This window comes from Enterococcus sp. C76 (genome assembly GCF_040886985.1).
In the GTDB taxonomy this organism is placed as follows: Bacteria; Bacillota; Bacilli; order Lactobacillales; family Enterococcaceae; genus Enterococcus_B; species Enterococcus_B lactis.
Genome location: NZ_JBFOEY010000003.1, coordinates 1 through 115,343, shown reverse-complemented (window position 1 = coordinate 115,343; position 115,343 = coordinate 1). Strand labels below are relative to the sequence as shown.

General features: G+C 39.4%; 105 protein-coding genes and 1 other annotated feature. Of the genes, 24 read left to right on the top strand and 81 right to left on the bottom strand.

Annotated features, from left to right (window positions below):
- The first annotated feature begins 270 nt into the window (after nt 1-270).
- Nucleotides 271-564: a hypothetical protein gene (locus AB3I00_RS05240; protein WP_104764364.1), complete on the top strand. Its 294-nt coding sequence runs from the start codon at nt 271-273 to the stop codon at nt 562-564.
- A 439-nt stretch (nt 565-1,003) separates the two neighbouring features.
- Here the strand turns inward: AB3I00_RS05240 and sufB are convergent, their stop codons facing one another.
- The 12 genes from sufB to AB3I00_RS05180 all read right to left on the bottom strand — a co-directional run bounded on the left by sufB (nt 1,004) and on the right by AB3I00_RS05180 (nt 12,263).
- Nucleotides 1,004-2,395, bottom strand: coding sequence for a Fe-S cluster assembly protein SufB (gene sufB, locus AB3I00_RS05235; protein WP_002287686.1), 1,392 nt, complete (start codon nt 2,393-2,395; stop codon nt 1,004-1,006).
- A gap of 4 nt (nt 2,396-2,399) precedes the next feature.
- Entirely contained in the window at nt 2,400-2,870 is a 471-nt protein-coding gene (gene sufU / locus AB3I00_RS05230; protein ID WP_002308248.1) for a Fe-S cluster assembly sulfur transfer protein SufU, read from the bottom strand.
- Nucleotides 2,857-4,092, bottom strand: a complete 1,236-nt coding sequence (locus tag AB3I00_RS05225; RefSeq protein WP_002314567.1) for a cysteine desulfurase — start codon at nt 4,090-4,092, stop codon at nt 2,857-2,859. Before AB3I00_RS05225 ends, sufU begins: the two co-directional genes overlap by 14 nt.
- Nucleotides 4,089-5,375 (bottom strand): Fe-S cluster assembly protein SufD, encoded by a 1,287-nt coding sequence (gene sufD / locus AB3I00_RS05220; RefSeq protein ID WP_086285778.1) that lies wholly within the window; start codon nt 5,373-5,375, stop codon nt 4,089-4,091. The genes AB3I00_RS05225 and sufD overlap by 4 nt, the downstream gene beginning before the upstream one ends.
- A gap of 12 nt (nt 5,376-5,387) precedes the next feature.
- Nucleotides 5,388-6,161 carry a Fe-S cluster assembly ATPase SufC gene (gene sufC, locus AB3I00_RS05215; RefSeq protein WP_002287679.1) on the bottom strand — a complete coding sequence of 258 codons (774 nt, stop codon included), beginning with the start codon at nt 6,159-6,161 and terminating at the stop codon, nt 5,388-5,390.
- Nucleotides 6,162-6,357: 196 nt separating this feature from the next.
- Nucleotides 6,358-7,206 carry a MetQ/NlpA family ABC transporter substrate-binding protein gene (locus tag AB3I00_RS05210; protein WP_002344546.1) on the bottom strand — a complete coding sequence of 283 codons (849 nt, stop codon included), beginning with the start codon at nt 7,204-7,206 and terminating at the stop codon, nt 6,358-6,360.
- 23 nt (nt 7,207-7,229) lie between these two features.
- Nucleotides 7,230-7,916, bottom strand: a complete 687-nt coding sequence (locus AB3I00_RS05205; protein ID WP_002287674.1) for a methionine ABC transporter permease — start codon at nt 7,914-7,916, stop codon at nt 7,230-7,232.
- The gene (locus AB3I00_RS05200; RefSeq protein WP_002304234.1) at nt 7,909-8,943 is read right to left on the bottom strand and encodes a methionine ABC transporter ATP-binding protein; all 1,035 of its coding nucleotides are present in this window, start codon (nt 8,941-8,943) and stop codon (nt 7,909-7,911) included. Before AB3I00_RS05200 ends, AB3I00_RS05205 begins: the two co-directional genes overlap by 8 nt.
- A gap of 62 nt (nt 8,944-9,005) precedes the next feature.
- Nucleotides 9,006-9,262 (bottom strand) — a binding site (T-box leader).
- Nucleotides 9,263-9,337: 75 nt separating this feature from the next.
- Nucleotides 9,338-9,676: a glycine cleavage system protein H gene (locus tag AB3I00_RS05195; protein ID WP_002291179.1), complete on the bottom strand. Its 339-nt coding sequence runs from the start codon at nt 9,674-9,676 to the stop codon at nt 9,338-9,340.
- Nucleotide 9,677: 1 nt separating this feature from the next.
- Nucleotides 9,678-10,034 (bottom strand): arsenate reductase family protein, encoded by a 357-nt coding sequence (locus tag AB3I00_RS05190; protein WP_002308244.1) that lies wholly within the window; start codon nt 10,032-10,034, stop codon nt 9,678-9,680.
- Between the two features lie 5 nt (nt 10,035-10,039).
- The gene (locus tag AB3I00_RS05185) at nt 10,040-11,227 is read right to left on the bottom strand and encodes an FtsW/RodA/SpoVE family cell cycle protein (protein WP_002312069.1); all 1,188 of its coding nucleotides are present in this window, start codon (nt 11,225-11,227) and stop codon (nt 10,040-10,042) included.
- Between the two features lie 193 nt (nt 11,228-11,420).
- Nucleotides 11,421-12,263 (bottom strand): LysR family transcriptional regulator, encoded by an 843-nt coding sequence (locus tag AB3I00_RS05180; protein WP_002375016.1) that lies wholly within the window; start codon nt 12,261-12,263, stop codon nt 11,421-11,423.
- 232 nt (nt 12,264-12,495) lie between these two features.
- Here AB3I00_RS05180 and AB3I00_RS05175 point away from each other — a divergent pair, with 232 nt between their 5' ends.
- Nucleotides 12,496-13,464: a TDT family transporter gene (locus AB3I00_RS05175; protein WP_002344550.1), complete on the top strand. Its 969-nt coding sequence runs from the start codon at nt 12,496-12,498 to the stop codon at nt 13,462-13,464.
- 373 nt (nt 13,465-13,837) lie between these two features.
- Nucleotides 13,838-14,881, top strand: coding sequence for a YeiH family protein (locus tag AB3I00_RS05170; protein ID WP_368024853.1), 1,044 nt, complete (start codon nt 13,838-13,840; stop codon nt 14,879-14,881).
- A gap of 61 nt (nt 14,882-14,942) precedes the next feature.
- Here AB3I00_RS05170 and AB3I00_RS05165 read toward each other — a convergent pair whose 3' ends face one another.
- Nucleotides 14,943-15,407 carry a methylated-DNA--[protein]-cysteine S-methyltransferase gene (locus tag AB3I00_RS05165; RefSeq protein WP_368024852.1) on the bottom strand — a complete coding sequence of 155 codons (465 nt, stop codon included), beginning with the start codon at nt 15,405-15,407 and terminating at the stop codon, nt 14,943-14,945.
- A gap of 245 nt (nt 15,408-15,652) precedes the next feature.
- On the opposite strand from AB3I00_RS05165, the gene AB3I00_RS05160 reads away from it, so the two are divergent.
- A complete protein-coding gene (locus AB3I00_RS05160; RefSeq protein WP_002340968.1) occupies nt 15,653-16,600 on the top strand; it encodes a glycosyltransferase family 2 protein in 948 nt (315 codons plus the stop codon).
- A gap of 205 nt (nt 16,601-16,805) precedes the next feature.
- Here the strand turns inward: AB3I00_RS05160 and AB3I00_RS05155 are convergent, their stop codons facing one another.
- The 3 genes from AB3I00_RS05155 to AB3I00_RS05145 all read right to left on the bottom strand — a co-directional run bounded on the left by AB3I00_RS05155 (nt 16,806) and on the right by AB3I00_RS05145 (nt 19,877).
- Complete coding sequence (locus AB3I00_RS05155; protein WP_368024851.1) at nt 16,806-18,878, bottom strand: DNA topoisomerase III; 2,073 nt, start codon at nt 18,876-18,878, stop codon at nt 16,806-16,808.
- On the bottom strand, nt 18,811-19,188 hold the full coding sequence (locus AB3I00_RS05150) for a DUF1033 family protein (RefSeq protein ID WP_002312065.1): 378 nt from the start codon (nt 19,186-19,188) through the stop codon (nt 18,811-18,813). The genes AB3I00_RS05155 and AB3I00_RS05150 overlap by 68 nt, the downstream gene beginning before the upstream one ends.
- 128 nt (nt 19,189-19,316) lie before the next feature.
- Nucleotides 19,317-19,877 (bottom strand): TetR/AcrR family transcriptional regulator, encoded by a 561-nt coding sequence (locus AB3I00_RS05145; protein ID WP_368024850.1) that lies wholly within the window; start codon nt 19,875-19,877, stop codon nt 19,317-19,319.
- A gap of 149 nt (nt 19,878-20,026) precedes the next feature.
- Here AB3I00_RS05145 and AB3I00_RS05140 point away from each other — a divergent pair, with 149 nt between their 5' ends.
- Complete coding sequence (locus tag AB3I00_RS05140; protein ID WP_368024848.1) at nt 20,027-21,319, top strand: multidrug efflux MFS transporter; 1,293 nt, start codon at nt 20,027-20,029, stop codon at nt 21,317-21,319.
- Between the two features lie 59 nt (nt 21,320-21,378).
- On the opposite strand, the gene AB3I00_RS05135 is transcribed toward AB3I00_RS05140, so the two are convergent.
- The 6 genes from AB3I00_RS05135 to AB3I00_RS05110 all read right to left on the bottom strand — a co-directional run bounded on the left by AB3I00_RS05135 (nt 21,379) and on the right by AB3I00_RS05110 (nt 27,123).
- The gene (locus tag AB3I00_RS05135; RefSeq protein ID WP_002329560.1) at nt 21,379-22,497 is read right to left on the bottom strand and encodes an aminotransferase; all 1,119 of its coding nucleotides are present in this window, start codon (nt 22,495-22,497) and stop codon (nt 21,379-21,381) included.
- Between the two features lie 13 nt (nt 22,498-22,510).
- Complete coding sequence (gene arcD / locus AB3I00_RS05130) at nt 22,511-23,932, bottom strand: arginine-ornithine antiporter (RefSeq protein WP_368024846.1); 1,422 nt, start codon at nt 23,930-23,932, stop codon at nt 22,511-22,513.
- A gap of 244 nt (nt 23,933-24,176) precedes the next feature.
- Nucleotides 24,177-25,298, bottom strand: coding sequence for a tRNA 2-thiouridine(34) synthase MnmA (gene mnmA / locus AB3I00_RS05125; RefSeq protein WP_002314554.1), 1,122 nt, complete (start codon nt 25,296-25,298; stop codon nt 24,177-24,179).
- Nucleotides 25,299-25,504: 206 nt separating this feature from the next.
- Entirely contained in the window at nt 25,505-26,110 is a 606-nt protein-coding gene (locus tag AB3I00_RS05120; protein ID WP_123838010.1) for a hypothetical protein, read from the bottom strand.
- An 88-nt stretch (nt 26,111-26,198) separates the two neighbouring features.
- A complete protein-coding gene (locus tag AB3I00_RS05115) occupies nt 26,199-26,816 on the bottom strand; it encodes a hypothetical protein (protein WP_368024845.1) in 618 nt (205 codons plus the stop codon).
- A gap of 40 nt (nt 26,817-26,856) precedes the next feature.
- A complete protein-coding gene (locus AB3I00_RS05110) occupies nt 26,857-27,123 on the bottom strand; it encodes a hypothetical protein (RefSeq protein WP_368024844.1) in 267 nt (88 codons plus the stop codon).
- 1,337 nt (nt 27,124-28,460) lie between these two features.
- On the opposite strand from AB3I00_RS05110, the gene AB3I00_RS05105 reads away from it, so the two are divergent.
- Nucleotides 28,461-30,392, top strand: a complete 1,932-nt coding sequence (locus AB3I00_RS05105; RefSeq protein ID WP_368024842.1) for a YiiX/YebB-like N1pC/P60 family cysteine hydrolase — start codon at nt 28,461-28,463, stop codon at nt 30,390-30,392.
- Nucleotides 30,393-30,661: 269 nt separating this feature from the next.
- Here the strand turns inward: AB3I00_RS05105 and AB3I00_RS05100 are convergent, their stop codons facing one another.
- Nucleotides 30,662-31,249, bottom strand: a complete 588-nt coding sequence (locus AB3I00_RS05100; protein WP_002312057.1) for a metallophosphoesterase family protein — start codon at nt 31,247-31,249, stop codon at nt 30,662-30,664.
- 129 nt (nt 31,250-31,378) lie between these two features.
- The gene (locus AB3I00_RS05095) at nt 31,379-32,656 is read right to left on the bottom strand and encodes an MFS transporter (RefSeq protein WP_123838013.1); all 1,278 of its coding nucleotides are present in this window, start codon (nt 32,654-32,656) and stop codon (nt 31,379-31,381) included.
- Nucleotides 32,657-32,846: 190 nt separating this feature from the next.
- On the opposite strand from AB3I00_RS05095, the gene AB3I00_RS05090 reads away from it, so the two are divergent.
- Nucleotides 32,847-33,629: a hypothetical protein gene (locus tag AB3I00_RS05090; protein WP_123838014.1), complete on the top strand. Its 783-nt coding sequence runs from the start codon at nt 32,847-32,849 to the stop codon at nt 33,627-33,629.
- 108 nt (nt 33,630-33,737) lie between these two features.
- On the opposite strand, the gene AB3I00_RS05085 is transcribed toward AB3I00_RS05090, so the two are convergent.
- The 4 genes from AB3I00_RS05085 to AB3I00_RS05070 all read right to left on the bottom strand — a co-directional run bounded on the left by AB3I00_RS05085 (nt 33,738) and on the right by AB3I00_RS05070 (nt 37,459).
- Nucleotides 33,738-34,082, bottom strand: coding sequence for a DUF1831 domain-containing protein (locus AB3I00_RS05085; protein ID WP_002286736.1), 345 nt, complete (start codon nt 34,080-34,082; stop codon nt 33,738-33,740).
- A 136-nt stretch (nt 34,083-34,218) separates the two neighbouring features.
- Entirely contained in the window at nt 34,219-35,364 is a 1,146-nt protein-coding gene (locus AB3I00_RS05080; RefSeq protein ID WP_002344559.1) for a cysteine desulfurase family protein, read from the bottom strand.
- Between the two features lie 165 nt (nt 35,365-35,529).
- Nucleotides 35,530-36,504: a ribose-phosphate diphosphokinase gene (locus AB3I00_RS05075; protein WP_002286741.1), complete on the bottom strand. Its 975-nt coding sequence runs from the start codon at nt 36,502-36,504 to the stop codon at nt 35,530-35,532.
- Nucleotides 36,505-36,583: 79 nt separating this feature from the next.
- Nucleotides 36,584-37,459: a dihydrolipoamide dehydrogenase gene (locus AB3I00_RS05070; protein ID WP_368024841.1), complete on the bottom strand. Its 876-nt coding sequence runs from the start codon at nt 37,457-37,459 to the stop codon at nt 36,584-36,586.
- A 131-nt stretch (nt 37,460-37,590) separates the two neighbouring features.
- Between AB3I00_RS05070 and AB3I00_RS05065 the strand changes: the two genes are divergently transcribed.
- Entirely contained in the window at nt 37,591-39,498 is a 1,908-nt protein-coding gene (locus AB3I00_RS05065) for a M13 family metallopeptidase (RefSeq protein ID WP_038398445.1), read from the top strand.
- Between the two features lie 297 nt (nt 39,499-39,795).
- Here the strand turns inward: AB3I00_RS05065 and AB3I00_RS05060 are convergent, their stop codons facing one another.
- The 5 genes from AB3I00_RS05060 to AB3I00_RS05040 form a co-directional block, all read right to left on the bottom strand.
- Nucleotides 39,796-43,065, bottom strand: a complete 3,270-nt coding sequence (locus AB3I00_RS05060) for an LPXTG cell wall anchor domain-containing protein (protein WP_368024840.1) — start codon at nt 43,063-43,065, stop codon at nt 39,796-39,798.
- Nucleotides 43,066-43,331: 266 nt separating this feature from the next.
- Nucleotides 43,332-43,877, bottom strand: a complete 546-nt coding sequence (locus AB3I00_RS05055; protein WP_167779124.1) for a cysteine hydrolase family protein — start codon at nt 43,875-43,877, stop codon at nt 43,332-43,334.
- An 11-nt stretch (nt 43,878-43,888) separates the two neighbouring features.
- Nucleotides 43,889-44,581: a 5'-methylthioadenosine/adenosylhomocysteine nucleosidase gene (locus AB3I00_RS05050; RefSeq protein ID WP_002308200.1), complete on the bottom strand. Its 693-nt coding sequence runs from the start codon at nt 44,579-44,581 to the stop codon at nt 43,889-43,891.
- A gap of 18 nt (nt 44,582-44,599) precedes the next feature.
- Nucleotides 44,600-44,884 carry a cell wall synthase accessory phosphoprotein MacP gene (gene macP / locus AB3I00_RS05045; protein ID WP_002286760.1) on the bottom strand — a complete coding sequence of 95 codons (285 nt, stop codon included), beginning with the start codon at nt 44,882-44,884 and terminating at the stop codon, nt 44,600-44,602.
- A 12-nt stretch (nt 44,885-44,896) separates the two neighbouring features.
- Complete coding sequence (locus tag AB3I00_RS05040) at nt 44,897-45,460, bottom strand: NUDIX hydrolase (RefSeq protein ID WP_086286181.1); 564 nt, start codon at nt 45,458-45,460, stop codon at nt 44,897-44,899.
- A 227-nt stretch (nt 45,461-45,687) separates the two neighbouring features.
- Between AB3I00_RS05040 and AB3I00_RS05035 the strand changes: the two genes are divergently transcribed.
- Both AB3I00_RS05035 and AB3I00_RS05030 read left to right on the top strand, forming a co-directional pair.
- On the top strand, nt 45,688-46,350 hold the full coding sequence (locus AB3I00_RS05035) for a 5-bromo-4-chloroindolyl phosphate hydrolysis family protein (protein WP_002374972.1): 663 nt from the start codon (nt 45,688-45,690) through the stop codon (nt 46,348-46,350).
- A gap of 122 nt (nt 46,351-46,472) precedes the next feature.
- Nucleotides 46,473-47,669: a toxic anion resistance protein gene (locus tag AB3I00_RS05030; protein ID WP_002291224.1), complete on the top strand. Its 1,197-nt coding sequence runs from the start codon at nt 46,473-46,475 to the stop codon at nt 47,667-47,669.
- Nucleotides 47,670-47,768: 99 nt separating this feature from the next.
- On the opposite strand, the gene AB3I00_RS05025 is transcribed toward AB3I00_RS05030, so the two are convergent.
- From AB3I00_RS05025 to AB3I00_RS04965, 13 genes are all read right to left on the bottom strand, one after another.
- A complete protein-coding gene (locus AB3I00_RS05025; protein ID WP_368024839.1) occupies nt 47,769-49,145 on the bottom strand; it encodes an amino acid permease in 1,377 nt (458 codons plus the stop codon).
- A 36-nt stretch (nt 49,146-49,181) separates the two neighbouring features.
- The gene (locus AB3I00_RS05020) at nt 49,182-50,048 is read right to left on the bottom strand and encodes a GRP family sugar transporter (protein WP_002291228.1); all 867 of its coding nucleotides are present in this window, start codon (nt 50,046-50,048) and stop codon (nt 49,182-49,184) included.
- 88 nt (nt 50,049-50,136) lie between these two features.
- A complete protein-coding gene (locus AB3I00_RS05015; RefSeq protein WP_002308195.1) occupies nt 50,137-51,162 on the bottom strand; it encodes a HAMP domain-containing sensor histidine kinase in 1,026 nt (341 codons plus the stop codon).
- 17 nt (nt 51,163-51,179) lie between these two features.
- The gene (locus tag AB3I00_RS05010) at nt 51,180-51,854 is read right to left on the bottom strand and encodes a response regulator transcription factor (RefSeq protein WP_002291233.1); all 675 of its coding nucleotides are present in this window, start codon (nt 51,852-51,854) and stop codon (nt 51,180-51,182) included.
- Nucleotides 51,855-52,037: 183 nt separating this feature from the next.
- Nucleotides 52,038-52,931, bottom strand: a complete 894-nt coding sequence (locus AB3I00_RS05005; RefSeq protein WP_368024838.1) for a class C sortase — start codon at nt 52,929-52,931, stop codon at nt 52,038-52,040.
- 74 nt (nt 52,932-53,005) lie between these two features.
- Entirely contained in the window at nt 53,006-54,724 is a 1,719-nt protein-coding gene (locus AB3I00_RS05000; RefSeq protein ID WP_368024837.1) for a SpaH/EbpB family LPXTG-anchored major pilin, read from the bottom strand.
- Nucleotides 54,717-56,030, bottom strand: coding sequence for a pilin N-terminal domain-containing protein (locus AB3I00_RS04995; RefSeq protein WP_002340984.1), 1,314 nt, complete (start codon nt 56,028-56,030; stop codon nt 54,717-54,719). Before AB3I00_RS04995 ends, AB3I00_RS05000 begins: the two co-directional genes overlap by 8 nt.
- The gene (locus AB3I00_RS04990) at nt 56,030-60,538 is read right to left on the bottom strand and encodes a SpaA isopeptide-forming pilin-related protein (RefSeq protein ID WP_368024836.1); all 4,509 of its coding nucleotides are present in this window, start codon (nt 60,536-60,538) and stop codon (nt 56,030-56,032) included. Before AB3I00_RS04990 ends, AB3I00_RS04995 begins: the two co-directional genes overlap by 1 nt.
- 300 nt (nt 60,539-60,838) lie before the next feature.
- A complete protein-coding gene (locus AB3I00_RS04985) occupies nt 60,839-61,357 on the bottom strand; it encodes a phosphatase PAP2 family protein (protein ID WP_002291243.1) in 519 nt (172 codons plus the stop codon).
- A 1-nt stretch (nt 61,358) separates the two neighbouring features.
- On the bottom strand, nt 61,359-61,979 hold the full coding sequence (locus tag AB3I00_RS04980; RefSeq protein ID WP_070770474.1) for a YesL family protein: 621 nt from the start codon (nt 61,977-61,979) through the stop codon (nt 61,359-61,361).
- Nucleotides 61,976-62,830: a carbohydrate ABC transporter permease gene (locus AB3I00_RS04975; RefSeq protein ID WP_002308183.1), complete on the bottom strand. Its 855-nt coding sequence runs from the start codon at nt 62,828-62,830 to the stop codon at nt 61,976-61,978. Before AB3I00_RS04975 ends, AB3I00_RS04980 begins: the two co-directional genes overlap by 4 nt.
- Nucleotides 62,827-63,738 (bottom strand): carbohydrate ABC transporter permease, encoded by a 912-nt coding sequence (locus AB3I00_RS04970; RefSeq protein ID WP_002291248.1) that lies wholly within the window; start codon nt 63,736-63,738, stop codon nt 62,827-62,829. Before AB3I00_RS04970 ends, AB3I00_RS04975 begins: the two co-directional genes overlap by 4 nt.
- Nucleotides 63,739-63,778: 40 nt before the next feature.
- Nucleotides 63,779-65,113, bottom strand: a complete 1,335-nt coding sequence (locus tag AB3I00_RS04965) for an ABC transporter substrate-binding protein (protein ID WP_002342901.1) — start codon at nt 65,111-65,113, stop codon at nt 63,779-63,781.
- Nucleotides 65,114-65,320: 207 nt separating this feature from the next.
- On the opposite strand from AB3I00_RS04965, the gene AB3I00_RS04960 reads away from it, so the two are divergent.
- The gene (locus AB3I00_RS04960; protein WP_002286789.1) at nt 65,321-66,151 is read left to right on the top strand and encodes a manganese catalase family protein; all 831 of its coding nucleotides are present in this window, start codon (nt 65,321-65,323) and stop codon (nt 66,149-66,151) included.
- 72 nt (nt 66,152-66,223) lie between these two features.
- Here the strand turns inward: AB3I00_RS04960 and AB3I00_RS04955 are convergent, their stop codons facing one another.
- Entirely contained in the window at nt 66,224-66,907 is a 684-nt protein-coding gene (locus tag AB3I00_RS04955; RefSeq protein ID WP_368024835.1) for an ArsR/SmtB family transcription factor, read from the bottom strand.
- A 73-nt stretch (nt 66,908-66,980) separates the two neighbouring features.
- Between AB3I00_RS04955 and AB3I00_RS04950 the strand changes: the two genes are divergently transcribed.
- The gene (locus AB3I00_RS04950) at nt 66,981-67,583 is read left to right on the top strand and encodes a flavin reductase family protein (RefSeq protein ID WP_070770477.1); all 603 of its coding nucleotides are present in this window, start codon (nt 66,981-66,983) and stop codon (nt 67,581-67,583) included.
- 205 nt (nt 67,584-67,788) lie between these two features.
- Here AB3I00_RS04950 and AB3I00_RS04945 read toward each other — a convergent pair whose 3' ends face one another.
- The 9 genes from AB3I00_RS04945 to AB3I00_RS04905 form a co-directional block, all read right to left on the bottom strand.
- Nucleotides 67,789-68,364 (bottom strand): SOS response-associated peptidase, encoded by a 576-nt coding sequence (locus tag AB3I00_RS04945; protein ID WP_368024834.1) that lies wholly within the window; start codon nt 68,362-68,364, stop codon nt 67,789-67,791.
- Nucleotides 68,365-68,965: 601 nt separating this feature from the next.
- A complete protein-coding gene (locus AB3I00_RS04940; RefSeq protein ID WP_002336038.1) occupies nt 68,966-69,547 on the bottom strand; it encodes a TetR/AcrR family transcriptional regulator in 582 nt (193 codons plus the stop codon).
- Nucleotides 69,548-69,730: 183 nt separating this feature from the next.
- Nucleotides 69,731-70,357, bottom strand: coding sequence for a cysteine hydrolase (locus AB3I00_RS04935; RefSeq protein WP_368024833.1), 627 nt, complete (start codon nt 70,355-70,357; stop codon nt 69,731-69,733).
- 21 nt (nt 70,358-70,378) lie between these two features.
- The gene (locus AB3I00_RS04930) at nt 70,379-71,707 is read right to left on the bottom strand and encodes an FAD-containing oxidoreductase (RefSeq protein ID WP_002308157.1); all 1,329 of its coding nucleotides are present in this window, start codon (nt 71,705-71,707) and stop codon (nt 70,379-70,381) included.
- A gap of 156 nt (nt 71,708-71,863) precedes the next feature.
- A complete protein-coding gene (locus AB3I00_RS04925) occupies nt 71,864-72,265 on the bottom strand; it encodes an organic hydroperoxide resistance protein (protein WP_002286825.1) in 402 nt (133 codons plus the stop codon).
- Between the two features lie 84 nt (nt 72,266-72,349).
- Nucleotides 72,350-72,556, bottom strand: coding sequence for a hypothetical protein (locus AB3I00_RS04920; protein ID WP_002308156.1), 207 nt, complete (start codon nt 72,554-72,556; stop codon nt 72,350-72,352).
- A gap of 94 nt (nt 72,557-72,650) precedes the next feature.
- Nucleotides 72,651-74,153, bottom strand: coding sequence for a phosphomannomutase/phosphoglucomutase (locus tag AB3I00_RS04915; protein ID WP_368024832.1), 1,503 nt, complete (start codon nt 74,151-74,153; stop codon nt 72,651-72,653).
- A 17-nt stretch (nt 74,154-74,170) separates the two neighbouring features.
- A complete protein-coding gene (locus AB3I00_RS04910; RefSeq protein ID WP_002314521.1) occupies nt 74,171-74,626 on the bottom strand; it encodes an arginine repressor in 456 nt (151 codons plus the stop codon).
- A 97-nt stretch (nt 74,627-74,723) separates the two neighbouring features.
- Nucleotides 74,724-75,344, bottom strand: coding sequence for a GyrI-like domain-containing protein (locus AB3I00_RS04905; RefSeq protein ID WP_368024831.1), 621 nt, complete (start codon nt 75,342-75,344; stop codon nt 74,724-74,726).
- Nucleotides 75,345-75,564: 220 nt separating this feature from the next.
- Here AB3I00_RS04905 and AB3I00_RS04900 point away from each other — a divergent pair, with 220 nt between their 5' ends.
- Both AB3I00_RS04900 and AB3I00_RS04895 read left to right on the top strand, forming a co-directional pair.
- Complete coding sequence (locus AB3I00_RS04900) at nt 75,565-76,938, top strand: MFS transporter (RefSeq protein WP_368024830.1); 1,374 nt, start codon at nt 75,565-75,567, stop codon at nt 76,936-76,938.
- 74 nt (nt 76,939-77,012) lie between these two features.
- Entirely contained in the window at nt 77,013-78,125 is a 1,113-nt protein-coding gene (locus AB3I00_RS04895) for an FAD-binding oxidoreductase (RefSeq protein WP_002314518.1), read from the top strand.
- 71 nt (nt 78,126-78,196) lie between these two features.
- Here AB3I00_RS04895 and AB3I00_RS04890 read toward each other — a convergent pair whose 3' ends face one another.
- The 7 genes from AB3I00_RS04890 to AB3I00_RS04860 form a co-directional block, all read right to left on the bottom strand.
- Nucleotides 78,197-79,834, bottom strand: coding sequence for a phosphoenolpyruvate carboxykinase (ATP) (locus AB3I00_RS04890; protein ID WP_368024828.1), 1,638 nt, complete (start codon nt 79,832-79,834; stop codon nt 78,197-78,199).
- Between the two features lie 164 nt (nt 79,835-79,998).
- On the bottom strand, nt 79,999-80,607 hold the full coding sequence (locus AB3I00_RS04885; protein WP_070769828.1) for a LysM peptidoglycan-binding domain-containing protein: 609 nt from the start codon (nt 80,605-80,607) through the stop codon (nt 79,999-80,001).
- Nucleotides 80,608-80,989: 382 nt separating this feature from the next.
- The gene (gene queG, locus AB3I00_RS04880; RefSeq protein WP_002329586.1) at nt 80,990-82,141 is read right to left on the bottom strand and encodes a tRNA epoxyqueuosine(34) reductase QueG; all 1,152 of its coding nucleotides are present in this window, start codon (nt 82,139-82,141) and stop codon (nt 80,990-80,992) included.
- Nucleotides 82,142-82,159: 18 nt separating this feature from the next.
- Nucleotides 82,160-82,912: a hypothetical protein gene (locus AB3I00_RS04875; protein WP_002286840.1), complete on the bottom strand. Its 753-nt coding sequence runs from the start codon at nt 82,910-82,912 to the stop codon at nt 82,160-82,162.
- Between the two features lie 140 nt (nt 82,913-83,052).
- Nucleotides 83,053-84,003, bottom strand: a complete 951-nt coding sequence (locus tag AB3I00_RS04870; RefSeq protein WP_368024826.1) for a metal ABC transporter substrate-binding protein — start codon at nt 84,001-84,003, stop codon at nt 83,053-83,055.
- The gene (locus AB3I00_RS04865) at nt 84,004-84,843 is read right to left on the bottom strand and encodes a metal ABC transporter permease (RefSeq protein ID WP_002308137.1); all 840 of its coding nucleotides are present in this window, start codon (nt 84,841-84,843) and stop codon (nt 84,004-84,006) included.
- Nucleotides 84,840-85,586: a metal ABC transporter ATP-binding protein gene (locus AB3I00_RS04860; RefSeq protein WP_002336048.1), complete on the bottom strand. Its 747-nt coding sequence runs from the start codon at nt 85,584-85,586 to the stop codon at nt 84,840-84,842. The genes AB3I00_RS04865 and AB3I00_RS04860 overlap by 4 nt, the downstream gene beginning before the upstream one ends.
- A 238-nt stretch (nt 85,587-85,824) precedes the next feature.
- On the opposite strand from AB3I00_RS04860, the gene AB3I00_RS04855 reads away from it, so the two are divergent.
- Complete coding sequence (locus tag AB3I00_RS04855; RefSeq protein ID WP_002314512.1) at nt 85,825-87,195, top strand: amino acid permease; 1,371 nt, start codon at nt 85,825-85,827, stop codon at nt 87,193-87,195.
- 50 nt (nt 87,196-87,245) lie between these two features.
- Here the strand turns inward: AB3I00_RS04855 and AB3I00_RS04850 are convergent, their stop codons facing one another.
- From AB3I00_RS04850 to AB3I00_RS04835, 4 genes are all read right to left on the bottom strand, one after another.
- On the bottom strand, nt 87,246-88,142 hold the full coding sequence (locus AB3I00_RS04850; protein ID WP_086285750.1) for a LysM domain-containing protein: 897 nt from the start codon (nt 88,140-88,142) through the stop codon (nt 87,246-87,248).
- A gap of 113 nt (nt 88,143-88,255) precedes the next feature.
- Nucleotides 88,256-88,426 (bottom strand): hypothetical protein, encoded by a 171-nt coding sequence (locus AB3I00_RS04845; protein ID WP_002291423.1) that lies wholly within the window; start codon nt 88,424-88,426, stop codon nt 88,256-88,258.
- Nucleotides 88,423-89,100 (bottom strand): NAD(P)H-dependent oxidoreductase, encoded by a 678-nt coding sequence (locus tag AB3I00_RS04840; RefSeq protein WP_104764656.1) that lies wholly within the window; start codon nt 89,098-89,100, stop codon nt 88,423-88,425. The genes AB3I00_RS04845 and AB3I00_RS04840 overlap by 4 nt, the downstream gene beginning before the upstream one ends.
- Nucleotides 89,101-89,191: 91 nt before the next feature.
- On the bottom strand, nt 89,192-90,097 hold the full coding sequence (locus AB3I00_RS04835; RefSeq protein WP_002312019.1) for an AraC family transcriptional regulator: 906 nt from the start codon (nt 90,095-90,097) through the stop codon (nt 89,192-89,194).
- A 174-nt stretch (nt 90,098-90,271) separates the two neighbouring features.
- Between AB3I00_RS04835 and AB3I00_RS04830 the strand changes: the two genes are divergently transcribed.
- From AB3I00_RS04830 to AB3I00_RS04810, 5 genes are all read left to right on the top strand, one after another.
- Nucleotides 90,272-91,726 carry a glycoside-pentoside-hexuronide (GPH):cation symporter gene (locus AB3I00_RS04830; protein ID WP_002336053.1) on the top strand — a complete coding sequence of 485 codons (1,455 nt, stop codon included), beginning with the start codon at nt 90,272-90,274 and terminating at the stop codon, nt 91,724-91,726.
- Nucleotides 91,727-91,741: 15 nt separating this feature from the next.
- A complete protein-coding gene (locus AB3I00_RS04825; RefSeq protein WP_368024825.1) occupies nt 91,742-92,773 on the top strand; it encodes an aldose epimerase family protein in 1,032 nt (343 codons plus the stop codon).
- Nucleotides 92,774-92,779: 6 nt separating this feature from the next.
- The gene (locus AB3I00_RS04820) at nt 92,780-93,967 is read left to right on the top strand and encodes a galactokinase (protein ID WP_368024823.1); all 1,188 of its coding nucleotides are present in this window, start codon (nt 92,780-92,782) and stop codon (nt 93,965-93,967) included.
- A gap of 153 nt (nt 93,968-94,120) precedes the next feature.
- A complete protein-coding gene (locus AB3I00_RS04815) occupies nt 94,121-95,503 on the top strand; it encodes a Y-family DNA polymerase (protein WP_002291409.1) in 1,383 nt (460 codons plus the stop codon).
- The gene (locus tag AB3I00_RS04810; protein ID WP_086285748.1) at nt 95,475-95,861 is read left to right on the top strand and encodes a hypothetical protein; all 387 of its coding nucleotides are present in this window, start codon (nt 95,475-95,477) and stop codon (nt 95,859-95,861) included. The genes AB3I00_RS04815 and AB3I00_RS04810 overlap by 29 nt, the downstream gene beginning before the upstream one ends.
- 121 nt (nt 95,862-95,982) lie before the next feature.
- Here AB3I00_RS04810 and AB3I00_RS04805 read toward each other — a convergent pair whose 3' ends face one another.
- From AB3I00_RS04805 to efp, 14 genes are all read right to left on the bottom strand, one after another.
- Complete coding sequence (locus AB3I00_RS04805) at nt 95,983-96,651, bottom strand: DUF421 domain-containing protein (RefSeq protein ID WP_002308119.1); 669 nt, start codon at nt 96,649-96,651, stop codon at nt 95,983-95,985.
- A gap of 519 nt (nt 96,652-97,170) precedes the next feature.
- Nucleotides 97,171-98,550: an FAD-dependent oxidoreductase gene (locus AB3I00_RS04800; protein ID WP_002291406.1), complete on the bottom strand. Its 1,380-nt coding sequence runs from the start codon at nt 98,548-98,550 to the stop codon at nt 97,171-97,173.
- Nucleotides 98,551-98,723: 173 nt separating this feature from the next.
- Complete coding sequence (locus tag AB3I00_RS04795) at nt 98,724-99,893, bottom strand: pyridoxal phosphate-dependent aminotransferase (protein WP_368024822.1); 1,170 nt, start codon at nt 99,891-99,893, stop codon at nt 98,724-98,726.
- Nucleotides 99,868-101,019 (bottom strand): M20 family metallopeptidase, encoded by a 1,152-nt coding sequence (locus AB3I00_RS04790; RefSeq protein WP_368024821.1) that lies wholly within the window; start codon nt 101,017-101,019, stop codon nt 99,868-99,870. The genes AB3I00_RS04795 and AB3I00_RS04790 overlap by 26 nt, the downstream gene beginning before the upstream one ends.
- On the bottom strand, nt 100,979-102,340 hold the full coding sequence (locus AB3I00_RS04785) for an aspartate kinase (protein WP_002291402.1): 1,362 nt from the start codon (nt 102,338-102,340) through the stop codon (nt 100,979-100,981). The genes AB3I00_RS04790 and AB3I00_RS04785 overlap by 41 nt, the downstream gene beginning before the upstream one ends.
- On the bottom strand, nt 102,337-103,338 hold the full coding sequence (locus AB3I00_RS04780; RefSeq protein ID WP_002314501.1) for an aspartate-semialdehyde dehydrogenase: 1,002 nt from the start codon (nt 103,336-103,338) through the stop codon (nt 102,337-102,339). The genes AB3I00_RS04785 and AB3I00_RS04780 overlap by 4 nt, the downstream gene beginning before the upstream one ends.
- A 15-nt stretch (nt 103,339-103,353) precedes the next feature.
- Nucleotides 103,354-104,049, bottom strand: coding sequence for a 2,3,4,5-tetrahydropyridine-2,6-dicarboxylate N-acetyltransferase (gene dapD, locus AB3I00_RS04775; protein ID WP_002314500.1), 696 nt, complete (start codon nt 104,047-104,049; stop codon nt 103,354-103,356).
- A 5-nt stretch (nt 104,050-104,054) separates the two neighbouring features.
- Nucleotides 104,055-104,771, bottom strand: a complete 717-nt coding sequence (dapB, locus tag AB3I00_RS04770) for a 4-hydroxy-tetrahydrodipicolinate reductase (protein ID WP_024635453.1) — start codon at nt 104,769-104,771, stop codon at nt 104,055-104,057.
- Entirely contained in the window at nt 104,768-105,649 is an 882-nt protein-coding gene (gene dapA / locus AB3I00_RS04765; protein WP_368024820.1) for a 4-hydroxy-tetrahydrodipicolinate synthase, read from the bottom strand. The genes dapB and dapA overlap by 4 nt, the downstream gene beginning before the upstream one ends.
- Nucleotides 105,650-105,651: 2 nt before the next feature.
- Nucleotides 105,652-106,452 (bottom strand): diaminopimelate epimerase, encoded by an 801-nt coding sequence (gene dapF / locus AB3I00_RS04760; protein WP_086285741.1) that lies wholly within the window; start codon nt 106,450-106,452, stop codon nt 105,652-105,654.
- Nucleotides 106,439-107,698: a diaminopimelate decarboxylase gene (lysA, locus tag AB3I00_RS04755; RefSeq protein WP_002291394.1), complete on the bottom strand. Its 1,260-nt coding sequence runs from the start codon at nt 107,696-107,698 to the stop codon at nt 106,439-106,441. The genes dapF and lysA overlap by 14 nt, the downstream gene beginning before the upstream one ends.
- A gap of 287 nt (nt 107,699-107,985) precedes the next feature.
- A complete protein-coding gene (locus AB3I00_RS04750; RefSeq protein ID WP_368024819.1) occupies nt 107,986-109,881 on the bottom strand; it encodes an alkyl/aryl-sulfatase in 1,896 nt (631 codons plus the stop codon).
- Between the two features lie 127 nt (nt 109,882-110,008).
- A complete protein-coding gene (locus AB3I00_RS04745) occupies nt 110,009-110,776 on the bottom strand; it encodes a J domain-containing protein (RefSeq protein WP_104764665.1) in 768 nt (255 codons plus the stop codon).
- Nucleotides 110,777-110,973: 197 nt separating this feature from the next.
- The gene (efp, locus tag AB3I00_RS04740; RefSeq protein WP_002289434.1) at nt 110,974-111,537 is read right to left on the bottom strand and encodes an elongation factor P; all 564 of its coding nucleotides are present in this window, start codon (nt 111,535-111,537) and stop codon (nt 110,974-110,976) included.
- A gap of 425 nt (nt 111,538-111,962) precedes the next feature.
- Between efp and AB3I00_RS04735 the strand changes: the two genes are divergently transcribed.
- The 4 genes from AB3I00_RS04735 to AB3I00_RS04720 all read left to right on the top strand — a co-directional run bounded on the left by AB3I00_RS04735 (nt 111,963) and on the right by AB3I00_RS04720 (nt 115,299).
- Nucleotides 111,963-112,880 carry a PLP-dependent cysteine synthase family protein gene (locus AB3I00_RS04735; RefSeq protein WP_024635448.1) on the top strand — a complete coding sequence of 306 codons (918 nt, stop codon included), beginning with the start codon at nt 111,963-111,965 and terminating at the stop codon, nt 112,878-112,880.
- A 12-nt stretch (nt 112,881-112,892) separates the two neighbouring features.
- On the top strand, nt 112,893-114,038 hold the full coding sequence (locus AB3I00_RS04730; protein WP_002292688.1) for a cystathionine gamma-synthase: 1,146 nt from the start codon (nt 112,893-112,895) through the stop codon (nt 114,036-114,038).
- Nucleotides 114,039-114,209: 171 nt separating this feature from the next.
- Nucleotides 114,210-114,668: an S-ribosylhomocysteine lyase gene (locus tag AB3I00_RS04725; RefSeq protein WP_002289439.1), complete on the top strand. Its 459-nt coding sequence runs from the start codon at nt 114,210-114,212 to the stop codon at nt 114,666-114,668.
- A gap of 160 nt (nt 114,669-114,828) precedes the next feature.
- Nucleotides 114,829-115,299 carry a glutathione peroxidase gene (locus AB3I00_RS04720; protein WP_024635446.1) on the top strand — a complete coding sequence of 157 codons (471 nt, stop codon included), beginning with the start codon at nt 114,829-114,831 and terminating at the stop codon, nt 115,297-115,299.
- The last annotated feature ends 44 nt before the right edge of the window (nt 115,300-115,343 follow it).

Here is a 115,343-nt window from a genome sequence, read left to right as displayed (position 1 = left end):
TATTTGTATTATTCTTCTGTCACTTTTCTATCAAAAAAGCCAGAAATAACTAGATATAGGTATTTCTGGCTTATAATATAATATTTACGCCACAGCCTCCCAATGATTCTTTTTGGAATCATAATCTATGATGATTTGCAGTAACATAAATAAATATGACAATCGCTGGTAGTTTATCCAAGAGTACTCAAGAAAATACAAAATGTATTGTTCAAGCACCTATCATAATGATAAAATGAAACAAATAAACGATACATGGAGGAAGAGACCTTGAGTAATGGCAAAAAAATTTTTTTCATTGTAAAAATCATTCAGTTGCTGATCTATGGGATTTCGGTAGCGTGGGCATTTTTTTATAGAGGAATCACACCAAACTGGCCACTTTATCTCTTGTTAGTGGGAATATTAGTAGGAAATTTTGTCCCACTTCACTATCGTACCAACTTTTTTTCAACTGATTCTGGCCTTTTTCTTAAAAAAAAGACGCGAAAATTAGAAAACATTATTGAAATGACAATTACCTGCATAGTCATTTTCTTAGTAATATTCCTAAACGTCTTCTAATAAGAATCTCTTAAAATTAGCTTGTTACAGTTAGTTACCTAGTTTGTATTTTTCCTAATTTAAATAACACAGTAATCTTATCTTCCTCATCAACATCTTTTGCCAACTCTTTGTCTTAAATTTGAAACAAAAAACAGAGCTACGAACACTAAGACTGTTTTGGCTCTGTTTTTTGCATCAAATTTACTCTCATATAGCTGATAATCTCTCTCGGCTCTTTAAAAGAAATTATTTTCGCTTCATTTTATTATGAAAAGAGCGTGGGACAAAAGTAAAGAACACTTTTGTCTCACGCTCTAAACACGTATAAACGGTGGAAGCAGAAGCAACTCCTTCGGAAATAAGCCGAATTTTCATAAAAATTTGAGAAGCAATTTTCGTAAATTCCTTCTTATTTCTTGAAGCTGCCCACTTCTGTCACAACCTCTATATTTAAGTATTACCCCACAGACCCTTCCATCTCATAACTGATCAATCGGTTGAGTTCGACTGCATATTCCATTGGGAGTTCTTTAGTGAATGGTTCAACAAAGCCCATGACGATCATTTCAGTGGCTTCAGATTCGGTCAGGCCTCGGCTCATCAGGTAGTAGAGTTGTTCTTCTGAGATTTTTGAGACTTTGGCTTCGTGCTCTAAAGAGACTTGGCTGTTGTGGATCTCATTGAATGGGATCGTATCGGATTTCGACCATTCGTCCATGATGATCGTGTCACATTCGATATGAGAGATCGAACCCGCACTGTTTTTGGCAAAGGTTACTTGTCCTCGATAGTTTACTTCGCCGCCGTCTTTTGAAATTGATTTAGAGACGATAGAACTAGAAGTGTTTGGTGCGTTGTGGATCATTTTTGCACCCGTATCTTGGATTTGGTTTGCTCCTGCAAAGGCGATGGAGAGCATGGTGCCTCGTGCACCTTTTCCATCTAAGTAAACACTTGGGTATTTCATCGTTGTTTTTGCACCTAGGTTTCCGTCAATCCATTCAACGGTTGCGCCTTCGTAAGCTTTTGCTCGTTTGGTTACTAAGTTGTACACATTGTCTGACCAGTTTTGGATCGTGGTGTAACGACAATACGCATCTTTTCTTGTAAAGATTTCTACGATGGCGGCATGCAAACTATTACTTGAATAAGTAGGTGCCGTACAGCCTTCGACATAGTGGATGCTTGCTCCTTCGTCAACGATGATCAGCGTACGTTCGAATTGTCCCGTGTTTTCCGCATTGATCCGGAAGTATGTTTGTAATGGAACATCGACTTTGACGCCTTTTGGCACGTAAATAAAGGTTCCGCCTGACCATACGGCTGAATTCAGCGCTGCTAATTTGTTGTCGGTTGGCGGTACAAGTTTTGAAAAGTACTCTTTGAATAATTCAGGGTATTCTTTCAAAGCAGAGTCAGTGTCAGTAAAGACGATCCCTAATTTTTCGAATTCATCTTTCATATTATGGTACACGACTTCTGATTCATATTGTGCGGAAGCACCGGCTAGATAAGCTCGTTCTGCTTCTGGGATACCGATCTTCTCAAATGTATCTTTGATTTTTTCTGGTACGTCTTCCCAGTCACGAGCGGGTTTGTCACTTGGTTTTTGGTAATATTTGATGGCATCGAAATCGATGTCTGAAAGGTCGGGTCCCCATGTTTGCATTGGCATTTTATTGAATGTTTCTAGAGATTTCAGACGGAATTCAAGCATCCATTCTGGTTCGCCTTTGATTCTTGACATCTCACGGATCACTTCTTCTGTCAAGCCTTCTCCTGTACTGAAAACCGGTTCGACATCATCGTGAAACCCGAATTTATATTCTTCTAATTCTGGTACGCCCATGTTCTCACTCCTCTTCCTTGTGGTAATGATGGAAAGCTGCGGTACCATCGTTTTCCATTGCTTTTCCTAGTGCTTTCCAAGCAAGTGTCGCACATTTGATCCGAGCGGGAAATTTAGCTACACCACCAAGCATAGCAGCATCGCCTAATTGGTCGGGATCTTGGACTTCTTTTCCTTGGACAAGCTGTAGAAAGTCTACAGTTAAATGTTCTGCTTCTTCTATTGATTTTCCAATGACGGCATCTGTCATCATCGAGGCACTTGCCGTACTGATGGAGCAGCCGCTGCCGTCAAAGGCGATATTTTTGATGATTCCGTCTTTTACATCGACTTGCAATTCGATCACATCTCCACATGTGGGGTTGTTCAATTCGATCTTGCTTGTCGAGTCGGTCAAGCTTCCACGATGATGCGGATGGGAAGAATGATCCAAGATCACTTGACGGTATAAATTATCTAATTTAGATAGTCCCATGTTGGAAAAACTCCTTTGTTGCCATGATTGCTTCAACTAAACGGTCGGCATCGTGCGTCGTGTTGTAGAAATAAAAGCTGGCGCGAGCAGTCGCTGATACTTCAAGGTACTTCAATAGCGGTTGCGCACAATGATGACCTGCTCTAACGGCTACCCCTTCCATGTCTAAAGCTGTCGCGACATCATGTGGATGTAACCCATCCAAATTGAACGCAACGACTCCTGTCCGAAAATTCGGGTCTTGCGGACCATAAACAGTCAATCCATCGATTGCTTGTAATTTTGGCAACACATAAGCGGCTAGTTCTTCTTCATATCGATGGATATTGTCCATGCCGAGTTCTTGCAAATAATCGATTGCATGGCCGAATGCGATAGCGCCAGCGATATTTGGTGTCCCTGCTTCGAATTTCCAAGGTAGTTCTTTCCATGTACTGTCGTATAATTCGACAAAATCGATCATTTCGCCACCAAATTCAACAGGTTCCATTTCTTCTAACCATTTTCGTTTACCATATAAAACACCGATACCTGTTGGTCCGCACATTTTGTGTCCGCTGAAAGCAAAGAAATCACAGTCTAGTGCTTGAACATCAATGGTCATGTGCGGGGCAGACTGTGCACCATCTACTACGATGACCCCGCCGTTTTCATGGACAAGTTCAGCTAATTCTTGAACAGGATTGATGACACCTAAGACATTGGATACATGAGCAATGGAGACGATTTTGGTTTTGTTCGTGATCTTTTTCGCTGCATCCTCCATATCCAGGAAGCCTTCTTCTGTTAGATCGATATATTTCAGGACGGCACCTGTTCGTTTTGCCAACTGCTGCCATGGGATAACATTAGAATGATGTTCCATGTAAGAGAGCACTATCTCGTCTCCTGCTTTGATATAGCGGTCGCCGAAGCTTCTGGCTACCCAATTCAAGCTTGTCGTCGTGCCACGAGTAAATAGAACTTCTGCTGTTTCTTCTGCATGGATGAACGCCCGTACTTTTTCTCTTGCTTGCTCATACTCATGGGTTGCGCGTTCTGCTAACGTATGGACACCGCGATGAACATTGGCGTTATCGTGTTCGTAATAGTGCGCTAATGACTGGAGCACTTGTTTTGGCTTTTGGGTCGTCGCTGCATTATCCAGATAAACGAAAGGTTCATCATTGACGTCTTGAAATAAAATAGGAAAATCATTGCGTAGCTTTTTAGCATCGATCATCCATTCAACTTCCCTTCGATTACTTCGACTAATTCTTTCCGAACTTGTTCTACAGGGATTGCTGTTAAGACAGAACCGAGGAATCCTCGAATCACTAAGCGCTCTGCTTCTTCTTTATGCAATCCTCGACTCATCAGATAGTACATTTCTTCTGGATCAACTCGTCCTACACTGGCAGCATGCCCAGCAGTTACTTCGTTTTCATCGATCAAAAGAATAGGATTCGCGTCACCGCGTGCTTTGTCAGAAAGCATCAAGACACGGCTTTCTTGTTGGGCATCTGCACCTTTTGCCCCTTTCAGGATGTGGCCGATACCGTTAAAGGTCAATGTTCCTTTTTCTCGGATCACTCCGTGTTGCAAAATATGCCCGATCGTATGAGGGGCTTTATTGGTTACTCGTGTATCGATTCCTTGGATTTGTCTGCCCGAGCTGATTGCCACGATTTTGACTTCTGCGTGTGCACCTTCTCCTGCTAAATCTGAATCAAAGTCAGCGATCACATGACCGTCATTCATGACACCAATTGCCCAGTCGACAGAAGCATCTCGTAAAATGTGCCCACGGCGATTCATATAAGAAGTAATATTCTCTCCTAATTGATCTACAGCTGAATATTTGATTTTTGAACCAGCTTTAGCGATGACTTCCACGATGATGTTACCTGATGATTTTGCTACTTGTTCTTTGGTTGTCTGGAAACGTTCCAGATAAGAAAATTCACTATGTTCATCTGCCACGATCAACACATGCTTGAAGAAGTGCTCATCAGATGCGCCATCTTGAATGAATAAGGACTCGAGTGGTTCATCGATCACGACATTTTTAGGCACATACAGGAAAATACCGCTGTTCATAAAAGCTACATGGAGTGCAGTCAATTGGTCTTCGTCCATGTTTACTGCTTTTTTCATATAATATTCTTGGACTAGTTCTGGGTATTCGATCATTGCAGTGAACAAGTCGGTAAAAATGACTCCCTTTTCTGCTAATTCCACAGGCAGTTGTTCAAAAATCGTCCATGAACCTTGTTGGACAAGTACAGGATTATCTTTCATTGCATCAAATGCCGGAATCGTGCCTGTTTCACTGATAGTTTGTGTTTCTTTCACATCGAATAACGACCAGCGATGGAATTTCACCCGATCGATATGCGGCAATGGCAGTTCATCTGCTTTCGCTAGTGCGTCTTGGCGGAAGGTTCTCATCCAATCAGGTTCGCCTTTACTTAAAGAAAAATCATTTACCGCGTTAAGATAATCGAGCCAGTTTTTTTCTTTCATTCTTGCTCCCCCTTACGCTTCTTCTTCTTTATAGTCGATTCCTAGTTCTTTACTGATTCCAGCGTAACCTTCTGCTTCCAGGCGTTTAGCTAAGTCAGCATTTCCTGTCATGACTACTCGACCTTCCATCATGATGTGAACGACATCAGGTGTGATATAGTTCAATAATCGTTGATAGTGGGTGATGATCAATGCACCGAAATTGTCTCCGCGCATTTCATTTACTCCTTTAGCAACGACTTTCAAAGCATCGATATCCAGACCCGAGTCGATTTCGTCTAAAATCGCAAATGTTGGTTCTAACATCAACAATTGTAGGATTTCATTCCGTTTCTTTTCCCCGCCAGAAAAACCTTCGTTCAGATAACGTTCAGCCATTTCTTCTGGCATATTCAATAAAGCCATTTTTTCATCTAACTTTTTCAAAAATGCCATAACAGAGATCTTGTCGTTTTCATCACGTTTCGCATTGATTGCTGCACGCATGAATTCCGCATTCGTGATACCTGGTATCTCACTTGGATATTGCATAGCTAAAAACAAGCCAAGTCGTGCACGTTCATCTACTTCCAAGTCTAAAACATTTTTTCCGTCAAACAAGATTTCGCCTTCTGTTACTTCATAGTTTGGATTGCCCATGATAGCGGCAGATAAGGTTGATTTTCCTGTGCCGTTAGGTCCCATGATGGCGTGAATTTCTCCGGTTTTCATTGTTAGGTTTACGCCTTTAAGGATTTCTTTTTCCTCGATCGACACATGTAGATTTTTTATTTCTAAGACAGACATGCATTATACCCCCAAATTCTCTTTCGTTCTCACTCATTTTAGACTAATTGAGAATGAAGCGCAATGATCTTCCTTACTAAAATCAAATATCTTTTATTGATTATTAAACAATTTTGATTTCTAAATTAGAATAGGTATAAAAAAGATGAGGAATAAGCCGTTACAGACTTATTTCTCATCTTTTTTGTTTCATTCCTTATTTTGCATCAGCCTTTACTGGTTTAACAGAGCCGCCCCATTTGTCTGTGATCCATTCTTGGACTTCTTTACGGTGAAGCACTTCAATCAGTTTTTTGATTTTATCACTGTCTTCATCCCCTTTGCGAGTCGCAATGATATTCACGTAAGGAGAGTTGTCTTTTTCAAGTAATACGGCATCTTCTAATGGATTCAATCCTGCGCCATAAGCGAAGTTTGCATTGATTGCGACTAGGTCACCTTCATCATTTTGGTACGTAGAAGCTAAAAGTGATGGGTCGATCGTATGGTTGAACTTCAAGTTCTTAGGGTTTTCTGCAATATCATCGAATGTTGCTGTTTCCAGATCTACTCCATCTTTGACTTTGACTAGCCCAGCATCTTGTAAAATCGTGATGATGCGTCCCCAGTCTGATTCAGAATTCGAAGTGATGATCGTTGCACCATCTTTTAGTTCAGAAACATCTTTGACTTTTTTAGAGTACAAGCCCATTGGTTCGATGTGGACAGCACCGGCATTGACAAAGTCATACCCTTTTTCTTTGATTTCTTTGTTCAAATAAGGAATATGCTGGAAGTAATTGGCATCGATGTCGCCTTCTTCCAAAGATTGGTTCGGTAAAACGTAGTCATCGAATTTGACGATTTCAAGATCGATTCCTTCATCTTTCAATAATGGTTTCACATGTTCCAAAATCTCTGCGTGCGGTGTCGGTGAAGCGCCGACTTTCAATGTCGTGTCGTCTGCTTTATTTGCTGAATCTTTGCTGTCGCTGTTGTTACCGCATGCTGCTAATCCTACAGTCAGCAAAAGCGCTGCTGCAAATCCCAAAATCTTCTTTTTCATATCCTATATCCCCCTATGTCCTATTATCTTTTGTCTGTTTTCTTAGTTAAGAAATCACCGATTCCTTGAACGATAAATACGATTAGTAAAATAATTAAAGTCGCAACAAATGTCACTGTCAGATTACCACGCTGGTAGCCTTCCTGCCAAGCAAGACCTCCAAGTCCACCTGCGCCGATCGCGCCGGCCATTGCAGTAAATCCGATCATCGAGATTGTTGTAACTGTTAATCCAGAAATCAACGCGGGAATACTTTCAGGTATCAAGACCTTCCAGATGATTTCCCAGTAACTTGCCCCCATTGCATCTGCTGCTTCCAGTACGCCAGGGCTGACTTCACGAAAAGCAATCTCTACTAGACGGGCATAAAATGGTGCCGCGGATAAAACAAGAGCTGGAATGGCTGCTTGCGCACCTAGCATAGTGCCTACGATTGCTTTAGTAAATGGAATGATCAAAACCATCAGGATCATAAATGGTGTTGACCGGAAAATATTACTGATGATCGATACGATCCCGTAAATGATTCGAGCATACGGTTTGTTTTTGCGTCCAATAGAGTAAAGAATCAATCCCAAAACTAATCCGATGATCGTCACTAAGACCATTGAGATCAATGTCATATATAGTGTATCAAGGATGGCCTGATTCATCGTTTCCGGATTGATTTGTTTAAAATCTAGATATGTTTCTGAAAAGCTTTTATCCACGATGGATCACCTCAATTCCTACTCCTTGTTCTTTGATGAATACTTCTGCTTGATCTAATTCTTTGGTTTCACCTGTCATCAAGACAGTCAATGAACCAAAGGAACCTTCTTTTACTTGTTTGATTTTCCCGTATACGACGTTGACATCAATGTTATAGCGTCGAATCGCTTGGGAAATAACTGGTTCGTTGGCATTTCTTTCGCTAAAGGTCAAAGTTGCCAAACGGCCGCTTGGATTTTCTTTGATGAGTTCAGCTAATAGTTCTGTCGAATCAGCTTCTGGTTCGATGTCTTGTTGTACAAAACGTTTGGTTACTTCTTTTTTCGGTTGTCTGAAGACAGTCAATACGTCTCCTTCTTCTACGACTTTCCCCAACTCCATCACAGCGACTTTGTTGCAGATTTTGCGGATCACATTCATTTCATGTGTGATCAAGACGATGGTCAAATTCAATTTCTTATTGATTGCTAACAATAAGTCTAATACTTCTTCTGTTGTTTGCGGGTCCAATGCACTCGTAGCCTCATCACAAAGCAAGATCTCAGGATCATTTGCCAATGCTCGTGCGATACCGACACGTTGTTTCTGTCCGCCGGAAAGTTGTGAAGGATACGCTTGTCCGCGTCCTTCTAACCCGACTAAACGCAACAATTCTTCTGCTCGTTCTTTGCGTTTGCTCTTTGGTACACCAGCTAATTCTAACGGCAACTGGATATTTTCAAGTACAGTTCTTGACCATAACAGGTTGAAATGCTGGAAGATCATACCGATTTTCTTTCGGAATGTACGTAATTCTTTGTTTTTTAATTTTGTGATATCTTGATCGTTTACGATCACTTCGCCGCTCGTGGGAAGCTCAAGTCCATTCAGGAGTCGAACTAATGTACTTTTTCCTGCGCCAGAATAACCGACGATTCCATAAATATCCCCTTTTTCAACGTTTAGTGAAACGTCATTGACGGCTTGGATGTTTCCGTTTTTCCCATTGAATGTCTTTTTGACATTCGTTAGTTGGATTAATGACATGCCATTCACATCTTTCTCTTATGATTTTTCAAACAAAAAAGCCTTCGCCCTCTTGCCTTAAGCAAAAGGACGAAAGCTTGAACTTCCGTGTTACCACCTTGATTTACTGTTACTTCGCAATAACAGCCTCTTCCAGTACTTGGACTTAGCTTCTTTCCGTATACTGTCGCGCTGTAACGGGCACTCCCGTAGTAAGTTTGCTTACGCTCGCTTACTCTGCTCTAAGACCATCTTCCATCTCATTTTCGTTACCCATTTTCAGCAAACAGGGCTCTCTTCAAACGTCCGTGACATGTACTCTTCTTTTCAAAGCTTTCTCGTTTCATATAGGATTGTTTATGATTATAGCAACTGGAAGAATCAGTGTCAACTTTTTTCAAGTGATTTTCTGATTTTATAATTCGTCAAATTCTTTTGGATCAACATCTTTGAAACTTAAGATCCACGCATTCATTTCATCTGAATCATTCAAGATATTGATATCTTCACCGATTTTATCATTCACAGAAGAAACTGTACCCGTTAGCGGGCTGGCAAATTCATTGACCGCTTTTTCCGCTTCGACTTCGATCAGAGGTTCATCTTTTTTTAGCGATTGTCCTGCTTTTGGCAGATTGGCAAACGTGATGTCTCCCAGTTCTTCTTGCGCTTCATTTGTCAAACCAACACAGTATTCTTTTCCATTAAATAAGATCCAAAGGTTGTCCTTTTTCTTCAAATGTTTGCCTGCCATTTTATATCAGTTCTCCTTCATAAATTTTTTCATTGAATCCAATTGCAACAAGCTGGTCCTCTTGCACGATCAGCGGACGCTTGATCAGCATGCCATCTGTCGATAAGACTTGGCTTGCTTTTGAAGCCGTAAACTCGCCTACTTGATCTTTCAGTCCAAGTTCCCGATATTTCATCCCGCTTGTGTTGAACAGGCGACGGATCGGTACTTGACTCGTTTCTAGCCAAGTCTCAATCGTTGAGGCCTTCGGCACTTCTTTGATCATATCAACAGTTTGATAACTAACGCCATGCTGGTCTAACCACGCTTTGGCTTTTTTGCATGTTGAACATTTCGGGTACCAGTAAAAGGTGTACAATTTTCTTACCTCCTTGAAGATCTTGCAGGTGCTTCATTTTGGTATCTCATCGATAATATCAACCCGATACCGATCATGTTCCCTAAAATCGAAGATCCTCCTTGGCTAATGAAAGGCAATGGGATCCCTGTTAAAGGAAGTAATCCGATGTTTGCTCCAATGTTCTCAAAGACATGGAACAGCAGCATCATGATCAAACCGCTTGCGATATAGGCGTAAAATTCATTATTCGTATCGAAACACACCCGAATCATACGATAAATCAAAATAAAATACAAGAAAATGACGAATGCACCACCGATAAAGCCGAAGTTTTCACCGATAACGGTAAAAATCATATCGGACTCACGAACAGGCACATAAATATTGCTTACATTGAATCCTTTACCAAACAAGCCGCCGGTGCCGATTGCCAAAAGTCCTTGTGCCGGCTGATAACTCATCCCAGACGTATCATGGAAAGGATCCAGCCATGAATCAATACGTGCAAATTGATAAGATTTGAAACCAACTTTGTAAAGCAAGTCTCTTCCGCCTTCAGTCGTCACTAAGAAAATCGTTCCTGCACCAACGACTACTGCCAAGATCACTACAGGGGCGATGATGCGCCAAGAGATCCCAGACATCAAGAATATCCCGCCGAAGATGGCAAGGAAGACGAGCATCGTTCCAAAGTCATCTTGAGCCATGATCAACGCTAAAACCGGTATCGTCACGATCAAGAGCTTCCCAATCAGCCAAAAGTCCGATTTCATCGTCCGCTCTTTTACTTGCGTATTATGTTTGGTCACGATCAGCGCCATCATCAAGATATACGCGATCTTCATTAGCTCTGCTGGCTGGAAAGTGAACGCACCGAATCGGAACCAGTTTTTAGAACCTGTAGAATCGGCTAAATTCTTGTCATAGAATTCAAGTAAGAGTCCCATTACTACTAACCCCAAGCCATAAAGGTAAGGAGTCAGTTTCCAAATCCATTTGGAATTCAAATGCATGATGACGACGATTGCTGCCGCCCCAACTAAATACCAGACAACTTGCATCCCTACGCCTTTCAAGACTGCTGGATTGTTCGGATCATGGCTAAGTGCTACATATAATGAGAGCAGACCAATCAAACATAACAGAAAGACTGGTAAAATCACGCCATAATCAATACGATTATCGTTCGAAGCTTTTAATTTTTTTTCCATGTTTCATCCCTTTTCTTAAAAACCATACTGCTGATTATTATAGCGGTCCAGTTAGATAATGGAAAGTCTTTCCACAGACATTTGGGAAAAATTAACTTTCCGTTTGTGCAGCTGCTTGAGCAAACGAAAGGCAAAAGCCTACTGCTTATCTTTAGTGTATCATAGAACTTTTTTTGATACATGCAATTATCTTTCAGCTGAGATTCTCCTCGCTGTGAGAAGTTTCTGTGCTTTCATTGTATCGAAGGATCTCTTCAGCAATCTCTAACAGCTGATCAGAAACTAGATTGGTTCGTTGGATGAAATAAAAATACCGATGGAAATTCAACGGAATCATTGGCACGTCTTCTGGCACAGAGCGCTTAGATAAAATCGAGCGTCCGATGCCTTCCTTCAGCAACGCAACGATCACATCATTGCTTTTCACGATCATTTTCTTATCTTGGATGTTCATTTCTTCAAAATAACGTTGTGTGTAATGAAAAACGCCAGAATTTGCTTCTCTTACAAGCCACAATTTACTTTTTGGGTCCCCAGCAATGACTAGCTGGTCTTCCATCAAAGAGTACCTTTGTACGCCGGAAGTCTCTAATGGCTTTTCGATAAAACCAAAATCGGATTCATGTTTCGCTACTTGTTCTAATGATTCATGTGAATTCGCGATCTCGATCTCAAAATGCACTTTAGGAAACCTTTTGATCAGATGTTTCATCAACTGAGGCAAAAGATAGACAGCAAATGTGTGGGAAGCAACGATCCGACATACTTCTTCTTCATTTTGTTCATTGAGCAATTTTTGCTGGGTCTCTTCCCATTCTTCTAATAAAACCAGCGTCCGCTCGTATAATAAATCGGCTTGCTTAGTTGGAAGCATCTCTTTTCTGCCATTACGCTGAAAAAGATCAATATTCAACTCCCGCTCTAATTGTTTGATTTGATTCGAGACGGCTGGCTGAGATAAAAACAGTACTTCTGCTGCTCTAGAAAAATTTCTTGTTTCATATACTGCTCGAAAAGTCGTTAATAACTTAAACATGGCACCACTTCCATAACTTTTTATGATAATTACTATAAAAACTATTTGATTTAAATATACAAAAAACCATCTATAATAGAAATGTACAACAAAACAGTTGCTGATCCAACTAGTAACTCAGACAAGACAATCAGCTGTCTGCTTTGCTCGTAATCATACAGACCTATTCATTTTACAATGTATTCGTTCATCTTGGTACTAAAATCTATTAAATAAAAAGGAGAATATATATATGAAGAACTTTTTGAAAATTATTCCGATCCCAATCTGCGGGTTGATCCTTGGGTTAGCTTCCCTTGGAAATCTGTTTAAAGACTATCACCATGTCGCTTTAGGCAATCTAACTGGCGGTATCTCAATGATTCTTATGATATTCATTTTTGTTAAATTGTTTATCTTATTTGAGCATACGAAACAAACGTTGCATGATCCGATCATCGCCTCCGTTTCACCAACTTTTACGATGTCACTCATGGTTATTTGTACTTATTTTGTTTCATATGAAAGTATTGCACCGATTGTCAAATTCATTTGGTTGTGCGCAGTTATTTTCCAAGTGATACTGGTCTTTTATTTCAATTATCACCATGTCATCAAAGCTGATCTTTCTATTGAAGCAATTTATCCAAGCTGGTTTATCATTTATGTTGGGTTTGGGGTCATCACTGTAACTGCTGGGAACTTCTTCCCACTTATTGGAAAAATCTTCTTTTGGATTTCATTGGTCTGCTATGCGTTCTTATTGCCAATCATCATCAAACGCGTCTTTTTCGTAAGAAATATGGCTCATCCGACACGTCCGCTGATTACGATCGTTGCAGCACCTGGTTCTCTTTGCCTGACAGGTTACCTGAAAAACTTTGCAGAACCTAACTTTTATCTTGTCGTAGCGTTGTTCGTTTTATCTCAAGTATTGTATTTCGTTGTGCTGTCTATGCTGCCACGCTTGTTCAAGCTTCGTTTTTATCCAAGCTACGCAGCCTTTACATTCCCACTTGTTATCTCTGCAACAGCTCTATTTACTACTGTTCATTACTTCAACAGTTTAGGTATTTATAGTAGCGTATTAGATTTCTTAAAAATTGCGGAATGTCTGTTTGCAAGTGTAGTTGTCTTCTACGTGCTTGCTCATTACGTACGTTTCTTAACTAAAGAACATAGCAAACATGGAAAATTTGTTTCTAAAAAAATCCCTTCATAATTGATTCGATTGGCTGTGACAGAAGTGTTCAGCTTCAAGAAATAAGAAGGAATTTACGAAAATTGCTTCTCAAATTTTTGTAACATTTCGGCTTATTTCCGAAGAAGCTACTTCTGGAACACCGTTTATCAAGAGGTCGTGAAAAAGCCGCTTAGTTTCGAGTAGTAAGAAAAATTTTGTGAAAATGGCTTTCCACATTTTTGCATAAATTTAGCTTAATACCGAGAAACTGGCTTTGGAACACCGTTTATTCGAAACAAGAGGTTGTGACAAGACTTTTGTCACGGCCTCTTATTCTTTTGTCAAAATACTGGTTTAGTGCTACTATGTTCGAGTATGCTTTTAGTATTTATTGACGAAAGGAACCAATCAAATGAAATCATTGTCACATCCAATAAAATCTGTAAAGGATTCAGCGGTCCGCGAGATTTTGCCCGGATTACTGCTTTCTTTTGCCATCGCTGCCGTCAGCCGGCTTCTTGCTATTTATCTGCCACAGTTAGGTGGAGCGACTATTGCTATTTTATTGGGTATTTTATTAGGAAATACTTTTTTTAAACAACCTGTTCTAGCAATCGGCACAAAATTCGCTGAAAGCAAACTATTGGAATTCTCTGTTTTTTTACTAGGTGCAACTGTCACCGCTCAAACGATTGCTCAAATTGGTGTAAAAGGAATTGTTTTTGTGTTACTACAGATGTCAATCACTATCATCGGTGCTTACTTGATTGGTAAGAAACTGCAATTCAGCGATACTTCTTCTTTGATGATGGCTGGAGGAAACGCTGTTTGTGGTTCTTCTGCTATTGCTTCGATCGCCCCTTCCATCCATGCAAAAGAGGAAGAAAAAGGACAGATCATCACACTGGTCAATCTACTAGGTACTGTGATGATGTTGACCCTCCCTTTTCTTGGATTACAGCTATTCGGCGGAAATCTCATTGAAAAAAGCGCACTTTTAGGTGGCACACTCCAATCTGTGGGTCAAGTAGTCGCTGGTGCAAGTTTGCTTGACAGTTCTGTTGTCGAATTTGCCATGTTGTTTAAGATTCTACGTATCATGATGCTTGTTGTTGTTGTCTATTTGTTTGAAAAATTCATGCGCAAGAAACAACCAGCTCTGTTTGAAACACCGACTGATACGCAGAAAAAACGAAAATTACCGCTTCCTTGGTATGTATTAGGGTTTGTGATCTTTTGTTTGGTCAACAGTTTGTTTTCTTTACCTGTAGTTATTGACCAATCGGCACATTTTATCAGTAGCTGGTTTGAGATCACTGCTTTAGCGGCAATTGGGCTGCGTTTAGACTTTGCAAAATTCATGAAAGAAGGTACACGTTTCTTATCTTACGGATTGGCTGTCGGGCTTCTCCAAACAGTGATGGCTTTACTATTTATTTGGCTGATCAAACTTTAGAATGAACACGAAAAACAGTTGTGATTCTCGCATGGAACGATGTCCGAATCACAACTGTTTTTTAATTTTGCAGATACCCTTCTAATAGCAGCAATTGGCGTTTGATTTCGACTCCATCTGTTGCGTTTCCCATATATCCTGTCAGTTTTCCATTTTGCCCGATCACTCGATGACAAGGAATAACGATTGGCAATGGATTGGTTCGATTTGCCTGTCCAATCGCTCGCACAGCTTTCGGACTAGCGACAGCAACGGCTACTTCTTTATACGTTCGGATTTCTCCATAAGGAATGGTCGACAAAGCTTTCCAGACATTTTGCTGAAAAGGCGTACCTCTCTTTATAGATAAAGGAACTTCAAATTCTTTTCTTTTTCCCGCAAAATATTCTTCAAACTGTTCCTGTGTGCGCGTTAAAATTTGCTGATTCGCTGATTCGCTTTCTGAAATTGGCTGAAAAGATACGGCAGTCAACCCAGATTCATCTGCATCTAACCATAAAAAGCCGATAGGTGTGTGTATTTTCATTTTGTTTGCTCCTGGTCAACAGACTGGAGCTTCCTCCTTTTTCTCTGTCCGAAACTACTTGCCAACTACTAAAAATTGTTCTTAAAAGTTTGATAAACCGAGGAAACATGGTAAACTAAATACGGTAGTTTACCAAAAGAATACCTGTTCTTTTACGTAAAATCAAATTTAAAAGGTGTTATTTAAGGTTTATTAAATTTTGAATGTAAACCATATATAAACATACGATTGAAAGGATAGAAACGATGAAAGTATCAATTGTTGTCCCATGTTTCAATGAAGAAAAAACGGTTCCTCTTTTTTTTGATGAGGTTGAAAAATTCAAAGGTGCCCATGAGTTCGAATATTTATTTATTGACGATGGATCAAAAGACGGTACGTTAGCAGCAATCAAGAAGCTAGCTGCAGCTTATCCTTATGTCCGCTTTGTCTCATTTTCCAGAAATTTCGGGAAAGAAGCGGCTCTATACGCAGGATTACAAGCTTCTACAGGAGATTTAGTGACTGTTATGGATGTTGATTTGCAAGATCCGCCTGAACTGCTTCCTGAGATGATTGAACGAATCACTACTTCTGATATCGATTGTGTCGGCACCCGGCGTTCGACTCGTGAAGGTGAGCCTGCAATCCGCAGTTTCTTTGCGAAAAAATTCTACCAGTTGATCAATAAAATCAGCGATACAGAAATGGTCGATGGCGCTCGTGATTTCCGTTTGATGACCCGACAAATGGTGGATGCTGTCCTAGAACTAACAGAATACAACCGATTTTCAAAAGGATTATTCAGTTGGGTCGGATTCAAAACAGAATATATTTCTTATGAAAACCGCGAACGTGTAGCTGGTGAAACATCTTGGTCCTTCTGGAAATTGTTCAACTACTCGATTGATGGTATCGTGAACTTCTCCGATGCGCCATTGACGATTGCTTCATTTATCGGCGCTTTGTCTTGTGTCGGTTCTGGTATTGCGATCTTGTTCATTATTTTGCGGGCATTGCTGTTTGGTGATCCTACATCAGGATGGCCTTCCATGGTCTCGATCTTCCTATTCATCGGAGGAATCCAACTGTTATGTCTTGGAATCATCGGGAAATATATCGGAAAAATCTTCTTAGAAACGAAACAACGTCCTGTTTATATTATTAGAGAAACAGAAAAAGTGAAGCCAAATGAATTGAAGCCTCACCAATAATATACGTCAAATGAAGTAAACATTTTTTTAATGAAGAGGGACTGTGACAAAAATCTTGTCACAGTCCCTCTTTCCGAACAAACGGTGTTCCAGAAGTAGCTTCTTCGAAAAATAAGCCGAAATGTTACAAAAATTTGAAAAGCAATTTTCGTAAATTCCTTCTTATTTCTTGAAGCTGACCACTTCTGTCACAACCTCCATCTTCTTACTTCTTCATTGCCGCTTTTAGTGCTGCTGCTAATGGGCTTTCTTCTGGTTCTTCTGCCTGTGCATATTTTTTCAGCAAGCGACGTTCTTCATGTTTGGTCATTTTCTTCTTCTGCTCTTTTTTATCAAGCATTTTTTCTGTCGTTCCGTCGTATTTACAACGGAAATAAGCACCATTTTTGCCTTCGATGATTTCCATTTTCCGGTGACATTGTGGGCAGCGATGGTTGGAGACTTTCGGATCTTTTCTTCTGCGGTAGCTACAATCTGAATTGGTGCAGACATAAATTTTGCCGTCTCGTGTGTTTTTCTCACGCAGATTGGCCCCACATTCTGGACATTTCTTTTGGGTGATCGAGAAATCTTGATATTCTTGTTTGCTTGATTTGATTTCATTCACCAAGCGTTTTGTTTCTTTTTCGATCCCATTCAAGAAGGTTCCTGCTTGTTTCTTTCCTGCAGCAATCGCTTCAAGGTCTTTTTCCCAGCTCTCTGTCAGATCCGGTGTCACTAAAGATGGGTTGACTAATACTAATAATTGTTTACCTTTAGGGGATACTTGCAGTCCTTGAGGGGTACGTTCCATCAGCTCTGATTTGATCAGTTTCTCAATGATCTCTGCACGAGTAGCCGGTGTTCCCAGACTGTATTTTTCCATTTGTCCAAGCAAGCTTGCTTCTGTCAATGGTTTAGGCGGTACAGATAATTCTTTTTTGATGGTGAAATCAGGATTGATCCGCATTCCTTTTTCCCATTTGACTGTTTCCGTTTCAGATTCCGTTTCGCCTTTCCACCCTGCTTGGACGACACGATTTTGTCGGAAAATGAATTGTTCTTTACCAAATTCAACCGTGACTTTTGTCTGACTGACTTTGTGTGGTTGAGCAAATAAGCCTAAGAAACGAGAGACGATCATCTGATAGATTTTTTGCTCTTCATTACTTAGTTTTTCATAACGTGCTCGGTTTTCAGTTGGCAAAAGCGCATGGTGATCGGTCACTTTATTGTCTTGGAATACTTTTGTCTGTTGGACGATGGCTCCGTTTTTCAAATACTGCTTGACCTCAGGAGCAAAGTCGCTGACTGCTTGCAGTCGTTCGTTCATCGTACTTTTCATGTCGTTTGTCAGATATTTGCTGTCTGTACGCGGATAAGTAACGATTTTATGGGTCTCATATAAACTTTGTACAAGACTTAATGTTTTCTTTGCAGAATAGCCATAGCGTTGATTGGCTTCTCTTTGGATCTCTGTTAAATCATAAGGCAGCGGCGCAGATTCCGTTTTTAATTTTTCTTGGACTTCTGTGACAGTTCCTTTGCTTGTACTGATCAATTGAACAAGTTTTTGTGCTTCTTCTTGTGTTTTTAAAGCAAATTGATTTTTTTGAACCATTTTGGCTTGTTCTTTTCCAGCGTGCAACGTGATCGTGAAATACGTTTGTGGACGGAACTGTTCGATTTTCTTTTCTTGATCTCTCACTAATGCTAGTGTCGGTGTCTGCACACGGCCTGCTGATAAATTGTCCGCATACTTCACAGTTAAGGCCCTGGTCACATTCAATCCTACCAGCCAGTCCGCTTTTGCCCGGGCAAGAGCAGATTCATACAATGCATCATATTCTTTTGCAGGTCTTAGTTGCTTGAATCCTGTTTTGATTGCTTTATCTGTTTGAGAAGAGATCCATAACCGCTTCACTGGTTTATTGAAATGCACATACTCTAAGATCCAGCGAGCAACAAGTTCTCCTTCCCTTCCGGCATCTGTCGCAATGACTGCTTCTGAGATATCTTTTCGTTGAGCCAGCTGCTTGATTGCTTTTAATTGATGTCCTGTTTTAGGAAGTGGTTTGATTCCTAGTTTTTTAGGGATCATCGGCAACGTGTCCATTTGCCAGCTCTGCCATTCCTTATTCAGATCTTCCGGCATTTTCAATCCTAATAAATGACCAAGGGCCCAAGTAACGATCACCTTGGGTCCTTCATAATAATTTTTGTGCTTTTGATTAGCACCAAGCACCTTGCTTAGGTCTTTCGCAACGCTTGGTTTTTCCGCTAGAATTAGTTGTTTCATAAAATTCCTTTCTGCTTTCTACTGTGATGGGCTGATGATTTTTCAACAACGCAAGTCCCTTGTATTGCTGTAAATCATCGTCACACTCTTCACACCAGCGCTCATCTCCGTCATTCCAAAAGGCGCTGAGAAAGTTGCTTTTTGCATTGATATATTCATAATTTTGATGGATCGCGATCCATTGTTTTTCGTACGCTTGTCGTGCTTCTTCAAAAGACTCGAATGTTTCTTCTGCTTCAATATCTTCTTCCCAGTCTTCAAAAAACCACCAAGGCTCATTGTCCCCGAACATGGTAATTACTTGATACATACTCGTGCTCCTTCTTTCAGCTTTTCTAGACTCATCTTAGTCACTTTTCAAGAAAGTTGCAAGAATTTTCTCTTATAAAAGGATCATTTAATGAACATCTTGAAAATGATACCAATGAATCTGATTGTTTAAGGCAAAGTAGCGATAAAGTCATTGATCATCCAAAAATAGCTGTCCTCTGGATCGATTGTCGGTTCTTTTGTAAAGTATCCTAAAAAACGCAAGGAAAGATAGCCGTGGATCATACTACGTAATTCTCTGCTTCGGTGGACTTTTTCTTCTTTCGTTAATTGAAAAGCCTCAAAGATCTGCAAAATGATCTGGTTCGTTCCATGGATTCCCTCTAATAAAACTGCTTCATTGGTGTGGGGCACACTGATCAGCAACTCATACACTGCTTGATTTGAAAAAGCAAAGGATCGATAAGTTTCTGCATAGATCTGCAGTGCTTCCTGACCACTTTTTCCCACAAGAGCCCGACGCAGCTGGTCATTAAGTTCCTGCAGAAGTTTTGCTGTTAGCGCTGTTTTGACATCACGAATATTTTTGAAATGGTTATACAGCGAGGGAGCCTTGATATCCAAGCGTTTTGCTAAATGCTGAAAGGTTATTTGCTGAACATCCATCTCTTCTGCTAGTTCTCGAAAGCAGTCGATGATTTTCTCTTGAGACAGATTTCTTTTTTTCATTTCCATGTTTCCTCTCATAAAATAAATCCTTCACTCTTTCAGTTTACCACGAAAAAGAACGAGAAAAAAGAGACTTTCATTGATAAACTACATATTGTAGTTTATAATAAAGAGTCGTAGATGAAAATTTTCAGAAAGAAGGAGTCTAATTGGCTGCAAGAATAAAGGAAAAATTATTTAGGAAAAGAGAAATTTGGGAACAAAACTTGTTTGTCTTATGGTTTGGAACATTTATGGCTGGTATCGGATTTAGTTTAGTCATGCCTTTTATGTCACTTTACATAGATACGTTAGGTAATTATAGTACGGCACAATTGAACTTTTGGAGCGGATTGACTTTTTCATCTACTTTCTTGGTGACTACGCTGATCTCTCCTTGGTGGGGGAAATTAGCCGACCAAAAAGGAAGAAAATTGATGCTGCTGCGTGCTTCATTAGGAATGGCAATCGTCATTTCTTTGATGGGCTGCGTGACTAGTGTGTATCAATTAGTCGCATTGCGTCTGCTTCAAGGGATTTTTTCTGGTTATATCAGTAATGCCACTGCCCTTGTCGCAACTGGGACGCCAAAAGAAAAAAGTGGTCAAGTTCTTGGAACCTTAGCAACTGGTTCTGTTACAGGAACATTACTTGGACCGCTTCTTGGCGGGATCTCTGCTTCAGCGTTTGGCTATCGCCCTACCTTTTTCATTACAGGGATCATCTTATTTTTCGTCTTCTTGTTGAGTCTGTTTTTCGTCCATGAAAAATTTGTCCCAGTGAAAAAAGAAAACATGGTTTCTGCCAAACAGATTTTCAAAGACTTGAAATATCCACACGTCGTCATCGGTATGTTCGTCACAACGATGATCATCCAAGCATCCAACAATTCCATCAGTCCGATCATCAGTCTGTACATTCGTCAATTGCTGCATGGACATGGGAATGTTACGTTGATCAGCGGAATCATCGCTTCGATACCTGGAATTGCTACTTTGATAGCCGCTCCAAGATTTGGTCGCTTAGGTGACAAGATTGGGAGTGAAAGAATACTTGCGATTGGTTTGGGTTTTGCGATTTTGGTTTATATCCCAATGGCATTCGTCACAAATGTTTGGCAATTAGCTGCCTTACGTTTTTTGATTGGTATCTCTGATGCTTGTCTGCTCCCTGCTGTCCAAGCATTGATCACAAAATATTCGCCTCATCAAGCTGCTGGACGGATCTTCAGTTATAACCAATCTTTCCAAGCAACTGGTAACGTAGTAGGACCTATGATCGGCTCCAGTGTTTCCAGTGCATTTGGTTATCGTGGCGTCTTTCTTTCGACTTCTCTTCTTGTTTTGGTCAACTTCTTGCTTGTACGACACAATACACAAGAGATCCATCAGCAAGAAACTGCAGAAGAAAAAGCTTCAGGAGTCTCCATATCTTCAGAGCACTCTCCTTCTCATAGACAATAAGCGTAAATGAAAAACACTGCTTGAACAGTTGTCACAGACTGTCCTTGCAGTGTTTTTATTTAGGCCTGTTTTTTCAAGAACTCAGATAAGAGGGATAATCCCTTTTCCAAGGTTTCTTTTTTACAACAGTAACCTAGTCGGGCATGCTTCGGCAAATCAAAGGCACTTCCTGGTACTAATAGTACTCCTGTTTCTTCTAATAAATTGATACAAAATGTCTGGTCATCTTCTTCGATGGCTAATTTGATGAAAGAAGTAGAGACGTAATTGGGAGCGACAAGTTCAACTTTCGGTTCATTTGCTACCCATTGTTTTAAAATCGCAAGGTTCTCTGTAATGATCTTTTTGTTTCGCTCCAAGATTTTTTCTTTGTTCTTCAATGCATGTACAGCAAGATCATCTGACAGGACTCCACCGCAAATCATCGTGTAGTCTCGATATTTTCGAAAAACCTCTGCCAACTCAGGTCCAGTAGCTGTCCAGCCAATACGGATACCTGGAATGGAGTAGGTTTTGGATAGGGAATTGGTTGCTATACCTTTCTCATAGACATCTACGATCGACAAGAATTCACCATTATCTGTTAAAGGCGCATATACTTCATCTATCAATACATATGCATCTACTGTACGAGCAATTTCTGCGATTTTTTCTAAAATTTTCCGATCTAGCAATGTGCCTGTAGGATTGTTTGCACTATTCAAACAGATGATCTTTGTTTCAGGTTTGACTAAGTCTTCCAGCTGTTCTAAATCAAACTGCCAATCTTCTTCTTCCTTCAAATGAACAAAGTCAACAGTGGCACCTAAAGATTTGGGGATGTCATATAATTGCTGATAAGTGGGAAGCATCGAAACAACATGGTCTCCTGCTTCCACTAACGCGTATAGAGCTAAAAGATTAGCACCAGTCGCTCCGTTCGTTTGTAAGATGTTTTCTGGATCGACGGTTTGATAAAGAGAAGCGACTTCTTCTTTGAACGCATCTGATCCTTCGATCCAGCCATAGTCCAATGGTTCATTTTTGCGGTTTTCGAAAAATTCACTTACGCTAGTCCCGTCTAAGCCAACGAGTTCGTCTAATGTCAATGCTTCGATCGAACTTTGTGCAATATCATATACCGCTTTCTTCTCCCATTTATTTAGCCATTCTTCTACACCGAAATTTGCGATTTCCATGTTTCTTTCCCCCTTATATCTTGATCCAGCCTACAGCAAGCAACCCGATTGAAAGCAGTGCGGCCACACAAATCAGCCCAATCATTACTTTTTCTTTTCCCGTGATTTGATGGTTGGTTTCCCGACAAGCGATCCAGTAGAAGCAAAAACCAGGAAGATAAGCAATACTACATAAAAGGACATAAGAAAATCCTGCTAAAATGATTCCCATCAATTCAAAAACTACAGCAATCCCACCGATCACTACTTGTTTTTTGACTCCTTCTTTTAAAGAAAACTGGACTTGATAGATCCCGACAAGCAGATAACAAATCAAGATTGCCGCTGTACATAAAGAATAGGCAAATTGATAGGCATAATCAGTAACTAAGAAAGTCAATAAGAATAGATTAGTCAAGATGGCAGTAACAACTAACGAATAAGTTGGGGCATTTTTTTTATTCGTTTTTCCCCAAGCTTTCGGCAACAGACCGTCTCGAGCCATCAACATCGTTGTTTCTGATGGGAGCATCGTCCAAGACAGCCAAGAACCGATGATCGAAATGATCAAGCCGATATTGATCAGTGCCGCTCCCCAATTTCCCACGATTCCTTTTAAAATATTTGCCATAGCAGGTTGTGAAATAGTTGCTAACTCTTCTTGAGATAAGACACCGTATGGCAAGATCGAAGCAAGGATATAGATAAACAATAAACAAAGCAGCCCAATGATTGAGGCTTGCTGGGCTTCTGAACGTTTCTTCGCGCGGTTAGCTAAAACACTTGCACCTTCGATCCCTACAAAGACCCACATCATGACCATCAAACAACCTTTGATCTGCAACCAGATCGTTCCTTGCTGTCCTGATCCATTCACTAGATTAACAGATACGTTGCCCCAAAAATCAGTAGTGAATATATTCACTTTAAATGCGATAAATACAAATATTAAAAATAGGAATAATGGCACTAATTTACAGATCGTCACGATCGTATTGATCACGCTCGCTCCTTCAATCCCATTGTTTACTAATAAAGTCAGACCCCAAATAAAAAGACTTGCAAATAAAATAGAAGGAACATTTTGTCCCCCTTTGAATATCGGAAAAAATTCTCCCATGGCACTCATTAGCATCGTCGCAAAAGCAACATTTCCTAGCCACGCAGACAACCAATAGCCCCAGCCACTAATGAAGCCACCTAACTTCCCAAATGAAGCTTCTGCATACCCAAAAATCCCGCCATCCAGATCTGGGCGTTTTTCTCCTAAATGATTCAGCGATAATACCAAAGCTAAAATACCAATCCCGACGATTATCCATGAAAGGATTGCTGGCCCAGGGACGGCAGAACTAGCCAGATCACTCGTGATTCCAAACACACCGCTTCCGATTGACGAACTGACAACGAGAGCAACCAGTCCCCACTTACTAATACCTGTCGATTTCTTTTCCATTTCCATCACCTTCACTTATAAAATTGAACAAACCACCTGCAAAATATTTCCTTTATTTTGCAACTGCTCTTGCTTACCAAAAAGCAACTTTATTCATATTATTGGATATTATGGACTGTTTCCGCTGAAATTACAAGTACAAAATGAATAAAAATTAATTTTATTGCAAAAAAACAGCTATGCTGTCCAAAAGAAAAGGTGTTTCTTTTGTTAGCCATAGCTGTTTTGATTCATTTCATATTGCTTAAACGTATTGTAAAACTTTTGTTTCTTGGTATGCATGGTCGATCAAACCGCCACCTAGACATTCCATTCCGTCATAAAATACAACTGCTTGTCCAGGAGTGATGGCACGTACAGGTTCGTCGAATACGACTTCTGCACGGTTATCATCCAATAAGCGAACTGTCACAGGAACATCTTGTTGACGGTAACGGAATTTCGCTGTGCACTTGAATTCTTTTGGCATTGGTTCATTCGTCGTAAAGTGGATTTCACTTGCATCCAAGCTTGTGGCGTACAGTGCAGGATGGTGGAACCCTTGACCCACGTATAATGTGTTCGTCGCTAAATCTTTCCCTACGACAAACCAAGGTTCTTGCGAATCTCCTCCGCCACCGATTCCTAGGCCTTGACGTTGACCGATCGTATAGTACATCAAGCCAGCATGTTGCCCTTTGATTTCACCGTCAAGAGTGACCATATTTCCTTTTTTCGCTGGTAGGTAGTTGCTCAAAAATTGTTTGAAGTTCTTTTCACCAATAAAGCAGATTCCTGTTGAATCTTTTTTCTTAGCAGTCGCAAGGCCTGCGCGTTCAGCAATTGCCCGCACTTCTGATTTTTCCATACCGCCTAGAGGGAACATCGTTTTTGAAAGCTGTTCTTGTGATAATTGACTAAGGAAGTAAGTTTGATCTTTATTGTTGTCTACTCCGCGAAGCATATGGACCACACCGTTTTCATCGCGAGTGACTTGCGCATAATGTCCAGTAGCTACATAATCAGCACCAAGATCCATTGCATAGTCCAAGAATGCTTTGAACTTGATTTCTTTGTTACACATCACATCTGGGTTAGGTGTACGTCCTGCGCGGTATTCGGCTAGGAAATATTCAAATACACGGTCCCAATATTCTTTTTCGAAATTCACAGAATAATAAGGAATCCCGATTTGAGCAGCTACTTTCGCTACATCCTTATAATCTTCCGTGGCCGTACATACGCCGTTTTCGTCCGTATCATCCCAATTTTTCATGAAGATCCCGATCACGTCATATCCTTGTTCCTTTAATAAAAGTGCTGTTACAGATGAGTCGACACCGCCGCTCATCCCTACGACAACGCGTGTTTGGCTGTTGTCTGTCATGATATCACCATCATTTCAATTAGATTCTGAAACATCTACGAGTTGAAGGTCGCAACTTTTCAGTATTTTACATTATACGTCATATTTCTGAAAATTTCATCCCTTAATTATCAGCGTTCGAATACATAACCTATCATAGGGAAAAAACAGCGCTATCTTCATACTCCAGTGATTCTCATGATCAAAAGAGGAACGGCAGTTTCGATTCATAAGAAAAACAAAAGAACAACATTGTAATAAGTAGCAAATAGATAATTCATTCCTAAAAGTAGCCACTTTATTCGATTATCCTCAAGTTTTGTAGAGAAATAGAGACCCATCAAGCCGGAAATCATCATGAAAAGCAACAAAGCGATGATTGCCCACATCCTGTCAGTATTTAAATAGAAAGCCAATAGATAATGGATCCAAATAAGTAAACTGATCGATATCAACATCGGTAGACCTAGACCGAACAAAAAAAATGCTTTTTCTTTCTGTTTATATTCTAATATTTCTACTAAACCAATATACAACACACATCCTAGCAACAAATCCAACCTAGATAAACTTAACCACCCAATGATGTAAAACAGCCCTAATCCGCAAATCAAAAGAAAATGAAGAGCAATCACTAGCCATTTTACTTTTATGGAATCCATTCTTCTTGTAAAAGCTAGACTGATACCACTTAAAATCCAACATGAATACTGAATGATCAGAAACCCTATCACTTCATGCCGAATATACAAATGACTGCTGAGCAAAATCATACAGAATACTAACAGAACCACCGATACCCGCTTACTTTTCTTACTTTCTATTGATAACATCCAACTCGCTCCTTTTTAATTGACCCATACATCGCCTTCCTCATGCCCCAATGATTCTCATGATCAAAAGAGGAACGGCAGTTTCGATTCATAAGAAAAACAAAAGAACAATATTGTAATAAGTAGCAAATAGATAATTCATCCCTAACAGTAGCCACTTTATTCGATTATCTTCAAGTTTTGTAGAGAAATAGAGACCCATCAAGCCAGAAATCATCATGAAAAGCAACAAAGGGATAACAAGCCAAGATTTAATAGTATTTGAATGGAAAGCCAACAAGTAATGGATCCCAATAAGCGAACTGATCGATATCAACATCGGTAGACCTAGACCGAACAGATAGAATGTTTTTTTCTTTTTTTGATAGTCTAATGTTGCGACTGCTCCAAAATACAACACACATACTAACAACAACTCCCACCTAGGTAAACTTAGCCACCCGATGATCCACCCAATGATGTAAACAAGCCCTACTCCGCAAGTCAAAAGAAAATGGAGAGCAATCACTAGCCATTTTACTTTTATAGAATCCATTCTTCTTGTAAAAGCTAGACTGATACCACTTAAAATCCAACATGAATACTGGACGATTAGAAACCCTATCACTTCATGACGAATATACAAATGACTGCTGAGCAAAATCATACAGAAGACTAGCAGAACCACCGATACCCGCTTACTTTTCTTACTTTCTATTGGTAACATCCAACTCGCTCCTTTTTAATTGTTTGCTTCGTTGCTGACTTCAAAAAGTTTGAAACAAAATAAATAGAAATTGGAAAACATTAAAATATGTAGCAAATAGATAATTGATGACTAACAACAGCCATCTTACCTTCGCAGATTTGATCTTTGTCGAAAAATAAAGACCTGCTAAGCCAGGGAAGGATACGAAAATCATTAAAGCTGCACTTTGAAGACTATTTCCGTAATAGAAATGAACCATCCCTAGACACCAGCCAGACAGTAACATAGATATACATAACCCGACCAAATTGATAGTTAGTTTCATTTTTTCTCCTTTTGTTTTTAATCCTCTTTTTTTTACAACAGAAACGTTCCGCCATTTTTTACCAACCAAAAATGATCCAGTTAAAGATACATATCAAATTCGATACTATAACAATCGCTTTTAAACATTTAGAATTGATTTTTGTTGAAAAAACCAGGCTTAACCCACCAAATAACCAAATACAAAACATTATTCGTATACGAGTCCCATCGTCGTTATAATTTATTGAAGGGAAAAAAATAGTCAAAGCTATACAAAGCACTAGCAGACTTATTGAAATGATTGTACACGTCTTACTTTTTAATGGTAACATTCACACATCTCCTTTCCGATTGATACATGGCTATCTTAATAAATGACCATAAAATTGCATCATAGTAAGATGGGTAGCTATTAGATAATTTAGTATTATCAGGAACCATCTCATTCTTACAGACTTGACTTTTGTAGAAAAATATAGTCCTGTTAACCCTGGAAAAATCATCATAAGTAACATATATACTCCTTGAGGGCTATTTCCGTAATAGAAATGAGCTATCCCGAGACACCAGCCAGACAGTAACATAGATACACATAAACCGATCAAATTGACATCTAATTTCATTTATTTCCCCTCATTTTCGTTTTTTATTGAAACAACAAACTAAAACAGAACAATTTACATAGCATAAATCACCCAACTATAAATACCAATCAAATCAAGTAGGATAACTAGCATTTTTAACCTTTTAGAATTGATTTTTGTCGAAAAAACCAAACTCAAACCACCAGTGCTCCAACAACAAAATATTATGGACACTAAGAACTGAAGATTATTTTCTATAGAAGGATGAAAATAAAAACTAGCTGAAATGAAACAAATTGACAACAAGCTTATTGAAATGATCGTACACGTCTTACTTTTTAGTGGTAACATCCACACATCTCCTTTCTAATTGATTGATACTTGTCTATCTTCAAAAAAACTCTAAACAAAAAATCTCACAATTTGTTATTTAAAAATAAACAAATAAAGAATATAATAACGAAACAAAACAAACATATATACAAATCAACACGTCTGTTCAATACTCATCCCTACCAAGAAATTGTATCTTCTGTAGACTATCTAACCCCAAATAAAATATAACGTCTTTGATTTTATTCGTAAAAACTTAAGTTAAATGCTAATTATTTCATTAAAGATAACAGTTCTCAATCATCGATATAGCTGATTTTACTCTTTGGTGTTATGTGCAATATACGCCTAGATTAAATAACTGATATATTTTATTTTTAAGCTATCATCATACTGATTCATATGTTATTATTCTAGCATAAAACAAGGAGGGATTACATTGAAATCAAAAATTAAATTGTTTCTGACTACCTGTTTACTCGCCGTCGCATTTGCCATCCCAATCACGACTGTGCATGCTGATACAGATACCCAGCAGATATTGGAGGAGTATTATGAAGAATTCAAAAATGAATACGCTTCCTTTGATCAGACATTTGAAGAGTTCACCTCGAATTATTACAATCAACCATTAAATTCTGCGATTTCCGAAGAAGACCAATTGCGTGACTACCTAAACACCGTTAATGAGCACTATATTCGTAAAGAAGCCGAACAATTATCCAAAGACCCGCCTCTCTGGTCATTTAATATCGGAAATGCTTTGGAGAATATCACTTTTGAAAAAGTACCGACTTATCATAAATATGATCTGATGAATATCGTTCAACCAGGAGATATCATTTTCGAACGGAAAAGGGCTGGAATCACTCCAGTATTTCTTCACCATGTGATGATCGTAGAAGGTATCTATGAAGAAACTCATCTCATCAATGGAAAACCAGAGACCTTCACATATATCCGAACTATCGAAGCAACTGATTATAGTCCTATACTTGAAACAAAAGCTGGAGGCGTTGTTTACGGTGTCTTGGATGATGAACGATTCGATTATACTGATTCAACTATTTTAAGAGTTCCAGCAGCGACAACAGCACAAAGAAATGCAGCCATCTCATTTATGCGTGGACAATTAGGTAAACAGTATAGTGTATGGGGAGATATAATGGGACGGGATCGCTCATCCACTAGAAATGACTGGTATTGCTCTTCCCTTATCTGGGCTGCATATATGAACGCAACACCTGATGGTAGAATCGATGAGCTAACTGACAACAATGATCTTAATTTCCAAGGGATTGATTTAGAAGCAGACAAATGGCTCATTGACCCAGCAATTACACCAAATGATATCTTTCGTTCCCCAAAAGTCGAAAAGATCAATCCTTTTTTCGTAAATTATAAAGATTACGCAGAAAACATACGATGGTCGAACGCCGGCACTCCTATAGATGGCGAAGATTTGATTTTTAGCCGCGGTTCCAATTCATATACATTAAGGAATGATTATCATTTCATCGCCACGGACAAAAATAACGGGAGACCTTATGCAAGTACACGTCTTACTTTCGGGCGCAATCATTCTGGAACAATCATCGTAGAATTCGATATGTTCACCCGTTTTCTTTTAACAGACGAAGCAAGAGCCAAATTTTCTGACAGGAATATCCCGCTTATTCCAGAGACGATCGAAGATTCTGATGTTCCGAACCATGTGATGAACTGGATCAATACCTATACCCAATGTTCGTTGGAGATCGTTTATTCTAACAATATCTCTACTGACAACAATCACTTAAGATATAATCCTTCTTTTACAAAAATCACGAAGAAAAAACATCCAGTCAATCCTTATCATATCAACCAAGTCGTCCATACACCGCCTGCCTTCACTCAGCAAAGATTTGATTATACAGAGAACCTCAGTATCTATGACAAATACGAAATGACGCGACCGAATCCTTTCAATGCAGATGTTTCTTATAATCGAGCTACACCAAGCTGGTATTATTTTTACAATAATTATCATGCGTTGATAAAATTAGAGAATGGTACCTATCGCCACGCCTCTTATCTAAGGATCCATGGTTCATTCACAACTGCTGCTTCTGTCAGGAATGGTTATGGCTTCAATCATGATTTCACGATGACGGACGAAGCAAAAGCGATTTATGGGAATTATTTCTATCATATCGGCGTGAATCAGTCAGTGGATTATGCGATTGACTGGCTAAACCGATACACAAAAGAAAACACCCTGATCGTCTATTCCAATAATATAGATAATGATGTTAGGAAATTGAATGATGGTACTGCCACGGTCAGAAAAGCAGTTAATGATCAAGGGAAATTCGTGTACTGTATTTTGTAGTTCCTCCTTACAACATATGACTGTATTACTAAAAAATAGGATAAAAAGTCGCGCCAAAAAGGGACGACTTTTTATCCTATTTTTGAAAATCAGGTACTTCAATTCTTTTATAACATGCAGCGAACTGCTTTTCCGTTTTGTTCCTTGTGACACAGAATTGGGTAGCAGGCTCAAAAGCTTGCATTTGTGGGGACAAGTCCTGCCAAATCAAAAACACGAGAAGCTGTTTTTGGTTGCCTGTTCTTATCACTTGATGCAAGTCAGCTTTTTCACGACCTCTTTGCTTCATATATTTCTTTGATTTGCTGTTCGGATAATGGCGTACCGAATGGCAGTTTTTCTTTTAGAAGGTCTCTTTCTGGTGCGTCTACGCCTACATTGACGACGTTTTCGATGGGTACACTATAATGATGGATATGCCCGTGAAGGTTTCGAATGGTGTCGTTAGGTCCGAGTAACATTGGATAATGCGTCAAGTAATATTGCTGATGGTCGAACTTCACGATAGCACCTACGTCATAAAAATAAAATTTGGGACTGCCATCAGAAAGTCCAGGATCGTTTTTTTCTAAATAACGGAAGAACGCACGACTGTCATGATTCCCTTTGATCAAGTGAATCGTTCCTTGCAGTTGACTGACTAATTCTAAGATGTCTGCATTTGCTTTTTCATACTGCGGATGCATGGCAAGATCACCTAGATGATAGACGTGATCCGTTTCTTTTACTACTGCATTCCAGCTAGTGATCAACTGTTGGTTCATCTCATCTACATTTGCAAAGAGTCGCGGAGCAAAGTCATTTTCTCCTAGTAAACGCTCATGAAAAAAGTGCATATCACTCGTAAAATAATTCATGTTTCTCCTGCCTCCCTTTTCCTTAGAGTAAACAAAATTGCTGAACGGAGCAACTCATAACATCTAAAAAAGCTGTGAAAAAACCACTTGATTTCAAGTAGAAAGAAAATTTTTATCACCGCTCCTTTTCTATTCGTTTTCTTGTTCACGGTGTTCTTTCACCAGTTTTTTCTGTAATTCTTTATCATAATTTCGAGCAACGGGTGTCAAAAATAAAATGATCCCACATAAAAGCGTACCAATTCCCGCAATCAGAAACATCTTTTCTACACCAATCTTATCTGTCAAGGGGCCGGCAAATATTAAGCCAATCGGCCCTGGCAAAGTCATTAATGAGTTGAATACACCTAAGACTCGTCCTAAAACGTTCGGTTCATAACTCTGTTGGATGATCGCCATCAGTAAGGTATTGAAATAAGGTGTGGCAAAACCTGCCCCGGCATTCAGTAAAAGAAAATAAAAGAATCCTTGTGTTGTCCCCGGCAACAATCCACTAGCACCAATCGTGGTACCTACGACTACATAAGCCATGAAAATCGGCTTCATCCGGTCTTTCCATTTTCCAAAAAAGCCAATCACCGCCCCACCTGCAAGCATCCCTACTGAATAGACTACTTCGACAAGACCCGCCTGTCCTACATTTTGACCAAAATAGCCCATCGTCATCAACGGATACAGACTGGCAGCTGGCATAAACAATAACGTGAACACAGCACCGTTGAGCATGATATGCCAAAGACCTTTATTCTCGTACAATTTTTTCACACCAAATTTTGTATCTGTCAACAAATGAATGGTTTCTCCTTGCGAAATAACCTTAGGGATCGTCACAAAAACAAGTAATCCCACACCAAATACCGCGCCTAGCACATCAAGCAAAATCAGCCAGTTGATAGGTATCACTGTAAATAAAAACGCACCTATTGCAGGCGCAATGATAAAATTCGCTGACTGGACCATGCCTAGCTGTCCATTGATACGTGTCAGCTCTTCTTCTGGGACCATCGTAGGAAGGATCGATTGGATCGTCGGCATCTGGAAAGTTTGAGCAATTGCACGAATGAACAACGATACAAACACTAGCCACAACGGAAATGTGTCAGAAATCGTGCCGACTACTACCAAGACCATCGCAAATAATGCGACAATGATATCTGTCAAAATCAACAATCGCTTTTTGTCCCAACGATCCACCAACGGACCAGCAAACGGACTCAGCAAAACCATCGGGATCATACCTAATAACGTAGCAAAGCTCAAGATCGTTGCTGAACCTGTCTCTTTCGTCAGATACCAAATGATTGCATATTGCACGATCATACTCGTGATTCCAGATAAAAATTGACCTGTCAAAAACAAGTTGATATTTTTACGCCAATGTAAAACCGGCTCCTTTTCTTCTCCCATATCCTTCCCCCACTTTTTCTAAGACTTATCGTCCTTACGTAGCTAGAATTATACTTGATTATTTCCTTGAAACCTAGCTGTTTGTTCAAATACCATCGTTATATATTTTCAGTTTTGTTAAAAAAGTAAAATTAGCAGAAAAAAATCAGCAAGCATGCTAAACTAAGAAAAAACTAGGAGGGCATCAGTCATGAAAATCAACTTTCAGACCACTCTTACCCCTGAAGAAATCAAAATCGTACTTGAACAGGCACAGGGTACAATCTGGATCAGCCACAAGCTGCCTAAGCTTCCAGAAAATGCTTTTTATCTCTTTTATCATCAAAAGGTGTGTACAGCAATTGGGAAAACAGTCCAACCAGAAACAATCGATACCGTCATCATGATCCAGCTTCCTTGGGATATAGAAGCCGATTATATGATCTACATGCTCACCGAACAAGCAGAAAAAGCTGGTCTTACAATAGCCAAAGAATCGTTTCCTTCGATTCCTGAAACGGCTAGAAAGAAAATGGCAGAACACCAAGAGAAGATTGCTGCTATACTAAGTACATTTGGTTATCCAATCGATTCTTCCGTGCCATCTGCCGCTGAAGATACGAAGAAAAAACCAGCAAAAGCTCGTCATCGCTGGTCAAAAGAAGTCAGCGAGATTCCTTTTACCGTCGATTTCAGGGGAAGTCAAGCAACGCTTTACTGGATCAAACGAAATGAATTGCTGATCAAAGCAGGCGCGACGCTCGTCAAAGATCCTCCTTTAAATAAAGACGGCTCATTAGGTTATGCTGCAAAATATGGGCAAAAGCTACGAGATGATTATAAAGACAAGATTTCAGGCACAACCACGATCGAAGATATCATCGTAAAAAGTGTGAATGAGGCAAGCTTGCTGTTGTACTTTGCCGGAACAAATAGTTGGTTGGAAATAGTGGATGAACATGGAAAATCAATTGATGAGTGGACGAGAGTCTGATTTACAGCAGAAAAAATAAAAAAGACAACTATTTTGTGTCGTCCTTTCAAAGTTAGAGATCTAACGATTAGGCCGTTTCAAAACTAGTTGTCTTTTTATATCCACAGGTTATTCGACTTTTTCGAATAATCCTCGGCTGATCATCCCATCCATCAAAAAATAGAATTTATCTTGACTCATTTTCTGTTTCGGATCTTTGAAAATATTGACTGCTTTCAGTCCGTTTGCTGTAGTAATCGACATTTTCAATGTTTGGATATCTTTTGATACAGTGATTTTCAGTTTGAAGCCTTCTTTGCTTTGCGGCGTTGCATCTAATGGTCGGATCAATTGATAATTGCCTCCGTTTGTTTCTGTAAACCCATTATCACGCAATGTATATCTTTTTGCATCAGGATGCAAACGATAGCTGATCGGTGCGCCAAGTACAGTTGCTGTTGTTTCAAATGCCATGATTTTCACCTCGATAAAATTAGTTTCTCTTTATTATAAAAGTTTATCCTGATTTTTACTAGGTTTTTCAGTTAAGTTCCCTAAAAAATGAAGGCGTTCTCTCAGACATCTGTCCACATCAGAATGACTTTATTAGTTATTTTTTGACAGCACGAACTAATTGATCAAGGAAATAATGGATGTCTTCTTCAGTATTTCCCAATCCAAAGCTGATACGAATGGATTCTTTTAGTATCGGCGTATCTTCTCCATACATCGCTTCTAATACGTGAGAAGGTTCGATGTTCCCTGCTGTACAAGCCGAACCAGTAGAAATAGCGATTCCGTTCAGATCAAGCTTCATCAGTAGCAAATCATTTGCTTCGCCAATCAAGCGAAGATTCAACACATGAGGGAGTTTATTCGTTAAATCACCATTTACTTGATAAGGGATGTCGTTTGCTTCTAATGTATCAAGAATCAATTGTTGGAATCCTTGATATTTGTTGTTACGTGCTTCACGTTCTTCAGGTGACAGCAGTTCAACTGCTTTTGCCATTCCCCAGATTCCTGCCAAGTTTTCTGTACCTGCACGCCGTTTTTCTTCCTGCTCGCCACCTAAAAGCAAGGCAGGGATATTTACTCCGTCTCGTTTATATAAGAAACCGACGCCTTTTGGTCCATTGATTTTATGAGCAGAGATACTTAATAAATCGATTCCTAATTCTTCTGGATGGATCGTTTGGTTTCCATAAGCTTGTACCGCATCTGTATGGAAATAAGCTGGATGATCTGCTAAAAGTTCACCGATTTCTTTGATTGGCATCAAATTTCCGATTTCATTGTTCCCGTACATCACAGAGACCAAGATCGTATCTTCTCGTAACGCTTTTTTGACCTCTTCGATCGACAGATTCCCTTTTTCATCTACAGGCAGATATGTAACGTCAAACCCCTTTGTCTCTAAATATTTCATGGTATTAAGAACAGCAGGATGTTCGATAGCTGTAGTGATTAGATGTCTGCCTTCTTTTTGACGCGAGAACGCTGTTTCTAAGATAGCTGTATTATCCCCTTCTGTTCCACCACTATTAAAGATGATCTCATGAGGTTTTGCTTGCAGACTATCTGCAATGATTTGTCTTGCTGTTTCCAATTTTTCATGCGCGTGGCGGCCAAACCCATGTATGCTTGAAGGATTACCAAACGTTTCTTGCATGATCGCCGTCATCGCTTCAATTACTTGCGGATGCATGGGGGTAGTTGCCGCATGATCCAAATAAATAGTTTTCACTTCATTCATCCCTTCCAAATTATCGCTAGGCACATTCTAGCATAAAACAGCGAACATACCAAAGAATTACTTTTACCTAGAAGGCACTTAGTGTAGCGAAAAAAAGACTGCCCAAAATAAGGTGCAGTCTTTCTTCTCGTTGCTAATTGATCTTCTCGTTTTTTGTCTTTTTTCTTATTCGAATTCTTTTTCTTCCAGACGGAATAACGGACTCATCGGTGTATTTTCATGGATGCGTTTGACCGCTTCACCCATTAATTCTGAGCATGTAACGATCGTTAAGTTTTCCGGATGACGATTTTCTTCTGTGAAAACAGAATCAGTGATACAAATATCTTTGATTGGTGCATTGTCTAAAATGCTTTTCGCATGATCGGACAATAATCCATGTGACGCACAGGCATATACTTCTTTTGCGCCGTTTTCTTTTAATACATTTGCTGCTCGTGCAAGCGTTGCTCCGGTGTTCAAGATATCATCTACCATGATACATGTCTTTCCTTGAACATCACCAATCACATAACCACCCTCCGTTGAAGCATCATCTGCATGGTCTACGATGGCTAATGTACTGTTCAAATATTCTGAAAGACTACGTGCACGCTGAACGCCGCTGTTTTTTGGCGACACAACTACGATGTCATCTCCCGTCAGACCTAATTGACGGTAATAATGAGCAAACAATGGCATCGTAAATAAATTATCTACAGGAATATCAAAGAATCCTTGTACTTGAACCGTGTGCAAATCTAAAGTCAGTACTCGAGTTGCTCCTGCTTCTTCGATCAAGTTAGCAATCAATTTCGCAGTGATCGGTTCATGAGGTTTCGCCGTGCGGTCTTGTCTAGCATACCCATAGTAAGGCAATACGACATTGATCGTTTTCGCACTTGCTCGCTTCATTGCATCAATCATAATCAGCAGCTCCATGTAGTAGTCATTGACAGGTGCATTCGTTGATTGAACGATGTACACATGATCCCCACGGATACTTTCTTCAATATTGATGGAAATCTCCCCATCACTAAATTGCTTCACGACGCTTTTACCTAATTCTGTTCCAAACACTTTCGCGATTTTTTCAGCTAATGGACGATTCCCATTCAAACTAAAAATCTTCAACGTGTCATCCTGATACTTATTACTCATGTAGTCCTCCCCAAAACTTCTCTATTCTTCGATAGTTTAACATATTTTTCCAAGATTTTCTGTTAATTTCAGCAAATTCTTAAGGAAGTGAAACTGTTCCGTTACTCCAACTGGCAGGAATAACTTTATGATAGTCCCCCCAGTTGTCGTGTACTTTGTAATAACGTTCTCCTGTTTCAGTTTCAAAATAAGCATACGCCGTCACCCAATGATTGCCGTAAGTACTACCAAGTACTTTCAAGATTCCAATCATCACAGGCTTGCCTTCACGTATACGTTTTGTGGCTCGCTGCCATGAACCTAGAAGAGTTGCTCGTGCACGCTCGTGATTGCCATTCTTCTTTAAAAAACTAGAAATCCCTGTACTGACTTGAAAAGGAATCGTAGGAAGGCCTAGTGGTTGGATTTGGCTACGCAACGCCTTTGTCAATGCCATCGAGTTAGACGTGTTTTTCTTGCGGATCTCTAGGGGAAGCATCCACTCTTCACGATAGTCTTGATAGTAGGCAAGTAAAACCGCCGCCGCATAAGTCCCGCAAAGATAACCTGAAGGAGTAGCCCATTTCTTATACCTAAAAAAACGTTCTTCTGGCAATCCCACCCAACAATTTGTGAGTTCTTTTCCTGACCTTTTTTCTTCGATCAAAACAGGCACCTCTTCTTTTCTGTTGATCCATTGAGAGAACTCGATTGGTGCTTCATTGATCAGTCTCCATTGGCTACGAGAAATACCCTCTTGATAGGTATATTCTGCTGGAGAGTATTCTATCGGATGTCCTGATTGATCGATGATCACATAACTTTGATCTTCAAAAATCAGTGCTAAAAAAAGCCGTTCGCTTTTTCTTGATTGTAGTTGCTGGGTGCTGGCTAATTTTTTGATTTTTTTATCTATTTTAAAATAGAAAGGTTTATCCACTACTTGTTTCAGTTGGGATCGCCTCCTTTTTTTCATTATAAGTGAACGATTGAAAAAAACAAATCAGTTTGATTGTCCGAATTTTCAAATTTTTTTATGTTCTATTTGTTAATTCCTTCATTTTGTAAGATAATGGGCACACGAAACAAAAAAGGAGCGATCGATGAATGAACAAAGAACGATTGAAACAAGATTTCTATGAAGCAGTCAATGAAGAATGGCAAAAAACAGCAAAAATCCCTGCAGATAAACCAGCTACAGGCGGTTTCCAAGACTTAGTTGACGGGATCGACCAACTTTTGATGGGAGAAACAGACGATCTGCTTGCCCATCCAGAAAAAGTATCTTCAGAAAAAATGAAACATTTCCTTGCTTATTATCAACTGGCAAACGATTATGACCGAAGAAATGAGTTGCATGCTCAACCACTTCAGCCTGTAATCGAGAAAGTTGAATCATTGCAGTCTTTCGACGAATTGAATGAGCAATTCCCGGAATGGTTGTTGGATACACTACCATTGCCATTTAATCTAGATGTAGATGCTGATATGAAGAATGCACAGACGAATGCTTTCTTTGCTTATCCGCCTTCTTTATTTCTTCCAGATAAGACGTATTATGCACCAGAACATCCTAACGGTGCACAACTAATGGGCGTTTTCTTTGATATGGCGGTTCAATTATTGGAGCTTGCTGGCAAAGAAAAAAGTCAGGCAGAAGCAATCACAGAACAAGCAGTGCAATTTGATAAATTGATTGCTCCTCATGTAAAAAGTGCAGAAGAAAACGCAGATTACAGCAAAATGTATAATCCGCAATCTTTTGACACATTTATTCAATACACAGATAAACTTGACTTGAAAAAACTTGTCACTGGTTTGATTGGGACAACCCCAGATAAAGTGATCGTCACTGATCCAGTGTACTTTGATCATTTGAATGACATCCTGACAGAAGCTCATTTCCCCTTATTCAAAAGCTGGATGATTATTAAAACAGTACGTTCTCTTAGTGGGTATCTATCAGAAGAATTCCGCCAAGTCAGCGGAATCTATTCTCGCGTATTGTCTGGAACAGACGAAGCAATGCCTCAGAAAAAAGCAGCGTATTATCTTGCCTCTGGTCAATTTGATCAAGTCGTTGGTGATTACTACGGGAAAAAATATTTCGGCGAAGCTGCTAAAAAAGATGTAGAGCAAATGGTGAAAAAAATGATTGCCGTTTATAAAAAACGGCTAGAAGAAAATGACTGGCTTGGGGATGCAACAAAAGAAAAAGCCGTCATAAAATTAAATAACTTAGGTATCCAAGTCGGTTACCCCGATAAGATCCCAGCACTATTCGACCAATTCAAAACAGTACCTGCAGATCAAGGTGGTACTTTGCTTTCAAACACTCTTGCTTTCAGCAAACTCACATTAAAAGATCGTTTCAGCAAATGGAACAAACCAGTGGATCGTTCAGAATGGGAAATGAGCGCTGATACAGTCAATGCTTATTATCATCCATTCCGGAATGTGATCGTCTTTCCGGCAGCCATCCTTCAAGCACCGTTTTACAGTCTAGAACAATCAAGCTCTGCTAATTACGGGGGAATCGGAGCTGTTATCGCTCATGAGATTTCCCATGCATTTGATAATAACGGCGCTTTGTTTGATGAATATGGCAACTTGAACAATTGGTGGACAGAAGAAGATCTTGCACAATTCCAAAACAAAGCACAAGCAATGATCGAAGAATTCGATGGTCTGCCTTTTGCTGACGGAAAAGTAAACGGAAAATTAACTGTTTCAGAAAACATTGCGGATGCAGGCGGTCTAAGCTGTGCATTGGAAGCAGCAAAAACAGAATCAGATCTTTCTATCGAAGAATTCTTTGTCAATTGGGCAACGATTTGGCGTACAAAAGCAAAAAAAGAATACCAACAACTTTTACTGCAAATCGATGTTCATGCCCCTGCTAAACTTCGAGCAAATGTGCAACCCAAAAACCTTGACGAATTCTATGAAACATTTGGTGTCACGGAACAAGATGCTATGTATCTAGCGCCAGAAAAAAGAGTGCGAATCTGGTAAGAGGTTGTGAAAAAGCTGTCCTGCATCAAGTAATAAGAACAGCCAAACAAAAATAGCTCCTCCTATTTTTCGTTTGGTTGGGCGTATTACCGCAGATGCAAGCTTTTGAACACCGTATATCAGAGGTTGTGAAAAAGCTGTCCTACTTCAAGAAATAAGAACAGCCAAACAAACACAGCAAGTGGGATCTCATCTATAAAAATGATAGAAGGAAGCGGGACGAATTGACGTCTCACTTCCTTCTTTTTTTACTTTCCTCAACTAATTGTTCTACCTTATCAAAAGGATACCGTGCGTTTATTTTTTTCGCTGTTTCATGACATAAGCAGCTACACCGATCAACAAAATTCCTCCAGCTACTGCTAACAACGGGCTATTAGACTCTCCTGTTTGTGGAAGTCCTTGAGCGCCATCTTTTTCCCTTTCTTTTGCTGTCCCATCTGGATCAGAAGGTTTTTCATTTGGCGATCCATTCCCTGGATTTTCCCCTTCTGGTTCATCAGTTCCTGGTGGCACACTGACAGCTTCTCGCACTGTGATCGCTTTTTGCTGGGTAACAGGTTCTGTATGAGCAACCCATTTTTCACCATCAAATGTTTCCGAACGATAAGTGACTTCTAGCGTATATTCTCCTTTTGAGGGTGCTGAAAAAATAGCGGTATAATTAGAAAATTGAGCACTTGACTGTGTTTCAACGATTTGGATCTTTTCTGGGAAATAACGCATATCTTCAAAGACAGGCGTTCCTTGATTTGGTGTGAATGCTGACACAAATACTGTAAAAGGCTTCAGTTCGATGATATTTCCTTCTGCATTCTCCGTCACACCATTTGCCTCTTGGATAATGATTGGATTATTTTGTTCGTTTGGTTTTGTCTGATTTGGTTCTTGTACGATTGCATATTCTGGATACTCCGAAGACGGTGAGGTTTCTCCGTCAAAAGTAGCACCTACAGATAGTGGAAGACCATCTACTCTTCCCTTTTCTGTTTGACGATTCTCCGGTTTGATTTGCATCAATCCATGGACATGGATGCTTCCATTCGCATAGCGCGTAACAGGCTGCTGCCCTTCTTGCGAATGTGTATTTAGAGATTCGATCCAATCTTTTGATACGGTATGTCCAAGAGTATTTTCTGATTGTTTCTCTCGTTCATTCCAATAGTAGTTCAACGAGTGATAGATTTGATCTTCGTTTTGATTCAATGGGCGGATCTGCTCTCTCATCTCAAGATTTTCTGTTCGGAAAGATAAGATACCAGAAGCATGGAAGTCTGTGTTTCCTGCCGAAGAGGTATAAAGAGCCACATTATAGGAACCATTGTTGAAGCTTGTACTGCTATTGACGATAATATCTGTTCCGCTATTGGAATCGATTCCTTTCGCAAGATTTTCGAAAGACAAACTATTGATCAATTCATGAGGGCCCGATAAAGAGGAACCACCCATTTTGAATCCATTACCGTTCCCTTCTCCTTCAACTCCCGGTACCCAACCGTTTCGATAAGCAACTGAATTTTTGATGACTACTTTCCCGATCGAACCTGTTTCATTTTTAGCAAAAAGATCCCAACCATCATCTGCATTATGATAAGCGATACAACCGTCAAATACATTCCCTTCTCCTATTGTCAGTTTGGCCGCAAATCCATCGGCATCTTCAAATCCCGGGTCAGCATTTTCAAAAGATGTACAGTTCTTGACTAAGTTATGCGCTGGCCATGCTTCGAAAGGATCATTTGAGCTACCACTGATTTGGATTCCTGTATTTCCATTCCGATAAGCATGGATCTCTTCAATCAAATTATGGTTTCCAGAAATCTGCAATCCTTTTTGCATAGCAGCACTATTTGTAACGTCAAACCCACGTAAAACCCAGTAGTGACTAAACAGTGTCATCCCATTTCCAGTTCCTTTAAAATCAAGTACAGGTCGCTTGTTTTCTGGATTTTTCTCTGCAATCAATTGAATCGGGTTTTCTCTTGTCCCGTTAACTCCTTTTGGAATCGTCAATCCTCTTTCAAAGGAATAAGTTCCAGGAGCCAGGACGATTGTCTGCCCAGCATATGCGTATCTCAATGCTTGCATCAGAGATAACGGATTTTGTCTGCTTCCGTTTCCTGTATCTGACCCTTCCGGTGTTACATAAACTGTCGAATAGTTAGGTTTACGGTAATCAACTGTATGCAGAATCTCTTTTGTTTCATAACTAGCCATCTCTACGTATTCTTCTGGCGGATAGTTTTTATCTGGTGTAAAACTGAAAGTAAATTCGTTCGTTCCTTCCATCAATTTTGTCTGATAATCAAATTCCCGATTTGCAGTGATTGCCAAGTCTTTCGCGTTCTCAAGTACCTCTCCTGTTGCTTGATTTTTGATTGTTAATAATCCGTCAGCATTTGCTCTAAAGGACATAGTATGGTCTTGGTTTCCTGAATGATTACTAGAGGTCACAGTGTAAATCGGATCAATCAAGCGAATGGGCCTTTCTTGTCCAGGAGGATCTGTCGCAGGATCTGAGTAAGCCACTTCGATTCCTTCTACCTTGATCGTCATATTCCTTGCTGCAGCAAATCCTGCATAGATAACCGATTCATCGGAAGCATATAGCTTTTCCCAGTCATACATGATGTCAGAAGCTAGCTCTTCCCCTGTTTCAGGATCGTAATAATATGCCTCTAAACCAGTGTTCGTTTTTTTCATCTCTACATCTAGTTTAGTAATCGAATCCGTAGCCGGAAACAGATTCCCATGACCGTTTCCGAATATATTATAAGAACCTGCTTCTTTTTCTAAGAGCCCTGCTGAAGTCTCTAAAGGCGTTGTTTCCACTGAGACACTCCCAGGAGCAGGCGCGGCTTGAGGATCTTCAGATGATATTCCTGTGATTGCCCGTGTCCCCAATCCAAGTCGCATCGTATATTTGCTGCCGTTCGTGCTGACCACTTCTTGTCTATCCGAGTCCCAGACATATTCGATCCGACTGCCCAGTATGGCAAATGAATTCGAATAAAATGCTTGCCCAAACAAATGATCTTTTGGTACTGTGTCTCTCACCATCAATGCAAATCCTTCTTGAGCATTCGTATAGGTCCAAGATTCTATTTCAATCGTCGCCCGCATCCTAAAATTGGTATCTTTCGGAATGGCTTGATAATAATAGGTCATTCCATCTGATCCGCTTGACTGGAATTTCCCACCGTTATTCGTGGAAGAGAGCCGCACGCCGTCTTCTAATGGTTCAATCGCATATCTGCTGGCACTTGTGCTTTCTCCGAAAACTACCCCTTTCCACTCTTCAGGAACTTCATCAGATTGCTTTTCTGTCTTTTCATTTTCTGATTCTTTTATCATAGGATCATTTCCTTCTTCCACATCCTTCTCTTCACTAGCCGTTGATTCTACCTCCAATATTGCCGTTTCTTCGCTGTTCACGTGTGCATTTTCTTCGTTCACAGTCTGTTCGTTAGCAGCAACTTCAACGACAGAAGTCAAAATCGGAGTACTGAGCATGAGGAGATTCATCATTAGTGCACTGTATTTTATTCGTTTTTTTATCAAGTCCATCCCTCCTGAAACAAATTAGAAAGCGTTTACTTAAAGTATTACCTAATTTATTTTTGCTGTCAATAAAAAACAAAATTATAATAAGTGATATTTTATAAAAAGAAAAATATAACTTTAGTTGTTAATAATAAAGGGATTTATTACAGTGTAAATGATATGTTTGATAAAAAAATAACAAACAAAAGAAGAGTACAAAACAATGTGATTCGTTTTACGCTCTTCTTTTATTATTTTTTGATTTTTATTTTAAAAAAAGTTTTGTTTTTTTATAGAATCTCTGCACCTAACGCGGCTTCAAAATGTCTCAATGCCCATTCGTGTCCGACAGGATCAAAACTTGCCACGGCATCTTTGAAAATATGGAGTTTGTATCCTAGATTATACGCATCGACTGCTGTATGCAACACACAAATATCTGTACACACGCCGGTCAAATAAACATCTGTAATCTGACGTTCTCGCAAACGAATGTCTAGATCTGTTCCACTAAAAGCGGAATAATGCCGTTTGTCTATCCAATAAATATTTTCCTGCTGCTCATGCTCTTGGTACAAATTTTTTAAAGAGCCGTACAATTCCCGTCCACTCGTTCCTATCACATTATGCGGAGGAAATAAGCGGTTCTCTGGATGGAAAGAATCTTTTGGATCATGTGCATCAATGGCAAAAACGACAAAATCCTTTTGCTCCATAAACTTTTTTGTGTGGGCAGTCAGCTTTTTTTCAATTGCTTGTCCTGCTGCACCAGTCGTCAGCTTTCCATCCTCTGCAACAAAATCATAGGTATAGTCAATCGAAATCAATGCGTTCATCTTAGTCCTCCTTATACGAGATGTTTGACAAATTCGATCACCATTTCTGCTGATCGCTTGCCTGCGTCTTCGATAAATTCGTCAAAGCTTTGTGTCGCCGAGTGATCCGCTGTGTCACTCATTGCACGTACGATCAAAAATGGGATATTGAACTGACGGGCCGTTTGTCCAACAGCGGCTCCTTCCATTTCACAAGCTAAAGCTTCAGGGAAATTCGTTAATATTTCTTTGATTTTATCTGGAGAGTCGACAAATGTATCACCTGTAACGATCAATCCTTCTTTTGCATTCAAATCCGTTGCTTTTGCTGCTTTAGCCATTTCACTGCGCAAATATGTGCTTGCTTCATAATATAGAGGCATACCTGGTAATTGACCTGGTTTGTAGCCAAATCCTGTTGCATCTGCATCAAAGTAAGCTACTTTATCTGATATAACAATGTCGCCTACTTGTAAGCCTTCACCGATCCCGCCAGCTGAACCTGTATTGATCACCATGTTCACGCCGTATTGTTGGATCAACAGACTTGTGGTAATAGATGCTAAGACTTTTCCTATACCGGAACGTACGACAATCACTTCGTGGTTACCTAATGAACCTGAAATAAATAAAGCGCCTGCGCGTTCCCATGATAATGGTTCGCTTAGGTTCTCTCTCAAAATTTTTACTTCTTCTTCCATTGCGCCGATAATACCGATTTTCATCTTTTTAATTCCTTCTTTCTATATAAATGCGATTGCTAAAAAAACCACACATAACATTAGGATAACAATAATAAGAGATTTCATCAAAAAAGAGTTCCATTTGGTCGTCTTTTCTCGTTCACTGATCCTTGTTTTCGTGATTGGTTTATTCTTTTTGCTTTCTTTACGATAAAAGCTGGCAATCTTTTTTTCTTCTTGCTGATAAGCTGTTTCTGCTTTTCGCTGTTTTTTTAATGACTCGCTTGCTTGTGCTTGTTGTCGCTTGCGAAGTTCGCTTCGCGTAATAAGCGGTCCTTTGGCCATAAGCCGATCCCTCTACTTTCCTTTGGTCAATAATTCCCAGTATTGAATCGCATAAATCGTCTTTGCATCACAAATCAACTGATCTTTCATCGCTTGTTGTGCCTCTTCAAGAGTTAGATGATACAGCTCCAGTACTTCGTCTTCATCTTGAGCTAAAGGATTCTCGACCTTCTCTACTCCTTGTGCATGATAAATATGAAGGACTTCATTTGCAAAACCTGGTGAAAGATACATCGAAGTAAGATGGCTCAGCGACTTCGCACGATAGCCGGTTTCTTCTTCTAATTCTCTGGCTGCAGTCATTTCAGGATTTTTTCCTTCTCCTGGATCGATTTTTCCAGCTGGGATCTCCAAGATCACTTTTTCTAAAGGCTTTCGAAACTGTTTGACAAGGAGCAGGCGGTCATGTTCATCAAAAGCAATGATCCCAACACCGCCAGGATGAAATACCAGTTCCCTCTTCGAAGTTCCTCCGTCTGGTAAACGAACTTCATCTACAGCAACATCGATAATTTTCCCGCTATAGATTTCTTTGCGACTGATTGTTTTTTCTTCAAATTGCTTATTGTTCAGCATATCTTCTCCTGCTTTCTTTGTAATCATAACTGCTTTTTTTTCATTTTTCAATTTTTCTCGAAAACTCCCTATTAGTTTACCATAGATAAACCTTAGATTTTCTCTAAATATAGAAAATCCTTCTTTAGTCCGATACTCTTTCTAGTAGTCAGTATGCTAAAATAAGAATGTAATCGAATAACGGAAAGAATTCAATACTCAACGATAAATGACTTGGAGGGCTTATTATGATAAAACGAAATTGGCCGTGGCTTCTAGCACTGGTCTTGCTGTTTCTCTTTGTCCGAAACAATGGTTTTTCTTTTGTTCTAGGACTTTTATTGATAGGCGTGGTTTTAGTTTTGTGGGGGCTCTTCGGTTCGCGCAGGAAAAAAGGAAAACAAGAAGAAATCCCTGCACTGACTGACGAACTTGAGACTCACTATGAAAAAAGCGGTATGACAGCGAATGAAATCTCATTTTTCCGACAAACGATGAATCAAACAAAAAACGAGATCAATCAGTTGCAAGCGAACATGCAGCAGACAGCCAAACTTAAAGCAATCGATCTCCGTCATGATCCAGTCAAAGCGGCAAAAGCTTTATTCAAAGAATTAGTGAAGGAACCAAACCGACTGCATGAAGCAAGTCAATTTCTTTATACGCATCTGCCGAATCTAGTTGATTTGACAAATAAGTATAATGAGATCAATGACCATGAGATCAAAAACAAACAAACCTATGAAAAACTAGAAGAAAGCGCGCAAATCATCGATCAGCTATCCGCTTTGATTGCACAAGATTATCAAAAATTCGTCGCTGATGACCTAGACGACATCGACGTAGAGATATCTGTTGCGAAACAAAGCTTAAAGCGTGATAATAAACATGAACCAGAACAAAAAGAGTAACTCTTTTGTTCATAAAAAAGACTCGGAACATTCAGATGATGTCTGGTTGTTTCGAGTACTTTTTCTAAAGTAGAGACATTCATGTAAGAATCGAGAACAGATACGACAAGGAGGAATTTTTTATGGATCATAAACCGACTGAAACAAAAGATATCACACCAGTTAACGATACACTTGAAGACTTATTGAACAACCCGTTTTCAACCCCAACAGACACGCTGACCACTTCACAACAAGCGGAGATTGATCAGCTCCAAGAGCAACAGACAGCTGCTCGCTTAATTGACAAACTACCGGCGGAACGCCAAGAACAAGCAAAACAGCTGGCAGCAAAAATCGATGCCAATGATGCACAGTCTGTCATCAGCTATGGCTCAGCTGCTCAAGCGAAATTAAGTGAGTTCTCACAATCAATGTTGAATCACGTACAAGCTCAAGATATTGGCCCAGTCGGAGATTCGTTGACTGAACTGATGTACCGTCTCCAAGAAGCCAACCCTGATGAACTGCGTGCCGGAGAAGGAAATATCTTCCAACGTGTCTTCGGTAAGGTCAAACAATCGATTTATGAAGTGACAGCAAAATATCAAAAAATTGGTGCACAAATCGACAAGATCTCAGTGAAATTAGATAAAGAAAAAGACGGACTATTAAAAGATAATCTGATGTTAGAACAGCTTTACCAAAAAAACAAAGACTACTTTGATGCATTGAATATTTATATTGCTGCTGGAGAATTGAAAATGGAAGAACTTCAAACAACGATCATTCCAGAAGCAATGAAAAAAGCAGAAGAAACTGGTGATCAGATGGATGTCCAAATCGCCAACGATTATACACAATTCCTAGATCGTCTGGATAAACGTACACATGACCTTCGCTTAGCTAGACAGATCACGATTCAGCAAGCCCCACAAATCCGCTTGATTCAAAATACAAATCAGGCCTTAGCTGAAAAGATCCAAGCATCTATCGCTACAGCCATTCCGCTGTGGAAAAACCAAGTCGTGATCGCATTGACCTTGCTTCGTCAAAAAGATGCAGTGACCGCTCAACGCCAAGTCTCTGAAACAACAAACGACTTATTGAAGAAAAATTCAGAAATGCTGAAAATCTCAGCCATCGAAACAGCGAAAGAAAACGAACGCGGAATCGTGGATATTGAGACCCTGCAAACTACACAAAACGATTTGATCGAAACGATCCAAGAAACTTTGCGTATCCAAAAAGAAGGAAAAGAAAAACGTCGTCATGCAGAAGTAGAACTTGGACACATGGAAGAAGATCTGAAACAAAAACTTTTGGATTTAACCCAATAGACCATTTTTTGCTTGTTACTAAAACAAACGCCCATCAACAGTTCAATAAACTGTTGATGGGCGTTTTTCTTATCTTTCTTCTAACTTCTCCATTGGAATCTATTTCTCGTTCATCTTGCTGTGTCCATAGCCATAGCCAAAATAAATGATCAGTCCAATAACCATTACGATACCGAACACGATCCAAGTCACCGTCTGCAGACGAAGCATCAAGACGATACAAGTCAAGATCGAGGCGATTGGCAAGATCGGAACGAATGGCACTTTGAATTCTCCTGCTTTTGGTTTGCCAAACATTTTTCTTAACTTCAGTAAGCCTAGACTAACTAGCATCAAATAGGCGAGCGCCATGATATTCGTTAGTTCCGCCAATACATTCAATGGGAAAAATCCGGCAAAGAATACAGCTGCCACACCAGCGGCATAAGTCGCTTTTTTCGGTGTACGATGCTTTTGATCGATTTCTGTCATAAATTTAGGTAGCAAACCATCCTTGCTGACAGCAAACAACAAACGAGCGAGTGAATACATCATCGAGATCGTCACCGTCAGCAACGTCAAGATTGCCCCTACAGCAATCACTGCGCCAACTGTTCCATGTCCTACATACCTCATGGCAAAGGCCACTGGATCATTGACACCTAGTTCAGTATAAGGAACGATTCCTGTCAAGATCAACGTCACGATGATATAAAGGACCGTAGCGATCAGTATCGAACCAATGATCCCTCTTGGTACATCTTTTTGTGGGTTTTTGACTTCCTCAGCTGCCATTGCAACAGCATCAAATCCCAAGAAAGCAAAAAACACAAGAGCTGCACCATCTAGCACACCGGAAAAACCAAAAGGCATAAATGGCTGCCAATTATCAGGCTTAACGAAAAATATCCCTACAATGATAAACAACGCGATGATACTAAATTTGACATATACCATGACATTATTCAAACGTAATGCTTTCTTGGCTTCAAGCGACACGATGTAAGTGACGAATATCACTACGAGTACCGCAATCAAGTCAATGTATGTACCATTTTCCGAATTGTACCCGCCAGTTAATGCTTGTGGAAGTTCGGCTCCTAAGCTTTTCAAGAAACCTTGCATATAGCCAGACCAGCCGGAAGCCACAGAGGAAACTGCTAGCAAAAATTCCCCGATCAACAACCACCCTGTCAACCAGGCAGCAAATTCACCAAAGACAACATACAGATAGGCATATGGCCCACCGATCACTGGCACTCGCGAAGCAAACTCTGCGAAACTCAGTCCAGACAAAATGACAACGATTGCAGCTAAGACAAATGAAAGTGACAGTGCTGGACCAGCATTTTGATTGGCCGCAACCCCTGTCACCACAAATATTCCCGTACCGATGATCGCGCCAATTCCAAGCATGATCAAATCAGACGTTTTTAGTTCTTTTTTCATCTCACTCGTATGATTGAGATTGATTTCTTTCTTACGAAACAAATCCATTGAAGTTCCTCCCCATTTTAGGTTGGAAAACAGTGATTAAACTGTTTTCATGTACCCTAAAAGGATACCACCTAAAATGACTAAAAGGCAACCAACAATAACATAAATGAGCTCTTTTTTCGTTTTTCTTTCGCCAAGGATGAAAATCCCACCTAAAGTAGAGATAATGATCCCCATTTGTGAAAGTGAGAATCCAACAGCTAAACCAAGTGATTTGACTGTTAGAAGCATACAGATATTACCTAAGCCCCATAATAATCCACAGATCATGTTTTTCCATACAAATTGATCTACTTTAACTTTACGGAAAGCAAAGAAGCTTGCACCTAAGATCATTCCGATACTTTGAGGTAAGATAATTGACATCGCATCCAAATTCGCCCAGTTGACAATGATCGTATATACGCCATAACCAATCGTAGAGAAGATCAATGCTCTAAAACCCTTACCAAAATCAAGCATTTTATTATCTGTATCTATTTTTCCTTCGTCATCTTGTCGTGCCGTCAAATACGCACCGCTTACAAGAAGAGCTAAAGCAATAATACCGTATACATAATCTTTCGTTTGTGTCCATTCTTGGAAGAAAACGGCTCCCGCAATCGTATTCAAAATTAATTGAAAACCAGTAGACAATGGTAACCCTACAGAAACACCCATGTACTTCATTCCATGGAATTGTCCATTTTGTCCAACACTCCAAGCTAAGCCAGATAAAAATCCGATCAAGAAAATCCAAGGGGTGATTACAGGACTAACAACGAAAAAGACAACTAAAGAAAACAGAAATGCACCAATCGTCATTCCTAGTGTTTGTTGATTGGCATCGCCACCAATTTTACCACTTACTAAACCAATACTACCCCATGCCAACATAGGGACTAATGCTATTAAAATTTCCATAACCAATCTCCTTTTATTTCACATGATAAGAAACTTATCAGCGAAAACGTTAACAACACAAGCGTTTTTTTTCGTTTCTAACGATTTTCTAACGTTTTTCATTATAAAAATTTAAGATTGGGAAAAATAAAGTCATTGTCGTCCCTTTTCCTTCAGTTGATTCAGCCGTCAATTGGATACCTAATTTTTCTGCTAGATTTTTTGCCAAATACAGGCCTAATCCTGTTGAATGCGTTTTACTAAGTCGTCCATTTCTTCCAGTAAACCCCTTATCAAAGATTCGTTTCAAATCTTCCTCCGGGATACCGATTCCTGAATCTTTAACAGAAAGACTGACTCCTTGCGCTTCCTTTTTTATGCTCACCATGATATTTCCGTGGTCCGGCGTATATTTGATGGCATTGCTAAGCAGTTGGTTGAAGATAAAAGCGACCCATTTAGCATCAGTCAAAACAGTATGATCCTCACCAATGATTTCGTAGCGAAGATTTTTTTGGATAAAATAATTGGCCTGACTGCGTATCACAGGCTGGATGATTCCTTTCAATCCATACTCTTGGATGAGATAGTCCCGCGAGAAACTGTCGAGTCTTGCATAATACAAGACTTGCTCTACGTATTCGTCGATTTTTGATAATTCATTTTCGAGTAAGGTATACTTTTGATCGTCAATATCGAACTCGATCGAACGAACCAGTAACTTGGAAGCGGAAAGTGGTACTTTGATCTCATGGACCCATGAGTCAATATAATCTTTTTGGTCTTGTTGATTGCTGATTGCTGATTGCATCACTTCTTGATGTTCGCGGATCAGCTGATTGATATATTCTTCTACCAGTTTTTCTTCTTCTGTCCGCCCGCCACTCAAATAATTTTGCAAAGGAGATGTTTTTTGTATGTCAGCTAACTTCCCCCACCATCTTCTTTTGCTCAAGTAGCCACCTAGCAGATAAAAAATCAGAAAGACGCCCTCGATCAAAGCTAAATAAGCAATCGTACTCAAATCCACTTTGATATTTGGGGCTAGCCACATCACAAAGATCGTTAAGGCAATAAAAAACAGCCATCCCAAGATCAATGTCCACTGATCTTTCAAATATTTAAAGAAATTCATCTTAAAAGCTCATCCTTTCAGGGAACGATATATCCCTGTCCTACTTTTGTTTCGATATATCCTTGGATACCTGCCTGTTCGATTTTTCGGCGTAACCGATTGATGTTCACTGTCAATGTATTGTCATCTACAAACCGCTCGTCATCCCAAAGTGCTCGCAGCAATTTTTCACGGCTTAAGATCTTTCCGTTGTGTTTCATCAAAATAAATAGCAGGCGGTATTCATTTTTGCTCAAATCAATGATCTCTCCATTGATTTCCATACTTCCGTTGTCGACATTCAACGTAATACCATTATGGCTCATCATCTCACTGGATAATTCTGTGTAATTATAAGAACGGCGAAGCAACGCATTGATTTTGGCAATCAGTACATCGATTTGGAAAGGCTTTGTCACAAAATCATCTGCTCCCATGTTCATGGCCATGATCATGTCCATATTCGTATTCCTGCTGGAGATAAAAATGATCGGTACTTTCGATACTTCACGTATTTTTTGACACCAATAATACCCATCCAAAACAGGAAGATTGATGTCTAGCAATACAAGCTGTGGTTCTTCTCTTTCAAAGTCTGAAAATACTTGGTTGAAATCGGTCGTTCCAAAGGTTTCGAATTGCCATTTCTCAAGTTCTTCCATAATCAATTGTCGAATGATTTCTTCATCCTCGACTACCATGATTTTTGCCATAAAAAATCCCTCCATCTTTCTTCTTGCTTCTACAATATCAAAGAAGCCTTTGTGAAACAAGTTGGCTTACCTGTAAAATGTCATTTTAGAAAACGTTCAAAAAAACTGGAAATAGGCGATTTAATCGCGTTTGTCTCTTCCAAGCAGCTTAAATTTATTATGTTATTCTTAATAATTGGTCTATCATCTGTTATTTTTCTTTGGTTGTTTTTGTCTTTTAAATTTTCGATAACCCCAATAACCGAAAAGAGTTAGTATTAGCAATACACCTAATAAGAGCGCAAGTAATCGATAAAGATGGTATCTTTTTGTCTTTTCCATCTTCGAAGAGGCTTCTTCTGTAAAGGGGACTCGCTTTCCTGTCACTAGTAACCTGTGGGTGTTCACAGTATAAGGTGTGCAAGTAATAAGTGTGACCAGATCCTGTTTTTCTCTGATTGCTAATGTATCTGTTTTTGTTGGAAGGACAACGATTTTCTCAACGACTTCATAAGCGAGCATCTGACCATATACTTCAAGATAGAAACGGTCATTTTTCTCCATTTTTTCAAGATCTGTAAACAATTTTTTCTCAGCAACACCGCTATGGGCGGTAATGACGGAATGTGTATTTTCTCCTCCAATTGGAAAAGAGGTACCTTGTAGAACTGTCGCTCCTCTATCTAATAAAAGATCATTTGTTTCATCGAATAAAGGCAAGCTAACATTGATTTTCGGAATATAGATTGCTCCGATCATATGTTGTTCGTAGTATTCTTTTCCTGGATTTCGGACATCTCTAACCGCTTGTTCAAAAGGATCTTTGACTTGACCCATTCCTGGGATGGCTGCCGTACGAGCAAGCGCCTGATTTTTCTTTTCTTGTACTGCTAATCGTTGCTCATGTTTTTCTTCTTTCTCTCGTGCAAGCTGTTTTTGATAATTCTCGATCCTTCTTTGGTCCAAATAATTGCTGAGAGCATCAGCTAAAAATGGATATGTAAAAACTGCAGCTCCTGTAAGAAACATCACTGCCATGAATAATTGTAATAACATACTGATTTTTGCTTGAGGTCTTTTCTCTGTTTTCTTTTTCATTTTCTTCACCTTCTTATTTAAAAAAACTGCAGCAACCTTTATAAAAACCGATTGCTGCAGCTTATTTTTGTTGCTTATACTTCAGACTTCATTTTAGATTTACGGTACCAGCTGTAGGCCCCAATCATCAAACTTAGACCGATCAGCAAGAATGCTAAGATCCCGTTCCCTCCAGTAGAAGGAAGAAATCCTTGTCTTACGTTTGGTACGCGTGCTGCTCCTGGATACTCATAGTCCACAATCACAAGTTCATCATCATAGCTACCATATTCTACATTGAACTCTGTGAAAGCTGCTTCACCTGTTGGTAAAACATATCCTTCTGGTGCTACTGTTTCTTTCATGAAGTATGTTCCGTAATCTAATCCAACAACTTCGAAGTATCCTTGGTCATTTGAGACAACTTCTGTTGCCTCTACACTATTATCACTTACCCAATCGATTGTGATTTCTTCTGCATCAGCACCTGACTCATAAACAGATAGACGTACGCCATCTTTATAGAAAACAGCATAAGCAGTTTTCTCTTCGTTCCACAATTCAAATCTTGCACCGTCTAGTAAAGCATTGCTTGAAGCATCAAACTTTTCAAATCTTCTCCCGCCAGTCGTTACTTCTTCTGGTGGCACGCGACGTTCGTTGTAGTCATACTCGTCACCTCTACCGATTTCGATCAATGCTGTATTGTTATGGAATTCATCTGCATTGATGACTGCGTTGACTTGCAAGTCATAGGTAACAGTTAATTCCCCGCCACGATGATTCCCTAATTTTTCCAGCGTTGCTGTGTTCGGTATACCTCCTGTTTCAAGAATGATCTCCACGACAAAACCGTTACCCGCTTTTGTTACTGTATAATCAGTATCTTTTATCAGTGTTGTATCTCCTGCTTGTACAAGGAGTTCCTGACCAAAATAACTCAAACCTTCTGTTGGCGTATCTGTGATTGTGAAATGCGTGATGACTGTTGTATTGTCCTCATTGATTTCATCAATAAAGTAAGGAATCGGTGCAGTTATTGTATAAGAAACTGTTTTTCCTTTTTCTAAGTCAACATATCGGATCGTTTCTTCTTCACCATTTTCATTGCGAATCGTCACAGTTCTAACGTCTGCTTCATCTACATTCATTTCTTTGGAAGAATCTTGGATTTCATTTTTAGGATATAAGTGTACATCGGTGTTGTACGTATCTTTCCAAGAGGTTCCATCCCATACACCGCCAATAATATCTGGCATCATAACTGGCATCATGACAACCATTGGAGACGCGATTCTTGAAATATGAGCTGGTGAATATGTTTCTAAGAAGAGATAGACTTTATCTCTCGAAGAAGGTGCCTCTTCCGTCACTTGGACATTTCTGAAAACAGCTTCACCATTTTCGCCAGTCGTCTGCTTATCTATACTTTCGATACCATAAGATACAAACCATGCTGCTGTGTGATCTGATTGGATCAAAGCAATCGCAGCGGCAGGTTCTAACCCATCATCATCTATGTCAGTTGTTCTAGGGTCATCTTTCAGCAAATTATAATAGACATCTGTAACATCAAACATTTCAAAATCGACGCCTGGAAGATTCTCATTACCAAAATCATCTGATACCAACCCGCTATTCGGTCGTTCTTCAGGCACAGTCGTGAATGCTTTTTTGTGTAATGTGATCGTCACTTCACTTGGTTTTTCCGTGACTTCTTCAGCGTGAACTAATTTTCCATTTCCAAAACTTCCTAATCCTACAGCTGCGAGCAACAGTGCACTCATCCCCATGGTCATCATTTTTTTATTCATTTTTTTCTCCCCGTTCTTTTTTTATTAATAAAACAGCACCTAACAACAAAAGGATTCCTAACAAAGAAATCAATGTTCTTGCTTCATTGGTTTGTGGAAATACGGACCCTTTCACAGGTTGATTTGGATTGCTTGGTCCACTTGGTTCTTTCGGTTTGTCCGTTGTTTCTTTTATGGTCTCGTTATACACGCGTGGTGTTGCTGATTCATAGGCAGAGGCTGGAACTTTTCCGGATTCCAATTCAGCCATCTTCTGCCCATTGACCATTACATATTGCGGCTGTCCTTCTGCATCCACCCAAGATTCAGGGACAATGACCTCGATTTGCTTACTTGCTTCGTCCATTTCGTACCCTTCTACACTTTTCAATTCCTCAAAATAATAGGTACCAGAGGGCAAAAATCGTTGACCTGTCGTGACTAGACCGTCTTTATCTGAAATGAATTTGCTTACATTTTTATCATTCAAAGGATCGTTGTTTGCTGGTTTGATCCATTGATTTTTCAAGTCATTCGCAGGAGCCATGTCTAAATAATATTTTTCTCCTTCTATCATCTGATACAGAGCAAAAACAGCACCTTCTAATGGGCGTCCTTTTTCAGTTGTTCCTCTTTGTCGTCCATACTTGAAAAAGTATGGATCTCTTAAATAACCGACATTTTTAGGATAGATATGGATCTCTTGCAGTTCCTCGGTTGGTTCTGTTGGATGATAGATTGGCAAAACAGCAGCAATCGGGATCGCTGTTTGATCGATATCCACATTCAACCCGATTTCCGGATCAATTGATTCTTCAAAAATCAAATAAACTGCATCTCGATCTTGGTTTTTCTTAGGTACTTGGATGCGTGCAATCCCATCTCCTAATCCACCAACCGTATCTTTTCCAGTCGTTACCGACTCCCCAACCTGGGCAAGTCTTTCTTCTGTGATCAACTGACGGATATTGTTTCTGCTCGTTTCAGCGATTTGCTGGACGAATTCTCTAGAGGTCATGTTCTCAGCAGCTTTTTTGTCATGATAATAATCGGTCATATCGTAAACGGCGAATGTCGCTCCATTTAGCGGGACCGTCTGCGAAATGATATCTGCTGTTTTTCCCGCTTCCTCAGAGATAGCCAGACCGTCATTTTCATGGAATTCAAATTGGTCGTTATAATCGATATCTCGAATCATCCGTTTATGCAATACGAATTCCACAACGTCTTCCCCTAATTCTTCTGCCGACATCGTTTGAGGAAGAAGGACTGCTACAAATGGTAGTAAAACAAGTAATTGAAGCATCAAACACAACAGCTTTTTCATTACCTTGCCCCCTCCTTTTTAGATTGTCTGACATACAAACCATAGGCAGCACCGGCAAGTGCCACGAAGAATGCAGCAAGCAGGATATAGAATAATCGTCCGGATCCCCCTGTAGCAGGCAATGGATTTTCAGGATCATTCCCGACACTAAGCTGTAGCCTGATTCGGTTCGTATCCAAAAGTTCATATTCTAACTCTTGCTGCAGATCAGGAGTCTCTGCTTCTTCGTTTGGATAATAAGAAACCTCAACTTTTAGTGTCCCGGCTTCTTTTCCTGGAACGACCCGATCATTTTCCACTTCTGGTTCTTCACGATAACTAATTTCTAAAATAAAGTAGCCTGGAAGTTTCCTGTAGCCGTCCGGCGACTTCACTTCCTTGATCCGATAGAATCCTTCCGTCAAATCCAAAGCATTGAATAGGGAAGAATCGTTTGGATCTGGTGCCAAGCCTCCGACGATGAGTTCATAGTCTCCTGCACTATTTTGTTTCTCAATTGAAAATTCTGCGCCTTCAAGACGTCGACTACTTATACTGTCAACTTTCAAAAGTTCCAGATCGATTGGTGCTAGTTCATCTTCTAAGGTTACTTGTAATACACCATCGATGATGTCATAACCCTCCGGTAACGGATCAGTTTCGTCTTCGATGACTGTCTCTCCAATGACAAATTTCCCTTCTTCATTCAGTGCAAACTGGAATACTTGATCAGACAATTGATACCCGTTTGGTGCAACAGATTCTGAGACCTCATATTCGCCGATAGACAAGCGTAAAGGTTGACTGTATTCTAAATCGACATATTTCTCTACACCGACTGTATAAAGATAGAAGTAACCGATTCCAGACAAACGTTTCGATTCTTCGGGTTCTAACGGGTTGCCTGTGTATGCTCGATACAGCGGGAAGGAAGAATCCCCTATTTTTCTGATATCAAAACCTGCACCATCTAAAGGATTGCCTTCATGATTTAATTTTCTAACTCGGATCTCCCGATAATCAAACGTATTGTAAGCAGTAAATTCTACCCATAATCGGCCCTCTTCGTCTGTTGAATGGGTGAGATATTGCCAATTTGCTTCACCTGTTTGTCTAAGCTGGATGGTACCTGCCTCATTATCGTACAGTCGCAAGATCCATGTGTCGTTTTCGTCAGGTTCTTTGAAACCTTCTGGGCTTTGACTTTCAACGATTTTGTATTCTGCATAGTTGGCATTTTCTTCATTGTCTATATGAATAAATGAATCTGGTTCTCCAATAGGATGAATGACTTTCTCACCCTCCACGTGCAAATATTCTCCATTTTCATTTACTGAATAGAATGTGAGCATTCCTTTCTCTTCGTCTGCTTCATTCGCACCAGAGATTCCTTTAGCTACCGGCGTTCCAATTTCAAGTCCGCTTCCATCGGTTTGATAAAGTTCAAACTCTGCCCCATTGATTGGCGTAGTGCTTCCTTCAATCAGTTTATTGATGTTCATGTGGACTGGCTTGAATTCATTCCGCATTTCCAATTTGACATACAAGTCTTCATAATCCGTTTCGTCCTCATTGACATTTTGAACAATTGAAAGTTTGTGGTATTCGCCTTCATAATAAGAATCAGGATCGCTACCTTCTTCTCCACCAACTCTTACTCCTGAAGTATTTGCTGCTACCAACTCATAGTGACCAAGCGCTGTATCTCCGCTGGAACTGTATTTTTTGATTTGGAATTGATACGTCTCATCCACTAACTGATAACGGGGCGGTCCAGCGATCTCTCTGATCCAGAAAATGTCGCTGACTGCCCCGGTCTCATCTCCTAAAACCGGGATCTTCGTTTCGAAGATTGCCATTCCATCCGCTGTAGTTCTACTTGTTTCGATTGGTTCGACCTCTCCAGCATCCGGATTTTGGTCGTATAATGCAAATTCGATTCCTGCTAAAGGTTCCCCATTTTGCCCCGTCTTGCTTATTTGGAAATTCCGGTCTTTGTGTTCATAACGAATAGAGGACGTTGGGAAATACATTCGACCAGATGTGATATCGTTATCATAATCTTCCAGATTTTGGATATATGCCTGATTATTTACAGCATAGAAATTCCCGTCTTGTGCTCCTGCATCCAGTTTTACTTGATACTTGATCCTGACCATTTCCCCTTCACCTAAAGAAATCGGAGAAAATTTATAGGCTTGGTTTTCTCGCCCAACATACGTTGTTGGTGTCGCTACTACTTCTGGTGGCGCTTGTCCATGACGCGCTTCATCCCATATTTCTGGCTCTTGGTACTTCATGCCGTTTTCTCCTGGATCTAGATGGTAAAACTGAATATCCGCCGATCTGCCAGCTCCAAACGGTGAAACATTAAATCCAGTTTCATCATAAAGTGTGGCTTGTTGGATCGTTTTCTTGAAAGTAGAGGAGATATCCTCCAAGGCTGTAATGATGTCATTCTTGTTGTTCGCATCGTAATAACGCGGTGTTGTGCCATCATCGTTTAAATCAGCAATGTTTTTTAATACATTTCGTCCGATTGCATCGAGCCGCTGTCTGCCGGCAATACTTCCGTCAATTCCTAACCCAATGGAGAAAATACTTGGCGGGTTCTCTTGGTACTTGTTTTTCAGCCAATGATGATATGCAACAGTATTGATGGCTGACGACTTTTCTTGTGAAGTTGGACTACCGTTAGTATCATTGCTTGCGCTTCCTGTACCAACCCAGTGAGTTGCTTTATCATCACCTTCTTTTACTTCTCCGTAACGATATTGCACATTTGTTCCATTAACAGGACGGTCAAAGTCAGATGCATAGGTAACTGGATAAGTAAATCCTGCATTAGAAGTATTCCCAGAAAAGGTTTCAAAGTTTTTGAACAAATCACCACGATCTATGGCAATCTTATCCCCCATGACACTCCAACTGCTCCAAGCTCCCCAAATACTTGTGCGAGATCTTGTTTGGATCGGTGCATAACTGAAGGTGGGTGTTCCGTCTCCTACGACGATCAGGATCTTTTCTGGATTTCTATTTTCTCCGCCATTATCCGCATACAATGTTTCATAGCCATTTTTAAGTCCTAGTGTAAGCGGCGTTCCTCCGATGGGTGTACGATTCAGTGCTGTATTCTCACTTCCCGTTAAACGATTGATGTCATTTGTCAACGGAAAGATGTCCGAACTGATTTGTTCCTGGTTATTGATGACTGTACTATTATGATAAAAATTCACCATACCGATCCGAATATCCATATTTGGGTCGGATAGCAGATTTTCACTAATTTCATTTACCGATTCTATCAGCGCCGCATTTTTACTCTGGCCTCCGCCTTCTAGTGTCCCTTCATTCATACTGGCTGATTTATCTAGAACAAAAACGATATCGATTGGACTGATTTCTTGTTTCTCACTTCCGATCACATCTAGATAAACGTTATAAAGTGTCGTTGCATCTTCAGGATGTAGATCAGATGTTGGGTTGTTTGATAGAACAGGTTCTACCCATTTTTTGATATATGCCCCGTTATAATCCAAGTAACTGTTTTCAAAATTCCGTTCATCTCCCCAAAGCTGAACGGTTTGAGCCGGAACATTTACATCTTCTTCACCTGCAGTTGATCCATTATCAGCCGCATAGTCGTAATTTCTCCAGTTCGCTCCCCCGATTGCGTAATCACTATCATCGATCAAGTTCTCTCCATCATATGGTGAGCCTTTTTCTCCCTGATAGCGTTCATTACTTTGTGACCAATTTCCTAATACTTTCGTATAATCATTCGTTGTAAATCGTGGATAGCGGTGCTGATCGTTTTCAGCTATTCCGCTAGGATAGATATATTCATATGGATCTTGCGTAGCTGTTGGTCCAAGACGCTCTAAAATACCGTTGAATAACCGGCGTTGAATGCGTTGGAGTGCTTGACCGCTGGGCACGATTGGTGCGTCCAGCTCTTCCGTTTCATTTTCTTCGCTACGTTGATTTTCAGCGGAATCCTCTGTATCTGTTTCATTTTCTTGTAATTCTTGATTAGCTATTCTTTCATCGACCACCACTTGAAGAGGTAGTTCCCCTTCATTCACATCTGGAATCTTTTCTGTTTCAAAAACCAATGTGCCGGTCTCAGCTTCTTTCGAATAAAATTTTCCGACATACCATTCTTGACCATCGATTGTCTCGACTTTTAAGTCTTCTCCATCTTCATCGTAAGAGGAGAGACCTGTTCCCCGAACGTTTTTTACGGTACCGATACCGGCAGCAGCTGTATCGATTGCTAAACGTATCCTACCTTCGTTCGCACTCTCTTTCTTTTCAAAAGCCAGATGCCATTCAAACGTTTCTTCTTTTTCGATATACCTCCCTTCGATTTTTGCATAATCCTCATCTAGAAATACCTCATCCTCCTTCACTTCTGTTGACTCAGCAGCTACATCCAATGCTGTCATATGATAGACAGACTGGAAATACGGTCCAAATAGCAGACTGACAGCTGCTAACTGCAAAAGCTTCAATTTTACCCCTTTCACATTCTTATACTCCTTTCTAAAACATGTGTCTTCTTTCACAACAAACACCAAAAACAACATCTATCTAATTATAATCTAATTTAATTTTAACTTTAAATCAAACAATATCCATTTTAGTTAAAATACACCAATTATACAACGCTTATTATTAAAATTAGATTATAAAGTTTTATAACAATCTCATTTAACAGAACTTAAGTTATTAAGACAGGTAAATAATCTCCGACTATTTCCTTGAAAAACAAAAAAATAAAGCACGAATGCGTATTTACGCACTCATGCTTTATTCATGCAATTGATTCAGATAACGGCAGCACACAAGATACCGATAACACTTCCTAAAATAGCTCCTCCTAAAACATCAGTAGGATAATGTAAAAGTAAAAAAATTCTTGAATAAGCGATCAAACAAGCAAATAGAAAAGCTAGTATTCCTGCAATACGACTTAACTCGAACAACGCTGCTACAGATAAAAAAGCAAGTGCCGTATGCCCTGAAGGAAAAGAAGAAGTCTTCGGTTTACTTGTATAAAGGACAAGCCGACGATTTTTTTCATAAGGTCTTTTCCGTTTTGTCGTTTTTTTAATGAGAAGTAGACCAACAAAAAAATAGATTAGACTGCCTATAAGAATAGCTAGACCATATTCTCTTGTATCAGGTATCAAAACTAAAACCGTAGCAAGGAGCAGCCAAATAAAACCGCCATTAGAGATATTACTGATAAATTTCAAAAAATTGATTTTCCGATTGTCCGTTTCTCGTTGTTTAGCAAACTTATTGATAATACTATCATCGATTTTAGCAATCAAACGCAGCATGTTATTCCTCCTTTTTAAGACCCTTTTCTTGCGTACGATGGATAAAAAGCAGGACTTGAAAATAAAACAAGAAGCTGAAACCTAATAAAGCAAGGTAGACTGGTCCTGCAAACCATAATGCAACCAGAAGTATCGACGTGCCTGCTAAATAGAAAAGTGCACTTTTAAAATCATTAAAAAACAAGAAAAATGCTGCAATCCAAGAGACTTCTTTTTGATTTTCCAGTTGAAGCAAGATTTTGTAACTAAAAAGAACAGCACTTAATAGAAGCAAAAACAACGTAGTATACATCAATGTATAGCCAATTCTCCCACCCAAATAATGGAAAATCCGATAATCGATGAATAAAAGAAGAAAATAACTACTTGCTAAACTATCTTGCTTTCCGTAAAGAGAAAGATTCTCACGAAACTTCTTCCAGTATAATGAACTGAGCTTTTTCTCTTCATTTTTTTTGTAATAATAAATCATATAGAGAACTGTTCGACTTGCCGTTCCTAATGTGAGAACAGGCAAGATGCACAGGAACCACAGTAGCTGTAACTGGATAAGACGCGGAATCCATTCAATGATTTCTAAAAAATAATCATTGGCTCTTTTACCAATCGACCGATTCATCATCCTTTTGATCCTCCTGTCAAATCCATTCCTTCAATGAAATAACGTTGTGCAAAAAAGAACAGCAAGATCGTCGGAATCAAGACAAGTGTTGCTCCTGCCATCAGATAATTCCATTGTGTCGTCGCTTGGTTCTGAAAAACTTGCAAGCCAATCTGCAACGTGTATTTTTCTTGATCTTGGATATATAACAGAGGACCTAAGAAATCATTCCAAGCCGCGTTGAAGGAATTGATTGCAATCGTGATCAAAGCAGGTTTCGTCAATGGAAGCATCAAATGACTCCAAATATACAAATGATTCGCTCCGTCGATTTCAGCAGCTTCGATCAATTCATTATTGATCGATAAGTAAAATTGACGCATCAGAAATATATTGAACGCATTACCGAAGAACGATGGAACGATCAGGGGCAAATAAGTACCTACCCAGCCGATCTTGGAGAATAATACATATTGAGGAATCATCGTTACAAACCCCGGGATCATCATCGTAGAAAGAACCAAAGCAAACATCAGCTTTTTCCCAGGAAAATCAAGCTTCGCAAATCCATAAGCAATAAAAGAATTCGAAAGGACATTACCGATCACTACTAGCACAGTGATGAATAACGTATTTCTTGCATAGCGCCAAAAAGGAAATGCGGCAATCGTATCCAGATAGTTTTCCCATACGATTTTTTCTGGGAAAAAGGTCGGAGGATAACGAACGATTTCTTCCATCGGTTTCAATGAAGTAAATACCATCCAAAGCAATGGAATGAGCAAAATAATTCCTATTACCGTCATAAGCACATAGCTTAGCATCTTTTTTGATTGCCGATTCACACTGGTTTTTTTAAAATAATCCATCATTTGCCGTCACCTCCAGAATAATAGACCCATTTAGGTGCAAGCTTCAAATTGACGAAGGTCAGAACCAAAACGATCAGAAATAGGATCATCGACATAGCCATCGCATATCCCATATCAAAAGCGACGAACGCCTTGTTCCACATATGCAGATTATAAAAAAGCAAGGAATTTGCAGGTCCACCTGTTCCATTTTTCGTCATGACATAAGCTTCTTGAAAAATTTGGAAAGAACCGATCGTAGAGGTGATCACATCGTAAAAAATAATAGGAGTGATTAATGGCAAAGTAATACTTTTGAACTTTCCCCAAACGCCTGCTCCATCGATTTCTGCTGATTCATATAAAGATCTAGGAACATTTTGTAATGTAGCTAAGTAAAGTAGCATTGCTCCTCCAGAGCTCCATATTTTCATCAAAATCAACGCAGGTTTCGTCCATTGTGGATCAAACAACCAAGCTGGTCCAGGGATATGGAACCAGCCCAGAAATGTGTTGATCAATCCTGCAGATGGAGAAAGCAGCTGCATCCATAAGATGTAGACTGCTACTCCTGATAAGACTGCCGGTAAATAGAAAACTGTACGGAATACACTGATTCCTTTGATTTTTTGATTGAGTACTGTGGCTAAAAACACACTGAAAATCGTCGTCAGCGGTACATTGAAGATGACGAAATAAACGGTGTTGTATAACGATTTCCAAAATAAATCATCATGAACGAACATTCTTTTGAAATTTGCTAGACCAATGAAATTCATCTTGGATGTCAAATTATAATCGGTGAAACTACCAATAACTGAAAAAAGCATAGGCCCTAGCATAAAGATTAAAAAACCGATAATAAAAGGCGAGATAAATAAATAGGCCCATCTTGCTTCTTTTTTCTTTCGGATAGATAAACGCTTCAAATTTTCTTGCCTCCTCTGTACCTAGACAGTCAAAAACGGATTATTGATTTTGCTTGACTAAGTTCTCTACTGCTTTTTGTGCATCTGCCAATCCTTCTTTTGCTGATTTTGTTCCTAAAAGAATCTGGTCGATCTGTTCATTCACTAATGTCGTATAATCCGGTGCATCTAAAGGAACTGGTGTGATCACCGTATTTTTAAAGTTTTCGTCCGCCATTTGATAGATCATTTTCCCTTTGTCCGTTAGGTTGTCATTATTCACTAAATTCTCGTTGGCTGTTTTACTTGCCATGATATCAAAACTTTTTTCGCCGAATTTTTCTTGTACTTCTGGAGAAGAAAGATATTTGATGAATTCATAAGAGGCTTCAGGATCTTTTGCTCCGTATGGTACTTCCAAGACGAATCCGCCACCCCATGACCAATGACCTGAACCTTCCTCTTTTTCTGGAAGCTGCATCACGCCAAAATCAAAATCATCCGGTGCGTTTTCCATCAAGCTAGAGTAATAATTAATGTTTTGGGCGCGCATGGCTACTAATCCAGAAATAAATGGATCAGACACACCAGAACCAAATTCTGCTTCTAATTTGTTGATTGTATTTTTTCCATAATAATCTTGCCAGTCTTGAATCCATTCTAAGGCTTCCACTTTGTTTTTAGTATCAATCTTGACCTTTTCGTCCTTATCAAACCAACTAGTCCCGTTGTCTGCGTTTAATGCCCATACATCAGCACCTAAATTCCATAATGGATAAAAACCGATACGCGTAAACTCTTTTCCTTCTTTTTTATCTAGTTTACGTGCTGTTTCTTCTAATTCATCCCAAGTTGTCGGTAGATCTTGTTCGCTGATCCCAGCTTCTTTAAATAACTTTTTATTATAAAAAATGACTTGTGTATCTGTATTGAATGGGATGGCATAAGGATCACCTTTATATTCTACTGTGTCCCAAAGCTGGGGATAAAAATCCTTAGAAGTATCTTTATCTACATACTCGGAGAGATTGGTTGCTTGCTGTGCTTCTGCTCTTTGCGCAACGGAATTTATGTCCTGTACAATAACATCAGGTGCATTTCCAGCCGTTATTGCAGATAAAGATTTGGTCCAAATATCCCCCCATGGCTGATACTTATAATTTACATGGATCTCGTCTTGTGATTGGTTGAAATCCTCAATGATTTCTTCGATGGCTTCTTTTCGTGCGCCCGACCCCCAAAAGGACCAGAAATCAATATTTTTTCTTCCATCACTTGTTTTTTCAGAAGAATTTGCTGCACTTGAGCTGGCATCGCTTGTATTACTTGATCCGCATCCTCCTAATAAAAACAATGCTGAACTTGCCAACAATCCTGTAAACAATAATTTTTTCATATTTTACCTCCAAATTTTAATGTAACCGATGTCGGTTTTAATATAACGATATCATTTTGTTCTGAAAATAACAATTTATAAGGTGTGATTATCGAAAAATTATTAATGATACCAACACTTTATATAATTCGCGAGCGTTTTCTTTGAATTTTTTAATCTTTCGTAGCAGAATGAGAATGTATTAAAAAAAGATTAGGAGGAATTTTGATGTTTAGACACCAGAAAGAATTGCAGTTTGAGGCAAAACCAGATCGTCCGAATCCATTAATCGCGAAATATCTGCAGGAGCTGATCGGCGGCCAATATGGCGAGATGAGTGTAGCTATGCAGTACCTGTTCCAAGGTTGGAGCTGCCGAGGAGAAGAAAAATATAAAGATATGCTGATGGACATTGCAACAGAAGAAATCGGCCACGTAGAAATGTTGGCGACAATGGTTGCTCGTTTATTAGAGGGTGCGCCTGTTGAAGATCAAGAAGCAGCGATGCAAAAAGATCCAACAATCGGTGCCATTATCTCTGGAATGAATCCACAGCACGCGATCGTAGCTGGCTTAGGACCTCGTCCTGCTGACAGCGTGGGCAATCCATGGAGCGGTGCCTATATCATTGCGAGTGGCAACTTGTTAGCAGATTTTAGAGCTAATTTAAATGCCGAATCACAAGGAAGACTTCAAGTAGCACGTATTTACGAAATGATCGATGATCGTGGCGTAAAAGATATGCTGTCTGTTCTCCTTGCAAGAGATAGCTATCATCAAAACCTATGGGAATGTGCAGTGAAAGAATTAGAAGAAAAAGAAGGTTCAATCTTAGTCCCAAGTACTTTCCCGCGTGACAAAGAACGAAAAGACATTGCTTATGACTTCTATAACTTCTCAGAGGGAGACCAAAGTAGTGAAGGTTCTTGGGCTAGCGGCAAAGCATTGGACGGCGAAGGCGAATATCAATGGTTGAAAGAACCTAAGATCGAAGGCGCTGCACCAAAATTAGAACCAGTAACACCAAAAATGTATGGGACACCTCCATTCAAGAAATAAAAAACATACGTAGGAAAAAGGTTGCGACAAGATTTTTGTCACAACCTTTTTGTTGTATTAGAAACGACTTTCCTATTGGCTCGATTCAAATTTTTGGAAAAATAAATTCCCTTCAGCAGTTAAGCGAACACCTCTGTTTTCTGGATTCAATGTGATATATTCTTTCTCTTTACACCATCGGAAAAACGCGTTCCCGAGATTTCCTCCTAAATGAAATGTTCGTTCTGTCCAATCTAAGCAAGGCTTCACAAGTACTCCAGATTGTTTTTTCAGTGCGTCAATATCTATTCCTAAGTCTTTGAAATAACAAACGCCTTCTTCTGTAAGTTCCACATGATGGTTTTCCATCACAAGATAGTTGTTGTGAAGGAGAAAGTTGAAAAAAACTACACCTATCACACCGGCTAAATGCCGATAACAAGATCTTCCTGCTTTTAATTCACTATATTCTTTGTTTTCATTAAATGATTTGATCGGTTTAACCGGACTAACTACCATAAGATTTTCTAACAAATCAGCGATTTCCAGAGATGATAATCGATAATAGACATTTCTTCCCTGTTTATAAGACCTCACCCAATCAAGAGAATGAAGTTTTTTTATATGATAAGATGCTGTATGATCTTTTATTTTTGCTTTCTTTGCTAGTTCATGCACGGTATGGAACCTTCCATCCATCAATAAAGTAAGGATCTCAAGTCGCGAATGATCTGCTAAGAGTTTAGTCGTTTGCTGAAGATCAGGAAATCCAGCCATTTTTTTCTCTCCTTTCACACATCGATGAGCATCGAGGAATAAGCTTAGTATACTATATTCAGAGGTGAGGATTATGTTTAAAAAAATGGAAAAAGAAAGTTTCTATTACGGATTTCCCGTCGTGCTGATGACGACTAAGGATGAAATGACTGGTAATGACAACCTCACGCCAATCAGCTCCACTTGGACACTTGGCAAAACGATTGTCATTGGAATCAGTATGCACAGTAAAGGGTATACAAATTTAAAAGTGGGACATGCCGCTACCTTCAATCTTGCAGATCAAACACTTTGGGAAAAAATCGAGAAAATCGCAAAGACGACAGGCCATCCTATCATGCCCGATTATAAACAAAAAGCTGGCTATTCCTTTTGCTCTGACAAATTTCAATTGGGAAAGTTCACGAAACTAGCAGGTGAAGAAGTTGCAACTGTTCGGATCAAAGAATGCCCGATTCAAATAGAAACGTTGGTTCAACGAATTTCAACTAGAGAAGACTTTGCTATTGTAGAATGTGAGATCGTAGCTATTTTTGTAGAAGAAGGGATTTTACATGATCCAACTCATATCAATGTGGATAAATGGCAACCTCTTATCTATAAATTCAGAGAATATACAACTGCCAACCAGTCGTTAAGTTTGAATTTTAGATTCCAAGAATTCAAAGAGTCGTAATGATAAACATCGTTAGGTATAAACAAAAAAAGACTCGCAGCACGAGTAAAAAACAAATAGAAGCTATACCTTAGAAAGGTCGATTTTGACTCTATAGATGCAGTATATGCAGCTTATGAGCATTTCTTCTGTTCTCTTTGTTTTTGGGATCTGTGCTGAAGTCTTTTTTGTTTTTTGCCAATCTTTCTTTAAAAAATCGAATCTGTTATACCTTCTCCATTACTAATTCAGGCATCTGCTGAGTAATGATTTTTCGCGCAAAAGAAATATCTATTACCCAAGGTTCGATTTGTTCTTCAGTCAAGACAAGCGGCATTCGGTCATGGATTGGTGCGACTGTGCGATTAGGTTCAGTAGTCATTATGATTGATTCTGCCGTTTTTTCATCGTGATGGCTACGATAAAAGCCGCCAATATACACTATTTTTTCCTTATTTGAAAACATAAATTTGTCTTTTTCTTCATTCCACTCATAAAAGCCGCTCATTGGAAAAACACAACGATTTTGCAAAAATGGTTGATGAAAGGTCTTTTTTTCTTCTACTGTCTCTGCCCGGGCATTGATCATCAATTGTCCTTTTTTAAATCCGGTAAATCCCCACTTCATGATTTCCGGAGTGAGATTGTTTTCTTCCTTTTTTCTTAATGTCACAACAAGATTTGACGGAAAAATTTCTCCAGCTGCTAATTTTGCTGCCTGTTCCGGTTGTTTCTTCTGGGCTTCTCGATAATAGTTCTGAAGGAGCTCCGACTCTAGATCAAAAAAATAACGACCACACATCCTAATATCTCCCCCTCTTTTTATCTATCATACACTGCAACAAGAAGTTCATACCAACAAAACGCTTTCAATGAATAGAGAATTAAAAAAGTTGTGACAAACTCTCCAGTAAACGTTTTTCTCATGCCAACTCCTCGGTCACAAGTCACAATATTCAACAAACATGAGAAGCTGTGTTTTGAAATTGCTCCTTGTGACTCAGAGTGAAACGGCAGGTTCACGACCTCTGGGTAAACGGTGTTCAAAAGCCAGTTTCTCGGTATTAAGCCAAATTTATGCAAAAATGTAGAAAGCCATTTTCACAAAATTTTTCTTCATACTCGAAACTAAGCGACTTTTTCACGACCTCTTCCTTAAACGGTGTTCAAAAGCTTGCATCTGCGGTAATAAGTCCAACCAATTTAAAAACATAAGGAGCTGTTTTTACTTGGCTGTTCTTATTACTTGATGCAAGGCAGCTTTTTCACAACCTCTTCACTAAACGGTGTTCAATCAGCTGACCCTCGGTATTAGCTCAACAAATGGCAAAATATGAGGAACTATTTTGCCGTTTGTTTCTCTAATACTCAGGTCAAAGCGCTGATTTCACAACCTCTAATTATTAAAGAACCTTTTGCGAAGTTAACAATCTTTCTTTGATCAATTGGAAATTCTGTCTAAGTAGTGATAGATCTTGTGTGACTTTCAACAATAAGATACTACCCTGGATTTCAGCAATCAACGCTTTGGCTTGACGGTCTGCCTCTGCATCGGACAGTTTTTCTTCAGAAAGTGCCAAGATATTTTGTTTCGTATACTTGACCCATTGATTGACTAATTCTAGTAGCAATAGACGGAATTCTTCATCCACTGTACTCAACTCAATAATCAAATTCCCCACAGGACAGCCATGATAAGTGATTTGTGCCTCATGATCAGCGAAAATCCAATCCAACATTTCTTCTAGTGCTTCTTCTGGCTGTTTTCCAGCATTTAAGATGTCTTCAAACAATTCTGTCTGCCACACGTCCATATGCGCATGGATCACCGCTAGACAAACTTCTTTTTTTGAAGAAAAGTAATAATAAAATTGACCTTTTCCCGTCTCAGAAGCTGCTAGAATATCCCGGATTGACGTTTCATGATAGCCTTTTTTATAAATAAGATCTTTGGTCGCTTCCAAGATCTTTTCCTTTGTTTTCAATGATATTCTCCTTTTTCATCTCTCATAGTCCTATATTATACAATAAATTCATCATTTTATCTTCCTAATCGTTTAAAAAAAGACTGTGCCAAATTATCTGACACAGCCCTCACTATAAAACTGTTCTCTTGTAGCTAGATGTTCATTGATTCAAGAACTGCGAGGACAAAAGCAGTTCCTATCTTATGATAGTTGCTCTAATACTTTCTCTGTTGTCATCACTTGATCTGCAATAAAACCAAAGTTCGTCAACGCTGCATCCATTGCTTCTTGGCCAGGAGCACCAATTGCATCTGTCGCTACCACAACATTGAATCCACTCTCTACCAATTCACGCATATGGGAATCGCTACACAAGTTTCCATTCATTCCACCAAGAATTACTGTGTCGATTCCATTTTTTCTCAATTGAAGCGCTAAGTCGTTGCTTTCTGGTCCAAAGATTTTATGAGGAGAGCTGATAATCGTATTTTCATCCAAATATGGTTTCAATTCTTCGATAAAATCGGCTCCTGAACCTTCTTCCACTGGTTCATATTGACTTTTTCTAGCAAACATCTGCTGCTCAAGCATCATATGTTCTCCTGCACCGCCAAATTGCCATTTATGGTCATGTGGATAAAAATAATGAGGAGAAATAAAGAGTTTGTATCCTTTTTCTTTTGCTCGTTTCACCATTTCGATCATATTTTCGATCGTATTGTATTTTTCTAAGATATCTTTTGTCAAACCAAAGCCACCACCTGCTGGTTTCAAGAACTCGACTTGCGGGTCAGTTAGAACTACTGCTGTATTTTTGTTGTTGAACATGATAAATTCTCCATTCGTTATTTATTTTAATACATCATTTAGAGCTTCACTCATTGTTGGATGAGAATAGATTTGATCTCTCAATAACGTATAAGGAAGTTTTCCATTCATAGCTAGCGAAATCAAGTTGATGACTTCATGAGAATCTTCCGCATAAATACTTGCACCTAGAATCAAGTCAGTTTCAGGATCAACTAAAACTTTGAATACCCCTTTAGGATCTTCTAATACTTGTGCTTTAGGAACGCCGCTTGTCATATACTTGAATAATTTGTAATTGACGCCTTGAGCTTTGGCTTGTTTTTCTGTTAATCCTACATTGGATAAAGTTGGAGTGATAAATACACTGTAAGGCACAGCTTTCCGGTTATTCGTTGTTCGTGTATTCTCGCCTTTCAACTGATCCATGATAATTCGATAATCATCTAGAGAGATATAAGTGAACTGCAGTCCGCCTTTGACGTCTCCAATCGCCCAAATGTTTTCCGCATCTGTACGAAGGTATTCATCTACAGCGATTGCTCCGCGATCGGTCAGTTTAACATCTGTATTTTCTAATCCAAGAGAAGCTGTATTAGCTTTTCGGCCAGTTGCTGCTAAAACTTTAGATGCTTCAATCGTTACTTTTTGACCATCTTCTGTAAAGGTAACGGCAGCTGTTGATTCTTGGTCTGCTACTTCATCGACAGTCACACCTAAGTGGAACTCGATCCCTGCATTCGTCAAATCTTCTAAAATCATTTGTGCGATGTCTTCATCTTCACGAGGAAGAAATTCAGGATGGGCATCAAGAACGACAACTTTAGATCCGTATTCATTGAACATTGATGCAAATTCCAGACCAATATATCCAGCCCCAATGATCACTAATTTTTCCGGTAATTGTTCCTGATCCATTGCTTGCGTAGAATCAATCAAGTAGCGACTTGTATTCAATCCTTTGATTGGTAAAATGATTGGTTCAGAACCAGTATTGATGAAAATCCGTTCGCCTTCAACAATTACTTTTTCACCATTATTCGTCACTTCGATTTGATGGTTAGAAAGAAAACGTGCTGTACCGTCCATCACTGTCCCAGTCGCCTCATCGCTGATCATATGATAATTTTTGGCGCGAAGCATGCCCGTCAATTTTTCTTTCCGAGCAACAGCCTCTGTAAAATCGATTCCTCTTTCTCCATTGAAAATCAATGATTTAGAAGGAATACAGCCGATGTTGATACATGTTCCGCCATACATACGTGTTGACTTTTCAACGACTAAAACCGATTCGCCTTTTGAAGCTAACGCCTTCGCTAAAGTCTTACCGCCCTTTCCAAAACCGATCACAATATTTTGATATTTTTCCATCCTTTTTCCCTCGCTTCTTTTTTACCTACCGATTGGTACAAAAATATGATAACCGATAATCGTCTATTTTCCAAATCATCTGCTTTGTTTGTCAAAAAAACCAGACAAAAAGCGGTCCTTTCACGTTTTTAGTCTGGTTCGATTTCCTTTATTCTTCTAAACAATCGTTACTTCTACATCAATATTTCCTCTAGTTGCTTTGGAGTAAGGGCAGAATTCATGCGCATCTTCTGCAATTTTTTGGGCTTCTTCTTCGCTGATGCCATCGATATGCACTTCTAATACTACACCGATCTGATAGCCGCCATCATCTAAATTATAAAGAGAGACACGTGCTTTTACTGTGGACTCTGCTGTCATTCCTGCTTCTTTGATCATATGTTGTACCGCCCCATTGAAACAAGAAGCATAACCTGCTGCAAATAATTGTTCTGGGTTTGTTCCTTCTGCATGGATTCCCGGAGGAGTGATTTTCATATGCATCGAGCCATTGGGTGCCTCGACCTCTCCATTGCGCCCGCCATGGTTGATCATTGCTGTTTCGTATGCTTTTTTCATTGTACTGCTCCTTTCGATTGACCATTTGCTACTTGCTATAATTATAGTGTATGACAAGTAAGGCGCTTTCTACAAAAATTCTGCTTATTCAAATACCAGAATACCGTCTTCTACTATTTTTCCAAAAAACAAAAAGATGCCACTCGTGAACAACAGGGTCATATTCGTTCCAAAATAAATAGCAATCTTTTCTAAATAATCTTTTATATGATTGATTTTGAGATACATATATACCAGAAAGTTGACCCCATAGACCAATACTGTTAAAAAAATAACCATATTCGTTACCATTTTTTTCCTCCTTTTGCTGGCCACCCTACCAGCACTCGGTTTAACCTTACCACTTTTTTTGTTGTCCAAGCAACTACCTTTCAAGAAGATTGGTTTATTCTGCTGATAATGATTCAAGATCAGAAAAATGTCCGAATAAGTTTGCTAGTTTTTCTAACACTAGCTGGTTCTTTCCGCTCTCGTCATTTTCTATCTGCAATACTAACAACGGCTCATGTAAGCTTAAGCGAATCAAAAACCAACCGCTTCCATAAGGTTCTTGCAGATTATACCGAATACCTTCTTCATTTGCCGGGTCGAAGTTCATCCCTTTTTCTTCTTCCAATAGTCGCTTCATTTCTTCTAATATCTTGTTTCCTTGTTCGCGTGGTTCATCACTGAACAATTTTAGTCGGATTTCTTGTACTTCTACAGGCTGTTTCAACTCTTTGATTTGTTCATCCAATGTGATACCTTTTCTTTTTAATTCTGGCAAAAGCATCAGGATCTTCGCGATGACGTATGCACCATCATCCAGAAAATAATTTTCCTTGAATGCAGCGTGACCGCTTGTTTCGATGGCTAGCTGTGTATCTTTCCCAAGACGATTAAGTTCTAATGCTTTATTGATTACATTTCGATAGCCGGAAATATAACGAATTTGGGTACCTCCTTTTTCTTCAATGAATTTTTGTAGATGAGAAGAAGTAGGCGAATTCGTTACGATCCTTGTCCCTGGATGCTCTTTTAATACGATCGTACTTAATACTGCGATCAAATTATTTCGATTGATGACTGTTCCAGAAGCACTGACCACAGCTGAACGATCCACATCTGTGTCAAAAATGATTCCAAGATCTGCTTCATTTGCTAAAACAGCCTGCTTGATACTTTCCATCGCTTCTTTGTTATCAGGGTTGGGGATGTGATTAGGAAATCGACCATCTGGTTCCAAAAATTGAGATCCTGTTGTATCAGCGCCTAAGCTATTCAATACTTTTTCAGCAAAAAATCCTCCAGCACCATTTCCAGCATCCACGATGATTTTCCAACCTTTTAGTGGTTTGTCATCTTGTGTTCCCATCCCTTTTTTGATTTTTGTGACTAAATCTTGCGCATAAGGTGTCAAAAGGTCTGCATTTTCCACACTTCCTGCTTGTTCACTGTTTATTTTTTGCTGCTGTGACAGGATATAAGCAATATCTTCTTTTTCTGCCCCTCCTTCTGAGGTGAAAAATTTTATTCCGTTGTAATAATAGGGAAGATGGCTAGCAGTCAGCATGACCGCAGCGTCGCATGAGAATTGTTCAAATTGAGTGGACATAAACATAGCTGGCGTAGTAGCTAATTCGAAATCAATGACATGTATCCCTTGTTCTTTCAGACTTTGGATCAACGCCTCTTTTAGTGCTGGTCCGCTGATCCTACTGTCATGACCAATCCCAATCGTCCATTTTCTAGTTGGATTAGTTGATTTCTTCTTTTTCTTTAGCCAGTTTGCTAGTCCCCAGCCGATCTTTTCTACCCTGTCTGTCGTCAAATTGACTTCATGACCTTCAACTGGTAATGCAATCCCTCGAATATCCGATCCATTTTGTAGCGCTTTCATATCTTCCATATAAAAGTCCTCCTCATCTATTCCCTCATTTTTTCTAATTTTTCCGCAAATCGCTGTGCTTCTTCTTCTGAGCGGCAAATAATAATGAATGTATCTACACCTGCCATCGTTCCAACAACTTCGGGATAAGCAACTTCGTCTAACCAATTCGTTACCACATCAGCGCCATTTCGTTCAGTCAATACGATAACCATGAATTGAACAGACTGTATACGTAAAACCTCACGCCTAATTGCCGTACGCAAACGTTCTTCATTTAAAGAAACAGATGGTTGGTTAAATAATGTATAGCGTACTATTTTATTTTCATCTTGGCTTTTTACTAACTTCATTTCTCTGATGTCTCGAGAAATCGTAGCTTGAGTCACATCGGCACCTGCTTCATGCAACCGTGTAAGCAGCTCTTCCTGTGTCCCAATCGGTTGTTCTGTAATCATTTGGCGGATCAATGCTTGTCGCTGTTTCTTTTTCATATTAGACACCTCTCAATATTGATTATAGCAAAAGACAAGTAATATTTCTTCTTATTTTGGTATTTTTTACTTTTATTTTTCGGTTTTATTCAGGTTGCTATCTTTTTTCTATTTTGACACGCAAAATCGTCTTCATTTTTTCAGGTGCAGATTTTCGTGGATCGCTGATATAGATTTCTTTGTGTTCTTTAGAAGTTCTTTGATACCCTTCTTCTGCAATGAATGCTTCTAATTTCTCAAAGGATTCTGGTTCTTCATCATAGGAACCAATGTGTAAGATTTGGGCACAAAGACCTTCTTCCATCTTTCCGAATGCTACTTGTTCTCTCAAGTCTTCCGGAAGTTTGCTCAGAGAACGCTGAATGGCTTCTTGGGCTATCGCTTCTGTAACAAAGTCAGGCTGTCGGATCATCAATTGATAAGAAAAATGTTCTTTTTTCATCACTGGTTCATGCAAATACTTTTCTTGCAGTCCCCATTGTCCTTCCAATGGATAGACAGTATACATCTGATAATCAGGAATCAGCCAATTTTTTTTAGGCGACATGCGTATTGCATAGCTGACTGCATATAGACAGGCTACTCTTTGTTTAAAGCCTTCCTGATTCGGGTCGCCGATCCCTCTGATGCTAAAGAATGGTTTTTTAGGAACCTCTAGTATTTGCGGGCTTTTTTTCATACTATAGCTCTTGTCTTTACGCCATTCGATTTTTTCCATTTTTCTTCCTCCGCGAAATTCCATTTAGTTATTTATTATCATACCTCTTTTTAAGTGACTTGGCTAATCGTGTTGACACTATTTTTCAGTTTGTGCTAGAATAAGTTAAGTAAATAAATCGTACAGATAACACGTTTCGGCGTGTCGAGAGAGAGGCGGTTTCTATTTTTATAATAGAAATCACTCTCTTTTTTTACGAAATTTTTTAGAGGTGATGTAAATGACAAAACAAAAACAGCTGCTTTTAGTACCTGCAGTAATTGCAACAGGGATGATGTCTTTTGCGGGCGTATTGATCGAGACGGCCATGAATGTAACTTTCCCAACTCTTATCAGACAGTTTGATTTAACGACCGCACAAGTCCAATGGGTAACAACGATTTATCTTTTGATGATTTCGATCATTGTTCCGCTGTCTACTTATTTGAATCGCAATTTTAGTCTCAAAAAACTCTTTTTAGCTTCAAATCTGCTTTTCTTGGCAGGTATAATGATCGATTTCTTCTCTCCTACCTTCATGGTTCTATTGTTTGGTCGATTGCTCCAAGGGGCAGCAACAGGTATCGCTCTTCCGTTGATGTTCCATATTATCTTGACATTTGCCCCCCTCAATCGACGAGGCGCGATGATGGGTGTCGGTACTTTGACAACGGCCATTGCTCCAGCGATTGGACCCACTTACGGAGGCATTATGACTTCACATTTTACATGGAATCATATTTTCCTGTTTCTTGTGCCCATTTTGCTCCTTTCTTTGATTATCGGCTGGTTTGCTATTCCCGAGATGGCAGTACAAAAAAGTGGTTATTTGGATTGGTGGAGCGTTTTAGGAATCTTTCTTTTGTTTAGTGGAAGTCTGACATTTTTGAGTACGTTGGGAACACTTTCTAGTTGGATTGCTTTGATCATCGGCGGGATCGGCTGGTTCCTATTTTACTATCGAAGTAAAAAAGTGGAACATCCGCTGATTCGGCTGTCCATTCTTTCAAATAAAACATTCCGTTTGTTTTTGTTTGGCTTCTTGGTTTATCAGTTTTTATTACTTGGTGTGTCTTTTGTCTTACCGAATTTCCTTCAGATCGTTCAAGGAAGCAGTCCTTTTGTCGCTGGATTAGCCATGCTTCCCGGTGCAGCGGTTGGTGCTTTGCTTTCTCCTTTTTCTGGTAAAATGCTGGATCAATATGGACCGAAGAAGCCAATTTTTGCTGGACTGATCCTTTCTTTGATTGGTTGGTTAGCATTATTCCTGCTTATCGGACACGCTTCATTGGGTGTATTGATTGCCTGTCATGTTTTTTATATGGTCGGTATCGGTTTGTCTTACAGCAATATGATGACGACTGGAATGAATGCGCTGAATGAAGAACTGCAAGGAGACGGGAATGCAATGTTCAATACCTTGCAACAGTTTTCTGGTGCTGTGGCTACTTCATTAGTAGCGGTTATCATCAATTATGTTCAGCATCATACTTCCCATAATTACGAAGTGTCTACTACATTAGGATCAAAAGCGGCGTTGGGCGTCTTATTGCTGTTGCTTCTTATCAGCTTTGCTCGATTCGTCTATTCTCTGTTTTTTGCTAAAAAAGCGTAGTTTCCATATACGGCAGGTGTTGCATCTGCCGTTTTTTTGTGTGAAAATGGTTGTTTGTAAAAGGAGGCTTTTTTATGGAAAAAATTGCCATTATCGGTGGCGGGATCATTGGTATGACTCTAGCCAATTACTTGGATACATCAACATTCGATGTTGCTTTGTTTGATGAAGGGACAGGACAGGCAACGAAAGCAAGCGCTGGGATCATCTCCCCTTGGTTGTCAAAACGCAGAAACAAACAATGGTATCGTCTGGCTAAAGACGGCGCTGCTTTTTTCCCTAAACTCATAAAAGATTTCCAACTTGATCAAACGATTTATGCACAATCAGGGACACTTTTGCTTCGGCCTGAACAAGATTTAGCTGAATTAGCTATTCTTGCGGAGAAACGAAAAGAAGAAGCGCCAGAAATTGGAAATATCGAATGGCTTTCACCTGAACAGACGTCCCAAGCTCTTCCGTTATTGAAGCCAGCAGTTTCACTACGCATCAGTGGTGGTGGTCGTCTGGATGGAAAAGCATATTTAGAACATCTTGGTCAGCGTTTAGTACAAAAACAAATCGAGCAGATCCAGGCAAAAGTCACCTTGCATAAGAAGAACGATTCTTGGCTCGTCAAGGGACCGTTTGGAGAATACACAGCTGACCGCGTAATCTTGACACCTGGTCCTGCACTTAAGCCTCTATTGAAAAAATTAGGCTATTCTGCAGATATACGTCCGCAAAAAGGGCAGCTCTTAGCATTTCAGACATCTTATAAGATGAGTCAAGACTGGCCTGTTGCTATGCTTGACGGAGAAGCTGATTTCATTCCTTTCATGGATGGAAAGATCCTTTTAGGTGCTACCCATGAGAACGATCAAGGATGGGATTTGGCTCCTACTAGCGAAGCTTATGAGGGATTGACTAAGAGTGCAGAACAGTTCTTGGCTGATCCAGATCAGATAAAAAATTGGTCCTACGAGTTCCGTGTAGGCACCCGTGCTTATACGTCAGATTTTTCCCCATTCTTCGGCGTATTGCCAGATGACCCAAGTCTACTGGCTGCTAGCGGTCTAGGCTCTTCTGGTTTGACGACAGGCCCTTATATCGGCTATCTATTAGCCAACTTCTTAAATACTGGTCATTGGCCTACGGAAGATTATCAAAAGGACATCTCCACCTATATTACGAAAAATCCATCATAGAAAAACAGCTTTTTCAAGTAAGGATCCCGAGCGATATTGCGCATGGATTACTTCTTGAAAAAGCTGTTATTTTAGTTCAATTTCTGAATCAAATTCTCCAAACTTTCTTTTGCTTCATCTGGCAAGAGATCTTTTCCTATCTGAGCTTCAATGAATCGTAAACGACTATCAAGTCGTTGTTTCACCAGATTTTTATAGGACGTATCCTCAAAAGAAACAGGAAAATCTGGTATAGGTAAATAGTGGATGTCTTCAAACGGACCAAACGACTTGAATTCTGCCGTTTGTTGCACGATTCTTTCAACGATTGACAATGTCGTTTCAGGTTTGATTTTTTTATCATCGAAATATCCAGTATTCAAGACATAGCAGGCTGTTTGCTGTTTCAAAAACAACTCTCGAAAAGCTTGATAGTCTTCCCTAAGAGGATAGACACGGAAAGGATTAGCAAATGGTTCAATGACTAGCTCATCTAGCTGTCTTTTTGTAGTGATATTTTCCGCGTCTGATCGTTTTGTTGCTAATGTTGCACCAAAAGACGCTGCTAAAACCGGGTCATTGATCTTGATAATTGGCGGAAGTGAATCATCTTTCATGATCCAAAAAACAGCATCGATCTTTTCGCTAAGATGATCGACTCGGTCTGGTGTCGCATAACGTGATTTGACTGTCCGCCCATTTCCGTTTCGTATATCTCCTGTCACTAGGACTTTTTCTCCCTTACTCGTACATGTCACGCCCACATTCTGACAAGTAAGGAAAGAAGAAATGGCCGGATCATCAGACGGATAGTCTTGTGTTTTATCAAAGTAAGAAGGTTCCAAGGCAGTAGCAAAACCATTTTTTCTAGAAATAACAAAAGCATCGTCATGTAGGATCGTAACAGAATGCCCTTCCGAATGTTTTGCTAAGGTGATCGTTGATTTTCCAGAACCGGACAACCCAAATACAGCCATCGTATAAGTTTGATCATTACTGGTATATTGTTTCATCCCGCCATGGCAGGCAATAAAACCATTGCGATTCCCCAATGCCCAAGCAAGCGTCAAAGTCGCTTTTTTTAATTCCCCAAAGTAACGTAATCCTAGCACAGCAGCTGTATTATGGAGAGAATCAAATAAAACGAGTCCATTGGGAAAGGCTTCATGCGTCCATTCGGGATCACAAAAGATATAAAGATCTCCCTCATCAAAGGACGCAGATTTTTGATAAGTAGCCAGGGTCTTCGCATTCGCTGGCTGAAAATTCAGTATATAAGAATACAGATTGTTCTCAAATCCTTCTGGAATCAACAAATGACTTTGTACAGAAAATTCTTCAGATAGACCAACGATTACTTTTGTATGATAAAATTGTCGCTTTCGACTTTGATACACGGCTTCTCTCAAGATCTTCTCGTATTTACTTTGCTCCTTGCCCAAGTCCTCAAAGATACGCCGAGCACTTGCTGTTCTTCCTACAATACTCCCATCATTGAATACTAGTGTCCTAGCATCAGCTGGTAAATCTAGTTCTTCAGCATGTGAGACCGTTAAATCTGTGATGATCGTTCCTGGACTCCCTTTTGCTAGTTGATAAGCTGTCTTCCTGTCAAAAACTTCTTGAACATTATTACCGTAGAATGCTGTTTCAATAATGGATCGAATACTGGATAACAGTGGATTTTCACTTGTGATTTCCTCTAATTCGAGACTCTCTTTTGTACTCATGGCTCCTCCTCCCCTAAACAAAAAAAGCGTTTTCTTTATTATACATTATCCGAGTTTTTATTTGTACTGCTGTGCAGAGGGAAACAAATCATTTATTTTTCATAAAAAAAACCGAGAACTTGAATAAACAAGACTCTCGGTTTCATCATTTTTCTTTTATCGGCTTAGTACCAACCGTTTGCTAACCAGAATGTTTTAGCAGCATCCCATGAACCATAACGAGATGTTACGTATTGTTCTGCTACACGTTCTTGATTGGCAGCTGAATAGTCGCCGTTTAAGTATGAAGCATCTAATTGGTAACGGCCAATGTAACGTCCGTTAGTAGCTGTGTATGAACCGCCTGATTCTTTTTGTGCGATCCATTCTTTTGCAGAGCTTGAAGTTGGCGCCGTTGCAGCAGCTGGGGCAGCAGGAGCTACTTCAACTGTTTCAACAGGTGCAACGTATGTATGTTCTTGCGTTGCTGTTTCAGTTGTAGATGCTGTATTTTCTGTTGTGTTGCTTTCTGTTGTTGCTGAAGAATCATTTGAAGTTGGGATTGTTAATTGTTCACCAACATAAATGCGGTTGATGTCTGCAATTGAATTCTTTTCAGCAATTGCATTGATCATTGAGTTGTCTCCTGCAAATTTTTGTGAAATCTTAGATAATGAATCACCTGATTTTACTGTGTAAACTTCATCAGCGTGAGCATTTGTAGTTCCTACAAACATTGCAGTAGCACCAGCAGCAAAAGTTGTACCTAAAACAATTTTCTTAAATGAATTCATATTAAACTCCTTTTTTCTCCGTTTTTTATTCTTTCGACGCTATTAACTTTATCATTTAGAAATATTTCATAGGTAAAAGAATCATGACATTTAATGACAAAATGACGAATTATTTAATATTTGTAACATTTGAACAAAAACTTTTTTGATGTAAAACCATCAAATCGTTGTTATATAAGCAAAGTAATCGTTTTTCTATGTTTTTTTATTTTTGAATGAAAAACATCTTTTCTGTAATATTTACTGCAATAATCCATAAAAAAAAGCAAAAAAATGTTTGATTTTTATCAAATCCTCTTAAAAAAACGTAAAAAATACAAAAAAACCAGTAATTGTTACAACAATTACTGGACAAAAACAATGAATAATGCTTACTATTTTTTTATTTTAACTTTCTCCGCAATAATTTTTGTGCATGTTCTAGTTCATTTATGACGACTTCTTCCGATTCTTCAGCTAATGTTTCATCTAATACATCAAGCCATTTTTCTGGCTCTTTTGTTCCTAGACGTCCAATAGCCCAAGCTGCTGTTCCTCTGATGACAGGGCGGACATCCGTTAAACATTCTGAAATCTCAGGCAATGCCGTTCGATCTCCTAGATTAGCTAAAGCGATCAATGCGTTTCTCTGCAAAGGTTTTTTTCCACGCCACGAACCAGCTAAATGCCCAAATTGCTGCTTGAAGTCTTTATTCGACATCGACAGCATCGGCTTTAATTTTGGATATACTTCATCTATTTTTGGTTCCATCTCTTCATGAAAATGAAAATCTTTTCCTTGATTGTAAGGGCAGACTAACTGGCAGATATCGCATCCATAAATGACATTTCGCATTTTTTTCCGATATTCTTCGGGCATCATCCCTTTTGTCTGCGTTTGATAAGATAAACATCGCTGTGCATTCATTCTGCCATCACCAAGCAATGCTTTCGTCGGACAAGCAGTCACACAGCGCATACAGTCACCGCAACCAAACTCTCCTGGTTTATCCGGCTCAAATACGATATTAGTGACGATCTCACCAAGATAGACAAATGAACCGAACTCTTCGGTGATCAACAATCCGTTTCGGCCGATAAAACCTAATCCAGCTCGCTGTGCTACAGCGACATCGATCAGTTCCCCAGTGTCTACTTGCGGAGCTAGACGCCATTCCTCTTCTTTTTGCCATTTTTCTGCTCTTGTTTGGATGAATTCGATCAATCGATTTAATCGGTCTCTCAGTATATCATGATAGTCGATCCCCCATGAGGCACGAGCAAATTGCCCTCGTTTTTCATCCCTAGGTACTTCTTCATGGATCCTAGTAGGATACGCAAGAGCAATGGAAATGATTGATTTTGGCTGATCAAATGTCATTTCTGGATAAAGACGCTCATCGATATTTGGGTGTTCGAAACCAGAAGTGTGGCCGGCTGCTTTTTGCTCTTCCAACGATTCTTTTAATGAATCAAAAGGCTCCGCCGTCGTAAACCCGATCTTGTCAATTCCTAATCGTTTGCTTTCTTGTATGATTTCTTCTTTTAATGTCATGGTCTTCCTCGCTTGCTGTTAACGGCTGTATAATCCATAATATAGTTTTTCTTTTTTCAGTTGGACAAACTGGATCTGCTGATCAGCAATCTTCTTTTCTTCCATCCATTTTTTTCTTGCAGCAAATACTTCCCAATAATTTGTCGAAATCAATTTTCTTTTGTTATCCAATGCGTTGAAAAAATTCAAAGAAACTGGTTTTGTACTTAACAATTCATGGAGTCTTACCTCTTCCCAAGGTGAAAACTCAGACAGATCACGGGAATACAGTACTTCTTCATAGAGATTTTTTTGCTGCGTATACGTGAATGTTTGCGGGATCTTCCCGGGTCTGGCAATTTCTACTAGACGGTTATAAAACATATTCATTAATTTGCTGTTGGCAATAAATTGACTTTTATAATAGGCCGACTGGATCTTTTTGATTACTCCTTCTGCTTTGATTACTGAAAACAAAGCAGGCCATGCTTTGACGGTTATTTCGTCGTTTTGTTTAACTAATACGCCAGGTGTGAAGCCGACTGGAGAAAGGAACACAAAATAACCGATACCGGTATTTTCATCTAAAGGCTGAAATTCATCAAACAACCATTTGCCTATGTACAGCTCTTCATCTGGTTCTGTTGTCTCGTTTTGATTTGCTATGAATAATTTAGCTAATTCTGCTTCAAGAAATTGAAGGTCTTGATCCTTGTCGGTATTTTCTTGCTGGCTGATCAATCGAAATACTTCTTCTTTAATCGTATATTTATCTTTACGTGTAAAATTCATAGCCACACCTTCCTTCCTTACTCTAACTATAACGGAATTTTCTCAAAAAGGGTATCTGTACGCCGAAAAACATCATAATTTTTTTCCGGTTTCTTGTAAAAAAACGCAAGGTCCGCTCCTTAAGCCAGACCTTGCGTTTTTCAGCTCTCTTTTGTTTGGGATAAACCTTTATGGATTGTTTCGATGTTCCATTTCATCATCTGATAGTAAGAATCTCCTTGTTCTCCTTCTTTGGCTATAGAATCAGTGAACAATTTATCATAAATTTCCAAACCCGTTTCTTTTGCTACTCGCTCCATACTTCTTGGATCTACACTGGTTTCCACGAATAAAACTGGCACTTTTTTTGCTCTTACCTGATCAATAATTGCTTTCATTTGGTCAGGCGTGCCTTGGCTTTCTGTATTGATTTCCCATATATATGCTGCTGGCAAATCATAAGCCCTTGAAAAATATTTGAATGCTCCTTCACTTGTTACTAATAATTTTTTGTTCTCTTCGATAGAAGCAAAACTTTCCTTCGCTTGTGTATCTAATTCTTTTAGTTTTTCCACATATGTTTCTGCATTTCGCTTATAATGTGTCGCATTTTCTGCATCTTTTTCAGAGAATATACGTGCGATTTCCTGCACATATTTTATTCCGTTAGATAGGTCTAGCCAAGCATGAGGATCTGCTTTTGTATGTTCTTCACCGCTAGTTAAATAAAGAGGTTCTACATTTTTGCTAACTGCAAAATAATCTTTTCCTTCTTCTTTTTTAGCCGTTTCCATCAAGTTATCGAACCAGCTGTTACCTGTTTCAAGATTCAATCCGTTGTATAAAATGACATCTGCGTCGCTTGCCTTTTTGATGTCTTCTGGTAGTACTTCATATTCATGCGGATCTGTTCCGACTGGTACGATACTGTGGATATCTATTTTATCTGTTCCGACCTCTTTTGCCATATCTGCCAAGATCGAATTGGTTGCCACGACTGACAGCTTTTCTTTACTTACTTCGTCTGCTTGATCCGAAGTTTGCTTTCCGCAGCCAACTAACGCTAATAAACTAATTGCCAGGATCAAAAAGAGTGATTTCTTTGTTTTCATCTATCTGCTTCCTTTCTGAAATAAAATTCCTTTTGTTGGTGAGAATAAAAAAGCAAGGATAAAAAATGCGGTACATGCTAAAACAATCGTGGCTCCTGATGGCCAATTGTAACTATAACTGAAAAATACGCCGACAACGGCACTGAACATACCGATCCCTGCAGCCGTGATAATCATTTTTAATAAATGGTTCGTCAACAAGTAAGCTGTGGCAGCTGGTGTGATCAACATGGCAATCACCAAGATCGTTCCTACCGTCTGCAAACTAACTACAGCGACTAATGTCAAAAAGAACATCAAAAGATAATGGATCAACGACGTATTCAGCCCATAAGCTTTTGCCATTGTTGGATCGAATGATGTGATCTTCAATTCTTTATAAAAGAAAAAAACAAATATCAAGACGATTCCGCTGACTAGTGCTGTCAGCAGCAGATCGCTCTCCCTAACAGCTAAGACATTCCCAAATAAAATATGATACAGGTCTGTCGCACTTTGAGCATATGAAATCAAGATGATCCCCAATGCAAAAAACGAACTAAAGACAATCCCGATCGCTGTATCATTTTTCAATCGGCTCCGCTGTGTCACGAAACCAATCACCGCTGCTGTCAACATCCCAAAAGCAGTGGCTCCAAAAATGTAACTAAAACCAAACATATAAGAAATGGCTACACCTGGAAGAACTGCGTGAGAGATAGCATCTCCCATCAAAGACATCCCACGTAAAATAATAAAGGAACCGATGACTCCAGAAGCCAGTCCTACAAGCATGGAAGTGACCAAAGCATATTGTAGAAATTGATAATTCATCAATCCATCAATAAAAGATTGGATCATTTTTTCTCTCCTCCTTTTACTAAATGTCCGATGATCTCACCATAGGCCAGTTGAAGATTCTTTGATGTAAAGACTTCTTGTACTGGACCAGAAGCGATCAGCTGTTTATTTAAAAGAACAACTTCATCGAAATATTCTTCTACTTTATGAAGATCATGATGGACGATCAGAATCGTTTTTCCTGAATTCTTCAACTCTTGCAAGATGTCAAAGATTTTTCGTTCACTCAATGCATCGATTCCTACGAATGGTTCATCTAAAAAGATCCACTCTGCACCTTGAGCTAGAGCTCGTGCAATAAAAACTCTCTGAAGCTGACCACCCGATAGTTCGCTGATTTGTCTTTTGGCATAGTCTTCCATCCCTACTTTTTTTAATGCTTGTCTTGCTCGTTCTTTTTCTTTTTTCCCGGGCCGCTGTCCGATTCGTAAAGATGGATATGTCCCTAAAAGTACAACGCCTAACACATCGATTGGAAAGGAAAGATCCAATTCGCTTCGCTGCTCCACATAGGCTATTTTTTTACGGACTGATTTTACTGGCTGTCCTGAAAAAGTGACTTTACCAGTAGAAGCTGGTATCAACTCTAGCAATGCTTTCATGAATGTTGATTTTCCTGCGCCATTTGGTCCGATGATACCAGTGATTTTTTGTGACTTTATTGTTAAATTGATGGTTTTCAAAACAGTTTTCCCTTGATAAGCGGCTGAAAGGTCTTGAATTGCAATGGCCGTTCGTTCCAAACCCCACACTCCTTTTTAGGTTTCCCTAACTTTTTATTTAAATATAGTTTAACTAAAAAGGAAAGCATTTACAAGTAGAAAGATGAAAAAGTTTTTTTCGAATTTTCCTCGCATTTTATGAAAATTTTCTGTAGAATCACATCAAGAGTTCAATAAGGTTAACCTAAAAATAATACAACTATCTATTGAAACGTTTAATTATTTTTCCTGTTGACTCAACAACGAAAGGAGTTTTTGTATGGAAGAAGAAAAGTTAACTCGAAGTCTTAGTGCCCGTCATATCCAAATGATCGCACTAGGTGGAACGATCGGCGTCGGTCTGTTTATGGGTGCCTCCTCAACCATACGCTGGACAGGGCCCTCAGTGATGGGAGCTTATGCGATTGCAGGATTCTTTTTGTATTTGATTATGCGTGCTTTAGGCGAAATGCTTTACGTCGATCCTTCGACTGGTTCTTTTGCAAACTACGCGAGCGAGTACATCCATCCTGTGGCTGGCTACTTGACCGCTTGGAGTAATATTTTTCAATATATTGTCGTAGGGATAAGTGAAGTAATCGCTGTAGGATCTTATATGAATTATTGGTGGCCCAATCTGCCAGCAATTATTCCCGGCATCATTGTCGTCTTATTTCTTATGCTGGCAAATCTTATTTCTGTCAAGGCGTTTGGCGAATTAGAATTTTGGTTTTCGATCATCAAAGTCATAACAATCATTTTGATGATCATTGCAGGTCTTGGGGTGATTTTATTTGGATTTGGTAATCATGGCCAGGCGGTAGGAATTTCAAATCTTTGGAAAAACGGTGGATTCTTCACTGGCGGTGTCAAAGGCTTTTTCTTTGCGTTATCGATCGTCGTTGCTTCCTATCAAGGGATCGAACTGATCGGAATGACTGCTGGCGAAGCAGAGAATCCTAAAAAGACGATCATTGAAGCTGTTCAATCCACTATCGGTCGAATCTTGATTTTTTATATTGGTGCCATTTTTATCATCGTGAGTATTTATCCGTGGAATCAATTGAGTGAGATTGGCTCGCCTTTTGTCCAAACTTTTTCTAAAATCGGCATTACATTTGCTGCAGGGTTGATCAATTTTGTCGTGATTACAGCGGCATTATCAGGTTGCAATTCAGGCATTTTCAGTGCAAGCCGTATGGTCTATACACTTGCGATGAATGGAAAGATGTCTAAAAAGTTTCTGAAATTATCTCGTCATGGTGCGCCTTTTTACCCTGTCGTAGCCATCTCAGGCGGAATCTTGATTGGTTTGATCTTAAACTATCTTCTGCCAATGTTCATCAACCAGTCCGAAAATATCTTTGTCTTCGTATACAGTTCAAGTATTTTACCTGGTATGGTTCCTTGGGTGGTGATTTTGATCAGTGAGATTCGCTTCAAAAAGACTCACGCAGATAAAATGCATGATCATCCTTTTAAAATGCCGCTGTCTCCTTACACGAATTATGCGACACTTGCTTTTTTAGCTATCGTGTTGATTTTCATGTTTATCAATCCTGAAACTAGAATTTCTTTGATCATTGGTCTCGTTTTCTTGCTTTACATGACGATCCATTACTTTATACGTGAAAAAAGAACCGCCAAATAAAAAGAGCGAAGCTTCCATCAAGGGAGTCTTCGTTCTTTTTATTGCTTTTATCAATTCAATTTTAGTGTCTCACCGGGAGTCAGGAAATAGTCATCCATACTCATCCCATTCAGTGACAAAATCGTTTCTACTGGTACGCCAGTTCGTTCGGCTATTTGATTTGGGCCTTCTCCTTCCAAAACAACAGTTGTCGCAGCCTGTGACGTCGTACTGCTAGTAGTCGTTTCAGTGTTTTCTGTTGTGTCTTGCGTTGTTCGAGCTTGCATTCCAGAAGCTTCTGTTGATTCTATCGTCTCAGACTCAGAAGATGCTGTTTCTTGTGTGCTTGTTGACTCTGCTTGAAGAGAAGCGCTCGTCTGCAAATATATGTCGGAAATCTTAGCGACATGATTCGTATAGTTAGCCGATAGCTGATTGATCAAGGTATCTAAGGCTACACCGTCTTTATTATCTGCTGACTGATACGCTGCACGTAACTTTCCGATCCCTTCGTCGGAGATAGCTTGGAGCTCACGTGCTTTTTGGTTAGCAACTGCGGATAAACCAGCTATGCCCTCCTGATTTCCCTGGATTTCTGTTTGGTATTCTTCAATCAACACAGGCGTCTTTTCTTCCATCTTTTTCGAATAATCATTGACGATTGCTTGGAGTTGCTCTGACAAATCATCTGCTGTTTTTTCTTCAGAAGTTTGTGTTTCTTTTGTTTCAGTCGATGCCTCACTTGTTTGTTTCGCATCTGTTTTCTTTGTCGTTGTTTCCGTTACGGTCGTGCTTTTTGCATCTGACGAATTTTTCCCGTGAAAATACAGCCCCGCTATTCCTCCTACTATGATCAAAAAAACGGCAACTGCTGCCCCAATCATGATCATCCGCTTACGTGCTGCCTGTTTTTGCTGTCTTCTTCGGGTCATCCGAACATTTTCTCCCCACTCATTTTCATCATACATTTTTTTCACCACCAATTTTTATGTATAACAGCGTTATCAAACGCTTCATATTCTTATTGTAGCAAATAATTGTCATTGTGCACATTTTTATCCTTGTTATTTATAAGAAAATTTCACCAGTTGAGATGATTCCAAGATCGTCCGTCGATTTCTCCTTGCAACTGTGTTGTTCGTTCATCTATCTCAGCCATCAGTTTCTTTATCTCATATAAGAGTGCACGGTCTTGATATTCTGATTTTTCACTTAATTCATCTAATTGTTGGATCAACCATTCATTTGTCATAATGAAGTTCCTTTCATTTCTTGCAGTGTAAAGGTCAAGTCTTCGATTTGCTCTTTTGCGTCAGTCAGTGCTTCTATGATATATGTTTGTTTTTCCGAATCTTCTTCCTGCATTTTCTGATTTCCCTGTACTCTTTGAATAAACCAGTCAATCCGTTGAGTAAGCGATGGCTTCCCTTCCAATGAGAGATACTGCTGATAAGCAATTAGCTTCTCCCAACGTTTTTCTTGGGATAAATACATAAATTGTGCTAAAACGAATGGCGGAAGATAGGTCATATGGAATTTATTTGCGATTCGCTGATATGGTCTCAAAAATTCGGAGATCGTATATTCTTCTTTCCCTCCAGCTTGGTATTCCTTTTCCGCCACACCTGTTGTCAATACGATTCCTAATTCTTTTCCTTCTAATACATGTGCTGCTTGTTCCAAAACATTATCTTGCCAAATTTTTAAATGAGCAGGGGAACTATACCAGTAAAATGGAAACTGGAAAATGATTCGATCATGCTGTGCCAGAAGCTGTAGCTCAACCTTTACATCTATCTTTCCATCTGGATAACTTGATTCTAAATGATGCCAAGTAACGGATAAACCGGAAGAAGCTTCTTTGAAAAATTGCTGATTCAGAGATTCCCCCATCGTTGGATGGCTGATGATGATAAGTGTACGCATCCCTTCTCCTCCTTTTTTAGTCTTCGTCTTACAGTGTAGCATAACCGCCACAAGTTTCTTTTGCCGATGCTTGTCCTTTTGTCCAAGCAAATTAGGTCGTCCAAGAGACTGCAGTTTGTTTTTCCAACTGTTTTTTCAAAGTATCCAAAGCAATATTCTTGAAATTTTCGTTTTTCATCCGTTTACGATAGTTCGTAGCCGTTTCTCCGGTACTTTTTTTGAACATTCGGCTAAATACGACTAGACTATTGAACCCTACTTGATAGGCAATGCTTTCCACGGATTCATCCGTCAGGGAAAGAAGAAACGCCCCTCGATTAATCCGTACCCCGATCAAATATTCCTTGATACTGGTACCCATATGATTTTTGAATACTCGTGACAAGTGACTCCGGTTGACAGCTAAATGCTGGGCAATTTCCTCAACAGATAAATTTTCCGCATAATGTGCCTCGATGTATTTGACTGTCTCAACAGCTAAAGAGGAATGAACTTTTTGTACGCCACCGCTGATCTTTCCGCCGTCTTTTAAAAGGACTGATAAAAAACGGTAGGTTAGTGCTGTTAACTGTAATTCATTTTCCAAGGTTTCTTCCGTATCTTTCATGCATTCTAAAATAATGTCGATATATTTTTGTATATCGGAAGAGACCATCGTGTACTGGTCTTCTCTGAAAAGCGACTGCCGGATGATTTCTTCTGCCGCATGTCCACCGAAAGAAAGCCAGCAATACATCCATGGATCTTCTCCATCTGATAAGTAAAATGTCGAGTCTCCTGGACGAATCAAGAATAGATCTCCTTTTTTCAATTGAAACTGTTGATTTTTCACATGATAAGATCCTTTGCCTTCCATCACGACGTGTAAGATGTAATCATTGCGAATAGCAGGACCAAAAGAATGAAACGGCATCGTTTTAGAGAAGCCGCAAAAATCAAAATACAATTCTTTTTCTACTTGTTGATGTTCCTTTTTTAAAAAAATCGATTGCTCCATTTCTTCCCCTCCTTACTTCTTTAGTATAATGCAACAAAAAGTTAAATAAAAGTCACAGAAATATATTAAAAAGGAAGCGATTTCTTGTTAAGTTTAAGTCATTAAAAGATCTTTGTTATTCGTTGTAACCGGTTTACTTAGTATTATATATTGAACAGGAGAGGAATACAGATTATGAAAAGCAAAATGATCCAACGTATGTCCTACGCTTTAGGCGCTTTTGGACACGACACATTCTATGTTACATTAAGCACTTATTTTATGGTATTCGTGACAAGCCAGATGTTTGCAGGAACAGATAAGGCAACGAATGCAAAAATGATTGCTACAGTTACAAGCTTAGTTGTAGGTATTCGCTTAGTTGAAATTATTTTTGATCCTTTAATTGGTGGCGTTATTGATAATACCCGTACAAAATATGGCAAATTCAAACCATGGTTAGTTATCGGTGGTATTGTTAGTTCTGTACTCTTGGTAGCAATCTTTACCAATTTCTTTGGCTTAGCTACTCATAATACGACTTTATTTATCATATTATTTGCAATCGTTTTCATCTTGTTGGATAGTTTTTATTCATTCAAGGATATCGCTTTTTGGTCAATGATTCCTGCTTTGAGCACGGAAACAAAGGAACGTGAAAAATTTGCTACGTTTGCTCGTTTCGGCTCTTCTCTAGGTGCAAATGGTACTACACTAGTCGTTGTCCCTATCGTTACTTTCTTTACCTATCTTGTTACTCATAAACATATTGAAGGCGCTTCAGGTTGGTTCTGGTTCGGTGTGATTGCCGCTGTTATTTCAGGCGGTACTGCGATTATCACTGCCTTGGGAACAAAAGAAGTCGATACTGCGATCCGTCAACAAAATGAAAAAGCCGGAATCAAAGATGTGTTCAAAGCAGTTGCTCAAAACGATCAATTGATGTGGCTTGCCCTTGCTTATATCGCTTATGCGATTGCTAATGTAGCAACGACTGCCGTATTGTTCTACTTCTTCAAATATGTACTTGGCCAACCAACTGAATTTTGGATTGTTGGTCTAGTTGCTGCCTTACTTGGTTTAATAGCTGTCCCATTATTCCCAATGCTTACACGCGTCATCTCTCGTCGCTATGTTTACCTTGGCGGGATTGCAATGATGATTTCTTCCTACTTTTTCTTTACGATCGCAGGTTCAAGTTTGCCAATCGTTATCATCGGGTTAGTATTGTTCTACTTCCCTCAACAATTGATTTTCTTATCCGCTTTGATGACAATCACAGACTCTGTTGAATATGGTCAATGGAAAAATGGTATCCGTAATGAAGCTGTTACTCTCTCTATTCGTCCTTTACTAGATAAAATCGCTGGTGCTTTGTCTAACGGGATCGTAGGGTTTGTCGCTATCGCTTCTGGGATGACTGGTAATGCTACTGCTGCTGATATCACTGCTCATGGCGTAACGACTTTCAAAGCTTATGCATTCTATGCTCCTGCTGCTTTGATGATTTTCTCCGCTATTATTTTTGCTTGGAAGATTACATTGACAGAGAAAAAACATGCACAAATCGTTGAGGAATTAGAAAACAAATTGGCTCCAGCTGATACAATGGAAGATGAACTTCACGATGCAGTAGTTCCTTCACATTAAGAAAGGATCTTGAAAATGAAGATTACAGAAAAAGATTTCGGCCAAGGTTATCATTTGATAACCTTGGAGAATAAAAACAAGCTAGTACTTTCTGTCTCTGATTTAGGTGCTAGGATCGTTTGTTTAAAAACAAATGATCAAGAATTAGTTTTGGGATTTGACACCGCTGAAGAATATATCGAAAAAGACCCGTATATCGGCGCGTCTATCGGTCGCACCGCAGGGAGGATCGAAAATGGCCGCTTTTCTCTCAATGGAAAAACTTACCAATTAGCTATAGATCCAAAAACTGGGCATAATCTGCATGGTGGTTCTCCTGGATTTGAATTAAAAAAATGGTCTTATGTCATTTTGAATGGCGAAAATGAAGCTTCTGTCATTTTTACTACTACAAGTCCCGACGGAGAACATGGTTTTCCAGGTACATTGGATGTGGAAGTCCGTTATACTTTGACACAAGATAATATCTGGCGGGTGACCACTCGCGGCATCAGCGATCAAGACACTTTATTCAATCCGACAAATCATGTCTACTTCAACTTGACGGGAGATGCTTCTCAAACGATCAATCAACATGAGCTTTGGCTCAATAGTGAAGCTTACGCTCCTTTACGAGCAGACAGTATTCCTATAGGAGTAAAAGAAAATACTGCAGGGAATGCTTTCGATTTTCAAACGCCTAAAAAACTAGCGTCCGTTTTTGCTAGTGATTTGGATCAAAAAGAACTCGTTGACGGAATCGATCATCCATTTTTCTTAAAAGAATCTGGCTTGGATAAAGAAGCTGCTCGCTTGACTAGTCCGGATAAAAAAATCCAAGTAGATATCGCTACAGATGCTTCTAGTATGGTTATTTTCACTGCAAATTTCGGTCCAGAAACACCAGAAATGCGTGGTCGAAAACTGGCACATCACGGCGGCATCACATTTGAGACTCAAACAGCTCCAGGGGCAGAGCGCTTCTCAGCATTTGGTTCGATTCATTTAAAAGCCGGAACAGCATTTGAAACAGTGACAGAATTCAAAATCAAAACAAGAGAGGAATAACTCATCATGGAAATCAAAAGAAGCTTAAACACAAAATTTGCCGAAACATTCGGCCCTAAAAAAACGACACAATACTTCTCGCCAGGTCGCATCAATTTGATTGGTGAACACACAGATTACAATGGCGGTCATGTCTTCCCTGCTTCCATCACTTATGGAACGCAAGGTGTCGCCGCACCTAGAGACGATAATAAAATATTAGTTTATTCCACAAACTTTGATGATATCGGCGTCATCAGTTTTACTTTAGATGAGCTAGAATATGATAAAAAAGCAAATTGGGCAAACTACGTAAAAGGAATGGTCCTTAAATTAAAAGAAGCTGGACACCCAATTGATCATGGATTTGAGTTGTTGGTGGAAGGAACAATTCCTAACGGTGCAGGACTTTCCAGTAGTGCTTCATTAGAATTATTGGTAGGTGTTGTATTAGAAGATCTGTTTGATTTAAAAACGGATCGTTTGGAACTAGTCCAAACGGGTAAAAAAGTAGAAAATGAATTCATCGGTGTCAATTCAGGTATCATGGATCAGTTTGCCATCGGCTTCGGTGAGCTAGATCATGCGATTTTGTTAGATACAAATACGCTGAAATATGAAATGGTCCCAGTGAAACTAGATGGTTATGCAATCGTCATCGTGAATACGAATAAACGTCGGGAATTGGCAGATTCAAAATACAATGAACGCCGCAGCGAATGCGAAGAAGCCTTGGCACGTCTGCAAAAAACTTTGCCTATCTCTTCTTTAGGAGACTTAGATGAAGAAGAATTTGAATCAACTATTGACCAAATCGGTGATGATACATTGATACGCAGAGCTCGTCATGCTGTTTCTGAAAATCAACGTACTTTGAAAGCAAAAGCTGAATTAGAAGCTGGAAACTTGGAAGCATTTGGACAACTGCTAAATGATTCTCACCACTCTCTTCGCTATGATTATGAAGTGACTGGGATCGAGTTAGATACACTAGTGGACGCTGCTCAAAAACAAGAAGGTGTCTTAGGTGCACGAATGACAGGAGCTGGATTCGGTGGCTGTGCGATTGCTCTTGTCAAAGAAGAAAATATACCTGCCTTCAAAAACAATGTCTATGATGAATATATGAAAGTTGTCGGCTATGCTCCAGAATTTTATGTTGCACACATTGGAAATGGGACAACAAAGATCGATCCAGAAGCCGTTCATGTTTGATAGAAAAATCAATGAACACAGCTAAATAAACAGGTAGAAATAACCTCTCAGCAATTTTCAAACATGGGCAAAAGGCTCACATTTGAAAATTGCTGTTTTTTATCGACACGAAAAGGGAACGTGTGTTCTAATTATGTAGAAGAGGTGATTGTTATGTGGGCGAATCAAAATCCAGTATTTGTTTATGAAAAAGAACCTTCACGAGATATTTTATGTATTGACTGCAAATCTTTTTACGCCTCCGTAGAGTGCGTGGAAAAGGATCTTGATCCCCTTACAACTAAATTAGTAGTAATGTCCTATCCGTCTGATTCGACAGAAACACGGGGTAGCGGATTAATCTTGGCTTCCAGTCCTGCAGCAAAAAAAGCATACGGCATCACCAATATCAGTCGTGCCAGAGATTTACCCTTCCCCTATCCAAGTGATTTATATATTGTTGCTCCAAGGATGGCCTATTATATGGAAAAAAACAGAGAAATCAATACTATCTATAAAAAATATGCAGATGAAGCGAACCATCATGTCTATTCCGTTGATGAAAGCTTCCTTGATGTAACAAATAGCATGGCACTCTTTGGTAAAACGAATGCGTACGACATGGCTAAACTGATCCATAAAGATGTATTTGAACAGACCGGAATCTACACGACTATAGGAATCGGCGATAACCCACTACTTGCTAAACTAGCCTTAGATAATGGCTCAAAAGACGGAAAACAAATGATTGCTGAATGGCGTTATGAAGATGTCCCAGAAAAGTTATGGACAATCTCAGATATCACTGACTTTTGGGGAATCGGCAAACGAACAGCAAAACGACTGAAACAAATGGGTATACATTCGGTTTATGATTTAGCTCACGCGGATTATTATCACTTGAAAAGCACGTTAGGGATCATCGGTACTCAGCTTTATGCCCATGCTTGGGGAATCGATCGAAGTTTTTTAGGGCAAGAATATATACCGAAATCAAAAAGTATCGGAAATAGTCAAATTCTAGATAGAGATTATACGAGGCAAGAAGAAATCGAGATTGTTATCAAAGAAATGGCCGATCAAGTCGGCACCCGCTTGAGACGATCTGCAGCAAAAGCACAAGTAGTCAGCTTATGGGTAGGATACTCCTTAGGTTATCTTGATCCAAATGGTAAGACCGGTTTCCACCAGCAAATAAAAATCGAAGCGACAAATGCTAGCAGAGATCTAGCAGAGGCTTTATTGACCATTTTCCACCAGCATTACCGCTGTCAGGATATTCGACGTATAGGCGTGAACTGTTCCAACCTCGTATACGCGACAGGTTTACAGCTTAACCTTTTTGAAGATCCTGAGAAGCAGATAAATGAAGCGAAAGTTGATTTTGTAGTCGATACGATCAGAAAAAAATACGGCTTTAAATCAATCATCCATGCGCATAGTCTCTTGCAAGGAGGACGCGCCATTGCACGTAGCTCTCTCGTTGGTGGGCATGCAGGTGGTATGAGTGGATTAGAAGGTGGAAAAGATGAGACGGACAGCAAAAAAATTCATTGACTATAACGAGTATCGAGATCGTCCATTTGGATTAAAATGGGGGACCGCTTTTGCGATGGAAGAACTAGTCAACGGTATCAAAAAAAATGAAGAAGCAGCACGCAAACAACCTCTCCCTAAACAACAAATGACATTACAAGAAATCGATAGTATACTGACAGAAGCTTTTTTATCTCGTAAAGCAGTAATCATCCAGCTCAATTTAACAGATGAATTTGGAAGACTCTTAGATGAGGTTGAAGGTCATTTCATTGGTGAAGCCTATGAAGATTATTTTATGATCGACCATCAGCCGATAGTTTGGGAAGACGTACGGCATATTGAGTTAAAAGAAACAAAAAAATGGTTTGTGACATGAGAGGCTGTTCAATCAGCGTTTTGATTTTATTATTAGCTGATTGAACATCGTTTAGTGGAGGTTGCGAAAAAGTCGCTTAGTTTTGAGTATCAAGTCAAAGCGCTGATTTCACAACCTCTCTCTATCCATCTATCCGGTAAGATTCATGCATCACGTCTTCTTTGTTTAGTACGTAGAACCCTTTTTCTTCTGACCATTCGACATAAATCAGCTGTTTTACGTCTGCATAGCCTTCTTTCTTCAAATTCTCCAGAAGCCACGATTCATCTAGTTGATTGGATTGAAGTACTTTATGCTGGATTTGTCCTTCATCCACTAGCAGGATCGACAAAGCTTTGTCATCATCTGATTTTTTCAATACACTCATTTGACCGGCATTCTCTAGGATAACATGTTTGGCATTTTCAAGAGAAAAGCATTCCTGCTGTCTTAAGATTGCTCGCAATTGCTCCATCTCGATATGGTTATTTGCCAACTCTGTCATGTTGATGACGCCGTCTTTGATTAAAACAGAGGGCTCGCCTTTAACCCAGCGATTGACTTTTTCATTTTTTTGGACGATACGTTCGATACCATAAATCATTACTGCCCAAAGCGCAATGGCAAATAGGACATGGCCTACATGGACATTGTCATCATAGGTTGATTCTTCTAAGATCCCCCCTAAAACAAGCGTATAGACTAAATCAAATGGTGTGATTTCCGACATGGATTTCTTCCCAAGCAAACGCACCACTAATAACAAGCCGATCAATCCGAATACCAGTTTCATTGTGATTGAAAAAACCATTCTTTCTCCCCCTAACTATCTGTTAATTAAATTATATATGCTTTCTCTCAAACACGCATGGAATATACAAGGAAGAAATGTATCCTTTCACTAAAAAAAGGACTGTGACACGAGTCGTGTCACAGTTCCTTATTCCGAACAAAGGGTGTTCAATCAGCTGACCCTCGATATTCGCTCAAAAAACGGCAAAATATGAGGAACTATTTTGCCGTTTGTTTCTCTAATACTCAGTTCAAAACACTGATTTTACAACCTCTTGGTAAACGGTGTTCAAAAGCTTGCATCTGCGGTAATAAGTCCAACCAAGTTAAAAACATAAGAAGCTGTTTTTACTTGACTGTTCTTATTACTTGATGCAGGGCAGCTTTTTCACAACCTCCTACACGGTGTTCCAGAAGTAGCTTCTACGGAAATAAGCCGAAATTTCACAAAAATTTGAGAAGCAATTTCCGTCAATTCCTTCTTATTTCTTGAAGCTGACCACTTCTGTCACAACCTCTTTTCAAATATTTCGTTTCCTTATTCTACAAATGGTTCTTCTCCTAGTGCTTGTTGAGCGGCTAGATTCAACATGCTCCATTGTCGGTCAAAACCTGGTTGGAAGAAGAAGTCAGCTTCTGCCAGTTCTTCTAAAGTCAGTTTATTTTGGATCGCTAGTGCCAACACATTTCCTTGACCTGTAACATCATAGGTAGATAATACTGCTCCTCCTAGCAATTGATGGGTCATTGGATCTGAGAATAATTGGATGGACACTTTTGGATTTCCTTGTTCTTCTGGTACATATTTTGGTCGTAACGTATCTTCATAATAAGACACTCGTACATCTACTCCTGCTTTTGCTGCAGTGAAGCTATTCAATCCGCTTGCTGCAAAATGGTAATCGAAGACACTTAATGCGGAGGAACCTACGACTCCGCCGAACGGTTTGTTTGGTACTTCTTCAAAAAGATGTTTTACTACATAACGTGCTTCTCTACGTGCAACAGTCGCTAAAGCGATCGGCATTTTTTTGCGTGCTGGGATAGAATAAGCAAGTGTAGCATCTCCTACTGCATACACATCTGGAAGATTCGTTTGCAAGTATTCATTCGTTTGGATCCAGCCACGTTCATCTAAGTCGACGATCCCTTTTAACCATTCTGTATTTGCCTTCACACCAGCAGCTTGGATGACTAGATCTGCTGGGATTTCTTTTTCACTTGTTTTGATTGCTTCCACTTTTCCGTTTCCGGTAAAGGCTTCGATTTTGGCGTTTGTCAAAACTTCAATACCGTTTTCATTTAGGTGTTGTTCTAAAATGTCTGTCATTTCAGCATCTAAATATGTGCCTAAGGGTCTGTCGATCACATCAAGCAAGACGACTTCTTTCCCAGCTTTTCGGCTTGCTTCTGCTGCTTCGATCCCAATGTAACCAGCACCTACGACAGCGATTTTTTTAATAGCCGGATCATTTAATTTTTCTTTGATTTTGGTTGCCCAATTGTATCCACGCATCAAGTAGACATTTTCTAAATCTGCCCCTGGTACTGGCAAATTGTTTGGTTTGACACCAGAGCTCAAGATCAATTTATCATAAGGATATTCTTTTGTTTCGTTATCTGATGCGCTAGTAACCGTTACTGTTTTTTTATCTGCATCGATCGTTTTTACTTCGTGATTATTTAAAATATGAACATTGGATTGCGGAAAGTTTTCTGGTCTGAAATTACGTACATCATTTACATCTGTTACCTTGTCTTCTAGATACAGCTCCATACCGCATGACATGAAGGAAACATAGTCTCCTGCTTCAAATAGCGTGATATCTACATTTTCACCGTATCGTGTCAATAGTTCCAAGATCGATTGATGCCCTCCATGAGATGCACCTACAATGACAACTTTGATTTTTTCCATTGATGAAACCTCCTTGAATATTCTTTTAAAATCATTCTAAACAATTTAAACTTAACATTACATCAGTTATGAATCAAAAGAAACGCGTTCATTTGAACCAAATTTAAAAAACAATCGGCAATTTGCAGAATATACCGCAAAGATGCCGATTGTTTTTTGAGAAAATTCATGAATCACTGTTCTGTTAAAAAGTCTTTGATCCGTTTGCACGCTTCATGTAAGTTTTCCATACTGCTAGCATAAGAAATTCGTATATAGCCTTCTCCTTCTGGGCCAAATGCAATGCCAGGGATACACGCAACTTTTGCCTGTTCCGCTAAGTCTACACAAAACTGCCAAGAGTCGGTTTGAATGACAACTGGGAGTTTGCAAAATAAATAAAATGCACCGTTTGGCTGAGTCACTTCAAATCCTAAAGGCGCCAATTGCTGGACCAGATAGTCTCTTCGTGTTTGATATTGCTCTTTCATGTTCTCGCTATCTTTTACTCCATTTATTAGCGCTTCAGCCGCAGCTTTTTGCGACATCGTTGTAGCCGCAGTCACCAGATATTGATGGACTTTAATTAGTTCGTCAATAAGGGCTTTTTGAGCAAAAATAAACCCCACTCGCCAACCAGTCATCGCATGTGACTTGGATAGCCCGCTTATCACGATTGTTTGTTCCGGAAGATAAGAAGCTATGGACATATGCGTTCCAGTGTAAGTCAATTCAGCATATACTTCATCACTTATAACAAATACCGGATATTTTTTTAAAACTTCAGCGATTGCCTCCAACTGGCTTGCAGACAATGTCGTCCCAGTTGGATTGTTAGGATAATTTAAAATGACTGCTTTGATAGCTGATCCATATTGTTCAAATGCTCGTTCAAATTGTTCCGGCTGACAGACAAACCCTGTGTCAGAAGTATCTATCGGGATCAATTCAGCACCAGCTAGTTCCACTAATGGCTGATATCCTGAATAAGCAGGCGCTGGAATAAGAACCTTGTCTCCTTCTTCTAAAACAGATAACAATGCAGAGGCAATCGCTTCCGTTGCACCAACCGTCGTCAAAACTTCCGTTTGCGGATCATAAGTTAATCCATAACGCTGCTGCTGAAACATACAAGCAGCTTCCCGCAGTTCCTCCAGTCCTCTCATTCCGGTATAGTGAGAAAAGTCTTCTTCAATCGCTGCTATTCCGGCTTGTTTGACATGTTCGGGAGTCGGAAAATCCGGTTCTCCCAAGGTGAGCTTGATCACATCTGGTATCGACGATATTTGCTGATCGAATTGCCGTATTTTAGATACTTCTATTCTAGAAAGTCTGGGATTAAATCGATTGGATAAATTCATCATTATTTACTCGCTCCTCTTTTGAACTGCTGTCGATTTCTTCAAGAAGATTTTCTGTAAAAAGAATCGTTTTGTACCATTCTACACCATTTTCTAAAACATCCATATCAAAATCGAACGTCGGATCATGTAAAGCAGGGGTATCACCGACACCTAAAAAGAAAAATACACATGGATATTGTTGCGTATATATGCCAAAATCTTCGGCTTGAAGAACTGGATCCTCTAATTCATGTAGTTTGTTTGAATCCGACAATGCTGCATATAAGCCGCTATGATTGATCACAGCTGGATAGCCGTCATTATAATGGAAAGAAATAGTAGCTGCAGAGTGAAACTGTTCTGCTAAATGAGCTAATCCCCTCTTCAAATAATTTTGCATATCTGAACTGTAAGAACGGATACTTCCGGATACAATAACTTCTCCAGCTAAAACATTCCGGATCGTTCCACCTTGGATTTGACCAAATTTCATTAGATGATTCCACTCTGTCGGTAATTGCCGATCAAAATCATAAACATTCTTCAAAAATCGTACAGCTGCCTCCAGACTATCGATTCCTTTTTCACTAGAAGCAATATGCGCGGACTGGCCCTTGATGATAATGTCTGTTTCACTGCTTTGTGCCATCAAAGGTCCTGGTCGAGAAAAAACTTCTCCTTTCGCTAGTCCAGGCCATAGATGAAAGCCAAATATTGCTTGTACTTCATATTTATCTAACAATCCTGACTGAATAACACTTTGTGCGCCGCCGGAAATTTCTTCTGATGGCTGATAGATCAGTACTACATTATAAATAAGCTCCTCGATGTGTTCAGTTATAAAGTCGGTCAACCCTAAAAGCATCGCCATATGTCCGTCATGACCACATGCATGCATATACCCTTCATGCTTAGAAGCAAAAGAGAGATTCGTTTCTTCTTTGACTGGCAGTGCATCGATATCTGTTCGAAAAGCAATCGTTTCTTCTTGTTGATTATCAAAATAAAGAAGCAGTCCTGTTTCGCCGATTTCATGGATAACGGCTCCACTATTTTTTACTTGTTCATATAAATATTTTTTTGTTTTGAATTCATGAAATCCGATTTCAGGAATTTGATGGAGTGCCATTCGATATTCTTTCAGCATCCGTATTCACCATCCCTTCATAGATACCCTTCACTACGGTTTCATACTGATCATTCGGTACACCGATGATTAGATTCAACTCCTGTGCTCCTTGTGATAAGATCGATGTGCGAATTTCTAATTTATTCAATATCGATAACACTTTTCCAGATAAACCGATCAATTCTTTATGCGGTCCGCCAACGACAGAGATCAAAGCTAAGTCTTCGATCACGACGATTTCTTCCACGCCAAGTGTTTCTTTTAATTCTTTTGTGATGAGAAATAATTTATCGGCAATCGCTTCTGCTGAAACGATCACTCCGATATTGTCGATCCCTGAAGGAATATGTTCGATTGATATCTCATGTTTAGCAAAAATGCTCATTGCTTTCCAGATAAACCCGATTTCATCGGACATATGACGTTTGAATAAAGTGATCGAAAGAAAATCCTTGCGTCCAGCTATTCCTGTCAATCCATTTTCCTTTTCCACTTCGTGATTCGATATTTTTGTTCCTTGAGCGAAAGGATCATTGGTATTTTTTATTTGGATGGGGATATCCGCCTCTTGAACTGGGAAAACAGCTGCTTCATGAAGAACATTAGCCCCCATATAAGCCATCTCTCTCAGTTCTCTAAAAGAGATTTCCTCGATGATTTTAGGATGATCGATGATTCTCGGATCAGCCATCATGATTCCTGAAACATCTGTCCAATTCTCATAACTCGCCGCTTGTAGCATCTTCGCCAGTAACGCGCCAGTAATGTCGCTTCCCCCACGTCCCAATAATTTTTCTTTGCCTGCAGGGTTTGCCCCGTAAAATCCTGGAACAACCATTTTCGGATATCTTTTAAATGCTTTTGTGATTTCCTGTGCTGTTTTTTCCTCATCGATTTTTCCATCATAGTCAAAGAACAGCAGGTCCTTTGCATCAATGAACTGGTAACCAAGATACTCAGCCATCAGTCGAGCAGTCAGATATTCACCTCTGCTTACTAAATAATCTTCAGTTATCTTTTCATCTTCCAGTTGTTTTTGTATGCGTGCCAGTTCCTCTTCCATAGGTAACTGCAGGTCAAGAAGGTCTCTTACTTGAATGAAACGTTCACAGATCCTTTCCCAAAGGGGTGTCCAATCAACATGATGCTGAAGGTAGGCATAAATCAAATAAAGTAAGTCTGTTACTTTGTCATCATCTGATGTACGTTTGCCTAAAGCAGAAACAACGATCACTTGACGATTGGGATCTGAAAGAACAATTGTACGGACTTTTTTGAATTGTTCTTCATGAGACATCGATGTTCCGCCGAATTTTGCTATTTTCAGCGTATTACTCATCTTGCCACCTCCGCTATTTTCTGCATTAAAGCTGCAGCAATCTGTACGGCATTCGCAGCGGCTCCTTTGCGTATGTTATCGGCAGTTGTATAGAACAACAGTCCGTTCTCTAAAGAGGTGTCTTTTCTGATCCTCCCAGCATAAACCGTATCTGTTCCTCTAGCAAGAATGCTCGTTGGATATTTATGTGCTGCTAGATCATCTTCTAATTGGATTCCTGGAAACTGACTGAGACACTCTTTAACTTCTTCAATCGTAAACTCTTTTTGCAACTGAACGGCCACCGAGACTCCGTGTCCATTCTCGATTGGCACACGTACACAGGTTGCTGATACTGGCAAATCAGGCTGATGCAGAATCTTACGGGTCTCATTTATCATTTTCTGTTCTTCTTTGGTATAGCCGTTTTCCAAAGGCTGATCGATTTCTGGAATCACCGTTTGACTAATATTATAAGGATACAAAGCTGGTTCCTCGTCATTTTGCGTGCGGTAAAGATCTTGGATACCTTTCTGTCCAGAACCAGAAACTGCTTGATAGGTCGAATAATTGACTCGTTGGATTCCAAAGGCTTCTTGTAAAGCTTTAAGCGGTAGTACCGCTTGAATGGTTGAACAATTTGGATTCGCAATCAGCCGATTCAATGTATAGTCTTCAAGATTGACCTCTGGAACGATCAATGGAATATCCGAATCTTCTCGCCATGCCGAGGAATTATCTATAACAAATAATCCTTGACTTCTTGCGATTGGCGCAAACTCTTTGGATACAGAAGCACCTGCAGAAAATAGCGCTAAATCATATCCTTCAAATGAAGTTTCTGTCAATTCCTGTACAGTGTGTTTCTTCCCCTTGAATACACAAACTTTGCCAGCTGAACGTTTTGACGCTAATAATTTCAATCGTCCTACTGGAAAATCATATTCTTCTAACACTTTGAGCATCGTTTGTCCGACTAATCCGGTTGCCCCCACAATACAGGTATCTATTTCGCGCATTTTTCTCCATCTCCTCTATAATTCGCGTAACGCAGCAATCAATGCTGTATTTTCTTTTGTCTGATCATCACTTATTTTCAAGACACGTGCAGGTATTCCACCGACAACAGTGCCTGCTGCCACATCTTCTAAAACCACTGCTCCTGCTGCCACGACTGCATCTTTTCCGATATGGACACCTTCAACAATCACTGCATTCGCACCTACCAGCACGCCGTCTTCTACGATAACCGGTTTAGCCGATGCGGGTTCGATTACACCTGCTAAGACAGCTCCTGCACCAATATGGCAGTTTTTGCCCACTGTCGCTCGTCCACCTAAGACAGCACCCATATCAATCATCGTGTTTTCACCGATTACTGCACCGATATTGATAATCGCTCCCATCATGATCACGGCATTGTTGCCGATGGACACTTGATCTCTGATAATAGCACCTGGTTCGATACGGGCATTGATTTTTTTGATATCCAGCAAAGGAACTGCACTGTATCTTGCAGCAGTTTCGATTTCGATTTCAATGATTTTTTCCGCTTCAGCTTCTAAAACCGGAGCAATCGACTCGTAGTCACCAAAAACAACGAAGCTGTTTCCTTCACCAAAAACTTTGCTGTCTTTAAATTTGATTGGCTCGGTTACATTCAGATAGACTTTCACAGGCGTCTTTTTAGATGCCGTTTGAATGTAGCGGATGATTTCTTGAGCTTCCACGTTTCTTACACCCCTTTATCCATTAATAAATCTTCTAATTTGTAATAACCTGGTGGCTGATTTTTCAACCAGTCCGCTGCTTCTACTGCACCTGCAGCAAAGATTCGATTAGAAAAAGATTCATGTTTGACCGTAAATACTTCATCGGGAGCTGCAAACATTACCTCATGTTCACCAGGTAAAGAACCTGCACGAATACTGTGTACACCAATTTGATTTTCTTCTCTTTTTTGTCCTTGCCAGTTGTATACAGGCTGAAGCTTTTGTACTTCTTGGATTGTTTGAAGAAGCATATTCGCGGTACCAGATGGTGCATCTTTTTTACGACTATGATGTTTTTCAATCAGTTCGATCTGCCAGCCTTGCAACATTGCAGCTGCTTGCTTGATCAGTTGGTTCATCACCATGATGCCTAACGAAAAATTAGCACTATACATCACAGGTACCTGCTTGGCATGTTCTTCCATTTCTTGGAACTGTGATTGTGTATAACCTGTCGTGCCAATGACTAACGGAAGTTGATAAGACAAGCTATACGAAAGGATCATCTCTAAATTATCTGGATGAGAAAAATCAATAAGCAGTTCTGGCAGTTCCGTAAAAGCAAGTGTAGTTGCTTCTTTAGGTGCCGTCCGTAAAAGAAGGACCGTGTCTCCTCTTTCTTGTGCAACTTCTTCGACTCTATTCCCCATCTGTCCACTGCCAATCAGTCCGATTTTCATTTTTCAACCGTCCTTTCCCTTAGCAAAAGCTGAGCTAATTGTTTCTTTTTCTCTTCCGAAAGGGACACTAAAGGCAGGCGTAGAGGTCCTGAAGGTAAATTTAATAATGACATAGCTGCTTTGACAGGAATAGGATTGGTCTCACTGAACAAGGCATGGATCAGTTCAAGTGCATTTAATTGTTTTTCTTTTGCTTGCTGCCATCTTCCGTCCATCGTATCTTTTACTAACTCATGGACTATTTTAGGCTGGATATTTGCCCATACACTGATTACACCGCTCCCTCCTACACTCATTACTGGCAGGATCAAATCATCATTTCCGCTGTAAAGGCTGAATCTTTCGCTAATCAATCGAGCGGCATCCATCACATAAGCCATATCTCCTGAGGCTTCTTTCAAACCAATGATATTAGGATGTTCTGCTAAATCTACTAGTACATGGATTGGAATCGACATGCCTGTTCTAGAAGGGACATTATATAAAATAAGCGGAATTGGTGAAGCTTCTGCAATTGCTGTGAAATGAGCAGCTAATCCTGCATCACTTGTTTTGTTGTAGTAAGGAGTGATGACCAAAAGTGCATCTGCGCCCAAAGAAGCAAAATGCTTCGCTTTTTCAATCGTTTCTTTCGTATTATTCGTTCCAGCTCCTGCAATCACCGGCACACGGCCAGCCACTTTCTTTACTGTCAGTTGAAGGATCTTCTCCTCCTCAGATTGTGTGAGTGTAGAAGATTCTCCTGTTGTACCCAAAACTAATAATCCGTCTGTTTGTTCATCTAAATGGAATTGGATCAATTTTTCCAAACCAGCATAATCTACTGATCCCTCTTCATTCATCGGCGTGATCAGCGCCACGATCGAACCTTTTATCATCTTCATTCCTCCAATATTCTTGTCCATTCATGAACTGCTGGACCAGCCATTTGTATCGTATCCTCACCAGAGATCATCAAGTCTCCTTGTTCCAAGTGAACGACTACCTGATCTGCTGAAATCTTCCCAGTTTCCTTCGCAACCGCATAAGAGGCACAGCAACCTGTACCGCAAGCAAGTGTCCAACCTACTCCTCTTTCATAGGTACGGACGGTCAATTCTTGTTCATTGACTACTTCTACAAAGTTGACATTGGTTTTTTCTTTGAATAAAGGATGATGACAGATCAGTTCGCCTCTTTTTTTCCAGACTTCCTCACGCGCATTTTCAACAAAAACAACGGTATGGATCGTCCCTAAAAATAAACTAGTGATCGTTACTTTTTCGCCACCAATTTCTATTTCCTGGTTTTTTATTGGATAAGATTGTGCAGCTTTGATTTTTTCTGGAGAATCATCTGGCACTCCCATATCTACGCTGCAATAAAAAGGCGAGGGATCCAACACCGTAATTTTTCTTGTGCCTGCTAACGTCTCTACGTTGAATTCCTGTTCATCCATCCTATTTTGATCATTCACATATCGAGCAAAACAGCGAATACCATTTCCGCACATAGGGGCACGGCTACCATCTTTGTTGTAATAGATCATTTCCAACGGATCGGTTTTTACGGCGATCAATCCGTCTGTGTCATATTTTTCTTTTGCGCATAAAGAAGCGGCTAATTGACTATAATCCGTATCCTCTGTGTAATCTAATAAGATAAAATCATTTCCACAGCCATTATATTTATGAAGGATCATAAGAAACTTCCCCCCTTAGTAGATCAGAAAATGCTTGTCTGCGAACAACCAGTCTTGATTGACCATTATTGACAAAAACAACTGCTGGTCGTGTCGCTCGATTGTAGTTGCTGCTCATCGAGTATCCGTAAGCCCCCGTGGAATAAACAGCTAAAAGATCACCTGATTTTGCTTTCGGCAAATAAGTTTCTTTGATTACCACATCTCCTGATTCACACATTTTTCCTGCAATCGTCACTTTTTCTGTTTTTTCTTCCGACAGTTTTTCTGCTAAATCACAATCGTATGCTGCCTGATACAGAGCTGGGCGGATATTATCTGTCATCCCGCCATCTACAAAGTAATATTTTTTATGTGGTGTCTTTTTGATGAAGCCAATCGTGTATAGTGTTGTACCAGCTTCCCCAACAATACTTCTTCCTGGTTCGATCAGTAGTTGACGAATCGTCAGTTTTCGTTTGTCCAAAGCTTCTTCCGTATATTCAATCAGCTTTTTTAGTGCCTCTTCGATTGGGATTGGCTGATCATTTTGTGTATAACGAATCCCGAATCCTCCCCCGAGATTCAAGGAAAGTGGTTGCTCAAAATCGGTTAAGTAACTCGTCAATTTGTCGATTTCAGCTAGCCAAGCAGTAACATCAAAAATTTGTGACCCAATATGGGCATGAAAACCTTCTAACTCTAGATAACTGCTTTCTTTTATCAATTGGAGAGCTTGCTGACACTCTTTACTTTCATAGCTCATGCCGAATTTTGAATCAATATGTGCAGTGACGATATATTCATGAGTATGGGCTTCTACACCGACATTCAACCGAAGCATGACATCGACTTTTTTAGAATAGCGTTGGCTTAATTCTTCTAATAACTCGACTTCCATCAAGTTATCGGCAACAACATGCAACAACTCATTTTCAAGTGCATAAATCAGTTCTTCTGGGGTCTTGTTATTACCATGGAAATAAATAGCATCTCTAGGAAAATCAGCTTGCAAAGCGGTATAGATTTCCCCACCGCTGACAACATCCAGCCCAAATCCATATTCATGGACTAAACGTAGCATCTCAATCGTTTGGAATGCTTTAGAGGCGTAAAGCACTTTTGTATCAAAATGCTTCGATACAAAGCCTCGCTTGAATGACAGCATCGTTTGTCTCATCTTTTCTTCGTCATACACATACAGAGGTGTCTGATACTTTTCTGCTAATGTGCTTGCTGTGACTCCGCCAATTATCAATTCTGTCATTTTTTCATTCCTCTTTTCACATTTTTTCCGTTTTTATTGGAATTTCATTTGATAAAGATTTGAATTTTATTGGAATAATATTATACAAAATTTTCTGAATTGTCTAGTATATTTCGAAACATTTTTTTAAAGCAAAAATAAAAAAGGGTACAAAAAATAAAATATCCGAACCATCAGAAGAATATTTCTGCATATAAGCAGAGGTTTATCGCTGTTTAGCGATGATAAACCCTTTTTACTTCCATATCGTTCGGATATCTTAAATTTATGAGTTATTTCAACTATTTTCACGGTTCCATGATATTGAAATAGTTGTTTGTATCTGCTTTAAAAAGCATGGACCAGTTTCGTGGTTCACCCGAGGAATCAAGCATTTGCTGGAGGAATGCTAATCTTTTTCCTTCATAAATGAGCGTGACCTCCTCTTTGTCTGAAGAAATAGGATAATAAGTCAAAATTCCTTGCCAGTAATCGATGAAATAAGTCGTTGTCAATGAATGGATTTGACCATTTGAAAGTTGCCAATCATCTGTGAACTTTACCATGCCCGTCTGTTGTTTTTTGGTCGAGATAGTATGGATGCTTAAATAATCCAGCAACATTTCTCCATTCATCTGTGCCGATAACTCTGACGAATCAGCCGATTCAATTGAAAACAAGTCCACATCTTCCTTTAATTCCAGTGCTCCAGTCAAGTACTCATTTCGCCAAGCCCCAGATTCCGATTGATACCCCAATTGTGTCAACGATCGTCGGCAAAGTGCTCTTGCCTCTTTATTTTCAGGATCTGCGTAAATGACCAAATTCGTAACTTTTGCCGCCCATTGATAATTTCCTTTTTCATAATCTTCATGTGCTTTTTCTAAGATGGCCTCTGCTCCACCCATGTACTTTACCATTTGTTTCGCTTCCCGTTCAGGAGGAAGCGGATTTAAATTCACCGGATTTGAATCATACCAACCGATATACTTTTGATAAACCGCCTTGCTATTATGAGCAATCGTTCCGTAATATGGTCTTAGATACCACTGGTTTGTCAGCTCTTCTGGCAAAGCGACTTGTTCTGCTAATTCGTTTATGGTATACCCGGCATTGACAGCTTTAAGTGATTCATCATGAATTCCTTTATATAACCGTGCTTGGTCTAGTAAATACCTGTTAATAGCATCTGGTTCCTCCTCAGTGGCGTACCGCGGCCAAGTATGCGCATGGAACAATACTTTTGCTTTTGGTCCATAGCGCCGTTGTGCCTCGATAAGGTATCTCGACCAGCTTTTTCCATCTCGTATCTGTGCCCCTCGCAGAGTATAAAGATTATGCATCGTACAAGTGCAGTTTTCTGCCATCCAAAGCGCTTGATATGTTGGAATATACGTATTCATTTCGGCAGGGGCTTCTGTGCCAGGGGTCAATTGGAAATCCAGATCTAATCCATCGATAGCGATTATTTTATTTTCAGTGATCTCACAAGTAGGAAGCTCAAAACTGATCGTGCCTGTAGATTGTCCTTGTCCAATCCCAACAGATAAGGAACCAAATGGACTTTTTTCTAAGGAAGAGCCATATTGAAAGACTGCTCTTCTTCCCATGGCCTTCCCTACCATAAGGTTCTCAGAAATAGCAGCTTCCGTAAATCCTTCAGGTACATAAATCGGAACAGAAGGATCTACTTTGAAGTCTTTAAACAAACCGCGTATGCCACCAAAATGATCGACATGGGAATGACTGATAATGATTCCTGCAAGATTCCCCTCCACTTCTGGATACCCGTTTTCATTAAACCAGCGATTCGCAAACTCAATCGCTGCTCTTGAACATTCGATACTCATCAATGTATCAAAGACAATCCATTTATTGTTTGGAGTAAGAACCAGTGTGAGGTTGGCCATATCAAATCCCCGTAACTGAAAGATTTGCTCAGTGACACGAAAGAGACCCGTTTGATGGTTACATCGCGCATTTTCCCAAAGACTTGGATTCGCACAGTTTGGACATTCCTCTTCTAAAAATGCATAAGCTTTCTGGCTCCATATAACTTTTCCGTCTTGAATAATCTCTAAATGGTTAAAGGGAGCGACACAATTCTGGCTAGCTAACATAAATTCATGATTATCCGCAAAGTTCAATTGTTTTTTTACGTTGCTATTTTCTTTCTGTGTCTCTTTCGTCGTATGCTTCTCCATTATTCAGCCTCCGTTTTCTCTTTTTAAACTAATTTAATTATATTATTATTTTAATATAAAGAGAAAGAAAACGCTGTCTTGGTTATACAAGCAGTAGGAAAATAAAAGGAAACATGGCAATTTGAAACTATTTCAAATATTTATAGGCTTCGATAATCTCTTCGTACTTTTCTTTCGCATTTTCTTCTACGGATTTATCTGGATGATACTTCATGACTTTTTGTCGATAGGCATGTTTGATCTCTTCTTTTGTTGCCTGTTCATCTACACCTAAGATCAGCCTAAAATAAGCTTCCAGTTCAAAAGGCTCGTTGATTACTAAAGAAGTTTTTTCGTTGTTCCTATTTTGATCAGATGATTGTTGCGTATGCTCAGAAGTATCTTTCTTTTCATTTTTTTCTTTGAGTAAAAAAGTGAATAAATACGTACACTTACGAAAATACTTATTCAAAGAATGATAAACAACTAAACGGATACCAATTGCTACGAGAGAGATCGGAACTGTCAACAAAATATTCCAAATCAAAGCTAATTGAAAAATAACATTTAATAAATAAAAAACAGTAACTATCGTCATACATGATCCTATGATCTGCAATGGATAAATACCATAAAATTGTAATAGACTAGACAACAGCAGGTAACTCAGTGGAATGCTTAAAAGAATAAATAATTTTACAGATAGATGCGCTTCTGTAAATCGTTGAAAATAATGGATGATAGGCTGAAAAAATTCCAATAATTCAATATATCGCCCACCTATTTCATTCGGAAGGAACATCGAAAACAAAACAACAATTATGTACAAAGCCACTTCTGGAAATGCAAGCGTTACAATTATTGCCCACAACAAAAAAATCAAAAGATAAAAAAACAGTAATAGGATGAATCCCATAAAGATTCCTCTCTTTCAAAATATTCGACAGATCACATCTTTCAATTAAATTGTATTTCAAAGTGTAAATAAAACAAATACTTTTTTATTTTTCAATCGGCTGATTCTACAAAAAACCTCTTGAAAGGCAGATCGGATGATCCACTTTTCAAGAGGTCAAGCTATGTTATTCAACTTCTTATCAATTCGTCAGCTCATTATTTTGACGCACGTTTTACATAAGAACCTTCTGCTGTATTGATTTCCAATAATTCATCTGTTTCGATGAAGTCAGGAACATTGACCACTAAGCCAGTTTCCATTGTCGCTGGTTTACCTGAACCAGTAACTGTTGCACCTTTGATTGAAGGTTGTGTTTCCACGACACGCAACACGACAGTTGTTGGTAATTGAACACCGATAACTTCGCTACCGAAGAATTGGATTTTTACTTCCATGTTTTCTAGGATATATTTCATTTCTTCTTCTACTGTTTCTACAGGAATTTCATATTGTTCATATGTTTCCAAATCCATGAAGAAAGCTGTATCGTCCATCGTGTACAAATATTGCACAGGTTTTGTGTCGATATGTGCTTTTTCAAATTTTTCTTCTGGTCTGAATGTTGTGTCGTATGTTGCGCCTGAACGGACATCTTTCAGTTTCATACGCATAACTGTATTTCCTTTACCAGGTTTATGGTGGCTTGCATCCAGAACTTTAATCAATTTACCGTCTTGAACGAATGTCATACCGGCTCTTAAATCACTTGCTGAGATCATTATTTTTGCTCCTTCTTTTCTTTATCATAATCAACTTTATTGTATCAGACAACCGGTCAGAAAACTAGAGTATTCTCTATCTTTTAAGGTTTCATGACTATTTGTCAAAAAAATAAACACGGGTAAACGATACTATCGAAAATTTTTTCCTTTCAAGCCTTTGACTTTTATTTTTTTTCATGCTATCGTTAATAAAAATTTTACTTGGAGGGATACACATGACAGTCAGCAACCAAAAACAATTGAATCGTTGCTGTTGTATGGTGCGTAAAAGCAGCATACTATTTGTCATGTCTATTAATTGCCCTTCATAGAATGAGTACCAGATAACTTACCTTTTTGTCTACTCAATTTTTCTCTATGTCTTTCAAGGAGCTGATTTAATAGTCAGCTCCTTTTTTTATTATCTTTTTTAGGAGGTCCATATGATTATCTCGACAATTACAGAAGCTATTGGTTCTACACCGCTTTATCGCTTTGACAATCAGCACTATTCTATGCCTAAAGGTTCTGCTATTTATGCAAAACTGGAATATTTAAATCCAGGAGGAAGTATCAAAGATCGATTGGGCAGTTATTTAATCAAAGAAGGACTTGCCCAAGGAAAAATCAATGAAAAAACGACGATCATCGAGCCGACTGCCGGAAACACAGGGATTGGGATTGCTCTGGCCGCACTCACGCATCAGTTAAGAACGATTTTTGTTGTTCCAGAGAAGTTCAGCTTAGAAAAACAACAATTGATGAAAGCATTGGGAGCAAAGATCATCCATTCTCCTAGTGAGAAAGGAATCGTCGGTGCCATCAGCAAAAGTAAAAAACTTGCAGAAGAGATATCGAACAGCTATCTGCCTCTTCAATTTGAAAATAAAGATAACCCCGCTGCTTACTATCATACGTTAGGACCGGAAATCTTTCATGAAATCAAAGAAGATATCCATAGTTTTGTGGCGGGGATCGGTAGCGGTGGAACCTTTGCTGGAACTTCTACCTTTTTGAAAGAAAAATATCCCGACATTCGAATAATCGGTGTAGAACCAGAGGGCTCTGTGTTAAATGGCGGAGATCCAGCCCCTCATGAAATTGAGGGTATCGGTGTAGAATTCATTCCGCCGTTTCTTTCTCCCCTTTCAATCGATCAGATCGAGACAATCTCTGATATAGAAGGGTTTAACTATACTAGGCAATTAGCACGAGAACAAGGACTATTAGTTGGAAGTTCGAGTGGTGCGGCTTTTGCAGCAGCATTAAGAGAAATTCGTCGTTTACCACCTGGTCATCGTGTCGTTACGATTTTTCCAGACGCAGCAGACCGCTATTTATCAAAAAACATTTACTTATAGGAGGAAAGAAACATGCACATTCAAACAAAATTGATCCACGGAGGCATCAGTGAAGATTCCACAACAGGAGCTGTCAGTGTACCTATTTATCAAACATCCACTTATCGGCAAGATGGAGTCGGTCATCCTAAACAATATGAATATTCAAGATCTGGTAATCCTACTCGTTTTGCATTGGAAGAACTGATTGCTGATTTGGAAGGGGGTGTTCGAGGATTCGCTTTTTCTTCTGGTCTTTCTGGGATTCATGCCGTTTTTTCTCTTTTTGAAGCTGGCGATCATATCTTATTAGGAGATGATGTCTATGGAGGAACATTCCGTCTATTTGACAAGGTTCTTACTAAAAATGGTCTCGAGTACACGATCATAGATACGAGCAATCTTGATAAAATAGAACAATCCATCCAACCCAATACAAAAGCACTTTATCTTGAAACACCTAGCAATCCACTTCTAAAGATTACTGATTTAGAAAAAAGTGCCACTCTGGCTCATCGACATGGATTGATAGTTATTGCTGACAATACATTTGCTACTCCTTATTTTCAAAGACCATTAGATCTTGGTTCTGATATCGTTGTCCACAGCGGCACCAAATATCTAGGCGGACACAGCGATGTAGTAGCTGGTCTAGTGACAACTAGACATAAAGAGCTGGCCGAGCAGATCGGATTTTATCAAAATGCTATCGGTGCCGTTCTTGGTCCTCAAGATAGCTGGTTACTTCAGCGTGGAATCAAGACTCTAAGTGTTCGTATGGAGGAACATCAAAAAAATGCTTTTGCAGTAGCTGATTTTCTTTTCTCTCATCCAGCAGTAGAAAAGGTCTACTATCCAGGATTACCCGATCATGAACTTTATGGAATTGCTAAGCAACAAATGAGTGGCTTTAGCGGAATGGTTTCTTTTACTTTAAAAAATGAAGCAACTGCTATTCCTTTTGTTGAATCTCTCCAACTATTTACTTTAGCAGAAAGTTTAGGTGGCGTAGAAAGTTTAGTAGAAATTCCCTCTGTCATGACTCATGCGTCTATTCCAAAAGAAAAACGTGAAGAGGCTGGCATAAAGGACGGCTTGATCCGTCTTTCTGTAGGAATTGAGTATGGTCAGGATCTCATAAACGATTTAGCTCAGGCATTTGACACAATCAAGAACTAGAAAGTCCGCATAAACGGTTTAGCAGAAAAATCTAAAAAATATTTCAGATTGCTACACCTTGGAAACGATAAGTGTTAGAATCAAGTAGAAAGACGTTTTTGTAAATTTCACTAAATAATTCTTTAGTGGAAAACATCAAAACAAATGAACAAATAGATAGGAGTCTTATAAATGAGAATGAATGTCGAAAGTTTTAATCTTGACCATACGAAAGTCAAAGCACCTTATGTACGTGTAGCCGATCGAAAAACAGGTGCACATGGCGATGTCATCATTAAATACGACGTCCGCTTTAAACAACCAAATAAAGAACACATGGATATGCCAAGTCTGCATTCATTGGAACACTTGACTGCTGAACTAATCCGTAATCATGCAGATTATATCGTAGACTGGTCACCAATGGGATGCCAAACAGGATTTTACTTGACTGTATTGAATCATGAAAGTTACGAAGATATTTTAGATGTTCTGGAAGCAACAATGAAAGATGTCCTTGAAGCTACTGAAGTACCAGCAAGCAATGAAACACAATGCGGCTGGGCTGCTAGCCATACATTAGAAGGTGCACAAGCCTTAGCTCGTGAATTTTTAGCAAAACGCGATGAATGGTCTGAAGTAGAAGCATAGTTTCTAAAAGAACGTAAAGGTGAGAAGCAATAAAGCTATCTTATCTTCGTAGTCGTTTTATTAACTATTTATTGTCTGAAAAGAGTACTAAACGAGAAAACAAATAGCTAGTTTTCAGTTTAGCACTCTTTTTATCATATAATAGAAAGGAGAAAATTTTATGTCTATCTATAATTTTGAAGTTGCTTTAGAAGACGGCACAGTTTATTCATTGGAAAAATATGCCGGCAAACCAATAATCATCGTCAATACTGCAACAAAATGCGGCCTAGCACCGCAATTCGAGCAATTAGAAAAACTTTATCAAACTTATCAGTCACAAGGTTTGGTTATATTAGGCTTTCCTTCGAATCAATTTAAACAAGAACTAGCTTCAGCGACTGAAGCCGCAGAAGCTTGTAAAGCCACTTATGGCGTTACCTTCCCTATGCATCAATTGATTGATGTAAATGGAGAAAATACAGATCCTCTTTTTACTTATCTTAAAAATGAAGCTCCTGGTACGGTCACTAAAGCCATAAAATGGAATTTCACTAAATTTTTGATTGATCGAAATGGAATAGTAATTGAACGATTTGCACCACAAACTTCTCCATTGAAAATGACTACTGCAATTGAATCCGTTCTTTAACTTAATAAAAATAAAAAAAGATGAACTATTTCTAGTTCATCTTT

Bases quoted from the DNA above. Each gene is read 5' to 3' on its own strand.
- AB3I00_RS04745 (WP_104764665.1), bottom strand. From the start codon at position 110,776: ATGGGATTCATCCTATTACTGTTTTTTTATCTTTTGATTTTTTTGTTG.
- AB3I00_RS05025 (WP_368024839.1), bottom strand. From the start codon at position 49,145: ATGGATTTGTTTCGTAAGAAAGAAATCAATCTCAATCATACGAGTGAG.
- AB3I00_RS04830 (WP_002336053.1), top strand. From the start codon at position 90,272: ATGAAAAGCAAAATGATCCAACGTATGTCCTACGCTTTAGGCGCTTTT.
- lysA (WP_002291394.1), bottom strand. From the start codon at position 107,698: ATGACAGAATTGATAATTGGCGGAGTCACAGCAAGCACATTAGCAGAA.
- AB3I00_RS04835 (WP_002312019.1), bottom strand. From the start codon at position 90,097: ATGGAGCAATCGATTTTTTTAAAAAAGGAACATCAACAAGTAGAAAAA.
- AB3I00_RS05010 (WP_002291233.1), bottom strand. From the start codon at position 51,854: ATGGCAAAAATCATGGTAGTCGAGGATGAAGAAATCATTCGACAATTG.
- AB3I00_RS05035 (WP_002374972.1), top strand. From the start codon at position 45,688: ATGATAAAACGAAATTGGCCGTGGCTTCTAGCACTGGTCTTGCTGTTT.
- AB3I00_RS04870 (WP_368024826.1), bottom strand. From the start codon at position 84,003: ATGAAAACAAAGAAATCACTCTTTTTGATCCTGGCAATTAGTTTATTA.
- AB3I00_RS05090 (WP_123838014.1), top strand. From the start codon at position 32,847: ATGAAAATCAACTTTCAGACCACTCTTACCCCTGAAGAAATCAAAATC.
- AB3I00_RS05085 (WP_002286736.1), bottom strand. From the start codon at position 34,082: ATGGCATTTGAAACAACAGCAACTGTACTTGGCGCACCGATCAGCTAT.
- dapA (WP_368024820.1), bottom strand. From the start codon at position 105,649: ATGATAAAAGGTTCGATCGTGGCGCTGATCACGCCGATGAATGAAGAG.
- AB3I00_RS05005 (WP_368024838.1), bottom strand. From the start codon at position 52,931: ATGAAAAAGAAAACAGAGAAAAGACCTCAAGCAAAAATCAGTATGTTA.
- AB3I00_RS05225 (WP_002314567.1), bottom strand. From the start codon at position 4,092: ATGATCGATGCTAAAAAGCTACGCAATGATTTTCCTATTTTATTTCAA.
- AB3I00_RS04915 (WP_368024832.1), bottom strand. From the start codon at position 74,153: ATGGAAGATATGAAAGCGCTACAAAATGGATCGGATATTCGAGGGATT.
- AB3I00_RS04935 (WP_368024833.1), bottom strand. From the start codon at position 70,357: ATGTTCAACAACAAAAATACAGCAGTAGTTCTAACTGACCCGCAAGTC.
- AB3I00_RS05175 (WP_002344550.1), top strand. From the start codon at position 12,496: ATGAAGAACTTTTTGAAAATTATTCCGATCCCAATCTGCGGGTTGATC.
- AB3I00_RS04750 (WP_368024819.1), bottom strand. From the start codon at position 109,881: ATGGAGAAGCATACGACGAAAGAGACACAGAAAGAAAATAGCAACGTA.
- efp (WP_002289434.1), bottom strand. From the start codon at position 111,537: ATGATCTCAGCAAGTGATTTAAGAGCCGGTATGACATTCGTTCAAGAC.
- AB3I00_RS05145 (WP_368024850.1), bottom strand. From the start codon at position 19,877: ATGAAAAAAAGAAATCTGTCTCAAGAGAAAATCATCGACTGCTTTCGA.
- sufU (WP_002308248.1), bottom strand. From the start codon at position 2,870: ATGGGACTATCTAAATTAGATAATTTATACCGTCAAGTGATCTTGGAT.
- arcD (WP_368024846.1), bottom strand. From the start codon at position 23,932: ATGGAAAAGAAATCGACAGGTATTAGTAAGTGGGGACTGGTTGCTCTC.
- dapB (WP_024635453.1), bottom strand. From the start codon at position 104,771: ATGAAAATCGGACTGATTGGCAGTGGACAGATGGGGAATAGAGTCGAA.
- AB3I00_RS04900 (WP_368024830.1), top strand. From the start codon at position 75,565: ATGACAAAACAAAAACAGCTGCTTTTAGTACCTGCAGTAATTGCAACA.
- AB3I00_RS05100 (WP_002312057.1), bottom strand. From the start codon at position 31,249: ATGAATTATTTTACGAGTGATATGCACTTTTTTCATGAGCGTTTACTA.
- macP (WP_002286760.1), bottom strand. From the start codon at position 44,884: ATGGCCAAAGGACCGCTTATTACGCGAAGCGAACTTCGCAAGCGACAA.
- AB3I00_RS04890 (WP_368024828.1), bottom strand. From the start codon at position 79,834: ATGAGTACAAAAGAGAGTCTCGAATTAGAGGAAATCACAAGTGAAAAT.
- AB3I00_RS05160 (WP_002340968.1), top strand. From the start codon at position 15,653: ATGAAAGTATCAATTGTTGTCCCATGTTTCAATGAAGAAAAAACGGTT.
- AB3I00_RS04955 (WP_368024835.1), bottom strand. From the start codon at position 66,907: ATGGCTGGATTTCCTGATCTTCAGCAAACGACTAAACTCTTAGCAGAT.
- sufD (WP_086285778.1), bottom strand. From the start codon at position 5,375: ATGAAAGAAAAAAACTGGCTCGATTATCTTAACGCGGTAAATGATTTT.
- dapF (WP_086285741.1), bottom strand. From the start codon at position 106,452: ATGATCCTTCATAAATATAATGGCTGTGGAAATGATTTTATCTTATTA.
- AB3I00_RS04730 (WP_002292688.1), top strand. From the start codon at position 112,893: ATGCACATTCAAACAAAATTGATCCACGGAGGCATCAGTGAAGATTCC.
- AB3I00_RS05210 (WP_002344546.1), bottom strand. From the start codon at position 7,206: ATGAAAAAGAAGATTTTGGGATTTGCAGCAGCGCTTTTGCTGACTGTA.
- AB3I00_RS04845 (WP_002291423.1), bottom strand. From the start codon at position 88,426: ATGACAAATGAATGGTTGATCCAACAATTAGATGAATTAAGTGAAAAA.
- AB3I00_RS04720 (WP_024635446.1), top strand. From the start codon at position 114,829: ATGTCTATCTATAATTTTGAAGTTGCTTTAGAAGACGGCACAGTTTAT.
- AB3I00_RS04785 (WP_002291402.1), bottom strand. From the start codon at position 102,340: ATGAGTAATACGCTGAAAATAGCAAAATTCGGCGGAACATCGATGTCT.
- AB3I00_RS05015 (WP_002308195.1), bottom strand. From the start codon at position 51,162: ATGAATTTCTTTAAATATTTGAAAGATCAGTGGACATTGATCTTGGGA.
- AB3I00_RS04925 (WP_002286825.1), bottom strand. From the start codon at position 72,265: ATGAAAAAAGCATACGAAACAGCAATGATCAACCATGGCGGGCGCAAT.
- AB3I00_RS05155 (WP_368024851.1), bottom strand. From the start codon at position 18,878: ATGAAACAACTAATTCTAGCGGAAAAACCAAGCGTTGCGAAAGACCTA.
- AB3I00_RS04885 (WP_070769828.1), bottom strand. From the start codon at position 80,607: ATGAATTCATTTAAGAAAATTGTTTTAGGTACAACTTTTGCTGCTGGT.
- AB3I00_RS05055 (WP_167779124.1), bottom strand. From the start codon at position 43,877: ATGAACGCATTGATTTCGATTGACTATACCTATGATTTTGTTGCAGAG.
- AB3I00_RS04920 (WP_002308156.1), bottom strand. From the start codon at position 72,556: ATGGTAACGAATATGGTTATTTTTTTAACAGTATTGGTCTATGGGGTC.
- AB3I00_RS04855 (WP_002314512.1), top strand. From the start codon at position 85,825: ATGGAAGAAGAAAAGTTAACTCGAAGTCTTAGTGCCCGTCATATCCAA.
- AB3I00_RS05080 (WP_002344559.1), bottom strand. From the start codon at position 35,364: ATGAATGAAGTGAAAACTATTTATTTGGATCATGCGGCAACTACCCCC.
- AB3I00_RS04960 (WP_002286789.1), top strand. From the start codon at position 65,321: ATGTTTAGACACCAGAAAGAATTGCAGTTTGAGGCAAAACCAGATCGT.
- AB3I00_RS05115 (WP_368024845.1), bottom strand. From the start codon at position 26,816: ATGTTACCAATAGAAAGTAAGAAAAGTAAGCGGGTATCGGTGGTTCTG.
- mnmA (WP_002314554.1), bottom strand. From the start codon at position 25,298: ATGACAGACAACAGCCAAACACGCGTTGTCGTAGGGATGAGCGGCGGT.
- AB3I00_RS04840 (WP_104764656.1), bottom strand. From the start codon at position 89,100: ATGCGTACACTTATCATCATCAGCCATCCAACGATGGGGGAATCTCTG.
- AB3I00_RS04980 (WP_070770474.1), bottom strand. From the start codon at position 61,979: ATGATGAATCGGTCGATTGGTAAAAGAGCCAATGATTATTTTTTAGAA.
- AB3I00_RS05150 (WP_002312065.1), bottom strand. From the start codon at position 19,188: ATGTATCAAGTAATTACCATGTTCGGGGACAATGAGCCTTGGTGGTTT.
- AB3I00_RS05030 (WP_002291224.1), top strand. From the start codon at position 46,473: ATGGATCATAAACCGACTGAAACAAAAGATATCACACCAGTTAACGAT.
- sufB (WP_002287686.1), bottom strand. From the start codon at position 2,395: ATGGGCGTACCAGAATTAGAAGAATATAAATTCGGGTTTCACGATGAT.
- AB3I00_RS05000 (WP_368024837.1), bottom strand. From the start codon at position 54,724: ATGAATAAAAAAATGATGACCATGGGGATGAGTGCACTGTTGCTCGCA.
- AB3I00_RS04865 (WP_002308137.1), bottom strand. From the start codon at position 84,843: ATGATCCAATCTTTTATTGATGGATTGATGAATTATCAATTTCTACAA.
- AB3I00_RS05050 (WP_002308200.1), bottom strand. From the start codon at position 44,581: ATGAAAATCGGTATTATCGGCGCAATGGAAGAAGAAGTAAAAATTTTG.
- AB3I00_RS04950 (WP_070770477.1), top strand. From the start codon at position 66,981: ATGTTTAAAAAAATGGAAAAAGAAAGTTTCTATTACGGATTTCCCGTC.
- AB3I00_RS04985 (WP_002291243.1), bottom strand. From the start codon at position 61,357: ATGCTGCGTTTGATTGCTAAAATCGATGATAGTATTATCAATAAGTTT.
- AB3I00_RS04895 (WP_002314518.1), top strand. From the start codon at position 77,013: ATGGAAAAAATTGCCATTATCGGTGGCGGGATCATTGGTATGACTCTA.
- AB3I00_RS05065 (WP_038398445.1), top strand. From the start codon at position 37,591: ATGAACAAAGAACGATTGAAACAAGATTTCTATGAAGCAGTCAATGAA.
- AB3I00_RS05070 (WP_368024841.1), bottom strand. From the start codon at position 37,459: ATGAAAAAAAGGAGGCGATCCCAACTGAAACAAGTAGTGGATAAACCT.
- AB3I00_RS05060 (WP_368024840.1), bottom strand. From the start codon at position 43,065: ATGGACTTGATAAAAAAACGAATAAAATACAGTGCACTAATGATGAAT.
- AB3I00_RS05040 (WP_086286181.1), bottom strand. From the start codon at position 45,460: ATGCTGAACAATAAGCAATTTGAAGAAAAAACAATCAGTCGCAAAGAA.
- AB3I00_RS04725 (WP_002289439.1), top strand. From the start codon at position 114,210: ATGAGAATGAATGTCGAAAGTTTTAATCTTGACCATACGAAAGTCAAA.
- AB3I00_RS04995 (WP_002340984.1), bottom strand. From the start codon at position 56,030: ATGAAAAAGCTGTTGTGTTTGATGCTTCAATTACTTGTTTTACTACCA.
- AB3I00_RS05165 (WP_368024852.1), bottom strand. From the start codon at position 15,407: ATGAAAATACACACACCTATCGGCTTTTTATGGTTAGATGCAGATGAA.
- AB3I00_RS05020 (WP_002291228.1), bottom strand. From the start codon at position 50,048: ATGGAAATTTTAATAGCATTAGTCCCTATGTTGGCATGGGGTAGTATT.
- AB3I00_RS04965 (WP_002342901.1), bottom strand. From the start codon at position 65,113: ATGAAAAAATTATTGTTTACAGGATTGTTGGCAAGTTCAGCATTGTTT.
- AB3I00_RS04905 (WP_368024831.1), bottom strand. From the start codon at position 75,344: ATGGAAAAAATCGAATGGCGTAAAGACAAGAGCTATAGTATGAAAAAA.
- AB3I00_RS04790 (WP_368024821.1), bottom strand. From the start codon at position 101,019: ATGCTGAAAGAATATCGAATGGCACTCCATCAAATTCCTGAAATCGGA.
- AB3I00_RS04820 (WP_368024823.1), top strand. From the start codon at position 92,780: ATGGAAATCAAAAGAAGCTTAAACACAAAATTTGCCGAAACATTCGGC.
- AB3I00_RS05120 (WP_123838010.1), bottom strand. From the start codon at position 26,110: ATGTTATCAATAGAAAGTAAGAAAAGTAAGCGGGTATCGGTGGTTCTG.
- queG (WP_002329586.1), bottom strand. From the start codon at position 82,141: ATGACATTAAAAGAAGAAATCATACAAGAAAGCAAACGATTAGGAATT.
- AB3I00_RS04875 (WP_002286840.1), bottom strand. From the start codon at position 82,912: ATGAATTTTACACGTAAAGATAAATATACGATTAAAGAAGAAGTATTT.
- AB3I00_RS04975 (WP_002308183.1), bottom strand. From the start codon at position 62,830: ATGATGGATTATTTTAAAAAAACCAGTGTGAATCGGCAATCAAAAAAG.
- AB3I00_RS05185 (WP_002312069.1), bottom strand. From the start codon at position 11,227: ATGGAAAAAAAATTAAAAGCTTCGAACGATAATCGTATTGATTATGGC.
- AB3I00_RS04825 (WP_368024825.1), top strand. From the start codon at position 91,742: ATGAAGATTACAGAAAAAGATTTCGGCCAAGGTTATCATTTGATAACC.
- AB3I00_RS04815 (WP_002291409.1), top strand. From the start codon at position 94,121: ATGTGGGCGAATCAAAATCCAGTATTTGTTTATGAAAAAGAACCTTCA.
- AB3I00_RS05200 (WP_002304234.1), bottom strand. From the start codon at position 8,943: ATGTCATTAATCCAACTAACGAATGTCAAAAAGACATTCAATGGGAAA.
- AB3I00_RS05195 (WP_002291179.1), bottom strand. From the start codon at position 9,676: ATGGCAGGCAAACATTTGAAGAAAAAGGACAACCTTTGGATCTTATTT.
- AB3I00_RS05135 (WP_002329560.1), bottom strand. From the start codon at position 22,497: ATGGAAATCGCAAATTTCGGTGTAGAAGAATGGCTAAATAAATGGGAG.
- AB3I00_RS04795 (WP_368024822.1), bottom strand. From the start codon at position 99,893: ATGATGAATTTATCCAATCGATTTAATCCCAGACTTTCTAGAATAGAA.
- AB3I00_RS04945 (WP_368024834.1), bottom strand. From the start codon at position 68,364: ATGTGTGGTCGTTATTTTTTTGATCTAGAGTCGGAGCTCCTTCAGAAC.
- AB3I00_RS04930 (WP_002308157.1), bottom strand. From the start codon at position 71,707: ATGGAAAAATATCAAAATATTGTGATCGGTTTTGGAAAGGGCGGTAAG.
- AB3I00_RS05095 (WP_123838013.1), bottom strand. From the start codon at position 32,656: ATGGGAGAAGAAAAGGAGCCGGTTTTACATTGGCGTAAAAATATCAAC.
- AB3I00_RS05075 (WP_002286741.1), bottom strand. From the start codon at position 36,504: ATGAGTAATAAGTATCAGGATGACACGTTGAAGATTTTTAGTTTGAAT.
- AB3I00_RS05110 (WP_368024844.1), bottom strand. From the start codon at position 27,123: ATGAAACTAACTATCAATTTGGTCGGGTTATGTATATCTATGTTACTG.
- AB3I00_RS04850 (WP_086285750.1), bottom strand. From the start codon at position 88,142: ATGTATGATGAAAATGAGTGGGGAGAAAATGTTCGGATGACCCGAAGA.
- sufC (WP_002287679.1), bottom strand. From the start codon at position 6,161: ATGTCTGTCTTAGAAATAAAAAATCTACATGTGTCGATCGAGGAAAAA.
- AB3I00_RS05180 (WP_002375016.1), bottom strand. From the start codon at position 12,263: ATGTTTAAGTTATTAACGACTTTTCGAGCAGTATATGAAACAAGAAAT.
- AB3I00_RS04800 (WP_002291406.1), bottom strand. From the start codon at position 98,550: ATGGAAAAAATCAAAGTTGTCATTGTAGGTGCATCTCATGGAGGGCAT.
- AB3I00_RS04735 (WP_024635448.1), top strand. From the start codon at position 111,963: ATGATTATCTCGACAATTACAGAAGCTATTGGTTCTACACCGCTTTAT.
- AB3I00_RS05170 (WP_368024853.1), top strand. From the start codon at position 13,838: ATGAAATCATTGTCACATCCAATAAAATCTGTAAAGGATTCAGCGGTC.
- AB3I00_RS04810 (WP_086285748.1), top strand. From the start codon at position 95,475: ATGAGACGGACAGCAAAAAAATTCATTGACTATAACGAGTATCGAGAT.
- AB3I00_RS04805 (WP_002308119.1), bottom strand. From the start codon at position 96,651: ATGGTTTTTTCAATCACAATGAAACTGGTATTCGGATTGATCGGCTTG.
- AB3I00_RS04910 (WP_002314521.1), bottom strand. From the start codon at position 74,626: ATGAAAAAGAAACAGCGACAAGCATTGATCCGCCAAATGATTACAGAA.
- AB3I00_RS04780 (WP_002314501.1), bottom strand. From the start codon at position 103,338: ATGCGCGAAATAGATACCTGTATTGTGGGGGCAACCGGATTAGTCGGA.